Origin of the sequence: Pragia fontium (assembly GCF_900638655.1) — a bacterium.
Lineage (GTDB): Bacteria > Pseudomonadota > Gammaproteobacteria > Enterobacterales > Enterobacteriaceae > Pragia > Pragia fontium.
Map to the genome: position 1 here is coordinate 288,357 of NZ_LR134531.1, position 115,343 is coordinate 403,699.

Annotated in this window: 111 protein-coding genes, 4 tRNA genes, 3 rRNA genes and 1 pseudogene (2 of these 119 cut by a window edge); 85 read left to right on the forward strand and 34 right to left on the reverse strand. The window is 45.7% G+C overall.

Annotation, left to right across the window (positions count from 1 at the left end; translation table 11 throughout):
• Positions 1–740: the 5' portion of an ABC transporter ATP-binding protein gene (locus EL341_RS01120; protein WP_074824228.1), read on the reverse strand. It extends 1,183 nt beyond the left edge of the window; 740 of the gene's 1,923 nt are visible here — the first part of the coding sequence; its start codon is at positions 738–740; the stop codon falls past the left edge of the window.
• A gap of 349 nt (positions 741–1,089) precedes the next feature.
• On the opposite strand from EL341_RS01120, the gene kefG reads away from it, so the two are divergent.
• The 3 genes from kefG (at position 1,090) to slyD (ending at position 4,269) form a co-directional block, all read left to right on the forward strand.
• Entirely contained in the window at positions 1,090–1,641 is a 552-nt protein-coding gene (kefG, locus tag EL341_RS01125; protein ID WP_074824232.1) for a glutathione-regulated potassium-efflux system ancillary protein KefG, read from the forward strand.
• Positions 1,641–3,479, forward strand: a complete 1,839-nt coding sequence (kefB, locus tag EL341_RS01130) for a glutathione-regulated potassium-efflux system protein KefB (protein ID WP_074824234.1) — start codon at positions 1,641–1,643, stop codon at positions 3,477–3,479. The genes kefG and kefB overlap by 1 nt, the downstream gene beginning before the upstream one ends.
• A gap of 160 nt (positions 3,480–3,639) precedes the next feature.
• A complete protein-coding gene (gene slyD / locus EL341_RS01135) occupies positions 3,640–4,269 on the forward strand; it encodes a peptidylprolyl isomerase (RefSeq protein WP_126466812.1) in 630 nt (209 codons plus the stop codon).
• Between the two features lie 71 nt (positions 4,270–4,340).
• Here slyD and EL341_RS01140 read toward each other — a convergent pair whose 3' ends face one another.
• On the reverse strand, positions 4,341–4,568 hold the full coding sequence (locus EL341_RS01140; RefSeq protein WP_047779679.1) for a SlyX family protein: 228 nt from the start codon (positions 4,566–4,568) through the stop codon (positions 4,341–4,343).
• A 174-nt stretch (positions 4,569–4,742) separates the two neighbouring features.
• On the opposite strand from EL341_RS01140, the gene EL341_RS01145 reads away from it, so the two are divergent.
• From EL341_RS01145 to tuf, 10 genes are all read left to right on the forward strand, one after another.
• Positions 4,743–6,215 carry an FKBP-type peptidyl-prolyl cis-trans isomerase gene (locus EL341_RS01145; protein ID WP_074824240.1) on the forward strand — a complete coding sequence of 491 codons (1,473 nt, stop codon included), beginning with the start codon at positions 4,743–4,745 and terminating at the stop codon, positions 6,213–6,215.
• Positions 6,216–6,435: 220 nt separating this feature from the next.
• Positions 6,436–7,230, forward strand: a complete 795-nt coding sequence (fkpA, locus tag EL341_RS01150; protein ID WP_074824242.1) for an FKBP-type peptidyl-prolyl cis-trans isomerase — start codon at positions 6,436–6,438, stop codon at positions 7,228–7,230.
• Positions 7,231–7,389: 159 nt separating this feature from the next.
• A complete protein-coding gene (locus tag EL341_RS01155; protein WP_047779681.1) occupies positions 7,390–8,103 on the forward strand; it encodes a helix-turn-helix transcriptional regulator in 714 nt (237 codons plus the stop codon).
• Complete coding sequence (gene tusD / locus EL341_RS01160; RefSeq protein WP_047779682.1) at positions 8,100–8,492, forward strand: sulfurtransferase complex subunit TusD; 393 nt, start codon at positions 8,100–8,102, stop codon at positions 8,490–8,492. Before EL341_RS01155 ends, tusD begins: the two co-directional genes overlap by 4 nt.
• 16 nt (positions 8,493–8,508) lie before the next feature.
• Complete coding sequence (gene tusC / locus EL341_RS01165; RefSeq protein ID WP_047779683.1) at positions 8,509–8,868, forward strand: sulfurtransferase complex subunit TusC; 360 nt, start codon at positions 8,509–8,511, stop codon at positions 8,866–8,868.
• A gap of 9 nt (positions 8,869–8,877) precedes the next feature.
• Positions 8,878–9,165 (forward strand): sulfurtransferase complex subunit TusB, encoded by a 288-nt coding sequence (gene tusB / locus EL341_RS01170; protein WP_047779684.1) that lies wholly within the window; start codon positions 8,878–8,880, stop codon positions 9,163–9,165.
• A gap of 231 nt (positions 9,166–9,396) precedes the next feature.
• Positions 9,397–9,771, forward strand: coding sequence for a 30S ribosomal protein S12 (rpsL, locus tag EL341_RS01175; RefSeq protein ID WP_047779685.1), 375 nt, complete (start codon positions 9,397–9,399; stop codon positions 9,769–9,771).
• 96 nt (positions 9,772–9,867) lie between these two features.
• Positions 9,868–10,338 (forward strand): 30S ribosomal protein S7, encoded by a 471-nt coding sequence (gene rpsG / locus EL341_RS01180; protein WP_047779686.1) that lies wholly within the window; start codon positions 9,868–9,870, stop codon positions 10,336–10,338.
• A gap of 95 nt (positions 10,339–10,433) precedes the next feature.
• A complete protein-coding gene (gene fusA / locus EL341_RS01185; RefSeq protein ID WP_047779687.1) occupies positions 10,434–12,539 on the forward strand; it encodes an elongation factor G in 2,106 nt (701 codons plus the stop codon).
• A 69-nt stretch (positions 12,540–12,608) separates the two neighbouring features.
• Entirely contained in the window at positions 12,609–13,793 is a 1,185-nt protein-coding gene (tuf, locus tag EL341_RS01190) for an elongation factor Tu (protein WP_047779688.1), read from the forward strand.
• Between the two features lie 147 nt (positions 13,794–13,940).
• On the opposite strand, the gene EL341_RS01195 is transcribed toward tuf, so the two are convergent.
• Positions 13,941–15,599 (reverse strand): LTA synthase family protein, encoded by a 1,659-nt coding sequence (locus EL341_RS01195; protein WP_126466814.1) that lies wholly within the window; start codon positions 15,597–15,599, stop codon positions 13,941–13,943.
• Between the two features lie 423 nt (positions 15,600–16,022).
• Between EL341_RS01195 and rpsJ the strand changes: the two genes are divergently transcribed.
• From rpsJ to EL341_RS01345, 30 genes are all read left to right on the forward strand, one after another.
• Positions 16,023–16,334 carry a 30S ribosomal protein S10 gene (gene rpsJ / locus EL341_RS01200; protein WP_001181005.1) on the forward strand — a complete coding sequence of 104 codons (312 nt, stop codon included), beginning with the start codon at positions 16,023–16,025 and terminating at the stop codon, positions 16,332–16,334.
• 32 nt (positions 16,335–16,366) lie between these two features.
• On the forward strand, positions 16,367–16,996 hold the full coding sequence (rplC, locus tag EL341_RS01205) for a 50S ribosomal protein L3 (RefSeq protein WP_047779690.1): 630 nt from the start codon (positions 16,367–16,369) through the stop codon (positions 16,994–16,996).
• A gap of 16 nt (positions 16,997–17,012) precedes the next feature.
• A complete protein-coding gene (gene rplD, locus EL341_RS01210) occupies positions 17,013–17,618 on the forward strand; it encodes a 50S ribosomal protein L4 (RefSeq protein ID WP_047779691.1) in 606 nt (201 codons plus the stop codon).
• Entirely contained in the window at positions 17,615–17,917 is a 303-nt protein-coding gene (gene rplW / locus EL341_RS01215; RefSeq protein ID WP_047779692.1) for a 50S ribosomal protein L23, read from the forward strand. Before rplD ends, rplW begins: the two co-directional genes overlap by 4 nt.
• A gap of 19 nt (positions 17,918–17,936) precedes the next feature.
• Positions 17,937–18,761 carry a 50S ribosomal protein L2 gene (gene rplB / locus EL341_RS01220; RefSeq protein ID WP_047779693.1) on the forward strand — a complete coding sequence of 275 codons (825 nt, stop codon included), beginning with the start codon at positions 17,937–17,939 and terminating at the stop codon, positions 18,759–18,761.
• 14 nt (positions 18,762–18,775) lie between these two features.
• A complete protein-coding gene (gene rpsS, locus EL341_RS01225; protein WP_047756688.1) occupies positions 18,776–19,054 on the forward strand; it encodes a 30S ribosomal protein S19 in 279 nt (92 codons plus the stop codon).
• Positions 19,055–19,068: 14 nt separating this feature from the next.
• Complete coding sequence (gene rplV / locus EL341_RS01230; protein WP_047779694.1) at positions 19,069–19,401, forward strand: 50S ribosomal protein L22; 333 nt, start codon at positions 19,069–19,071, stop codon at positions 19,399–19,401.
• 17 nt (positions 19,402–19,418) lie between these two features.
• A complete protein-coding gene (rpsC, locus tag EL341_RS01235; RefSeq protein WP_047779695.1) occupies positions 19,419–20,120 on the forward strand; it encodes a 30S ribosomal protein S3 in 702 nt (233 codons plus the stop codon).
• 12 nt (positions 20,121–20,132) lie between these two features.
• Positions 20,133–20,543 carry a 50S ribosomal protein L16 gene (gene rplP / locus EL341_RS01240; RefSeq protein ID WP_047779696.1) on the forward strand — a complete coding sequence of 137 codons (411 nt, stop codon included), beginning with the start codon at positions 20,133–20,135 and terminating at the stop codon, positions 20,541–20,543.
• A complete protein-coding gene (gene rpmC, locus EL341_RS01245) occupies positions 20,543–20,734 on the forward strand; it encodes a 50S ribosomal protein L29 (RefSeq protein ID WP_047779697.1) in 192 nt (63 codons plus the stop codon). Before rplP ends, rpmC begins: the two co-directional genes overlap by 1 nt.
• A complete protein-coding gene (gene rpsQ / locus EL341_RS01250; RefSeq protein ID WP_047779698.1) occupies positions 20,734–20,988 on the forward strand; it encodes a 30S ribosomal protein S17 in 255 nt (84 codons plus the stop codon). The genes rpmC and rpsQ overlap by 1 nt, the downstream gene beginning before the upstream one ends.
• 162 nt (positions 20,989–21,150) lie before the next feature.
• A complete protein-coding gene (gene rplN, locus EL341_RS01255; protein WP_020322771.1) occupies positions 21,151–21,522 on the forward strand; it encodes a 50S ribosomal protein L14 in 372 nt (123 codons plus the stop codon).
• 10 nt (positions 21,523–21,532) lie between these two features.
• Positions 21,533–21,847, forward strand: a complete 315-nt coding sequence (gene rplX / locus EL341_RS01260; protein WP_029095684.1) for a 50S ribosomal protein L24 — start codon at positions 21,533–21,535, stop codon at positions 21,845–21,847.
• Positions 21,848–21,861: 14 nt separating this feature from the next.
• Positions 21,862–22,401 carry a 50S ribosomal protein L5 gene (gene rplE / locus EL341_RS01265; RefSeq protein WP_047779699.1) on the forward strand — a complete coding sequence of 180 codons (540 nt, stop codon included), beginning with the start codon at positions 21,862–21,864 and terminating at the stop codon, positions 22,399–22,401.
• Between the two features lie 13 nt (positions 22,402–22,414).
• Positions 22,415–22,720, forward strand: a complete 306-nt coding sequence (rpsN, locus tag EL341_RS01270) for a 30S ribosomal protein S14 (protein ID WP_047779700.1) — start codon at positions 22,415–22,417, stop codon at positions 22,718–22,720.
• A 31-nt stretch (positions 22,721–22,751) separates the two neighbouring features.
• Complete coding sequence (rpsH, locus tag EL341_RS01275) at positions 22,752–23,144, forward strand: 30S ribosomal protein S8 (protein ID WP_047779701.1); 393 nt, start codon at positions 22,752–22,754, stop codon at positions 23,142–23,144.
• Between the two features lie 13 nt (positions 23,145–23,157).
• Positions 23,158–23,691: a 50S ribosomal protein L6 gene (gene rplF / locus EL341_RS01280; protein WP_047779702.1), complete on the forward strand. Its 534-nt coding sequence runs from the start codon at positions 23,158–23,160 to the stop codon at positions 23,689–23,691.
• A gap of 9 nt (positions 23,692–23,700) precedes the next feature.
• Positions 23,701–24,054, forward strand: coding sequence for a 50S ribosomal protein L18 (gene rplR / locus EL341_RS01285; RefSeq protein WP_047779703.1), 354 nt, complete (start codon positions 23,701–23,703; stop codon positions 24,052–24,054).
• A 14-nt stretch (positions 24,055–24,068) separates the two neighbouring features.
• A complete protein-coding gene (rpsE, locus tag EL341_RS01290) occupies positions 24,069–24,569 on the forward strand; it encodes a 30S ribosomal protein S5 (RefSeq protein WP_047779704.1) in 501 nt (166 codons plus the stop codon).
• 6 nt (positions 24,570–24,575) lie between these two features.
• Entirely contained in the window at positions 24,576–24,755 is a 180-nt protein-coding gene (gene rpmD / locus EL341_RS01295; RefSeq protein ID WP_029095691.1) for a 50S ribosomal protein L30, read from the forward strand.
• Between the two features lie 3 nt (positions 24,756–24,758).
• On the forward strand, positions 24,759–25,193 hold the full coding sequence (gene rplO, locus EL341_RS01300; protein ID WP_047779705.1) for a 50S ribosomal protein L15: 435 nt from the start codon (positions 24,759–24,761) through the stop codon (positions 25,191–25,193).
• Positions 25,194–25,200: 7 nt separating this feature from the next.
• Positions 25,201–26,529 (forward strand): preprotein translocase subunit SecY, encoded by a 1,329-nt coding sequence (gene secY / locus EL341_RS01305; RefSeq protein WP_047779706.1) that lies wholly within the window; start codon positions 25,201–25,203, stop codon positions 26,527–26,529.
• Positions 26,530–26,564: 35 nt separating this feature from the next.
• Positions 26,565–26,678, forward strand: a complete 114-nt coding sequence (gene rpmJ, locus EL341_RS01310; protein WP_029095694.1) for a 50S ribosomal protein L36 — start codon at positions 26,565–26,567, stop codon at positions 26,676–26,678.
• Positions 26,679–26,830: 152 nt separating this feature from the next.
• On the forward strand, positions 26,831–27,187 hold the full coding sequence (gene rpsM, locus EL341_RS01315; protein ID WP_047779707.1) for a 30S ribosomal protein S13: 357 nt from the start codon (positions 26,831–26,833) through the stop codon (positions 27,185–27,187).
• Between the two features lie 16 nt (positions 27,188–27,203).
• Complete coding sequence (gene rpsK, locus EL341_RS01320) at positions 27,204–27,593, forward strand: 30S ribosomal protein S11 (protein ID WP_027275681.1); 390 nt, start codon at positions 27,204–27,206, stop codon at positions 27,591–27,593.
• 34 nt (positions 27,594–27,627) lie between these two features.
• Positions 27,628–28,248 carry a 30S ribosomal protein S4 gene (rpsD, locus tag EL341_RS01325; RefSeq protein ID WP_047779708.1) on the forward strand — a complete coding sequence of 207 codons (621 nt, stop codon included), beginning with the start codon at positions 27,628–27,630 and terminating at the stop codon, positions 28,246–28,248.
• 25 nt (positions 28,249–28,273) lie between these two features.
• Entirely contained in the window at positions 28,274–29,263 is a 990-nt protein-coding gene (locus EL341_RS01330; protein WP_047779709.1) for a DNA-directed RNA polymerase subunit alpha, read from the forward strand.
• 40 nt (positions 29,264–29,303) lie between these two features.
• Positions 29,304–29,693 carry a 50S ribosomal protein L17 gene (gene rplQ, locus EL341_RS01335; RefSeq protein WP_027275684.1) on the forward strand — a complete coding sequence of 130 codons (390 nt, stop codon included), beginning with the start codon at positions 29,304–29,306 and terminating at the stop codon, positions 29,691–29,693.
• 144 nt (positions 29,694–29,837) lie between these two features.
• Positions 29,838–30,278, forward strand: coding sequence for a Zn(2+)-responsive transcriptional regulator (gene zntR / locus EL341_RS01340; RefSeq protein ID WP_047779710.1), 441 nt, complete (start codon positions 29,838–29,840; stop codon positions 30,276–30,278).
• A gap of 67 nt (positions 30,279–30,345) precedes the next feature.
• Positions 30,346–30,597, forward strand: a complete 252-nt coding sequence (locus EL341_RS01345; RefSeq protein WP_074824247.1) for an alternative ribosome-rescue factor A — start codon at positions 30,346–30,348, stop codon at positions 30,595–30,597.
• Here EL341_RS01345 and EL341_RS01350 read toward each other — a convergent pair.
• From EL341_RS01350 to def, 12 genes are all read right to left on the reverse strand, one after another.
• On the reverse strand, positions 30,590–31,720 hold the full coding sequence (locus tag EL341_RS01350) for a CdaR family transcriptional regulator (RefSeq protein WP_126466816.1): 1,131 nt from the start codon (positions 31,718–31,720) through the stop codon (positions 30,590–30,592). The two genes, EL341_RS01345 and EL341_RS01350, sit on opposite strands and share 8 nt — an antisense overlap.
• A gap of 61 nt (positions 31,721–31,781) precedes the next feature.
• Positions 31,782–32,951, reverse strand: coding sequence for a glycerate kinase (locus EL341_RS01355; RefSeq protein WP_126466818.1), 1,170 nt, complete (start codon positions 32,949–32,951; stop codon positions 31,782–31,784).
• A gap of 59 nt (positions 32,952–33,010) precedes the next feature.
• Positions 33,011–34,195, reverse strand: a complete 1,185-nt coding sequence (locus EL341_RS01360) for a thiolase family protein (RefSeq protein WP_074824255.1) — start codon at positions 34,193–34,195, stop codon at positions 33,011–33,013.
• Positions 34,196–34,205: 10 nt separating this feature from the next.
• Positions 34,206–34,943 carry a 3-oxoacyl-ACP reductase FabG gene (fabG, locus tag EL341_RS01365; protein WP_047779715.1) on the reverse strand — a complete coding sequence of 246 codons (738 nt, stop codon included), beginning with the start codon at positions 34,941–34,943 and terminating at the stop codon, positions 34,206–34,208.
• Positions 34,944–34,991: 48 nt separating this feature from the next.
• Positions 34,992–36,593, reverse strand: a complete 1,602-nt coding sequence (locus EL341_RS01370; protein ID WP_126466820.1) for an acyl CoA:acetate/3-ketoacid CoA transferase — start codon at positions 36,591–36,593, stop codon at positions 34,992–34,994.
• An 87-nt stretch (positions 36,594–36,680) separates the two neighbouring features.
• Positions 36,681–38,009, reverse strand: a complete 1,329-nt coding sequence (locus tag EL341_RS01375; RefSeq protein ID WP_047779717.1) for an MFS transporter — start codon at positions 38,007–38,009, stop codon at positions 36,681–36,683.
• Between the two features lie 182 nt (positions 38,010–38,191).
• Positions 38,192–39,727 carry a class I adenylate-forming enzyme family protein gene (locus EL341_RS01380; RefSeq protein ID WP_074824261.1) on the reverse strand — a complete coding sequence of 512 codons (1,536 nt, stop codon included), beginning with the start codon at positions 39,725–39,727 and terminating at the stop codon, positions 38,192–38,194.
• 342 nt (positions 39,728–40,069) lie between these two features.
• Positions 40,070–40,471: a large-conductance mechanosensitive channel protein MscL gene (gene mscL, locus EL341_RS01385; RefSeq protein WP_047779719.1), complete on the reverse strand. Its 402-nt coding sequence runs from the start codon at positions 40,469–40,471 to the stop codon at positions 40,070–40,072.
• 126 nt (positions 40,472–40,597) lie between these two features.
• Complete coding sequence (gene trkA / locus EL341_RS01390; RefSeq protein ID WP_047779720.1) at positions 40,598–41,974, reverse strand: Trk system potassium transporter TrkA; 1,377 nt, start codon at positions 41,972–41,974, stop codon at positions 40,598–40,600.
• 47 nt (positions 41,975–42,021) lie between these two features.
• Positions 42,022–43,311, reverse strand: a complete 1,290-nt coding sequence (rsmB, locus tag EL341_RS01395) for a 16S rRNA (cytosine(967)-C(5))-methyltransferase RsmB (protein ID WP_126466822.1) — start codon at positions 43,309–43,311, stop codon at positions 42,022–42,024.
• 65 nt (positions 43,312–43,376) lie between these two features.
• On the reverse strand, positions 43,377–44,324 hold the full coding sequence (fmt, locus tag EL341_RS01400) for a methionyl-tRNA formyltransferase (protein WP_126466824.1): 948 nt from the start codon (positions 44,322–44,324) through the stop codon (positions 43,377–43,379).
• Positions 44,325–44,363: 39 nt separating this feature from the next.
• Positions 44,364–44,876, reverse strand: a complete 513-nt coding sequence (gene def, locus EL341_RS01405) for a peptide deformylase (RefSeq protein ID WP_047779722.1) — start codon at positions 44,874–44,876, stop codon at positions 44,364–44,366.
• Between the two features lie 295 nt (positions 44,877–45,171).
• On the opposite strand from def, the gene dprA reads away from it, so the two are divergent.
• The 5 genes from dprA to EL341_RS01430 all read left to right on the forward strand — a co-directional run bounded on the left by dprA (position 45,172) and on the right by EL341_RS01430 (position 48,565).
• Entirely contained in the window at positions 45,172–46,272 is a 1,101-nt protein-coding gene (dprA, locus tag EL341_RS01410) for a DNA-processing protein DprA (RefSeq protein WP_126466826.1), read from the forward strand.
• A 101-nt stretch (positions 46,273–46,373) separates the two neighbouring features.
• Complete coding sequence (locus EL341_RS01415; RefSeq protein ID WP_047779724.1) at positions 46,374–46,925, forward strand: DNA topoisomerase family protein; 552 nt, start codon at positions 46,374–46,376, stop codon at positions 46,923–46,925.
• Entirely contained in the window at positions 46,918–47,475 is a 558-nt protein-coding gene (gene tsaC, locus EL341_RS01420) for an L-threonylcarbamoyladenylate synthase type 1 TsaC (RefSeq protein WP_047779725.1), read from the forward strand. Before EL341_RS01415 ends, tsaC begins: the two co-directional genes overlap by 8 nt.
• Positions 47,476–47,492: 17 nt before the next feature.
• Positions 47,493–48,311 (forward strand): shikimate dehydrogenase, encoded by an 819-nt coding sequence (gene aroE, locus EL341_RS01425; RefSeq protein ID WP_047779726.1) that lies wholly within the window; start codon positions 47,493–47,495, stop codon positions 48,309–48,311.
• The gene (locus EL341_RS01430) at positions 48,308–48,565 is read left to right on the forward strand and encodes a DUF1488 family protein (protein ID WP_047779727.1); all 258 of its coding nucleotides are present in this window, start codon (positions 48,308–48,310) and stop codon (positions 48,563–48,565) included. The genes aroE and EL341_RS01430 overlap by 4 nt, the downstream gene beginning before the upstream one ends.
• Here the strand turns inward: EL341_RS01430 and EL341_RS01435 are convergent.
• Positions 48,562–49,098: a gamma carbonic anhydrase family protein gene (locus EL341_RS01435; RefSeq protein WP_047779728.1), complete on the reverse strand. Its 537-nt coding sequence runs from the start codon at positions 49,096–49,098 to the stop codon at positions 48,562–48,564. The two genes, EL341_RS01430 and EL341_RS01435, sit on opposite strands and share 4 nt — an antisense overlap.
• A 491-nt stretch (positions 49,099–49,589) precedes the next feature.
• Here EL341_RS01435 and EL341_RS01440 point away from each other — a divergent pair.
• From EL341_RS01440 to rrf, 4 genes are all read left to right on the forward strand, one after another.
• Positions 49,590–51,132: ribosomal RNA gene (locus EL341_RS01440) — 16S ribosomal RNA — on the forward strand.
• Positions 51,133–51,221: 89 nt separating this feature from the next.
• Positions 51,222–51,297: transfer RNA gene (locus EL341_RS01445), tRNA-Glu, on the forward strand.
• Positions 51,298–51,548: 251 nt separating this feature from the next.
• A 23S ribosomal RNA gene (locus EL341_RS01450) occupies positions 51,549–54,459 on the forward strand.
• Positions 54,460–54,657: 198 nt separating this feature from the next.
• Positions 54,658–54,773 (forward strand): 5S ribosomal RNA (rrf, locus tag EL341_RS01455).
• The 16S, 23S and 5S rRNA genes sit together here with 1 tRNA gene alongside, the layout of an rRNA operon.
• A gap of 428 nt (positions 54,774–55,201) precedes the next feature.
• Here rrf and fdhF read toward each other — a convergent pair.
• The 6 genes from fdhF to dpaL all read right to left on the reverse strand — a co-directional run bounded on the left by fdhF (position 55,202) and on the right by dpaL (position 63,935).
• Positions 55,202–57,346: a formate dehydrogenase subunit alpha gene (gene fdhF / locus EL341_RS01460; protein ID WP_126466828.1), complete on the reverse strand. Its 2,145-nt coding sequence runs from the start codon at positions 57,344–57,346 to the stop codon at positions 55,202–55,204.
• A gap of 39 nt (positions 57,347–57,385) precedes the next feature.
• The gene (locus EL341_RS01465; RefSeq protein ID WP_074825050.1) at positions 57,386–57,931 is read right to left on the reverse strand and encodes a 4Fe-4S dicluster domain-containing protein; all 546 of its coding nucleotides are present in this window, start codon (positions 57,929–57,931) and stop codon (positions 57,386–57,388) included.
• A gap of 514 nt (positions 57,932–58,445) precedes the next feature.
• Positions 58,446–59,735: an MFS transporter gene (locus tag EL341_RS01470; RefSeq protein WP_074825048.1), complete on the reverse strand. Its 1,290-nt coding sequence runs from the start codon at positions 59,733–59,735 to the stop codon at positions 58,446–58,448.
• A 79-nt stretch (positions 59,736–59,814) separates the two neighbouring features.
• Positions 59,815–61,407 (reverse strand): N-acyl-D-amino-acid deacylase family protein, encoded by a 1,593-nt coding sequence (locus EL341_RS01475; protein ID WP_047779734.1) that lies wholly within the window; start codon positions 61,405–61,407, stop codon positions 59,815–59,817.
• Between the two features lie 90 nt (positions 61,408–61,497).
• Positions 61,498–62,682, reverse strand: a complete 1,185-nt coding sequence (locus EL341_RS01480) for a YgeY family selenium metabolism-linked hydrolase (protein ID WP_074825043.1) — start codon at positions 62,680–62,682, stop codon at positions 61,498–61,500.
• A 35-nt stretch (positions 62,683–62,717) separates the two neighbouring features.
• Positions 62,718–63,935: a diaminopropionate ammonia-lyase gene (dpaL, locus tag EL341_RS01485; RefSeq protein ID WP_074825041.1), complete on the reverse strand. Its 1,218-nt coding sequence runs from the start codon at positions 63,933–63,935 to the stop codon at positions 62,718–62,720.
• A gap of 381 nt (positions 63,936–64,316) precedes the next feature.
• Between dpaL and EL341_RS01490 the strand changes: the two genes are divergently transcribed.
• Positions 64,317–66,068, forward strand: coding sequence for a sigma-54 interaction domain-containing protein (locus EL341_RS01490; RefSeq protein WP_047779737.1), 1,752 nt, complete (start codon positions 64,317–64,319; stop codon positions 66,066–66,068).
• A 79-nt stretch (positions 66,069–66,147) separates the two neighbouring features.
• Positions 66,148–66,684, forward strand: a complete 537-nt coding sequence (locus EL341_RS01495; protein WP_074825038.1) for an HD domain-containing protein — start codon at positions 66,148–66,150, stop codon at positions 66,682–66,684.
• A gap of 97 nt (positions 66,685–66,781) precedes the next feature.
• On the opposite strand, the gene EL341_RS01500 is transcribed toward EL341_RS01495, so the two are convergent.
• On the reverse strand, positions 66,782–67,366 hold the full coding sequence (locus EL341_RS01500; protein ID WP_074825036.1) for a hypothetical protein: 585 nt from the start codon (positions 67,364–67,366) through the stop codon (positions 66,782–66,784).
• 155 nt (positions 67,367–67,521) lie between these two features.
• Between EL341_RS01500 and yccX the strand changes: the two genes are divergently transcribed.
• From yccX to birA, 3 genes are all read left to right on the forward strand, one after another.
• Positions 67,522–67,794, forward strand: a complete 273-nt coding sequence (gene yccX, locus EL341_RS01505) for an acylphosphatase (protein WP_074825057.1) — start codon at positions 67,522–67,524, stop codon at positions 67,792–67,794.
• Between the two features lie 222 nt (positions 67,795–68,016).
• The gene (gene murB, locus EL341_RS01510; protein WP_074825033.1) at positions 68,017–69,054 is read left to right on the forward strand and encodes a UDP-N-acetylmuramate dehydrogenase; all 1,038 of its coding nucleotides are present in this window, start codon (positions 68,017–68,019) and stop codon (positions 69,052–69,054) included.
• Positions 69,051–70,016 carry a bifunctional biotin--[acetyl-CoA-carboxylase] ligase/biotin operon repressor BirA gene (gene birA / locus EL341_RS01515; RefSeq protein ID WP_126466830.1) on the forward strand — a complete coding sequence of 322 codons (966 nt, stop codon included), beginning with the start codon at positions 69,051–69,053 and terminating at the stop codon, positions 70,014–70,016. The genes murB and birA overlap by 4 nt, the downstream gene beginning before the upstream one ends.
• Positions 70,017–70,074: 58 nt before the next feature.
• Here the strand turns inward: birA and EL341_RS01520 are convergent, their stop codons facing one another.
• Positions 70,075–70,995: a LysR substrate-binding domain-containing protein gene (locus EL341_RS01520; protein ID WP_126466832.1), complete on the reverse strand. Its 921-nt coding sequence runs from the start codon at positions 70,993–70,995 to the stop codon at positions 70,075–70,077.
• A gap of 318 nt (positions 70,996–71,313) precedes the next feature.
• Here EL341_RS01520 and EL341_RS01525 point away from each other — a divergent pair, with 318 nt between their 5' ends.
• Together EL341_RS01525 and EL341_RS01530 are read left to right on the forward strand one after the other, a co-directional pair.
• Positions 71,314–72,522: an MFS transporter gene (locus tag EL341_RS01525; protein WP_232036578.1), complete on the forward strand. Its 1,209-nt coding sequence runs from the start codon at positions 71,314–71,316 to the stop codon at positions 72,520–72,522.
• 15 nt (positions 72,523–72,537) lie between these two features.
• A complete protein-coding gene (locus tag EL341_RS01530; RefSeq protein ID WP_126466834.1) occupies positions 72,538–73,722 on the forward strand; it encodes an amidohydrolase in 1,185 nt (394 codons plus the stop codon).
• A gap of 79 nt (positions 73,723–73,801) precedes the next feature.
• On the opposite strand, the gene coaA is transcribed toward EL341_RS01530, so the two are convergent.
• Positions 73,802–74,755: a type I pantothenate kinase gene (gene coaA, locus EL341_RS01535; RefSeq protein ID WP_047779745.1), complete on the reverse strand. Its 954-nt coding sequence runs from the start codon at positions 74,753–74,755 to the stop codon at positions 73,802–73,804.
• A gap of 376 nt (positions 74,756–75,131) precedes the next feature.
• Between coaA and EL341_RS01540 the strand changes: the two genes are divergently transcribed.
• Both EL341_RS01540 and EL341_RS01545 read left to right on the forward strand, forming a co-directional pair.
• Positions 75,132–76,310, forward strand: coding sequence for a hypothetical protein (locus EL341_RS01540; RefSeq protein WP_126466837.1), 1,179 nt, complete (start codon positions 75,132–75,134; stop codon positions 76,308–76,310).
• A 714-nt stretch (positions 76,311–77,024) separates the two neighbouring features.
• Positions 77,025–79,847, forward strand: a complete 2,823-nt coding sequence (locus EL341_RS01545; RefSeq protein WP_074825022.1) for a S8 family serine peptidase — start codon at positions 77,025–77,027, stop codon at positions 79,845–79,847.
• A 79-nt stretch (positions 79,848–79,926) separates the two neighbouring features.
• Here EL341_RS01545 and frdD read toward each other — a convergent pair whose 3' ends face one another.
• The 4 genes from frdD to frdA are packed head-to-tail and all read right to left on the reverse strand — an operon-like array spanning position 79,927 to position 83,242.
• Positions 79,927–80,283: a fumarate reductase subunit FrdD gene (frdD, locus tag EL341_RS01550; protein ID WP_047779748.1), complete on the reverse strand. Its 357-nt coding sequence runs from the start codon at positions 80,281–80,283 to the stop codon at positions 79,927–79,929.
• A 16-nt stretch (positions 80,284–80,299) separates the two neighbouring features.
• A complete protein-coding gene (gene frdC, locus EL341_RS01555; protein ID WP_126466839.1) occupies positions 80,300–80,689 on the reverse strand; it encodes a fumarate reductase subunit FrdC in 390 nt (129 codons plus the stop codon).
• Between the two features lie 17 nt (positions 80,690–80,706).
• Positions 80,707–81,441 (reverse strand): succinate dehydrogenase/fumarate reductase iron-sulfur subunit, encoded by a 735-nt coding sequence (locus EL341_RS01560; protein WP_047779750.1) that lies wholly within the window; start codon positions 81,439–81,441, stop codon positions 80,707–80,709.
• Positions 81,434–83,242, reverse strand: a complete 1,809-nt coding sequence (frdA, locus tag EL341_RS01565; protein WP_047779751.1) for a fumarate reductase (quinol) flavoprotein subunit — start codon at positions 83,240–83,242, stop codon at positions 81,434–81,436. Before frdA ends, EL341_RS01560 begins: the two co-directional genes overlap by 8 nt.
• Before the next feature lie 395 nt (positions 83,243–83,637).
• Here frdA and epmA point away from each other — a divergent pair, with 395 nt between their 5' ends.
• Entirely contained in the window at positions 83,638–84,615 is a 978-nt protein-coding gene (gene epmA, locus EL341_RS01570) for an elongation factor P--(R)-beta-lysine ligase (RefSeq protein WP_074820571.1), read from the forward strand.
• Positions 84,616–84,679: 64 nt separating this feature from the next.
• On the opposite strand, the gene mscM is transcribed toward epmA, so the two are convergent.
• The 3 genes from mscM to rsgA all read right to left on the reverse strand — a co-directional run bounded on the left by mscM (position 84,680) and on the right by rsgA (position 90,114).
• Positions 84,680–87,997, reverse strand: coding sequence for a miniconductance mechanosensitive channel MscM (mscM, locus tag EL341_RS01575; RefSeq protein ID WP_074820567.1), 3,318 nt, complete (start codon positions 87,995–87,997; stop codon positions 84,680–84,682).
• A 36-nt stretch (positions 87,998–88,033) separates the two neighbouring features.
• A complete protein-coding gene (gene asd / locus EL341_RS01580) occupies positions 88,034–88,894 on the reverse strand; it encodes an archaetidylserine decarboxylase (protein ID WP_074820647.1) in 861 nt (286 codons plus the stop codon).
• 176 nt (positions 88,895–89,070) lie between these two features.
• Complete coding sequence (gene rsgA / locus EL341_RS01585) at positions 89,071–90,114, reverse strand: small ribosomal subunit biogenesis GTPase RsgA (protein WP_074820565.1); 1,044 nt, start codon at positions 90,112–90,114, stop codon at positions 89,071–89,073.
• Between the two features lie 90 nt (positions 90,115–90,204).
• On the opposite strand from rsgA, the gene orn reads away from it, so the two are divergent.
• The 14 genes and pseudogenes from orn to EL341_RS01655 all read left to right on the forward strand — a co-directional run bounded on the left by orn (position 90,205) and on the right by EL341_RS01655 (position 101,888).
• Positions 90,205–90,750, forward strand: coding sequence for an oligoribonuclease (gene orn, locus EL341_RS01590; RefSeq protein ID WP_047779756.1), 546 nt, complete (start codon positions 90,205–90,207; stop codon positions 90,748–90,750).
• Between the two features lie 178 nt (positions 90,751–90,928).
• Positions 90,929–91,004: transfer RNA gene (locus EL341_RS01595), tRNA-Gly, on the forward strand.
• A 48-nt stretch (positions 91,005–91,052) separates the two neighbouring features.
• Positions 91,053–91,128: transfer RNA gene (locus tag EL341_RS01600), tRNA-Gly, on the forward strand.
• Positions 91,129–91,177: 49 nt separating this feature from the next.
• Positions 91,178–91,253, forward strand: a tRNA-Gly gene (locus tag EL341_RS01605).
• Between the two features lie 708 nt (positions 91,254–91,961).
• Entirely contained in the window at positions 91,962–93,110 is a 1,149-nt protein-coding gene (locus EL341_RS01610) for a pyridoxal-phosphate-dependent aminotransferase family protein (protein ID WP_074820564.1), read from the forward strand.
• Between the two features lie 20 nt (positions 93,111–93,130).
• Positions 93,131–94,024, forward strand: a complete 894-nt coding sequence (gene dapA, locus EL341_RS01615; RefSeq protein WP_074820563.1) for a 4-hydroxy-tetrahydrodipicolinate synthase — start codon at positions 93,131–93,133, stop codon at positions 94,022–94,024.
• A gap of 5 nt (positions 94,025–94,029) precedes the next feature.
• Positions 94,030–94,407, forward strand: coding sequence for a cupin domain-containing protein (locus EL341_RS01620; protein ID WP_164720425.1), 378 nt, complete (start codon positions 94,030–94,032; stop codon positions 94,405–94,407).
• A 59-nt stretch (positions 94,408–94,466) separates the two neighbouring features.
• The gene (locus EL341_RS01625) at positions 94,467–95,642 is read left to right on the forward strand and encodes a hypothetical protein (protein WP_126466840.1); all 1,176 of its coding nucleotides are present in this window, start codon (positions 94,467–94,469) and stop codon (positions 95,640–95,642) included.
• Positions 95,629–96,087 (forward strand): VOC family protein, encoded by a 459-nt coding sequence (locus EL341_RS01630; RefSeq protein ID WP_074820558.1) that lies wholly within the window; start codon positions 95,629–95,631, stop codon positions 96,085–96,087. The genes EL341_RS01625 and EL341_RS01630 overlap by 14 nt, the downstream gene beginning before the upstream one ends.
• Position 96,088: 1 nt before the next feature.
• A complete protein-coding gene (locus tag EL341_RS01635; protein ID WP_074820556.1) occupies positions 96,089–96,658 on the forward strand; it encodes a thioredoxin family protein in 570 nt (189 codons plus the stop codon).
• Between the two features lie 19 nt (positions 96,659–96,677).
• Positions 96,678–97,838, forward strand: coding sequence for a hypothetical protein (locus EL341_RS01640; RefSeq protein ID WP_074820554.1), 1,161 nt, complete (start codon positions 96,678–96,680; stop codon positions 97,836–97,838).
• A gap of 2 nt (positions 97,839–97,840) precedes the next feature.
• Positions 97,841–98,905, forward strand: coding sequence for an oxidoreductase (locus EL341_RS01645; RefSeq protein ID WP_074820552.1), 1,065 nt, complete (start codon positions 97,841–97,843; stop codon positions 98,903–98,905).
• Positions 98,906–98,917: 12 nt separating this feature from the next.
• Positions 98,918–100,084, forward strand: a pseudogene (locus EL341_RS01650) (nucleotide sugar dehydrogenase).
• 130 nt (positions 100,085–100,214) lie between these two features.
• A complete protein-coding gene (locus tag EL341_RS01655) occupies positions 100,215–101,888 on the forward strand; it encodes a 2-isopropylmalate synthase (RefSeq protein ID WP_074820548.1) in 1,674 nt (557 codons plus the stop codon).
• A 506-nt stretch (positions 101,889–102,394) separates the two neighbouring features.
• Here EL341_RS01655 and EL341_RS01660 read toward each other — a convergent pair.
• Positions 102,395–102,991: an FMN-dependent NADH-azoreductase gene (locus EL341_RS01660; protein WP_074820545.1), complete on the reverse strand. Its 597-nt coding sequence runs from the start codon at positions 102,989–102,991 to the stop codon at positions 102,395–102,397.
• Between the two features lie 197 nt (positions 102,992–103,188).
• Between EL341_RS01660 and EL341_RS01665 the strand changes: the two genes are divergently transcribed.
• Entirely contained in the window at positions 103,189–104,109 is a 921-nt protein-coding gene (locus EL341_RS01665; RefSeq protein ID WP_126468226.1) for a LysR family transcriptional regulator, read from the forward strand.
• Between the two features lie 372 nt (positions 104,110–104,481).
• Here EL341_RS01665 and queG read toward each other — a convergent pair whose 3' ends face one another.
• On the reverse strand, positions 104,482–105,621 hold the full coding sequence (gene queG, locus EL341_RS01670; RefSeq protein WP_126466842.1) for a tRNA epoxyqueuosine(34) reductase QueG: 1,140 nt from the start codon (positions 105,619–105,621) through the stop codon (positions 104,482–104,484).
• Here queG and nnr point away from each other — a divergent pair.
• The 8 genes from nnr to hflK all read left to right on the forward strand — a co-directional run.
• Entirely contained in the window at positions 105,620–107,122 is a 1,503-nt protein-coding gene (nnr, locus tag EL341_RS01675) for a bifunctional ADP-dependent NAD(P)H-hydrate dehydratase/NAD(P)H-hydrate epimerase (protein ID WP_114986118.1), read from the forward strand. The genes queG and nnr overlap by 2 nt on opposite strands.
• Positions 107,123–107,147: 25 nt before the next feature.
• The gene (tsaE, locus tag EL341_RS01680; RefSeq protein WP_047779767.1) at positions 107,148–107,636 is read left to right on the forward strand and encodes a tRNA (adenosine(37)-N6)-threonylcarbamoyltransferase complex ATPase subunit type 1 TsaE; all 489 of its coding nucleotides are present in this window, start codon (positions 107,148–107,150) and stop codon (positions 107,634–107,636) included.
• A gap of 4 nt (positions 107,637–107,640) precedes the next feature.
• A complete protein-coding gene (gene amiB, locus EL341_RS01685) occupies positions 107,641–109,362 on the forward strand; it encodes an N-acetylmuramoyl-L-alanine amidase AmiB (RefSeq protein ID WP_114986119.1) in 1,722 nt (573 codons plus the stop codon).
• Positions 109,363–109,387: 25 nt separating this feature from the next.
• Positions 109,388–111,367, forward strand: a complete 1,980-nt coding sequence (gene mutL, locus EL341_RS01690) for a DNA mismatch repair endonuclease MutL (protein ID WP_126466844.1) — start codon at positions 109,388–109,390, stop codon at positions 111,365–111,367.
• A complete protein-coding gene (miaA, locus tag EL341_RS01695) occupies positions 111,360–112,286 on the forward strand; it encodes a tRNA (adenosine(37)-N6)-dimethylallyltransferase MiaA (protein ID WP_047779770.1) in 927 nt (308 codons plus the stop codon). The genes mutL and miaA overlap by 8 nt, the downstream gene beginning before the upstream one ends.
• A 143-nt stretch (positions 112,287–112,429) precedes the next feature.
• Positions 112,430–112,726, forward strand: coding sequence for an RNA chaperone Hfq (hfq, locus tag EL341_RS01700; RefSeq protein WP_047779771.1), 297 nt, complete (start codon positions 112,430–112,432; stop codon positions 112,724–112,726).
• Positions 112,727–112,761: 35 nt separating this feature from the next.
• Positions 112,762–114,042, forward strand: coding sequence for a ribosome rescue GTPase HflX (hflX, locus tag EL341_RS01705; RefSeq protein WP_074820645.1), 1,281 nt, complete (start codon positions 112,762–112,764; stop codon positions 114,040–114,042).
• A 58-nt stretch (positions 114,043–114,100) separates the two neighbouring features.
• Positions 114,101–115,343: the 5' portion of an FtsH protease activity modulator HflK gene (hflK, locus tag EL341_RS01710; RefSeq protein ID WP_047779772.1), read on the forward strand. It continues 47 nt past the right edge of the window; 1,243 of the gene's 1,290 nt are visible here — the first part of the coding sequence; the start codon lies at positions 114,101–114,103; its stop codon lies off the right edge, out of view.

Here is a 115,343-nt window from a genome sequence, read left to right on the forward strand (position 1 = left end):
GCCTGCTGCTGCGATAGTTTAGCGACTCGCTGGCGCTCAAAAGAGGAGTAGTTACCTGTGTATTCGAATAACTGCTGTTGCTCAATATGCAGAATTTTATCGACGATCGGATCGAGGAAATCGCGGTCGTGCGAAATCAGAATTAAGGTGCCGTCGTAGTTTTTCAGCCATTTTTCCAACCAGATTACTGCGTCCAAATCCAAGTGGTTGGTCGGTTCATCCAGCAGGAGTAAATCGGAACGGCACAATAGGGCCTGTGCCAGATTCAGACGCATCCGCCATCCACCTGAGAAAGCGCTAACGGATTGTTGTAACTGTTCCTGAGAGAAGCCTAATCCGTGCAGTAAACTTGAAGCGCGAGGATAAATGGTCCAAGCCTGAATAGCATCCAGTTTGCCATGTAGCAAAGCGATAGCATGTCCATCATCTTTTTCGTTAGCTACAGCCAGTTCGCGTTCTAACTGGCGATACTCTCTGTCGCCATCAATAACGTACTCAATCGCTGGTATATCCAGAGCGGGAGTTTCCTGATTGACCCATGATAGCGCCCAGGCGGAAGGGAACGTGAAGCTACCTCCGTCAGCGGTTAGTTCGCCTTTTAATAACGAGAGCAGGGTGGATTTACCGCAGCCATTTTTGCCCACTAAGCCAACTTTCTGGCCGGGGTTAATAGTTGCTGTGGCGTTATCGAGTAATACATTCACGCCGCGTCGGATTTGTAACGAAGAAAATACAATCATAGGGTCACGTATCTGGTTATCTGTAACAAGGCTATCAATTGGCTAAAAAACCTAAAGCCAATGATGAAACCATTGATAGAAAATAGCGGGAGGAGGAGTACACTCTCAATCGCGCTATTTTTAGTATTATTATTAAAAAGCAATGTGTTCAGGGTGGTTGATAATGGGAGATTAGGTTACTTATCACCATCTCTTTTTTCATCATCTTATTTATCAACATCTGGATACATTAGCTAGACTTATAGCGTGTGATGTTCGTACAAAACAGTCATCTGTTCACGTCAATAATTAAATAAGTTATGCATGGTAGCGGAAAATGTCAGCGATGACGATGTTTAGGGGAAACGAAATGTCACACTTACCGAAAGTGCTTGTCTTGTTTGCCCACCCGGAGCCTAAACGCTCGGTGGCCAACAAAGCGTTATTAAGAGTGATCCGAAATTTAGATAATGTGACGGTTCGCGATTTATACGCCTATTATCCTGATTTCTTTATTCATACCCACCGGGAACATCAACTGTTAAGGGAGCATGACACTATCGTGTTTCAGTTTCCTATACACACCTATGGTTGCCCGGCTTTAATGAAAGAATGGATTGATAGGGTATTGAACCTTCAGTTTGCCGGAAGTATTGGCGGGAATGAATTATCAGGTAAGCGTTTCCGGCTGGTGGTGACTGCTGGGGGGACGGAGAACAGCTATCAACCAGGGGGTTCGGTGGGCTATTCATTTCAGGATATTTTATTACCGTTTCGCATTATGGCTAAATCTTGTGGAATGGTATGGGTTGATCCGATGATTATTTATCGCGCCCGTCGTCTTGAAGACGATCAGTTACAGCAGTATGCCCTGAAGTATGCTGAATGGTTGAGCGTGTCTGCGGAAGAGGGCAACCAATAATGGAAACTTCACCACAGTTGGCCGCGGTTTTAATTTTTCTGTCTGTTGCCGTTTTAGCGGTTCCTCTTGCCCGACGCGTTGGTATTGGTGCGGTACTCGGCTATTTGATAGCTGGAATTGCTATCGGTCCGTGGGGATTTCGCCTGATTAACGATGTGGATGAGATTCTACACTTTTCCGAAATGGGTGTGGTTCTACTGTTGTTCGTTATCGGATTAGAGTTGAATCCAGCCAAACTCTGGAAGATGAGAAAGCCTATTTTTGGTTTAGGTACGGCTCAGGTGTTGTTCACGACGGCGATTATCTGTGGATTGTTATATTGGGCTGGTTTCGGCTTATCGGCGGCGATCATCGGTGCTCTGGGGTTGTCGATGTCTTCTACGGCCATGGCTTTACAGTTGATGAAAGAGAAAGGCATGCGCGGTGATGGAGGGCAATCCGGTTTTGCCGTCTTGCTGTTTCAAGATATGGCGGTTGTTCCGGCTTTAGCGTTAGTGCCGATCTTGGCGGGGAAAAGTACCGGTGATGCGGATTGGTTTACCGTACTCAGTAAAGTCGTCGGATTAGCAATATTAGTGCTCGCTTGTCGTTACCTATTAAGACCTATTTTCCGTTACGTGGCGTCATCCGGTGTACGGGAAGTATTTACTGCCACTGCGCTGTTAGTGGTGTTGGGTGCCGCAGCGCTGATGCAAGAAATTGGTTTCTCAATGGCGTTGGGAACGTTTCTGGCAGGGGTACTGTTAGCTGAAAGTGAGTATCAGCACGAATTGGAAGTGGCTATCGAGCCTTTTAAAGGGTTATTGTTGGGGCTATTTTTTATTTCGGTGGGTATGGTGTTGAATCTGGGGGTTTTCTACTCCCATTTTCTACAGGTCTTAATCTGGGTTTGTGTATTGTTGTTGGTTAAAGGCTCGGTACTGTATGGACTCGCGCGCTTTTTCCGCATTAATCGCTCAGAGCGTTTGCAGTTTTCTGCGGTGTTGAGTCAGGGAGGAGAGTTTGCCTTTGTGCTGTTTGCCGCGGCTCGGGCGCAGAATATTTTTGATACTGAGCAGATTTCACTGTTGCTGGTCGTTGTGACGATTTCGATGATGACTACGCCGTTTATGATGCAGATTGTTGACCGAATTTTGGCTCGACGCTATAACTCTGGTGAAGAGAATGACCAGAAATCTGATGTAGAAGACGATGAACCACAGGTTATTGTGGTGGGATTTGGGCGTTTTGGTCAGGTCGTTGGACGTTTGTTGATGGCCAATGAAATTCGTTTAACGGTGTTGGAACGCGATGTCAGTCAGGTCGGTATTTTGCGCAGCCACGGTTATAAGGTTTACTATGGCGATGCAACTGAGCTTGAGCTATTACGGGCTGCTGGTGCGGCGAAAGCCAAAGCGATTGTAATTGCCAGTGATCTACCAGAAGAAACCATGACCATCGTTCATCTCTGTCAGCAATACTTTCCCAATCTATCTATTTTGGCGCGTGCCAGAGGTCGAGTTGAAGCTCATGAATTATTAAGTGCCGGCGTCGAGCTTTTCTCCAGAGAGACATTTTCCAGTGCAACGGATCTTGCTCGTAAGGCCTTAATTGATTTGGGGATGCACCCTCATCAAGCCTATCGAGCGCAACAGTATTTTAAACGGCTGGATGAAAGTATGTTGCGTGAATTAGTGCCGGTTAGACAGGGAAATATGCAGCAGATATCACGTGTAGCAGAAGCGAGACGTGAACTGGAAAACCTCTTCCAGCGAGAGATGCAGTATGACAGTAAATTATCTGACGATTGGGATTTGGACGAAGAGGTTCAAGAAACCAAGCATGATACCTTGGATTGATGATGAGATAACCTGATGGCGCTTTTATTTTTGCAAATGAATATTCGACATTGGTCGTACTTAGTAATATAAAGTTGCCTAAATTTTTATCTCAGTGAGTACAGCGCCGTTGATTTCAGCTACAATCAGCGGAAATTAGGTATCAACGGTAGGAGAAATCATGAAAGTAGCAAAAGACCTAGTGGTCAGCCTGGCATATCAGGTTCGTACAGAAGACGGTGTATTAGTTGATGAGTCTCCGGTGAGCGCACCGCTGGACTATCTGCACGGACATGGTTCTCTGATCGCGGGTTTAGAAAAAGCATTGGAAAACCATGCGGTAGGCGATCGTTTTGACGTGTTTGTAACGGCAAATGAAGCGTATGGCGATTATGATGAAGTGTTGGTTCAGCGCGTACCTAAAGATGTTTTCATGGGCGTTGATGAGCTTCAGGTTGGTATGCGCTTTTTAGCCGATACCGATCAAGGGCCTGTTCCGGTTGAAATTACCGAAGTAGAAGACGACCACGTGGTGGTTGATGGTAACCATATGCTGGCTGGTCAGAATCTGAACTTCAATGTAGAAGTGGTAGCGATTCGCGAAGCGACTGAAGAAGAATTAGCTCATGGTCATGTACATGGTGAGCACGATCACCATGGTGAAGGCGGCTGCTGTGGCGGCAATGGTCACGGCGAAGGCGGTGGTTGTTGCGGTGGTGGTGGTCACGACCATGACCACGATCATGAACACGGTGAAGGTGGCTGTGGCGGTCATGGCAAAGGCAACGGTGGTTGTGGTTGCAGCCATTAATACGGCATTCATAGCAATTAAAATGGCAGCTTAAGGGCTGCCATTTTCTTTGGTATATTTTAAGCCCAGCATTAGTAGTGTGGTGGTGGGACTTCTTCTGATAGTGGTGCAATCATCGAAGGTTGTGACTCTTTTAGTTTATCGCTTAATAGTCTCAACTGTTCTTGAAGTTTTGCTATTTCACGCTGGTGTTGAATGATTGCCTGATTGAGATCGTCAATAGTCACCTCCTGAAAGGCTTGACGACTTTCAAGTAGTTCTAGTCGCTGTAGTAGTCTTTCAATATCGAGCTGTTGCATGTTATCTCCGGTGAATAGTGATTAGTCTGATTTGATGAATATGATATTAAATCAGCGAAAAAATTTGTAATATGTGTGTTGAATCGAATGCTTGCCATCGAGTTTTGTTATTGTAATAAAGGGAAGTAAGCGTTTAATTGGATTATTCTACAATGAAACACAAGGAATATATTGATGTCTTTTTTAAATAAGCATTCATACGTGATTGGTGCTTTGCTTTTTGCATTGCCCGTTTTTAGCATTTCTGCTAATCAGTTAACGAATAATAACAAAAATGAGAAGAATGAGAACGTAGTACAGGCTGAATCTACCCCGGTTAAGGAGCAATCAACTGCATCAGTAGAAGCCGTTGGTTCAGTTCAAAAGGATGCGGTTGTATCCACATCAACTCCGGAACAAGCTATTGTCGCAGAGCATGTTCCAGCTGCTGTTTCGGTGGGACTTGTTGCTCAGGTTGAGAAAGACGCCACAGAATCAGCACCTGCTCAGAAATCATCTTCTGAGGCAGCGTCAGTAGAAAAAGTTTCTGCAGAACAAGTTGTTGCACCAACCACACCGGTGAAAACCGCCGTTCAGGTTAAGAAAGATGCTTCAGAGTCTAGCCAAGCTAAGGACCCATCTTCCACAGCTGCACTGGCAGACGCTGCCGTTCAGGCCGAGGAAGAGGCTACAGAATCTACTCCTGCTCAGAAACAATCTCCGGCAACAGTGGCAGTAGTAGAAGCTACTGAACAAGCATTAACAGTACCGGTAGAAGCGGAGAAAGATGTTGCTGTATCTACTACAGCTGATCCTGCAATAGTGGCAGTCGATACGGCTGAGCAAGCTCAGAAGGACAATGCAGTCTCTATATCAGGTTTAGTTGTTACAACACCGCAAGAACAAGCGCCATTAGCCGAAAAAAATCAGGTTAAACCTAGCGTTAAAGATGATAACAAAGAAAAAAGTTCGGCACCGACAGAAGACAAAATGTTAGAGACGTCTTCGTTATCTGCTGTGAAATTTCATTTAAACAGTGAAGAACAACGCCGTGCCTATGCGAGTGGTGTGGCCTTAGCACGTTATTTACAAGAAAATATGGCCCAGCAGCAGAAACTGCATATCACGTTGGATCCTAAAATTGTTTTAGCCGGTATCGTTGATACTTTTGGTAATGATATCAAAATGGATGAAGCCACGATTAAACAAACCATGGATGTGTTTGACGATCAGGTTAATACCTTGAATAAAGCCAAGGTTGAACAGGATGCCCGCCATGAGAGTGAAATGGGTAAGGCATTTCAGGCTGAATTTGCTCAGCAGGATGGAGTGAAAAAAAATAAAACCGGCCTGCTTTATCTGATCGAGAAAAAAGGATCTGGCGCAGCAATTACCGATAAAAATACGGTTGAACTTGAATTGCAGGGTATGTTGGTCAATGGAACTGTATTTGAGAAAACAACAACCCCAATTATTTTGAAAGTAGCGGATGTGATTCCTGCTTTACGTAGCGGAATTAAACTGGCTGGTAACGGTGGTAAAATTAAACTCGTGGTACCGCCAGAACAGGCTTATGGGGAAAAAGGTGCGCTACCAAGTATTCCACCTAATGCAACATTAGTATTTGAAATTACGGTGTTACGTGTAAATCCAAGTAAAGCTAAATAATGACAGTGATGTTATTGATGGTTCGTTGAAAGATTATATTTATTCTCTTAGCGAACCATTACGTTTTATGCTGTCGAAGATTAGGTCATGAAGTTCATAAACACTTATCATTGAGTAATAAGATTTTTTGATACTCTTTGATTATATTTATCGATAACCTGTATGGTATAAATTCCGGGTTTATTTGTTGCGTAATATTTTCCTATCACTGGAGAAGTAGATGAAATCATTATTTAAAGTAACGCTGTTAGCGACCTCGATGGCTTTTGCTACTGGTGCTATGGCTGACGATGCCGCGTCGAAAACAGCAGCGCCAGCTGCGGCAACACCAGCAACTGCGCCAGCATCAGCTGTAAAATTTGACAGCGAAGATCAGAAAGCGGCTTATGCTTTAGGTGCTTCTCTGGGCGGTTATATGAATAACTCGCTGAAGGATCAAGATAAGTTGGGTGTTGTATTAGACCGCACCCAAATTCAAGCGGGTTTTAAAGATGCGTTTGAAAGCCAAAGTAAATTAAGTGATGCTGAAATTGAGCAGACGTTGCAAACCTTTGAAAATCGCGTGAAAGAAAAAGCTCAAGCGAAAATGATGGAAGAGGCGAAGGTCAATGAAGCTAAGGGTGCAGAGTATCGCGCTAAATTTGCTAAAGAAGCCGGTGTGAAGAAAACCGAGTCAGGTCTGCTGTATAAAGTAGAAACTGCCGGTACGGGTGCAGCCCCTAAAGACAGCGACAGTGTGGTAGTGAACTACAAAGGTACCTTGATTGATGGTACTGAGTTTGATAATTCTTACAAACGTAACCAACCAGCAACTTTCCGTTTAGATAGCGTGATTCCTGGCTGGACTGAAGGTCTTAAGAATCTGAAAAAAGGTGGGAAAATGACGTTAGTTATTCCTCCTGCTTTAGCTTATGGCGATAATGTGATTCCGGGTATTCCGGTTAATTCTACTCTGGTCTTCCAGGTTGAATTACTGGATATCAAAGCAGAAGCGGCAGAACCGAAGAAAAAATAATTTTTAAGCATTAACCGAAAACCGCATGAGAAATCCTGCGGTTTTTTTATTTCTTAAGTTAGTCTGGTATTTGCTAGACTAAAGCAACATACCAAGAATGAGTCTCCAGGTTTTTTCAGTCTGAGGACCAACGTAGACTAAATATATTGGAGAAACGCAATGTCACATTCGCAATTATCCAGCGAGTATGAACCGTTGGATGAGCAGCCATTTACCCGCGAAGATCATAATATTTTATGTTCTTATGAATCCGTGGTTGACGGATTAGCGATGCTGATTGGTTCGCACTGCGAGATCGTTTTGCATTCACTTGAAGATTTGAAGTGTTCCGCGGTACGTATCGCGAACGGTGAACATACCGGACGTAAAATAGGTTCTCCGATTACCGATATGGCTTTACGCATGTTGCATGCCATGTCTCATGATGACAGTAGCGTTTCCAAGGCTTATTTTACTCGGGCAAAAAGTGGCTCACTGATGAAGTCACTCACTATCGCTATCCGTAATAAAGAACGTCGAGTTATTGGTCTGCTGTGTATCAATATGAATCTGGATGTGCCCTTTTCTCAAATCATGCAAACCTTTATTCCACCGGAAGCGAAAGAGGCTCACTCGAATGTGAACTTTGCTTCATCCGTCGATGATCTGGTTGCACAAACGCTAGAGTTCAGTATTGAAGAGGTCAATGCCGATCGCAACGTCTCAAATAATGCCAAGAATCGCCAAATTGTGCTCAATTTGTATGAGAAAGGCATTTTTGATATTAAAGATTCGATTAACCAGGTTGCCGATCGATTGAATATCTCTAAACATACGGTGTATCTCTATATTCGCCAGTTTAAAAATGGTGATTTTTCAGGAAACGAGAAGTGAGTTTAAGCTATGCCTTGTTGGTGACGGGGCCAGCTTATGGAACTCAACAAGCAACCAGCGCTTGGCTGTTTTCGCAGGCGTTGATTGAAAAAGGCCATAAGATACAAAGCGTTTTTTTCTATCGGGAAGGGGTGAATAACGCCAATCAGTTGGTTTCTCCGGCCAGTGACGAGTTTCATTTGGTGACCGCATGGCAAACGTTGGCTGAGCAGCAGGGAACGCTACTACATGTATGTGTGGCCGCCGCGTTACGTCGAGGCGTGGTCGATAAACAGGAAGCTGAATTGCAAAAGCTACCGGTGGCTAATTTGCAATCCGGATTTGTGTTAAGCGGCTTGGGGTCATTAGCGGAAGCCATGTTGACTTGCGATCGAATTGTTCAGTTTTAGCTTAGAGCCGCGGATCATGAAGAAAATTGCATTTGTATTTACTCAAGCCCCTCACGGCACTTCTGGTGGAAGAGAAGGGTTGGATGCGGTGCTAGCCACTTCCGCTTTAACGGAAGAGATCGGTTTATTTTTTCTCTCCGATGGCGTATTCCAACTGTTGCCACAACAGAATCCGGATAAAATCCTATCGCGTAACTATATTGCTACCTTTGGGGTATTGGCGTTGTATGATATTGACCAGTGCTTTATTTGTCGCGATTCTCTGACAGCGCGCGGTCTCAATGACGATTTTGAGATGGTATTAAAAGCGCAATCTCTCGAGCGTTGGCAAATCAGTGAATACTTGTCGACCTATGACGTTGTTTTAACTTTCTGAGGCGCCACGGTGTTATATACGGTTTCCCGCTCGTTTTACCAGATTGATATGGAATCATTGCTGAATATGGTAACGCAGCGTGATGTCTTGTTGTTATTGCAAGATGGCGTGACTGCGGCTATTGCAGGCAGCGCAAGTTTAAATCAATTGATGGCATGTGGTGCAGTGATTTACGCCTTAAGGGAAGATGTTGAAGCCAGAGGGCTGTTAACATTAATGGGAAATGATGTTGAACTCATCGATTATCAAGGATTCGTTGATTTAACCGTAAACCATTCTCCACAGATGGCTTGGTAATTATTTCATGAAAAGTGGAATAAAATTGGCTAGGCTTTGGTTATTCTGCATTTTTTTTCGGTTAATTGGTACGAATTAGCCAATATCGTCCGTTGTTCGTCGAACAACGCTGTATATTTCTTGACACTTACTCTCTTCAGCCATAAAATTTTGCGTCCCTCAGTGTACCTATACTCGAGGGATCGATTTATCACGTGTTTACGAAAGTAAAAAAACCAGGAGCTTTTTTTAATGGCAACAATTAATCAGCTGGTACGCAAACCGCGCTCAATGAAGGTTGCAAAAAGCAACGTTCCTGCGCTGGAAGCTTGCCCGCAGAAACGTGGCGTATGTACTCGCGTATATACCACCACTCCAAAAAAACCAAACTCTGCATTACGTAAAGTTTGTCGTGTACGCTTAACTAACGGTTTTGAAGTTTCTTCATATATCGGTGGTGAAGGCCATAACCTACAGGAACACTCCGTGATCCTGATTCGCGGTGGTCGTGTAAAAGACCTGCCGGGTGTGCGCTATCACACCGTTCGTGGTGCACTGGACTGCTCAGGTGTTAAAGACCGTAAGCAGGCTCGCTCCAAGTATGGCGTGAAGAAGCCGAAGGCTTAATGGTTACCCGTTAAGTAAGGCCAAACATTTTTAACTTAATGTCAAAATAAACTCATCGAGTTTTGGACAATCCTGAATTAACAACGGAGTAATTCCATGCCACGTCGTCGCGTCATTGGTCAGCGTAAAATTCTGCCAGATCCTAAGTTCGGATCTGACTTACTGGCCAAATTTGTAAATATTTTAATGGTAGATGGTAAGAAATCTACTGCAGAAGCTATCGTTTATAATGCGCTTGAGACTTTAGCTCAGCGTTCAGGTAAAAACGAACTGGAAGCTTTTGAAATTGCCCTGGACAACGTAAGACCAACTGTAGAAGTTAAGTCTCGTCGTGTTGGTGGTTCTACTTATCAGGTGCCGGTTGAAGTTCGCCCGGTTCGCCGTAATGCACTTGCCATGCGTTGGATTGTAGAAGCTGCTCGTAAACGCGGTGATAAATCCATGGCTTTACGCTTAGCGAATGAACTGTCTGATGCTGCAGAGAACAAAGGTACTGCAGTTAAGAAACGTGAAGACGTTCACCGTATGGCTGAAGCCAACAAGGCGTTCGCCCACTACCGCTGGTAATTTACCTTCGGTAGTCATGCTAATCATCATGCGGGCGCTTTTTAAGTTGACCCGCATGGGTTATCTGAAGAACGACCTAGTAATCGAGGAATAAAATGGCTCGTACAACCCCTATTGAGCGTTATCGCAACATCGGTATCAGTGCTCACATTGATGCCGGTAAAACAACCACAACTGAGCGTATCCTTTTTTATACTGGTGTAAACCATAAAATTGGTGAAACTCACGAAGGTTCTGCGACTATGGACTGGATGGAGCAGGAGCAGGAGCGTGGTATTACTATCACCTCAGCTGCGACTACTGCGTTCTGGTCTGGTATGGCTAAACAATTTGAACCCCATCGTGTCAATATCATTGATACCCCGGGACACGTAGACTTTACTATCGAAGTAGAGCGCTCTATGCGTGTTCTGGATGGTGCAGTAATGGTTTACTGTGCAGTTGGTGGTGTTCAGCCTCAGTCTGAAACTGTTTGGCGTCAGGCTAACAAATATAAAGTTCCACGCATCGCGTTCGTTAACAAAATGGACCGTATGGGTGCTAACTTCCTGCGTGTAGTTGAGCAGCTTAAATCACGTCTGGCAGCAAATGCTGTGCCTATTCAGTTACCAATCGGTGCTGAAGACAGCTTTACTGGCGTAATTGACTTGCTGAAAATGAAAGCAATCAACTGGAGTGATGCTGACCAAGGCGTTAGCTTCACTTATGAAGATGTTCCAGCGAACCTGTTAGAAGAAGCTAAAAAATGGCAGCAAAATGCATTTGAAGCTGCAGCTGAAGCATCTGAAGAGCTGATGGACAAGTATTTAGGCGGCGAAGAGCTGACTGAAGAAGAAGTGACTGAAGCACTGCGTAAGCGTGTCCTGAATAATGAAATTATTCTGGTTACCTGTGGTTCTGCGTTTAAGAACAAAGGTGTTCAGGCAATGTTGGATGCGGTAATTGAATATTTACCTGCACCAACCGACATCGAAGCAATTAACGGTGAACTGGAAGACGGTACCCATGCGGAACGTCATGCTAGCGATAGCGAGCCGTTCTCTGCTCTGGCGTTTAAAATTGCTACCGACCCATTCGTGGGTAACCTGACGTTCTTCCGTGTTTATTCCGGTGTTGTAAACTCTGGTGACACAGTACTGAACTCAGTGAAAGACAAGCGTGAGCGTTTTGGTCGTATCGTTCAGATGCATGCGAATAAGCGTGAAGAGATCAAAGAAGTACGTGCGGGTGATATCGCGGCAGCAATCGGTCTGAAAGATGTGACCACAGGTGACACCTTATGTGACCAAGCTAAGCCGATCATTCTGGAGCGTATGGAATTCCCTGAGCCAGTAATTTCGGTTGCAGTTGAACCAAAAACTAAAGCTGACCAAGAAAAAATGGGTATCGCTTTAGGTCGTTTGGCACAAGAAGATCCATCATTCCGCGTATCGAGTGATGAAGAGTCTGGCCAAACAATTATCGCAGGTATGGGTGAGCTACACTTAGACGTGTTAGTTGACCGTATGCGTCGCGAGTTCAACGTTGAAGCTAACATTGGTAAGCCTCAGGTTGCATACCGTGAAACAATTCGTGAAACGGCTAAAGACGTTGAAGGTAAACACGCCAAGCAGTCTGGTGGTCGTGGTCAGTATGGTCACGTTATTATCGATCTGTCTCCGTTGGAAGCTGGTGGTCCGGGTTACGAATTTGTCAACGAAATCAAGGGTGGTGTAATTCCTGGTGAATTCATCCCTGCGGTTGATAAAGGTATTCAGGAGCAGCTGAAGTCTGGTCCTCTGGCTGGTTACCCGGTAGTTGATATCAAAGTGCGTCTGCACTATGGTTCTTACCATGATGTTGACTCATCAGAACTGGCGTTTAAATTGGCCGCTTCTCTTGCCTTTAAAGAAGGCTTCATGAAAGCGAAACCAATTCTGCTGGAGCCGGTCATGAAAGTTGAAGTTGAGACTCCAGAAGACTATATGGGCGATGTAATCGGTGACTTAAACCGTCGTCGCGGCATCATTGAAGGTATGGAAGACACTGCTACAGGTAAAACTGTACGTGCTCAGGTTCCACTATCTGAAATGTTTGGTTATGCTACAGACCTGCGTTCACAAACTCAGGGTCGTGCTTCTTACTCCATGGAGTTCTTGAAGTACAGTGAAGCGCCAAGTAACGTTGCTACAGCAATTATCGAAGCTCGCAAGGCTAAATAAGCCTCACGGGTAACAATTTATATCCCAGTCCCCCTCGGATAGAGGGGGACAGTGTAAAGGAAGAGAATCGTGTCTAAAGAAAAATTTGAACGTACAAAACCGCACGTTAACGTTGGTACTATCGGCCACGTTGACCACGGTAAAACAACTCTGACCGCAGCTATCACCAACGTATTAGCAAAAACCTACGGTGGTAACGCGCGTGCATTCGATCAAATCGATAACGCACCAGAAGAAAAAGCTCGTGGTATTACCATCAATACTTCTCACGTAGAATACGACACCCCTACGCGTCACTATGCACACGTTGACTGCCCAGGACACGCCGACTACGTTAAGAACATGATCACCGGTGCTGCTCAGATGGACGGTGCTATTCTGGTTGTTGCTGCAACTGATGGTCCTATGCCACAAACTCGTGAGCACATCCTGTTAGGTCGCCAGGTTGGCGTACCATACATCATTGTGTTCCTGAACAAGTGTGACATGGTTGACGATGAAGAGCTGTTAGAACTGGTTGAAATGGAAGTTCGTGAGCTTCTGTCTCAGTACGATTTCCCAGGTGATGATACTCCAGTTGTTCGTGGTTCTGCGCTGAAAGCGTTAGAAGGCGAAGCTGAGTGGGAAGCTAAAATCATTGAATTAGCTAGCTACCTGGACAGCTACATTCCAGAGCCAGAGCGTGCAATTGATAAGCCGTTCCTGCTGCCAATCGAAGACGTTTTCTCAATCTCTGGCCGTGGTACAGTAGTAACCGGTCGTGTAGAGCGCGGTATCGTTAAAGTTGGTGAAGAAGTTGAAATCGTTGGTATCAAAGATACTGTGAAAACAACTTGTACTGGCGTTGAAATGTTCCGTAAGTTACTGGACGAAGGCCGTGCGGGTGAGAACGTTGGTGTTCTGCTGCGTGGTACTAAGCGTGATGAAATCGAACGTGGTCAAGTATTAGCAAAACCAGGTTCAATCAACCCGCATACTAACTTCGTATCAGAAGTTTATATCCTGAGCAAAGATGAAGGTGGTCGTCATACTCCATTCTTCAAAGGCTACCGTCCACAGTTCTACTTCCGTACAACTGACGTGACCGGTACCATCGAACTGCCAGAAGGCGTAGAGATGGTAATGCCAGGTGATAACATTCAGATGACTGTAACTCTGATTGCCCCAATCGCGATGGACGAAGGTTTACGCTTCGCTATCCGTGAAGGTGGCCGTACTGTTGGTGCGGGTGTTGTTGCTAAGATCATCAAGTAATTCTAATTACTTATGAACGAAAAAAGGGTGCTTAGGCACCCTTTTTTATGGTCAAAAGAAAAGTTAGCTGACGGAAGGTATGTCTGGTATTTTCGGCGGTTTAAAATTAAAGCGCCATATAGGCGCTTTAATTCATCACGATTAGCCTCATTCTCCAGCAGTTTTGAGGTCCTGATACAGATAGTGCTTATAGCTATTCGTTAGCTTTTGATCCGGACAGTCATCTAAACGCCCCTGACAGAGATTTCTCATTCGGATATTAGCTTCATAGAATGGAGAGACAGGCAGACCCGTTCTTTCCAGCAGTATTCCACCTAAAAATGAAATGTCAGTGATATCACCAAAATTTTGAAGGGGCTCTGAGGCTAAATTATCCTTAAGATAAAATTGGGTGAGATACCAGGCGTTGGTTAATGTCGTATTGTACTTGCCGTTCCAGCCAACGTTAGGTTGGTGGTCACCAAAGTAGAGGAACATGGTTGGCTTTTCTCGTTCGGCAACAAATTGTGAGAATTGATTTGTTGCAGTATCCAACAGTTTTATCTTGTCAATATAGTGGCTAATCGCACCCGCAGCGTTTTTGTCCCCGCTAGATTTTGCTATTTGAAAATCGTCAGAGTGATCTTTTTCATAAGGGCCGTGCTCATTCATGGTTAACACAAAAATAAATACTGGTTTATCCGTATGTTGTTTTAATAACTGCTTTACGTAACCAAGCATGGCTTCAGTTGAAATGGTCCATAGGTTATCGTCCAGTTCTGCCGGATAGCCTAGTTCTTGAGGTTGAATAATCAGGTCAATGCCGAGATTTTTGTAGGTAGGACCTGCGTTATAGTTCATTTTAAACATGGGTGTTAACACAACAGTGTAATAACCATTATTTTTAAGCTCACGAAATAGACTGTTCTTGATGTGTGGTGCGACCGTATAGAAGACCGAGTTTTTTCTGAACTTGAAGTCATCGGTATTAAGTCCAGTGAGCAGTGAGAATTCAGATAGCCAGGTTCCTCCACCGAAAGTTTGCACTCTCAATGGGCTGGTTGCCCGAGTATCTTTATCGTGGGCAAACATTTTAAACTCAGGAAATGTCACACCAGGGAGGTGATAAAGTTCAGGGTTAACCGTTGACTCTTGTAGCATAACCACGATATCTGGCTTACTGGCATTCTCCTTGGGGCGATAATGAAATTGTTTATTTGATAAAAAGTAATTGGATGATTCTTTGTATTGCGGTGGTTGGTAATACATCTGCTGGGCAGACATAAACATGTTAACAATTGTCCCTTTTCCTTTGGGAAGAGAGCCTTGCCAATTTTCGATATTACTTTTGTTTTGGCTAAATTGCGTAATGCCTAAAATTAATCCCGCCATGATAAATAATGAGAGAAAACGATAGGGGAGTGAAATTTTTATTGTGCGTATATAAAGCACAACATTTAGAGCCAATAAAATTACTAATCCAATCAGACCCAACAAAGCCAGAGGGTAATGGAAGAGTGTACCGAAATTAGCAGGATCGAGCGCGATGCTAATATCTTGGAAAAAAAGGCGTTCTTTGTAGTAATGTGCTTTTATCTGATTTAGCAGCTGAAGTATGACAATTAGCGTACTGGTAATGCTTAATGAGAGTTTTACTCTACCAGATAGAAAGAGTAGGGCAGTAAAAATAGCCAAGAAGAAGCCGAAAGCGATGAAGCCAACGTATGAAAAGCTAAATCGACTACTGCAAATAATTAATGCGGCAAACGTAATCAGATATAAATAAGCTGTAGAAATGAAACTTTTATTGTTCTTTGATAGAAGCATGTAGTTATTAACTTAAAATAATGAAAAGGCAATCTAAGACAGCCAAAAAAGAGGCATGTTCCATAACGATTGATTTTTGTTAGTGCATTGGAGAAATAGAGCCAACTGTTTAGGCCGCGTGAATTATACATTAAATTAAAATGACAATCGGGTCTGAAATGGTAAACCGTGAATTTAATCCCAGATTGCGCTTGCGTGATGGGTGTAAATCTGTACAATGCTCAGGCCTGCACTTTTATGTGGTGCGGTATAAGTACGAAGTTAGTGCTTATTACTACAACGTTATCCTGTAAAGCTTAATTTTGTAGTAACAATACTCCCGATCTGGGGGTTACATGAAGAACGATTACACTCCCCCATCAATCGAAATGGGTGTGAGGAGTAATTTTTTTACGTTTATAAAATAATTGGAGCTCTGGTCTCATGCAGAACCAAAGAATCCGTATCCGCCTGAAAGCGTTTGATCACCGTTTGATCGACCAATCAACCGCGGAAATCGTCGAGACTGCTAAGCGCACTGGCGCTCAAGTTCGTGGTCCGATCCCGCTGCCGACCCGCAAAGAGCGTTTTACCGTTCTGATCTCTCCGCACGTCAATAAAGATGCGCGCGATCAGTACGAAATTCGTACTCACAAGCGTCTGGTTGACATCGTTGAGCCAACTGAAAAAACGGTTGATGCTCTGATGCGTCTGGATCTGGCTGCCGGTGTTGACGTGCAGATCAGCCTGGGTTAATCAGGTCATTGAGCGATTGAGAGGTTGAAACAATGATTGGTTTAGTCGGTCGTAAAGTGGGAATGACCCGCATCTTCACTGAAGATGGCGTATCTATCCCCGTGACTGTTATCGAAGTAGAAGCGAACCGTGTTACTCAGATCAAAGATCTGGCTAACGATGGATACCGTGCTGTTCAGGTTACTACCGGTGCTAAAAAAGCTAACCGCGTAACTAAGCCTGAAGCAGGTCATTTCGCGAAGGCTGGCGTAACTGCTGGTCGTGGTTTGTGGGAATTCCGTCTGAATGAAGGCGAAGAATTTACTGCAGGTCAAGAAATTAACGTTGACATTTTTGCTGACGTTAAAAAAGTTGACGTTACCGGTACATCTAAAGGTAAAGGTTTTGCTGGCACTGTTAAGCGCTGGAACTTCCGTACTCAAGATGCTACCCATGGTAACTCTTTGGCACACCGTGGTCATGGTTCAATCGGTCAGAACCAGACTCCAGGTAAAGTGTTCAAAGGCAAGAAAATGGCAGGCCATTTAGGTGACGAGCGTGTAACCGTTCAAAGCCTGGACGTAGTACGTGTTGACGCTGAGCGCAACCTGCTGCTGGTCAAGGGTGCTGTTCCGGGAGCAACCGGTAGCGACCTGATCGTTAAACCGGCTGTCAAGGCGTAACGTCGAGGAGATAGGAATGGAATTGGTAATGAAAGACGCGCCTGGCGCGCTGACTGTTTCCGAAACTACCTTCGGGCGTGATTTCAATGAAGCGTTAGTACACCAAGTTGTTGTTGCTTATGCAGCTGCAGCTCGTCAAGGTACTCGTGCTCAGAAGACCCGCGCTGAAGTAACAGGTTCCGGTAAAAAACCGTGGCGTCAAAAAGGCACCGGCCGTGCGCGTTCAGGTTCTGTAAAGAGCCCGATCTGGCGTTCAGGCGGCGTGACCTTTGCTGCTCGTCCACAAGACCACAGCCAGAAAGTCAACAAAAAGATGTACCGCGGCGCACTGAAGTGCATTCTGTCCGAACTGGTACGTCAAGACCGTCTGATTGTAGTTGAGAAGTTCACTGTAGAAGCACCTAAAACTAAGTTGCTGGTACAGAAACTGAAAGAAATGGCTCTGGATGACGTACTGATCATCACTGGCGAAGTTGAACCTAATTTGTACCTGGCAGCAGGTAACTTACACAAGGTTGACGTTCGTGATGTTGCTGGTATTGATCCGTTTAGCCTAATCGCTTTTGATAAAGTGGTGATGACTGCTGATGCTGTGAAGCAAGTAGAGGAGATGCTGGCATGATCCGTGAAGAACGCCTGCTGAAAGTCCTACGCGCACCACACGTTTCTGAGAAAGCCTCTGGCGCAATGGAAAAGCACAATACTATCGTGCTGAAAGTTGCTAAAGATGCTACTAAGGCAGAAGTAAAAGCTGCTGTTCAGAAGCTGTTTGAGGTTGAAGTCAATGAAGTTCGTACTTTGCTGGTTAAAGGCAAAACGAAACGTCATGGTCAGCGTGTTGGTCGTCGTAGCGACTGGAAAAAAGCTTACGTCACTTTGAAAGAAGGCCAGAATCTGGACTTCATCGGCGGCGCAGAGTAAGTCGGAGGATTGAAAAACAATGGCAATTGTTAAGTGTAAGCCAACATCTCCGGGTCGTCGCCACGTAGTTAAAGTGGTTAACCCTGAGTTGCACAAGGGCAAGCCTTATGCCCCATTGCTGGAAAAAAACAGCAAATCAGGTGGCCGTAACAACAATGGCCGCATCACCACGCGTCATATTGGTGGTGGTCACAAGCAGCAGTATCGTCTAGTTGACTTTAAACGCAACAAAGATGGTATTCCTGCAATTGTTGAGCGTCTGGAATATGATCCGAACCGTTCCGCGAATATCGCGCTGGTTCTGTATAAAGACGGTGAACGCCGTTATATTCTGGCACCAAAAGGCCTGAAAGCCGGTGACCAAATCCAATCTGGTGTTGATGCTGCTATTAAGGCGGGTAACTGCCTACCAATGCGCAACATCCCAGTGGGTTCTACGGTTCACAACGTTGAAATGAAACCAGGTAAAGGCGGCCAAATGGCTCGTTCTGCCGGTGGATATGTTCAAATCGTTGCCCGTGAAGGTTCCTACGTAACGATACGTCTTCGTTCTGGCGAAATGCGTAAAGTATTATCTGATTGCCGCGCCACCTTAGGTGAAGTGGGTAACTCAGAGCATATGCTGCGCGTACTGGGTAAAGCCGGTGCTAGTCGTTGGCGTGGTGTTCGTCCTACCGTTCGCGGTACTGCGATGAACCCAGTCGATCACCCACACGGTGGTGGTGAAGGTCGTAACTTTGGTAAGCATCCTGTGACTCCATGGGGCGTGCAGACCAAAGGTAAGAAGACCCGTAGCAACAAGCGTACCGATCAATATATCGTACGTCGCCGTAGTAAAAAATAATTAGAGGATAAGCCATGCCACGTTCTCTCAAGAAAGGTCCATTTATAGACCTGCACTTGCTGAAGAAGGTAGAGAAAGCGGTGGAAAGCGGAGACAAAAAGCCTGTTAAGACTTGGTCCCGTCGTTCAACGATCTTTCCAAACATGATCGGTTTGACCATCGCTGTCCATAATGGTCGTCAGCACGTTCCAGTCTTTGTTACCGACGAAATGGTCGGTCATAAACTGGGCGAATTCGCGCCGACTCGTACTTATCGCGGCCATGCGGCTGACAAAAAAGCCAAAAAGCGCTAAGGTAGGAGGAAGAGATGGAAACTATCGCTAAACATCGCCACGCTCGTTCTTCTGCTCAGAAGGTTCGCTTAGTTGCAGACCTGATTCGCGGTAAGAAAGTGTCGCAAGCTCTGGAAATTTTAACCTACAACAACAAGAAAGCTGCTGATCTGGTTAAAAAAGTACTTGAGTCTGCCATTGCAAACGCAGAACACAACGATGGCGCTGACATCGACGATCTGAAAGTCGCGAAAATCTTTGTCGACGAAGGTCCTACCATGAAGCGTATTATGCCTCGTGCAAAAGGCCGTGCAGATCGTATCCTGAAGCGCACCAGCCACATCACTGTGGTTGTATCCGATCGCTGAGACTCTGGAGAATAGCAATGGGTCAGAAAGTACATCCGAATGGTATTCGACTGGGTATTGTCAAACCTTGGAACTCTACCTGGTACGCAAATACCAAAGAATTCGCTGACAACCTAGACAGCGACTTTAAAGTTCGTCAATTCTTAACTAAAGAATTGTCGAAAGCTTCCGTTTCTCGCATCGTGATCGAGCGTCCTGCGAAGAGCATCCGTGTGACTATTCACACTGCTCGCCCAGGCATCGTGATCGGCAAGAAAGGTGAAGACGTCGAAAAACTGCGCAACGCTGTAGCAGCTATTGCTGGCGTTCCTGCGCAAATTAATATCGCCGAAGTCCGTAAACCGGAACTAGACGCTAAATTGGTTGCTGACAGCATCACTTCACAGCTGGAACGTCGCGTTATGTTCCGTCGTGCTATGAAGCGTGCAGTTCAAAACGCCATGCGTATAGGCGCTAAAGGAATTAAAGTGGAAGTAAGCGGTCGCTTAGGCGGCGCTGAAATCGCGCGTACCGAATGGTACCGTGAAGGTCGTGTTCCATTGCATACACTGCGTGCGGACATTGACTATAACACTTCCGAAGCGCACACCACTTATGGTGTAATCGGCGTAAAAGTGTGGATCTTCAAAGGTGAGATCTTGGGTGGTATGGCTGCCGTTGAACAACCGGAAAAACCGGCTGCTCAACCGAAGAAGCAGCAGCGTAAAGGCCGTAAATAAGGAGCATCGCTGATGTTACAACCAAAGCGTACAAAATTCCGTAAAGTGCACAAGGGCCGCAACCGTGGTCTGGCTGCCGGCGCGGATGTGAGCTTCGGCACTTTCGGTCTGAAAGCTGTGGGCCGCGGTCGTTTGACTGCTCGCCAAATCGAGGCGGCACGTCGTGCCATGACACGTGCAGTTAAGCGTCAAGGTAAAATCTGGATCCGTGTGTTCCCAGACAAACCAATCACTGAAAAGCCGCTTGAAGTGCGTATGGGTAAAGGTAAGGGTAACGTGGAGTATTGGGTTGCCCTGATTCAACCGGGAAAAGTCCTGTATGAAATGGACGGTGTTTCGGAAGAAGTTGCCCGTGAAGCATTCAAGCTGGCAGCAGCAAAACTGCCGATTAAAACCACCTTTGTAACTAAGACGGTGATGTAATGAAAGCAAAAGAGCTGCGTGAAAAAAGTGTTGAAGAGCTGAACACTGAGCTGCTGAACCTGCTGCGTGAACAGTTTAATCTGCGCATGCAAGCAGCAAGCGGTCAACTGCAACAGTCTCACCTGTTGAAACAAGTGCGTCGTAATGTTGCACGTGTGAAAACTTTACTGAATGAGAAGGCGGGTGCGTAATGACTGATAAAATCCGTACTCTGCAAGGTCGTGTTGTTAGCGACAAAATGGAGAAATCCATTGTCGTTGCGATTGAGCGTATGGTGAAGCACCCGATGTATGGTAAGTTCATCAAACGTACGACTAAGCTGCATGTACATGACGAGAACAATGAGTGTGGTATTGGCGATCTGATTGAGATTAGCGAATGCCGTCCTCTGTCAAAGACTAAGTCTTGGACACTTGTTCGAGTTGTAGAGAAAGCGGTTCTGTAATACAGTACCCTTTCTTAAACAAAATAAACGGCTCAGTAAACGGGCCGTTTATTTTTTCTACCCAACATCGAAAAGCGATGGTATAATGCCGCGCCCCGATGTATGGGGGTTTTTAAACGACCCGTGAGGGTCCTTAGTAGTTGACATTAGCGGAGCACTAAGATGATCCAAGAACAGACTATGCTTAACGTCGCTGACAACTCTGGCGCACGTCGCGTAATGTGTATCAAGGTTCTGGGTGGATCGCACCGTCGCTACGCTGGCGTAGGCGACATCATCAAAATTACCATCAAGGAAGCAATTCCGCGTGGTAAGGTTAAGAAAGGTGATGTGCTTAAAGCGGTAGTGGTGCGCACCAGAAAGGGTGTTCGTCGCCCTGACGGATCTGTCATTCGCTTCGATGGTAATGCTTGCGTTATTTTAAATAACAACAGTGAGCAACCTATCGGCACGCGTATTTTTGGACCGGTAACTCGTGAATTACGTAATGAAAAATTCATGAAAATTATCTCTCTGGCACCAGAAGTACTGTAAGGAGCGAACCATGGCAGCGAAAATCCGTCGTGATGACGAAGTTATCGTGTTAACCGGTAAAGATAAAGGTAAACGCGGTAAAGTTAAGAATGTTCTGTCTTCCAGTAAGATTGTTGTTGAAGGTATCAACCTGGTTAAGAAACATCAGAAGCCTGTACCGGCTCTGAACCAACCAGGTGGCATCGTTGAAAAAGAAGCTGCAATTCAGGTTTCTAACGTTGCAATCTACAACGCAGCTACAGGTAAGGCTGACCGTGTAGGCTTTCGTTTTGAAGACGGCAAAAAAGTCCGTTTCTTCAAATCTAATAGCGAAACTATCAAGTAATTTGGAGTAGTACGATGGCGAAACTGCATGATTACTACAAAGAACAGGTAGTAAATAAACTGGTAGACCAGTTTGGCTACAAATCTGTCATGCAAGTCCCTCGGGTCGAGAAGATCACCCTTAATATGGGTGTTGGTGAAGCGATCACTGATAAGAAACTGCTGGATAACGCAGCAGCTGATTTAGCAGCGATCAGTGGCCAAAAGCCGCTAATCACCAAAGCACGCAACTCTGTTGCAGGCTTCAAAATCCGCCAGGGCTATCCGATCGGCTGTAAAGTGACCCTACGTGGCGAACGTATGTGGGAATTCTTAGAGCGTCTGATTTCTATTGCTGTACCTCGTGTACGTGACTTCCGTGGCTTAAATCCTAAGTCATTTGATGGTCGTGGTAACTACAGCATGGGCGTGCGTGAGCAGATTATCTTCCCAGAAATCGACTATGACAAAGTCGATCGTGTACGTGGTTTGGACATTACCATTACCACTTCTGCGCAATCTGACGAAGAAGGCCGCGCTCTGCTGGCTGCCTTTAACTTCCCGTTCCGCAAGTAAGGTAGGGTTACTAATGGCTAAGCAATCAATGAAAGCACGTGAAGTTAAACGTGTGAAGTTAGCAGACAAGTTCTACGCTAAGCGTACTGAACTTAAAGCGATTATCTCTGATGTGAATGCATCCGATGAAGACCGTTGGAATGCAGTGCTCAAACTGCAAACTCTTCCACGTGATTCCAGTCCAAGTCGTCAACGTAACCGTTGTCGTCAAACAGGTCGCCCACACGGCGTTCTGCGTAAATTTGGATTGAGTCGTATCAAGGTCCGTGAAGCCGCAATGCGCGGTGAAATCCCGGGTCTGAAAAAGGCTAGTTGGTAATATCACCATTGAATCACGGGAGTAGAGACAGATGAGCATGCAAGATCCGATCGCGGATATGCTGACCCGTATCCGAAACGGTCAGGCCGCGAACAAAGTTGCGGTCACTATGCCTTCCTCCAAGCTAAAACTGGCTATTGCCAAAGTGCTGAAGGAAGAAGGTTATATTGAAGAATATAAAATTGAAGGCGACACCAAGCCCGAACTGGAATTAGTACTTAAGTACTTCCAGGGCGCGCCTGTTGTAGAAAGTATTCAGCGAGTAAGCCGTCCTGGTCTGCGCATCTATAAAAGAAAAGATGAGCTGCCAAAGGTAATGGCTGGTTTAGGTATCGCTGTTGTTTCTACCTCTAAAGGTGTCATGACTGATCGTGCAGCTCGCCAAGCAGGTCTTGGTGGCGAGATTATCTGCTACGTAGCTTAATCAGGAGGAAAGAATGTCTCGTGTTGCAAAAACACCCGTCGTTATTCCTGCTGGCGTAGAGGTAAAACTCAACGGTCAGGTTATAACAATTAAGGGTAAAAACGGCGAGCTGTCGCGTACAGTCCATGATTCCGTTGAAGTTAAACAAGAAAACAATGAAATCACTTTCGGTCCACGCGAAGGTTTTGTTGACGGATGGGCCCAAGCGGGTACCGTACGTTCTTTGGTTAACGGAATGGTTATCGGTGTTACTGAAGGCTTCGTTAAGAAGCTACAGCTGGTAGGCGTAGGTTACCGTGCAGCAGTTAAAGGCAATGTGGTGAATTTATCTTTAGGATTCTCTCACCCTGTTGAACATCAACTGCCAGCAGGCATTACTGCCGAATGTCCAAGCCAAACTGAAATCGTGCTGAAAGGCGCTGATAAGCAGGTTATTGGTCAGATCGCAGCAGAATTGCGTGCCTACCGTCGTCCTGAGCCTTATAAAGGCAAGGGTGTCCGTTACGCCGACGAAGTCGTGCGTACCAAAGAGGCTAAGAAGAAGTAAGGTAACACTATGGATAAGAAAGCAGCTCGTATCCGTCGTGCGACCCGCGCACGTCGTAAGATTAAAGAACTGTGTGCGACTCGCCTGGTGATTCACCGTACTCCGCGCCATATTTATGCGCAGATTATCGCACCAAACGGTTCTGAAGTTCTGGCAGCCGCTTCTACGTTAGAAAAGGCTATTGCAGAACAATTGAAGTATACCGGAAACAAAGATGCAGCAGCAGCAGTAGGTAAAGCTATCGCTGAGCGCGCACTGGCCAAAGAGATTACGAAAGTATCTTTTGACCGTTCTGGTTTCCAATATCATGGTAGAGTCCAGGCGCTGGCAGATGCTGCCCGCGAAGCTGGCCTTCAGTTCTAAGGTAGAGGTGTAAGATGTCTCACATCGAGAAACAAGCTGGCGAACTGCAGGAAAAGCTGATCGCGGTTAACCGCGTATCTAAAACCGTAAAAGGTGGTCGTATTTTTAGCTTCACCGCACTAACTGTAGTGGGTGATGGCAACGGCCGCGTTGGTTTTGGTTACGGAAAAGCGCGTGAAGTTCCAGCAGCGATCCAGAAAGCGATGGAAAAAGCCCGTCGCAACATGATGAATGTTGCATTAAACAACGGAACTCTGCAGCATCCTGTTAAAGGTGCTCATACAGGTTCTCGCGTGTTTATGCAGCCTGCATTTGAAGGTACCGGTATTATCGCCGGCGGTGCAATGCGCGCCGTTCTGGAAGTCGCCGGAGTACGTAACGTATTAGCTAAGGCTTATGGTTCTACTAACCCGATTAACGTGGTTCGTGCAACTATTGATGCCTTGGATAATATGAAGTCTCCTGAGATGGTTGCTGCCAAGCGCGGTAAAACTGTCGAAGACATTCTGGGGTAATGAGCAATGGCAAAGACTATTAAAGTTACTCAAATTCGCAGCTCTATCGGCCGCCTGCCTAAACATAAGGCAACGCTGGTTGGTTTGGGTCTGCGTCGCATCGGTCACACTGTAGAGCGCGAGGATACTCCTGCTGTACGTGGCATGATCAACCTGGTTTCTTACATGGTTAAAGTGGAGGAGTAAGAGATGCGTTTAAATACTCTGGCTCCGGCCGAAGGTGCAAAACACGCTTCTAAGCGTTTAGGTCGTGGTATTGGTTCTGGTCTGGGTAAAACCGGCGGCCGTGGTCACAAAGGTCAGAAGTCTCGTTCTGGCGGTGGCGTACGTCGTGGTTTCGAAGGCGGCCAAATGCCTTTATACCGTCGTTTACCAAAATTTGGTTTTACTTCTCGTAAAGCAATGATCACGGCAGAAGTTCGTCTGTCTGAGCTTGCTCAAGTAGAAGGCGAGGTTATTGACCTGAACGCACTGAAAGCGGCAAACGTAGTTGGCGTACAAATTGAGTTCGCGAAAGTTATGCTTTCAGGCGAAATCAGTCGTCCAGTTACTTTACGCGGTCTGCGTGTAACCAAAGGCGCTCGTGCTGCAATCGAAGCCGCTGGCGGGAAAATTGAGGAATAAGTAGCAGATGGCTAAGCAACCAGGATTAGATTTTCAAAGTGCAAAGGGCGGACTAGGCGAGCTGAAGCGCAGACTCTTATTTGTTGTCGGTGCTTTGATCGTGTTCCGTATTGGCTCTTTTATTCCAATTCCTGGTATTGACGCCACTGTGCTTGCTAAGTTAGTCGAAGAGCAGAGAGGCACCATCATAGACATGTTTAACATGTTCTCTGGTGGCGCCCTCAGTCGTGCTTCTGTCTTCGCGCTTGGTATTATGCCGTATATTTCGGCCTCTATTATCGTGCAGCTGTTAACGGTGGTTCATCCTAAGTTAGCGGAATTGAAGAAAGAGGGCGAGTCTGGCCGTCGTAAGATAAGCCAGTACACTCGATATGGTACGTTGGTTCTGGCCATATTCCAGTCAGTCGGTATTGCTACCGGCTTACCGAATATGGGAATGCCGGGTCTGGTGATTAATCCAGGCTTTGCGTTCTACTTTACCGCGGTTGTGAGCTTAGTTACGGGAACCATGTTCCTGATGTGGCTGGGTGAGCAGGTGACTGAACGAGGTATCGGTAACGGTATTTCAATCATCATTTTCGCTGGTATTGTTGCTGGTTTACCACCTGCTATTGGACAGACTATCGAGCAGGCTCGGCAGGGTGACTTACATGTTCTTCTGCTGCTATTGGTTGCGGTGTTAGTATTCGCGGTGACTTTCTTTGTTGTATTTGTTGAGCGTGGTCAGCGTCGTATCGTCGTTAACTATGCGAAACGTCAGCAAGGTCGTCGTGTTTACGCTGCACAGAGTACCCACTTACCGTTGAAAGTGAATATGGCCGGTGTAATACCTGCAATTTTTGCTTCAAGTATCATTCTGTTCCCTGCGACAATTGCCTCATGGTTCGGTGGTGGTACTGGTTGGAACTGGTTGACAACTATTTCTATGTATTTGCAACCCGGTCAGCCACTTTATGTGTTACTCTATGCATCTGCGATCATATTCTTCTGTTTCTTCTATACAGCGTTGGTTTTCAACCCTCGTGAAACAGCAGATAACCTGAAGAAGTCCGGTGCGTTTGTACCAGGGATTCGTCCGGGAGAGCAAACGGCTAAATATATTGATAAAGTAATGACGCGTTTAACCTTTGTTGGTGCAATGTACATTACCTTTATCTGCCTGATCCCGGAGTTTATGCGTGACGCAATGAAAGTACCTTTCAACTTTGGTGGTACTTCGTTACTTATCGTCGTTGTCGTCATCATGGACTTTATGGCTCAAGTGCAAACTCTGATGATGTCGAGTCAATATGAGTCTGCATTGAAGAAAGCAAACCTGAAAGGCTACGGCCGTTAATTCAGGGCTAGCTTGAGAAGTTACGGAGAGTTAAAATGAAAGTTCGTGCTTCCGTCAAGAAGTTATGTCGCAACTGCAAAATCATCAAGCGCCACGGCGTTGTTCGCGTGATTTGCGTTGAACCAAAGCATAAACAGCGTCAAGGCTGATTTATAATTTGGCATATTTTTCTTGCAAAGTGTGATTGAGCTGGCTAGATTAGCCAGCCAATCTTTTTGTGTGTGACAGCAACATTATTTGAGTATCCTGAAAACGGGCTTTTCAGAGTAGTGTTGCAGTATATAATTAGTAGGAGTGCATAGTGGCCCGTATAGCAGGCATTAACATTCCTGATCATAAACATACCGTAATTGCATTAACTGCGATCTTCGGTGTCGGCAAAACCCGCTCACAGGCTATCTGTAAAGCGTCTGGTATTGCTGAAAATGTTAAGATCAGTGAACTGTCTGAAGAGCAAATTGACAAGCTGCGTGACGAAGTTGCCAAGTACGTTGTAGAAGGTGATCTGCGTCGTGAAGTTACCATGAGCATCAAGCGTCTTATGGACCTTGGTTGTTATCGTGGTGTACGTCATCGTCGTGGTCTACCGGTTCGCGGACAGCGTACCAAGACTAACGCCCGTACCCGTAAGGGTCCGCGTAAACCGATCAAGAAATAATCGGGGTGATTGAATAATGGCAAAAGCACCTGTTCGTGCACGTAAGCGTGTAAGAAAACAAGTTTCTGACGGTATGGCTCATATCCATGCTTCTTTTAACAACACCATTGTGACTATTACCGATCGTCAGGGTAATGCATTGGGTTGGGCAACAGCTGGTGGTTCCGGCTTCCGTGGTTCTCGTAAATCCACTCCATTTGCTGCTCAAGTAGCGGCAGAGCGCTGCGCAGAAGCAGTAAAAGAGTACGGAATTAAGAACCTAGAAGTTATGGTTAAAGGCCCAGGTCCAGGTCGTGAGTCAACTATCCGCGCATTAAACGCGGCTGGTTTCCGCATCACTAATATTACTGATGTGACTCCGATTCCTCACAACGGTTGTCGTCCTCCTAAGAAACGTCGCGTTTAATCGCCACTGTTTCTAGGATTGTTGGAGAAAGAAAATGGCAAGATATTTGGGTCCTAAGCTCAAGCTTAGCCGTCGTGAGGGCACAGACTTATTCCTTAAGTCTGGTGTTCGCGCGATCGATACCAAGTGTAAAATTGAACAAGCTCCTGGTCAGCACGGTGCGCGCAAGCCACGTCTGTCTGACTATGGCGTACAGTTACGTGAAAAGCAAAAAGTTCGCCGTATGTATGGTGTTCTTGAGCGTCAGTTCCGTAATTATTATAAAGAAGCAACGCGTCTGAAAGGCAACACTGGTGAAAACCTGCTGTGTCTTTTAGAAGGCCGTTTAGACAACGTGGTTTACCGTATGGGCTTCGGCGCTACTCGTGCAGAAGCACGTCAGTTAGTTAGCCACAAAGCTGTTATGGTTAATGGTCGCGTTGTTAACATCGCTTCTTTTCAGGTATCTCCGAATGACGTAGTCAGCGTACGTGAGAAAGCTAAAAAGCAATCTCGTGTTAAAGCCGCTTTAGAGCTGTTTGAACAGCGCGAAAAGCCGACTTGGATCGAAGTTGATGCTGCTAAGATGGAAGGCGTTTTCAAACGCAATCCTGAGCGCTCCGATCTGTCTGCGGACATTAACGAACACCTGATCGTCGAACTTTACTCTAAGTAAAGTTTAGTACCAAAGAGAGGACACAATGCAGGGTTCTGTGACAGAGTTTCTAAAACCACGCCTGGTAGATATCGAGCAATTAAGTTCGACGCACGCTAAGGTGACCCTTGAGCCGTTAGAGCGTGGCTTCGGCCATACTTTAGGTAACGCACTGCGCCGCATTCTGCTTTCATCAATGCCGGGTTGTGCGGTAACTGAAGTTGAGATTGATGGTGTACTACATGAGTACAGCACCAAAGAAGGCGTACAGGAAGACATCCTGGAAATCCTGCTCAACCTGAAAGGGCTGGCGGTGAAAGTTCATGGTAAAGATGAAGTTATTCTTAGCTTGAATAAGTCTGGCATTGGCCCTGTGACTGCAGCCGACATTACCCATGATGGGGATGTTGAAGTCGTCAAACCTCAGCACTTGATCTGCCATCTGACTGACGAAAACGCATCTATTAGTATGCGTATCAAGGTTCAGCGTGGTCGTGGTTATGTGCCGGCTTCTGCCCGTATTCATACGGAAGAAGATGAGCGTCCAATTGGTCGTCTGTTGGTTGATGCATGCTACAGCCCGGTAGAGCGTATTGCCTACAATGTTGAAGCAGCGCGTGTAGAACAGCGTACTGACTTGGATAAGCTGGTCATCGAGATGGAAACTAACGGCACGATTGATCCGGAAGAATCAATCCGTCGTGCGGCAACCATCCTGGCTGAACAACTGGAAGCTTTCGTTGACTTACGTGATGTACGTCAGCCGGAAGTGAAGGAAGAGAAGCCAGAATTCGATCCGATCTTGCTACGCCCTGTTGACGATCTGGAACTGACTGTCCGCTCCGCTAACTGCCTCAAGGCAGAAGCTATCCACTACATCGGTGATCTGGTACAGCGTACCGAAGTTGAGTTGTTAAAAACTCCAAACTTGGGTAAAAAATCTCTTACTGAGATTAAAGACGTGCTTGCATCTCGTGGTTTGTCTCTGGGCATGCGCCTGGAAAACTGGCCACCAGCTAGCATTGCTGACGAGTAACCGGATCACAGGTTAAGGTTTTACTGAGAAGGATAAGGTCATGCGCCATCGTAAGAGTGGACGTCAACTGAACCGCAACAGCAGTCATCGCCAAGCTATGTTTCGTAACATGGCAGGCTCTTTAGTTCGTCATGAAATCATCAAGACGACTTTGCCTAAGGCGAAAGAGCTGCGTCGCGTGGTTGAACCACTGATTACACTTGCCAAGGCCGACAGCGTTGCTAATCGTCGTCTGGCATTCGCCCGTACTCGTGATAACGAGATCGTGGCAAAACTGTTTAATGAGCTTGGCCCGCGTTTCGCGAGCCGCGCAGGTGGTTACACTCGTATTCTTAAGTGTGGCTTCCGTGCAGGTGATAACGCTCCGATGGCTTACATCGAGCTGGTTGACCGTGCAGAAAAAGCTCCTGAAGAAGCAGCTGCAGAGTAATATCTACAGTTGTTGAAAAAAGCCGGGTTATCCCGGCTTTTTTTATATCTGCTATTTGAAGTAAAATAATAATTATTGTTATTGCTTTATCTATTGGTATTTCCTATCTTGTTATTTTAAGCTGCTCCTTCAAGGAGGTGTTTTATGTATCGTATTGGGCAACTGGCCAAACTGGCTAATGTCACACCGGATACTATTCGTTATTACGAAAAACAGAACATGATGTCTCATGATGTTCGTTCCGAAGGGGGATTTCGCCTCTATACCGAGCAGGATCTACAGCGGCTTAAATTTATTCGTTATGCTAAGCAACTGGGTTTTACGTTGGAATCTATTGCAGAGTTGCTATCAATTCGGGTTGAGCCAGAACAGCATACCTGTCAGGAATCAAAATTCATTGTTCAGTCCAGATTGGACGAGGTAGAGAAAAAGCTGCGTGAACTGGAACATATGAAGGCTTCTTTACAGAGATTAAGTGATGCATGTTGTGGTAGCGCCCATAGCAGCGCCTATTGCTCTATTTTAGAAGCGCTGGAGCAGGGGGCAACCAATGAATTACCTCATATAGATTTAAGAACTAAATAGCCAACGGATAAATTTTGTTCTATTATGCGCCGGTTTTTATCGCCGAAATAAATTAAGAGAGGTTTCTATGGCGAAGTATCAGCACCAAAAAGGCACGATTCAGGATAATGCGTTGCAAGCTCTGCTGCATGACCCTTTATTTCGTCAACGCGTAGAGAAAAATGTTAAAGGTAAAGGCAGCTATCAGCGTAAAGCTAAACATGCTGGCAAAATGGGCCGGGAGGCTGGAGATAAAAGGATTCTAAGCGTCTTTTTATCTCCAGCCTTCTTTATTTCCGCTAGCAACAATCTTACGATAGCCAATAGAACATTCAGTTAACCGACGTATTTTGATGATAGTGCAATGCAATCATTAACTGGCTTAATTCTTTAAATACAAACGGATCCAGCGAAGTAATCTCTTTGATCTGATGCAGACGATAACTCAGCGTATTGCGGTGTATACCCAGTTCTTGTGAAGCGTTATTGACCTCAGCGTTATTCTCAATGTAGGTAATCAGCGTTTTTAATAGCGTTTTTCCGGTGCTATGGGCAAGTAACTTCTCGATTCTCCGATTAAAATAGAGTGTGAAGTAGCTGGTTTTGGCTTCGTTCAACAGTCCACTATAAGCAAATCGTTTTCCGCTAATTATCCGTTGTTCTGGTTGATACTGCTTACCATGCTTAATCATTTCCCTGACCATAAAAATAGACTGGCGAAATTGTTGCGGGGCATCTGATTGAACACCAACGCCAATAACGTAGTGGCTTAGCTGTGTTTCCAGAAAGCTATTAATTTGATCAATGATGAATTCTGCACGCTCGGTGTCGGTGATCAGTAAAAGAATTTCATCGTTGCTGAGCAGTAGAACTCGCTGCGATTTTATAATTCTTGATAGCTCATTTAGAATGTGGTCAATGGTTTTACCCAGTAAAAGCCCACCGGTTTCTATATTGATTAATAAGGGAATCAGCGCACTGTCTAAACCGAGATGTTGTGGTTTTAGCTGATGGAGAATCTCCTCTCCTTTTTCGGTATTACCCAGTTCCAGATACTGTTTCAGCAGCAAATCACGAATGCGGTACTGCCAGTTAATCTCGCGAATATCCCATGATTGTTTAATCAATAATTCCGCCGCTAAAATAGCTAATTCGGCGTAACGGCCAATAGCAACCGGATTACCGCTGATGCCAATCACCATTACAACTTGATCGTCTACAATAATCGGATGATTAATGCCCGGCTGCACATTTTTGTATTTTGCGGCTTGCTGGGCATTCTCTATGGTCATTCTTTGGCGGCTTTTAATGACCTCATACGCAACTTCGTGACGTTCCCCTATGCGATGGTTCTCACCGGAGGCGATAATGATCCCCTGATGGTCGATGACATTTACATTATGATGGATAATGCTCATTGCCCGTTTAACGATGGTATTGGCTAACTCTAAGGTGATAAGCATACTTGTTTCCTATGGATATAAAGCAACTAATCATAATGTGAGCTATAGCTTTGTATCATATTTAACGGCATTTATGAGGTATCAGTCTCATTCCTACATTTAAGGTGCGAATTAAGGCTTCAGCGGTATCGGCTAAAAGTACTTCAACATCTTGCATTGCTTGTTCCAGTGAAATAGGACGGGGGCAGATAGACCACATAGCATCAATATTATTCTGATAAAGCAGATTAGCGCCTTCTCCTAATGAGCCTGCCAAAGCAATCACCGGTTTATTGTAAGTCGCTGCCAATGTCGCTACGCCAACTGGCGCTTTACCAAAACTGCTTTGTTTATCCAGCTTGCCTTCACCAGTGATAATCAGGTCGGCGTCTTTTATCAGTTTTTCGGCATCGAGTAATTCCAGCACCAGTTCAATTCCCGGGCGTAATTGCGCCTGAGTAAACCACAATAATACAGCGCCCATGCCGCCAGCAGCACCGGATCCGGGAATCTGATTAACGCTATGATTTAATATTTGGCTGAGAACTTGATGATAATTAACCATCCCGGCTTCTAATTGGTCTAACTGAGCGGCGGTAGCTCCTTTTTGCGGCCCATAAATTCGGGTTGCGCCGTTATCACCGAGCAATGGATTATTGACATCGCATGACGCTTCAAACAACGTATTGGATATGGCCGGATGCAGTTGGCTAATATCCACAGCGTTCACTCGTATAAGGTCTTCACCGCAAGCAGGGGCTGGAATCAGATTGTGTTGGCGATCGAAAAATTGCACGCCTAATGCTTGTGCAAAACCAATGCCGCCATCATTAGTGGCGCTGCCGCCTAATCCGATAATAATATGTTGGCAACCTTGATCCAGCGCTTGCTTAACCAGTTGTCCTAGCCCATAGGATGATGCTTTAGCTGAATGACGTTTTTCTTTTGGCGTTAATTCCAAACCGCAGGCCTGCGCCATTTCAATAATGGCTGTGCCACCGTCCAACATGAGGTATTCAGCATCCACCTGCTGACCATATGGGCCGCTGACGGTAAGTGAGTGCTTAATAAGTCCCTTTAGTGATGGGCTTTCATTTAATATTTGTAGTAATCCCTCGCCACCATCAGCAATAGGCAACTGGTAGGTTGTGATATCGTGGCGATAGCGAGTTAAACCGGAAGCAATCGCTTGGCAAGCCTGTTGTGCGCTACAGCTTCCTTTAAATGAATCAATGGCAATAACGATTTTCATAGCCCATCCTTTGTCGTTCGGAGTATTGGAGTGAAAGGGGGCGTTATGCCCCCTGGGAATTACTGTTCGCGTTCGAATAGTACCGAGATACCTTGCCCGCCGCCGATACACATAGTGGCGAGTCCGGTATTGACATTGCGGCGTTCCATTTCGTACATCAACTTGACGGAAATAATGGCACCGCTAGCGCCGACGGGATGACCCAGCGCAATTGCTCCGCCGTTGACGTTAACTTTGGCTGGATCCAGCTGCAGATCGTTAATGACCGCTAGTGACTGGGCGGCAAAGGCTTCATTCAGCTCAATGAGATCGATATCGTGTACCGACATATTGAGCTTTTTCATGAGTTTTTTGGTGGCCGGTGCAGGACCAAAGCCCATGATTTCTGCTTCACAACCTGCTACCGCCCAACCACGAACCACCATTCTAATTGGCAGGCCTAGTTGCTCAGCCTTTGCTCGGGTGGTCATAACCAGCGCACCTGCACCGTCATTAATACCGGATGAGGTTGCTGCGGTTACGGTGCCGTCTTTTTTAAAGGCTGGCTTAAGTTGAGCATATTTCTCTTTTGGCGTATCACGGGGATGCTCATCTGTTTGGAAGGTTCGGGTGCTTTTTCCTTCACGGATTTCAAGCGGCAGGATTTGAGACTCAAAGTATCCGGCTTTGATTGCTGCTAATGCCTTCTGTTGGCTATTCCAGGCAAACTCATCCATCGCTTCACGGCTAATATTAAAACGCTCTGCGGTGAATTCAGCTGTCATACCGTTATGGTAAGGGCCTTCTGGCCAAGTCAGGATTGAGATGATTCCATCCTCCAGCTCGCCGTGACCTAAACGATAGCCATAGCGGGCTTTACGGATATAGTAGGGCAACTGAGTCATATTCTCAGTGCCGCAGGCTACGGTGATTTCTGCATTGCCTGTTTGTAATTCCATCATACAGTCAACAATAGCCTGTAGACCGGAGCCACATTGACGATTAACGGAGTAGGAGGTCGTTTCGTTGGGCAATCCTGCTCTTAGCTGACAGATACGGGCAATAAAACCACTTTCTGCAATTTGCCCCACGTTTCCTACCACAACCTCATCGATCTGTTCAGGTTTTAGTCCGGCTCGAGACACTGCTTCACGGATGACCGCTGCACCTAAGTCATGTTGATGGACATCTTTGAAGCTGCCGCCCATGGTGCCGATTGCTGTGCGAACACCGCTGACAACCACGATATCATTTGCATTTTTCATCATATTTTCCTTATAGCACCATACCGCCGCCAACATTGATCACTTCGCCATTGATATAGCGGGCTTCATCGGAGGCTAAAAACGCAACGCAGTTACCCACATCTCGTGGATCGCCAGCGTATCCGGCAGGAATTTTACTGACCATAATGTCCCAGACTTTTTCCGGTACGCCTTTGGTCATATCGGTTTCAATAAATCCAGGGCAGATGGCATTAACCGTGACACCTTTTCTGGCTAATTCACGGCAGGCAGTTTTCGTTAAACCGATAACGCCAGCTTTTGAGGCGGCATAGTTGGCCTGACCGATATTTCCTAACCAACTGGCAGAAGAAATATTGATAATGCGACCGCTGGCGCGTTCACGCATACGTAAGGCGGCTTCCTGCATACAATGGAAAGTCCCTTTCAGGTTAACGTCCATAACCAGATCCCAGTTTTCCTCGGTCAGTTTATGTAACATTGCGTCGCGATTAATCCCGGCGTTATTGACCAGAATGTCTATTGGGCCCAGCTGTGCTTCGGTTTCAGCAAACAGATGGTTTACTTCATCACGATTGGCAATATTGCAGGGGATAAAAATAGCTTTGTGTCCGGCGTTCACCAGTTCCTGAGCGGTTTTTTCTCCGCCGTCTTTATCAACATCACAAATTGCTACGGCAGCGCCTTGTTCAGCCAGAACCAGCGCAATTCCTCGCCCTAAACCACGGCTTGAACCGGTAACAATAGCCACTTTATTTTTTAACGACATAGGGTACTCCTTATATTTTTAAGCCTGACCGTTAACGATAACGGTGGATTAATGATGATTTGATTCAGTATGTTCATTGCTACAGAGTGAGTGTTTAAGGCCAAAATTGACCTCCTCAAACAGTGAGGCATCCATCAGTTTTAGGGATTCTGAAATTAATGGCGTAAATTCCATCTGTTGAAGCACGTCTTTTTCCAGGTCGATACCGGGGGCGATCTCTATCAACATAGGCCCCTGTTCCGTCAGCTCAAAGACCGCCCGCTCTGTGACTAGATGCATTTTTTGTTTCTTTTGACGAGCAATTTCGCCGTTGTAGGAAATTTGATTAATGTCTTTAACCAGCTTTTTGACCGAGCCTTCCCGGAGGATTTTTAGCTGGCCGTCGCGGAACTCCACTTCCAATCCTTTTGCTGTAAAGGTGGAGCAGAAAACCACGTGATGAGCATTTTGCGTGATATCAATAAAGCCGCCGGCACCGGTACAGCGGTCACCCATCTTGGTGGCATTAATATGACCGTTGGCGTCCATTTCACCGGCTCCCATATAGGTGATATCAACGCCCGTGCCGTTGTAATAGAGCATTTGTTCCTGATGGTTGATCATGGCAGTTAGGTTTTTGCCAATACCAAAATCAATGCCGCCAGCCTGAACCCCACCATAAATTCCGGACTCGACGGTAATCGTTATGTCATCACTGACTTCTTCTTCATGGATGATGGTGCCGATAACATCATTGGGAATGCCGGTACCTAAGTTGATAACGCAGCCGGGATAGAGAAACTGGCAGGCGCGACGACCGATTAGCTTGCGGATAGTTAACGGCAGCTTTTCCAGTTCGCTGGTGGGGGAAATCAGGTTACCGCAGTAGGCAGGGTCGTAGAACCAAGAGGAGGTTTGCCGATGATCCTGCTCTGGATTATCACAAACCACAACAGCATCAATAAAGTTGCCGGGTACAACCACTTGTTTAGGATGCAGGCTGCCCGTTTGCGCCAGATTTTTCACCTGAGCAAGCACCTTGCCACCAAAACGTTTAGCCGCCAGCACCGCCTGTAGGATTTCCAGCTTCATCGCTTCTTCTTCACAGGTGAGGTTGCCTTCGGCATCGGCAGTGGTTCCTCGGATAATGACGGTATCCAAAGGTAAAGCAGGATAAAACAGATATTCCTCACCGCGTAGAGAGACCACTTCCACCAGATCGGCAAGGGCGCGGGTACGGTCATTCATCTTGCCGCCTTCTAAGCGAGGATCGATAAATGTCCCCAAACCTACCTTCGACAAATAACCGGCCTGACCGGCCGCCATCGCGGTATACAAGTGAACGATTTGTCCCTGTGGTAGACAGAATGCTTCTACGCTGTCAGAAGCAATTCGCTCCATCCACTTTGGTGCTAACCCCCAGTGGGAGCCAATAATGCGTTTCACCATCCCCGGATGGGCAAAATGTTGGTTACCTCGTTCACGGTTTGACTGTCCGGCCGAATGGATATAGGTCAGATTAGCCGGAGAACCGGTTGCAAGAAATCGTTGTTCCAGCGCTTTCAGAATTGATTCTGCCGCACCAATAAGCGTCATACCGATAGTACAAACGGTGGAACCGTCATTCACTAAAGCTGCAGCTTGTTGAGCTGTGATAACTTTATTCTTCATAAGTCCTCTGTTCTGTGTTGCTTAATCAAATTCTGAAATACGGTGGTGGCTGCGCTACGTGGCGTCTTTTACGTAGCGCAGCGGCAATTATTTCTCTGCTTCAGCCCTGTTGTTATCTTTGGCACTCGGCGGCTGTTTTACCATTGCGGCACCAATGGTGGCGCAAACTAACAGAATGACGGCAAACCACAGACCCGCGCTTGGCGATCCGGTTTTATCTTCCAGTAGGCCAAATACGTAAGGACCAAAGAAGCCACCGGTGATACCTAAGCAGGCCAGTAGTCCTAGCCCACCGGCGAGCATGTTGCCGCTCATCAAGGTTGCCGGGTAAGTAAAGATGATGGATTGCACCACGAAGAACATTGAGGCGCCGATACAGAAGCCAATAAGTCCGAGAACTGGACCGCCCAGCGCGCCGATAACAAAACCAATCGCCATCGACATAAAGCCTGAAACCAGCATCATCTGGGAGCGTTTCGCGGTATTCGCGTATTTCGGTAGGAAGAAACCACCGAGGGCTGCGGCAATCCATGGGATGGCAGTTAATAGGCCAAGGGTAAAGGTACCCATCTCACCATAGCTGCGAATGATGCTTGGTAGAAAGTAAGTCAGACTGTAGACCGCAATCTGATGAGTAAAATAGATAGCTACGACCAGCAGAAACGTTTTATTGGTAAACGCTGTTTTAAATGAGAACTTTTGGTTTTTATCTACGCCAGCGGGCTGTTCTGCGGCCAATTTAGTTTCAATATAGGAAACATCATCAGGCGTTAACCATTTCGCATCGCGGGGCTTATCGGGTAATACAGCGTAGACATAGAAGGCCAGAATAATGGCTGGAATACCTTCAACGATAAACATCCACTGCCAACCGTGCAGGCCAGCAACGCCGTCTAGCATGAGCAATGCACCACCTAAAGGGGCACCAACAATATTGGCAATACAAACACCAAGCAGGAACATGCCTACCGCTCTGGCTCGTTCCTCTCGACCAAACCAGTAGGTCAGATAAAGAATAATTCCGGGATAAAGCCCGGCTTCTGCGGCACCCAGCAGTAAACGCATCACATAGAAAGAGATAGGCCCGGTAACGAAAGCCATACCGGCAGAAATTAATCCCCAGGTAATCATAATTCGGGTGATCCAGAAGCGAGCACCGACCCGTGCCATAATCAGATTGCTGGGAATTTCCATGGTGGAGTAAGTCAGGAAGAATAGCCCGGCGCCTAAGCCATATGCGGTTGCAGAGAGGCCTAGGTCAATTGACATTGAAGCCCTGGCAATACCGATATTGGTTCGATCAATAAAACTAATGATATAAACAATAATCAGTAGTGGCATGAGATGTTTATATATTTTGGCATTCGTTATTGCCGCTTGGCCTAACGATGCAACTTTCGATTGTACGTTTGACATGATTGACGTTCTCCCCTCATTGCTGAGGTTGTTATTCAGTGTAGGGTTTATTAGCTGAATGTTTTATTTCGGGAATAAGTCGCCATAGCCCGATTAATGGACATTGTCTTTTTTATTATTTAGCTAATAACGTTATTGAATTAGATTAATTATCTCCTGTTGAATTAATTTAATTTTTATTATTAATGGAGGCTGTTTGCTCTCCGTCTTAATTCTATTTTGTCTGTTTTTCCATTGGTGTTTTTAGGAAGCTCAGGAATAAAAATTATTCTTGAGGGAATTTTAAATTTAGCGATTTTGTCCGATAGCCATTGAATAATATTATCGCTGACGAGTGGCTTATCTTGCTGGGCGATAATAAACGCTACCGCTTCTTCTCCATAGATATCGCTTTGTCTTGGGACAATGGCGATATCCTTGACGCCAGGATAGCTAGAAATCAAATTCTCAATTTCTATGCAGTATATTTTTTCACCGCCTCGGTTAATCATGTCCTTACTGCGATCTTTGATAAATAGGTAATTATCCCGATCGAGGCTGGCGATATCGCCGGTGTAGAACCAGCCATCGTGAAAGTATTGCTGGTTTACTTTAGGGTTGTTCCAGTATTGTTTAATCACTACTGGTCCTCTTAACCATAAATGGCCAGTTTCTCCTGTAGCAAGCAGTCGATTATTATCGTCTCTAATCTGACATTCCAAACCGGGTATCGGTAAACCTGAACTGCCAACTTTATCGCTGTGTCTAACATCGACTGGAAATATACTGGCGGGAGAAGTCGTTTCCGTTAGGCCATATATTGGACGTATTTCTGTTTGTGGAAATAATTGGGTTAATTTATCAATCAGACCGGTATTTAAATGACCGGCACCACAGGCAATCATTCTTAAACTGGAATAATTATATTTTTCCTGGTTTTTTTCTGATTCTTGAGTCAGGAAAATAAATACCGTAGGGGAACCATGCATAAATGTAATTTTGTGCTGGTGGATTGTTTTTAGAATTTCTTCAGCATTAAATCGTTGCTGTAAGTGAATGGTTCCACCAATATGAATAAATAAGCAGAGGAGGGCGGATAAGCCAGTAATATGACAAATAGGAATGGGTAAAATAGTACTGTCATCAGCATTTAGCTGGAGAATATCTTTATAAGCATGGATAGCATGTAGAAAATTACTGTGGGTTATGGCCGCGCCCTTTGGCGATCCGGTGGTGCCTGATGTGTAGATAATCGCTGCAATATCATCAGCAAAGATCTCGGTTTGATTAACGGATATTGGCAACGCCCGGTCGTCGGCATTACGTAATATAAATTGCCAATTAGCGAGTGAAATACGTTGCTCTTTTGCCGTATTCACCGCTAGCCAGGGTTGATTATCCGGATCAAAAAAGACCACTTTAGCCTCAACGCTATCTAAAATAATATTGCTGTCATCAGACTTAAGCTTGGTGCTTAGAGGGACCACTATGACCCCCAGAGCCATTGCTGCATAAAATAACGTGCAGAATTCAGGGCGATTGCCTAAAGCCAGTACGATAACGTCACCCTTTTTGAGCTTAAAATTCTCCATCAAGCAGGTGATATTCAGGTTAACGCTATGGTTAAACTGATCGTAACTGTATTTATGGCCTTCAAAATAGATAGCGGTATTCTCAGCTCTGGCTTTAACCGCATGCTGTAGGCTTTGATATAGATGTTGGGCGGTTAATTGCGGCATACCTATTCTCCGATAACGTTGCTACATATAATCTGACGTAGCAAAGTATAGGGAATGGTTGGGGGCTAAAAATGTGTAAAGTTTCACATCTTGCTTTGGCGCTTGGCTCGAGACTATTGTGTAAATTGCCAATTTTATTACAGCAGGCGTGACGTTATTATCACGTTTCAGTCGACAAAATTTGTTAAATTTATTTTAAATTTTGGTTGATTAACTGTTTTGCATGAAATTTGTACGTTTATTTTTGTGCAAATGAATAAAACATACGGCATAAGACATTAAAAAGCCCCCATATAAATGGGGGCTTCGTTAATTTTCAGATGTGAAAGTGACTAATTAGCGCTATTTCTGCTGTTGCTTCAGAATATCACGAATATCTGTCAGCAATTTTTCTTCCGTTGTTGGTGCTGGAGGTGCCGCTGGTGGCTCTTCACGACGAATTTTATTCATCAGTTTAATCGCCATAAAAATGGCAAAGGCAACAATGACAAAATCAAAAATATTCTGGATAAAAACGCCGTAATGCATGATAACCGCTGGCGTATCACCTTGAGCCGCGCGTAATACGAATTGAAATTGTTTAAAATCTACTCCACCGATCAGTAGGCCTAACGGTGGCATAATAATGTCAGAAACCAACGACGATACTATTTTACCGAAGGCGGCACCGATAATTACACCGACGGCAAGGTCAACCACATTACCGCGCATCGCGAATTCGCGAAATTCTTTAAGCAGACTCATATACAATTACCTTTATCAGAACATATGTTATTTATAAGCATAACCACAGACCGCAATTTTTCCATATTTTCGAAAGAATAGATTGGATTTATTCCCATATTGTTCAGGGAATAAACCGTGTGATAATTATAAGAAGAAGGGACTCGGTTGGAACAACCTTTCAACATCAGAGATATATTTTTTATCTGCCAAAAACATAATGACGTGATCGCCCTGTTCAATAACGGTAGCCCGATCGGCAATAATCACCTCATCTCCTCTGACTAGCGCTCCGATAGTGGTGCCCGGTGGTAGCTTAATATTTTCCAGCTGGCGGCCGACAACCTTCGACGTAGTGTCATCTCCGTGAGCAATGGCTTCGATAGCTTCGGCAACGCCACGACGTAAGGTAGACACACTAACGATATCGGCTTTTCTGACATGCCCCAGAAGGGCGGAAATGGTCGCCTGTTGAGGGGAAACGGCAATATCAATTACGCTGCCCTGAACCAAATCAATATAGGCATGGCGTTGGATAAGAACGATAACTTTTTTAGCCCCCAGCCGTTTAGCCAGCATGGCTGACATGATATTAGCTTCATCATCATTGGTTAGGGCGATAAACAGATCGATCTGGTCGATATTCTCTTCAGTAAGCAATTCTTGATCGGAGGCATCGCCGCAAAAAACCACGGTATCCTGAAGCATTTCAGCTAATTCTGCCGCGCGCTCAGCATTACGTTCAATAAGCTTTACGCTGTAATCTTTTTCCAGACGCTTGGCCAGCCCGGCACCAACGTTACCGCCGCCAACAATCATCAAACGCTTATACGGTTTTTCCAGACGTTGCAGCTCACTCATGACCGCGCGAATATTTTCTGACGCAGCGACGAAAAACACCTCGTCACCCGCCTCAATAATGGTGGAAGCCTGAGGACGAATAGGACGATCCTGACGGAAAATCGCGGCCACACGAGTTTCAATATGCGGCATATGTTCACGCAGAGAGGATAAGGCGTTACCCACTAGTGGGCCACCATAATAGGCATTAACGCCAGCGATACTTACTTTGCCTTCAGCAAAGTTCACCACCTGTAGTGCCCCGGGATATTCAATCAGCTTGTAAATATAATCGGTTACCAGCTTTTCCGGAGAGATAATATGATCGACCGGGATCACTTCAGGTTCAAACAGTTTATCTTCTTCACGGATATACTCCGACGAGCGAATTCGCGCAATACGGTTTGGCGTGTTAAATAGCGAATAGGCTATCTGGCAGGCGATCATATTAATTTCGTCGGAGTTAGTTACCGCGACCAACATATCTGCGTCATCCGCCCCTGCATCACGCAGTACTCGAGGGTGACAGGCATGGCCTTGAACAACCCGCAGGTCGAATTTGTCCTGCAACTGACGTAGCCGGACAATGTTGTTATCAACCAACGTAATGTCGTTATTTTCACCGACCAGATTTTCTGCCAGAGTGCCGCCAACTTGACCAGCACCGAGAATAATAATCTTCATTTTGTTCTCTTTTTAGCGCTGAATACGCTTTGTGCAACAGTTCGAATTTATGCCTTTATTAGTTTGGCATAAAAAAATCCGTCGCCACCATCTTGTGATGGTAAATTTTGACGATAAGGTGATTCATCCGTACCAATATTCACTAAATGAGCATCGCTATGGCGGTGGATAAAGTCATTTATTTGTAATGTATTCTCTTCCGGGAGAATGGAGCAGGTGGCATAAACCATTGTTCCTCCCGATTTAAGCTGAGGCCAGATGGCGTCGATGATTTGCTTCTGTAGTGCAACTAATTCATCAATATCGCTGTTGCGGCGTAGCCATTTAATATCTGGATGGCGGCGAATGACTCCGGTTGCTGAACAAGGGGCATCCAGCAATATGCGGTCGTATATTTGACCATTGCTCCAGGTTTCGGGGGTTCTGCCATCACCACATAGCACCGTAGCCTGCTGTTTCAGGCGGGCTAGGTTTTCTGCTACTCGCTTTAAGCGACTTTCATCTACATCAACGGCGGTGACCTGTGCTTCCGGTGCTGCTTCCAAAATATGGGTGGTTTTGCCGCCGGGGGCCGCGCATAAATCCAGAATAATTTCGCCATTTTGCGGTTCGAGTAAAGGAGTGCATCCTTGTGCTGATGCATCCTGCACCGTAATCCAACCGGCATCAAATCCCGGTAGCGCAGTAACGGCACAAGGGGTAACTAAGCGTAAAGCATCCGGATAGCCCTCATGAGTAACCGCTTCAATCCCCGCCAACTGAAGTAATTCAAGATATTCATCACGGCTATGGTGTTGGCGATTAACCCGCAACCACATCGGTGGCTTTTGGTTATTCGCATCAACGATTTGTTGCCATTGTTCAGGATAGGCATCTTGTATGCGCTTCAATAGCCAGCCAGGGTGTAAAAAACGGCTGGATTGAGTTTGAACCTGTGCGGTAAGTTCTTGCTGCTGGCGCTGAAATTGGCGCATGACTCCATTAATCAGCCCCTTCATCTGCGGGCGTTTTAGCGCAATCGCACCATTAACGGTTTCAGCAACGGCGGCATGAGGGGGAATGCGGGTATACAGTAATTGATACAGACCAACCATCAATAAGTAATGAAGGGGTCTCTGTTTACCAGTGAGTACTTTTTCCATCAACTGCTGTAGATACCATTCGAGTTCCGGCAGAACCCGCAGGGTACCGAAGCACAGCTCTTGCAGTAGCGATTTATCTTTATCGGAAATGTTTTTTTGGAGTTCGGGCAAAACGGTACTTAGCGATTGGCCTTTATCAAGAACCTGACCGATAGCTTTTGCGGCAATAGCCCGAAGATTATATTTGTTATTCATAGCAAAATTTGACCGCAGCGATATAAGTATTAACAGCGCCGGTGGTGAAACAACCGGCGCTGGCATCAGGCTAAATGATGGCCGGGAAGAAACCATTCACGACGAGAGTTCAGTAGATCCTGAGCTGACATCGCTTTTTTACCTGCAGGTTGTAGTTGAGTGATGTTTAATATGCCCTGAGCGGTGGCGATTTGGATGCCGGATTTTCCCGCATCAATAATGGTACCGGGTTGAACCTGATGAGGCGTATTCAGCACTTCTGCCGCCCAGACTTTCACTGGTTGATCATCAACCACAAAATAGCTCACTGGCCATGGATTAAACGCGCGGATACAGCGTTCTAATTGTTCCGCAGAGAGTGACCAATCGAGTTTAGCCTCTTCTTTACTCAGCTTATCAGCATAGTTGGCTAGGGTATCGTCCTGCTTTTCAGCCTGGATGGTACCGGCAGCCAACTGTTCCAACGTGTTTAATAAGGCCTGTGGCCCCAGTTGAGCCAGCTTATCATACAGGGTGGCGCTGGTGTCTTCAGCCAAAATAGGACAGGTCAACTTATACAGCATATCCCCGGTATCCAGACCTTCATCCATTTGCATAATGGTAATGCCTGTTTCACTGTCGCCTGCCCATAAAGAACGTTGAATTGGCGCTGCGCCCCGCCATTTTGGTAGCAGAGAGCCGTGTACGTTAATGCAACCCAGTTTCGGCATGTTCAATACTGCCAAGGGAAGGATTAGACCATAGGCAACCACCACCATCACATCGGCATTTAGCGCTTTTACTAACTGCTGATTTTCTTCAGGTCGTAAGGATTTCGGCTGAAATACCGGGATGTTATGTTGTTCCGCCAGTTGTTTAACCGGGCCTGAAGTCAGTTTATTACCGCGGCCAGCAGGGCGATCGGGTTGAGTGAAAACCCCAACAATGTGGTGATGAGACGAAAGCAGCGCATCTAAGTGACGCGCTGCAAAATCAGGGGTACCAGCAAAAATAATTCGCAAAGGTTCAGACACTGTAATTTCCTATCTTTTATCGAGGACGCGCTATTCAGATTATTTTGAACGCGATTCCTGTCTGGCGATTTTTTCTAACTTTTGACGAATACGCTGACGCTTAAGGGGGGAGAGGTAATCAACAAACAGTTTACCTTCCAGATGATCCATTTCATGTTGGATACAGATGGCCAGCAGGTCATCAGCGTCTATCTCGTAAGCCTCACCGTCACGATTGAGGGCACGAATTTTAATCTTTTCTGCACGAGGAACGAAACCGCGAGATTCTGGAATTGACAGACAGCCCTCTTCAATACCGGTTTCCCCAGATTTTTCCAGCACTTCTGGGTTGATAATCACGTAAGGCCGATCGCGGTTTTCTGAAACGTCAATCACGATAATACGCTGGTGAATATCAACCTGAGTTGCAGCAAGGCCAATACCTTCTTCTTCATACATAGTTTCCAACATATCGTCTGTGATGCGCTGGATTTCCGGTGTCACTTTTGCCACCGGTTTAGCTTTGATGCGTAATCTTTCATCAGGAAAATGTAGGACGGGTAATACTGCCATATATCTCTAAATCGCCATCTTTATGGATAAAATTTGATTCCTATATTCTAGACCTTTCCGAGGATGATTGACAGTATCAGTCAACTATTGAAGCGATAGATAGTAGGGTTAGACGATTTTTTTATGCAGACTACTGAACCGTATAATTGTGATATTTGCCGATAATAAATGCTATTGCTCAGTTGTTTTTTAATAAAATTACGTAGTTGCCCCAAATACTTTACTTTCATCCTTAATCCGGCCTCTTTTATGTTTTAGTTTTATTGAAATTTGATTATTGAATGCAGGTTACCTAATGAGTCGGGAAGAATGGTGGCTGAGATTATTGATGATATCCGGACCGAAACTGCCTTATATCCGACGATTAAATCCATACTCTTTTCAGAATATTGATTTTAATGAACAATTGCTGATTAACCTGGGGTTTAGTGAAGAACAATGTCATCTGTTTAGTCATGCCGATAAATATGACGTGTTGAAGTGTTTGGATTGGCTATCCGGTTCTGATTGTCATTTAGTCACTTATGCGGATAGCGACTATCCGGACATTCTGCGCCATATTGCTGGTGCTCCCGTGGCTTTGTTTGTTAAAGGAGGGAAGCAGAACCTGAGTACACCACAGTTGGCCATGGTAGGGAGTCGGCGCTATAGCCACTATGGGGAGCGGTGGGCCAACTATTTTTCACAGCAACTGGCGGCGAGTGGGTTGACAATTACCAGTGGGTTGGCCGTTGGTATTGATGGCATTTGTCATCGTGGGGCACTGGCAGTTGAAGGGACAACCATTGCAGTATTGGGCAGTGGGCTGGGCAAGTTGCATCCTAAGAGTCATTTGCGTTTAGCACAGCAAATTCTGGAACAGAATGGTTCTTTAGTTTCTGAGTTTTTGCCGTTTGCTGAAGCCAGAGCCGAGTACTTTCCTCGCAGAAATCGCATCATTAGCGGACTGAGTTTGGGGGTATTGGTGATTGAGGCCGAATTACGCAGTGGCTCACTGATTACGGCAAAATATGCCCTGGAGCAGGGAAGGGAAGTGTTCGCGATTCCGGGGCCGTTGGATAATCACAACAGTCAAGGGACCCATAATCTCATTCAGCAGGGGGCGATGCTGGTGGCACAGCCTACGGACATTATTGAAAACTTGAATAGCTCACTCTGCTGGCTGCCATCATTACCATTGGAACCGTTAACGGAACCGCTGATAAAGGTCAAAGAAACAGAAAGTCAGTCAGGAATGTCACCGTTATATCGTTATCTTAGTCATGAACCGACACCCGTTGATATTCTGGCGCTAAAAACACAGTTTTCCGTTACTGATGTGATGATTCAGTTACTCGAACTGGAATTATCCGGCTGTGTGAAGGGCGTTCAGGGAGGATATATTCGCAGCGGTTAAACAAGACGGTATAAAAATAGTGCTAATCAGGTAGACTGTCGGGTATTAAGAGTGGTAGATGGTCAGTCGTGTAGATGACTTAAATAGATGGCAGTGAGGTTATGAATAAAACGGCATTGTTTACTGGTAAAAGTGAAGAGCTCTGTCCCGAGTGTGGCGCTCCGCTGGTTATCCGTAGTGGAAAACAGGGGCCGTTTCAGGGGTGTTCACGCTATCCGGAATGTACTTATATCCACTCATTTAAGCCTCAGAGCGATGGGCATGTGGTAAAAGTGCTTGAGGGTCAGAACTGTCCAAAATGTGGTGAGACGTTGGTTCTCAGGCAGGGGCGCTATGGCATGTTTATTGGTTGCAGCAGCTATCCTGATTGCGATTACATTGCAGTTATAGATAAGCCTGATGAAACACAGATAGCCTGTCCACAGTGTAAACAGGGAAAGCTACTCCAGCGTAAGTCTCGTTATGGCAAGGTCTTTCACTCTTGCGATCGCTATCCTGAATGTCAATTTACCTTGAATTACACGCCGATAGCGGGTGTGTGTCCAATATGCGACTATCCTCTACTTCTGGAAAAACGCACTTCTCGGGGAAATCGCCTGTTTTGTGCGAGTAAACTATGTGGCAAAGAAGTTCTTACAGATAAAGATGACTGATAATTTACAATTAATAGTAAACCAACTCCGCCAGCAGCAGGTTGTGGCTTATCCTACCGAGGCTGTATTTGGCTTAGGTTGTGATCCTGACGATCGTTTGGCGGTAGATCGGCTGTTACAGCTGAAACAGCGTTCATGGGAAAAGGGCCTAATATTAATTGCTGCCGATTATGAGCAGCTTCGGCCCTATGTTGACGATCAACAACTGACACCGGAACAAAAAGAGCGGGTGTTTGCATGCTGGCCGGGTCCGGTGACTTGGGTGATGCCAGCTCGGCCAACAACGCCAAAATGGCTGACTGGCCGCTTTGATTCTCTGGCTGTTAGAGTAAGTGACCACTTACTGGTGAGGGAGTTGTGTTTATCTTTTGGTAAACCGATTGTTTCAACCAGCGCTAATCTGAGTGGTCTGGAACCTTGTAAAACAGAACAGTGCGTTCATCAGCAGTTTGGTCAGTCATTTCCGGTACTTAGCGGGTTAGTAGGTGGCCGTCAGAAGCCATCAGAAATAAGAGATGCATTAACCGGAAAATTATTCCGGCAGGGATAACTATCTACAGGAGCGTTATGCAACAGTTTGCCGTTTTTGGTAACCCTATTGGGCACAGCAAATCACCACGTATCCATCAACTGTTTGCGAATAGCTGTAATATTCGTCTGCATTATGGCACTCAGTTAGCGCCTATAGAGGGTTTCGAGCTGGCGATTCAACATTTCTTTGCCAATGGCGCAGTGGGAGCTAATGTTACTCTGCCGTTTAAAGAGCAGGCTTTTGCACTATGTGATGAGCTAACTGAACGAGCGGCTTCAGCGGGTGCAGTAAATACCATTAAGCGGCTGGATGATGGTCGTCTACTTGGCGATAACACCGATGGTATTGGCTTGTTAAGTGATTTACAGCGCTTAAATATGATCCAGCCGGGCTCGAGAATTCTGTTGATTGGTGCGGGTGGCGCTGCCCGAGGTGTGATTTTACCGCTATTGTCATATGGCTGTGAGTTAGTGATTACTAACCGAACCCATGCTAAAGCGGATGTATTAGCTAATTTGTTCTCTCATCATGGTTCAATAACCAGCAAAATGCCGGATGAATTGCAGGGTGAACAGTTTAATTTAATCATTAATGCAACCTCTACCGGTATCAGCGGCGATCTTCCGCCGATCCCTTCATCACTGATTTCAGTCAATACCGCATGTTATGACATGTTTTATCAGGCTGAATTAACGCCATTTCTGGTGTGGGCTGCATCTTATGGTGCTACTAACTATGCGGATGGCTTGGGGATGTTGGTTGGGCAGGCGGCTCATGCTTTTGCTCTGTGGCATGGCGTTATGCCAGATGTTGAAAGCGTGCTGCTCGAATTACGTCAGGATCTCACTAAGTGAATCAGGCGATCATTTTTACCGATCGTGAAGAGTGGGATCCAATACGCCATGGTGTTGTTTGCATGGCTCAGGTCAATGGTTTTCAGATTTACTGTTGTGTTGCGGCCCAAACATTAAGTGATAGGTATGGCTCAGCGGCGGAACCTGAACAATATATTGCGTTGTTCAGGCAACACCGTTGGGATCTTGAAGATGAATTGGAGCAAGCGATCCTTGATGAAGCATTCGAGGATGATGGCTGGGTTGTAATCTAGTCTTCCAGATACTCATCTTTAAGAATCACGTAGTTTTGGGCTGAAACGGCTAAGGATTGAATTTCGTCTTCAGTGAGTGGCCGGACTTTTCGAGCCGGATTACCAATATATAGATAACCTTTTTCAAGATGCTTGCCCGGCCCAACCAGACTGCCGGCACCCAGGATAACGTTGTCGTCAATCTTTGCGCCATCAAGGACTCGTGCTCCCATACCGATTAACGTTCTATTACCAATGATGCACCCGTGCAGAATTGCACCATGTCCTACGGTAACTTCCTCACCAATGATCAGCGGATAGCCGTTTGGGTTATGTTCCGTTTTACGGGCAACGTGCAAAATGCAACCATCCTGAATATTGCTCCTTGCCCCTACTTGGATGTAATTAACATCCCCACGGATAACAACCAAGGGCCAAATACTGACATCATCCCTTAAATCTACCCGACCAATGATCGTACTGGATCGATCAACCATTACACGTTTAGCTATTTTGGGCGAATGATGAAGATAGTTGCGCAGAGCTTCGGTCATCTGATGTACACCTATAAAATGAATGAGTGATCCTATCTATTTTAAGTAAATTGGATCCTTTTGATATCGATAGATCAAAAATAGTGACGATTACGCTTAAAAAAACAGCTAAAAACGGCCTGAAAGAGTAAAAAATGCGCATATGAATTTTTTTTATCAAAAAAGTCTTGTGCAAAAAGATCCGTTCCCTATAATGCGCCTCCATCGAACGGGATGTGAGGCAACTCACAAAATGACCTTCGAGAGAGTTAACGAATTAATTGACTCTAAAACGGATTAGCGTAATATACGCAGCCCGTGCCACAGCAAGCGAAGCTTACTGTTGGCCATGCTCTTTAACAATTTATCAGACAATCTGTGTGGGCACTCACAAGACGGTATCTCACGCTGACACTTCGGTGTTCAGCAACAAAAAATACCAAGTCTTAAAGAGTGACCAGACAGTAATTCATTTGTGAATTATTGAAAGTAATCTTTGAGCATCAAGCTTTTAATTGAAGAGTTTGATCATGGCTCAGATTGAACGCTGGCGGCAGGCCTAACACATGCAAGTCGAGCGGCAGCGGGAAGTAGCTTGCTACTTTGCCGGCGAGCGGCGGACGGGTGAGTAATGTCTGGGAAACTGCCTGATGGAGGGGGATAACTACTGGAAACGGTGGCTAATACCGCGTAACGTCGCAAGACCAAAGAGGGGGACCTTCGGGCCTCTCGCCATCAGATGTGCCCAGATGGGATTAGCTAGTAGGTGGGGTAATGGCTCACCTAGGCGACGATCCCTAGCTGGTCTGAGAGGATGACCAGCCACACTGGGACTGAGACACGGCCCAGACTCCTACGGGAGGCAGCAGTGGGGAATATTGCACAATGGGGGAAACCCTGATGCAGCCATGCCGCGTGTGTGAAGAAGGCCTTAGGGTTGTAAAGCACTTTCAGCGGGGAGGAAGGGTAGGTACTTAATACGTGCTTACATTGACGTTACCCGCAGAAGAAGCACCGGCTAACTCCGTGCCAGCAGCCGCGGTAATACGGAGGGTGCAAGCGTTAATCGGAATTACTGGGCGTAAAGCGCACGCAGGCGGTTTGTTAAGTTAGATGTGAAATCCCCGGGCTTAACCTGGGAACTGCATTTAAAACTGGCAAGCTAGAGTCTTGTAGAGGGGGGTAGAATTCCATGTGTAGCGGTGAAATGCGTAGAGATGTGGAGGAATACCGGTGGCGAAGGCGGCCCCCTGGACAAAGACTGACGCTCAGGTGCGAAAGCGTGGGGAGCAAACAGGATTAGATACCCTGGTAGTCCACGCTGTAAACGATGTCGACTTGGAGGTTGTTCCCTTGAGGAGTGGCTTCCGGAGCTAACGCGTTAAGTCGACCGCCTGGGGAGTACGGCCGCAAGGTTAAAACTCAAATGAATTGACGGGGGCCCGCACAAGCGGTGGAGCATGTGGTTTAATTCGATGCAACGCGAAGAACCTTACCTACTCTTGACATCCAGAGAACTTAGCAGAGATGCTTTGGTGCCTTCGGGAACTCTGAGACAGGTGCTGCATGGCTGTCGTCAGCTCGTGTTGTGAAATGTTGGGTTAAGTCCCGCAACGAGCGCAACCCTTATCCTTTGTTGCCAGCGAGTAATGTCGGGAACTCAAAGGAGACTGCCGGTGATAAACCGGAGGAAGGTGGGGATGACGTCAAGTCATCATGGCCCTTACGAGTAGGGCTACACACGTGCTACAATGGCGTATACAAAGAGAAGCTAACTCGCGAGAGCATGCGGACCTCATAAAGTACGTCGTAGTCCGGATCGGAGTCTGCAACTCGACTCCGTGAAGTCGGAATCGCTAGTAATCGTGGATCAGAATGCCACGGTGAATACGTTCCCGGGCCTTGTACACACCGCCCGTCACACCATGGGAGTGGGTTGCAAAAGAAGTAGGTAGCTTAACCTTCGGGAGGGCGCTTACCACTTTGTGATTCATGACTGGGGTGAAGTCGTAACAAGGTAACCGTAGGGGAACCTGCGGTTGGATCACCTCCTTACCTAAAAGATACGCAGTTGAGTGCAGTGTCCACACAGATTGTCTGATGAAATGAAAAGAGAGCAATGCGTCTGCGAAGTCGACTTCAGTGTCCCCTTCGTCTAGAGGCCTAGGACACCGCCCTTTCACGGCGGTAACAGGGGTTCGAATCCCCTAGGGGACGCCAATTGCTGATGATGGGTGAAAGCCATTATCGATGATAGCCTGTTGAGTCAGGTTATTTTAATATCTCAAAACTGATTTTGCTGTGAATGCGGCAGAGTGATGTTTGAGATATTTGCTCTTTAACAATCCGGAACAAGCTGAAATTTGAATCCTCAGCAACAATGAGTTTTACGACTTCTATTGTTGAACTGAGCGAGTCTCTCAATATTTGCAGCACGAAAGCGTCTTGTAAGAGACACCTTCGGGTTGTGAGGTTAAGTGACTAAGCGTACACGGTGGATGCCTAGGCAGTCAGAGGCGATGAAGGGCGTGCTAATCTGCGATAAGCGTCGGTAAGGTGATATGAACCGTTATAACCGGCGATACCCGAATGGGGAAACCCAGTGTGTTTCGACACATTATCATAACATGAATACATAGTGTTATGAGGCGAACCGGGGGAACTGAAACATCTAAGTACCCCGAGGAAAAGAAATCAACCGAGATTCCCCTAGTAGCGGCGAGCGAACGGGGAGCAGCCCAGAACCTGAATCAGTTTGTGTGTTAGTGGAAGCGTCTGGAAAGTCGCGCGATACAGGGTGATAGTCCCGTACACCAAAATGCACAGATTGTGAGTTCGATGAGTAGGGCGGGACACGTGATATCCTGTCTGAAGATGGGGGGACCATCCTCCAAGGCTAAATACTCCTGACTGACCGATAGTGAACCAGTACCGTGAGGGAAAGGCGAAAAGAACCCCGGCGAGGGGAGTGAAACAGAACCTGAAACCGTGTACGTACAAGCAGTGGGAGCACTCTATAGGGGTGTGACTGCGTACCTTTTGTATAATGGGTCAGCGACTTATATTTTGTAGCAAGGTTAACCGAATAGGGGAGCCGTAGGGAAACCGAGTCTTAACTGGGCGTCATAGTTGCAAGGTATAGACCCGAAACCCGGTGATCTAGCCATGGGCAGGTTGAAGGTTGGGTAACACTAACTGGAGGACCGAACCGACTAATGTTGAAAAATTAGCGGATGACCTGTGGCTGGGGGTGAAAGGCCAATCAAACCGGGAGATAGCTGGTTCTCCCCGAAAGCTATTTAGGTAGCGCCTCGTGAACTCATCTTCGGGGGTAGAGCACTGTTTCGACTAGGGGGTCATCCCGACTTACCAACTCGATGCAAACTCCGAATACCGAAGAATGTTATCACGGGAGACACACGGCGGGTGCTAACGTCCGTCGTGAAGAGGGAAACAACCCAGACCGCCAGCTAAGGTCCCAAAGTCATGGTTAAGTGGGAAACGATGTGGGAAGGCACAGACAGCCAGGATGTTGGCTTAGAAGCAGCCATCATTTAAAGAAAGCGTAATAGCTCACTGGTCGAGTCGGCCTGCGCGGAAGATGTAACGGGGCTAAACCATGCACCGAAGCTGCGGCAGCGATATGAAAATATTGTTGGGTAGGGGAGCGTTCTGTAAGCCTGCGAAGGTGGACTGTGAGGTCTGCTGGAGGTATCAGAAGTGCGAATGCTGACATAAGTAACGATAAAGCGGGTGAAAAGCCCGCTCGCCGGAAGACCAAGGGTTCCTGTCCAACGTTAATCGGGGCAGGGTGAGTCGACCCCTAAGGCGAGGCCGAAAGGCGTAGTCGATGGGAAACAGGTTAATATTCCTGTACTTGGTGTTACTGCGAAGGGGGGACGAAGAAGGCTAGGCTATCCGGGCGACGGTTGTCCCGGTTTAAGCGTGTAGGTGGGTTGTTTAGGTAAATCCGGACGACTATTAAACACTGAGGCGTGATGACGAGTCTCTACGGAGATGAAGTAGTTGATGCCCTGCTTCCAGGAAAAGCCTCTAAGCTCCAGGTAACATTAAATCGTACCCCAAACCGACACAGGTGGTCAGGTAGAGAATACTCAGGCGCTTGAGAGAACTCGGGTGAAGGAACTAGGCAAAATGGTGCCGTAACTTCGGGAGAAGGCACGCTGGCATTAGGTGAAGTCCCTTGCGGATGGAGCCGAAGCCAGTCGAAGATACCAGCTGGCTGCAACTGTTTATTAAAAACACAGCACTGTGCAAACACGAAAGTGGACGTATACGGTGTGACGCCTGCCCGGTGCTGGAAGGTTAATTGATGGGGTTAGCGGCAACGCGAAGCTCTTGATCGAAGCCCCAGTAAACGGCGGCCGTAACTATAACGGTCCTAAGGTAGCGAAATTCCTTGTCGGGTAAGTTCCGACCTGCACGAATGGCGTAATGATGGCCAGGCTGTCTCCACCCGAGACTCAGTGAAATTGAACTCGCAGTGAAGATGCTGTGTACCCGCGGCAAGACGGAAAGACCCCGTGAACCTTTACTATAGCTTGACACTGAACATTGAGCCTTGATGTGTAGGATAGGTGGGAGGCTTTGAAGCGTGGACGCCAGTCTGCGTGGAGCCAACCTTGAAATACCACCCTTTAATGTTTGATGTTCTAACTTTGGCCCGTGATCCGGGTTGAGGACAGTGTCTGGTGGGTAGTTTGACTGGGGCGGTCTCCTCCCAAAGAGTAACGGAGGAGCACGAAGGTTAGCTAATCACGGTCGGACATCGTGAGGTTAGTGCAAAGGCATAAGCTAGCTTGACTGCGAGAGTGACGGCTCGAGCAGGTACGAAAGTAGGTCTTAGTGATCCGGTGGTTCTGAATGGAAGGGCCATCGCTCAACGGATAAAAGGTACTCCGGGGATAACAGGCTGATACCGCCCAAGAGTTCATATCGACGGCGGTGTTTGGCACCTCGATGTCGGCTCATCACATCCTGGGGCTGAAGTAGGTCCCAAGGGTACGGCTGTTCGCCGTTTAAAGTGGTACGCGAGCTGGGTTTAGAACGTCGTGAGACAGTTCGGTCCCTATCTGCCGTGGGCGTTGGAAGATTGAGAGGGGTTGCTCCTAGTACGAGAGGACCGGAGTGAACGCACCACTGGTGTTCGGGTTGTCATGCCAATGGCATTGCCCGGTAGCTACGTGCGGAAAAGATAACCGCTGAAAGCATCTAAGCGGGAAACTTGCCTCGAGATGAGTCTTCCCTTGGACCTTGAGTCCACTAAAGGAACGTTAAAGACCATGACGTTGATAGGCCGGGTGTGTAAGCGTAGCGATACGTTGAGCTAACCGGTACTAATGAACCGTGAGACTTAACCTTACAACACCGAAGGTGTTTTGATTGAGAGATTTTCAGCTTGTGAACGGATTGAAGTGAATGGTTGTGTGCGTTGAGAGACGGGCATGACGGTTTACAATACAGACAAAATCGTAGGGAACGATTTTGAACAACGCGAAGCGTTGGCCCCAAAGGGGTGAGCATCAGGATGATGCGAATAATAAGAATTCAAAGAATTTGCCTGGCGGCGATAGCGCGGTGGTCCCACCTGACCCCATGCCGAACTCAGCAGTGAAACGCCGTAGCGCCGATGGTAGTGTGGGGTCTCCCCATGCGAGAGTAGGGAACTGCCAGGCTCCAATTAAGTGATAACCCTCAGCGAAAGCTGGGGGTTTTTGCGTTTTGGGCGGTTAAACTTCTCGGCCTGTTCTCCATGTTTTTATATTATCCCGGTATTGAGAGTCACCAATCCCCACAGGCACTTCTTTTGGATGCCAATCTGAGGGAGAGACGGGCGTGGGGGTCGACTTGGCGTAAGCCAACGAAGTGCCCGTAGCGCGGCTAGGCCCGAAGCTCGCCAGGCTTAATACCCGCGTATTTTCGGTTAGGCCCGAAGCTCGCCCAGACTCAATACCAACTCCCCCTTTGGCTAGGCCCGAAGCCCACTAGGCTTAATACCAACGTCCTCCCGGCTAAAGTTACTAATATTATTTTTGAGAATGATTAATTAAACCAATAAAAAGGGCTGATTTATCAGCCCTTTTTAGGTATTGGATAAATATACTTAAACTTCAGCAGCCTTACGTAAACGACTCTTCAGGGATGTGTACTCTCTCTGGACATAGTTTTCAGCCCAATTTTGGTCAGGGATTGCTTCCAGTTTAACGGCACAGTGCTTGAACTCCGGCGTTCTGGATATAGGATCCAGCGCATCGAGAGTTAGCTGGTTACAAGCGCCAATCCACCACTGATAAGTCATATAGACTGCACCTTTGTTGGTTCTATCACTGACGGCGGCCCGACTGATCACTTTTCCGCGGCGAGAAGCTACCCACACCAATTGCTGATCTTTGATACCTAAACTTGCTGCATCTTGGGTATTGATCTGCACATATCCCGGTTCATCCGCCAAGGTTTGCAGTGCTGCGCAGTTACCGGTCATTGAACGGCAAGAGTAGTGCCCAACTTCACGCACGGTAGCTAATGCCAACGGATACTCTTCGTCGGTTAGCTCCATTGGTGGACGCCAATCACTGGCGTATAGTTGACCTTTGCCATTCGGGCGGTTGAACTTACTGCCAGCAAACAGGTACTGAGTACCGGGATGATCCAATGTCGGACATGGCCATTGAATATAGCCAAGACCTTCCATTTTTTCGTAGGTTGCGCCGTAATAGCTCGGACATAGTTCGCGTACTTCATCCCAAATTTCTTTGGTGTTGTTGTACTTCATCGGATAGCCAAGCGCCGTCGACATCAGGCAAATAATTTCCCAGTCGGTTTTTACATCGCCTTTGGCTTCAACCGCCTTATAAAAACGCTGGAATCCGCGGTCGGCGCTGGTATAAACCCCTTCATGCTCACCCCATGAGGTTGCAGGGAAGATAACGTCCGCCATCGCAGCGGTCTGGGTCATAAAGATATCTTGTACGATAACCAGATCCAGTGCCTCAAAGCCCTGACGAACCACGGACAGATCGGCCTCCGTTTGCATCGGGTCTTCACCCATCACATAAAACGCCTTTACCTTACCTGAAATAGCATTATGCGGCAGTTCACTGATCGGGTAGCCTTTCTTCTCAGGGATGGATTCAACCCCCCAAGCTTTGGCGAATTTGGCACGAGCAGCGGGATCGTTGACATACTGATAACCCGGTAAGGTATCGATAAGTGCGCCCATATCACAGGCACCCTGTACGTTATTTTGACCACGAACCGGTGCGACGCCGACGTTTGGTCTACCCAAATTACCCGTCAGTAGAGCCAGACTGGTTAAACATCTGACGGTATCTACTCCTTGCCCCCACTGAGTTACCCCCATCCCCCACAGGATGGTTGCGGATGGTGCAGCGGCATACATACGAATAGTTTCACGAATTTGTTTTGCTGACAGGCCAGTTATTTTTTCGACGTATTCAGGCGTGTATTTTTCCACGCTCTTACAATATTCTTCGAACCCTTCAGTATGGTTTTCAACAAACTCTTTGTTATGGAGATTCTCACTGATTAATACATTGGCAAATGCGTTCAGCAACGCCACATTACTGCCGTTTTTCAACGGTAACCAGATATCAGCAATGCGCGCGGTTTCGATATAGCGTGGATCGCAAACTATGACTTTGGCACCCTTTGCTTTGGCTTTGAGAATACGACGAGCCACAATAGGGTGAGAATCTGCGGCATTGTAGCCGAAAATAAGCAAACACCGAGTGTCCTCCATTTCACAGATGGAGTTACTCATTGCGCCATTACCCACTGAGCGGTGCAGACCTGCAACCGAAGGGCCGTGTCAAACGCGAGCGCAACAATCCACGTTGTTGGTACCAATAGCGGCACGAGCAAACTTTTGCATAATATAGTTCACTTCGTTGCCGGGCCCGCGGGATGAACCTGAAGTCATCACAGCATCAGGGCCGTGTTCTTCAATAATCTTTTTCATACGGGAACTGGCAAACTCGATAGCTTCATCCCAGGAAGCAGGTTCCAGTTCTCCACCGCGTTGGCGACGAATCATCGGTTTAGTCAGGCGTGGGGTTAGAATTTTAGTATCGTTCAGGAAGTCCCAACCATAGTAGCCTTTTAAACAAAGTTCTCCCTGATTGGTGACACCGTTGGCGCCTTCGGCTCCTACGACTTTCCCGCCATCAACTAGTAGGTTGATTTTGCAGCCCGATGCACAGTATGGGCAGACGGTAATGACTTTTTTCATGCTCGGTTAACTCCTCGAGTCTGTCGGTCGACTTGATGATTAGAAATAGATTTCTGAGGCTTCTTCCAGTGCTGCTCTTTCTTGTTTTTGGCGTAACATGGCATCCATTGACTCATGGGTAACCAGCTGTAATGCATTGGTCGGACAAACCTTAATACAGGTCGGCGATTCGGCAATGTCTTCACATAAATCGCACTTTAGCGCTTCCGTTTTTTGATGGATGGTATTAATAGCGCCATTGCCGGGTAGGGGGATATTGCTGGTTACAATGCTCATTGCGCCATATGGACAAGCTATCGCACAGGTTTTACAGCCAATGCACTTTTCCTGAATAACTTGAATACTGTTATTGCGATGTACAATTGCTCCGCTAGGGCAGACTGCTGCACAAGGCGCATCTTCACAGTGACGGCACAAGATTGCGGTACTGACGCTTTGCCCTCTTACTACCCGGATTCGAGGGGTGAAAGTTTTAGCGGACAGATTGGCAACATCGTTATCAGTACTGTGGACCACGGCACAGGCAACTTCACAGGTGCGGCATCCTATGCAGTTCTTGGGATCTGCGATAACGAACCGGTTCATAAATACATCTCCATTATTCGCTTCCTGACGATAGCTAGATAGAACAGAATCATGTTTATAACGCTGGTATATTCCCTGTTTTCAAGATGCTCATCACAATGCTGTGATTGTCATTAAGTCGGATTTAAGCCAGTTTTATTTTTACCATTGTATTGAGCACATGACTTACTGTGGATTAGTGATACACCATATAAGTCAAACAGATGTTGATATGTCGCAATGTTCAAGGTGATTCAGTCAAGTTTCCAAATGAATGTTTATTAATTTGGTTATCTGCCTGATAAGAAAGCCGTTATAGAACGTTCAAACCGTCCGCTGTCATTGGAATAGATGAAGAGTGGAATGGCAATAAAAGAGGTCTATGTCGTCGTTTTTTTAGCTGAACGATAAGGTGGTTAAGTGGAGAGTTCTGGGCGTTATAATAAAGCCTCTTGGTGGAGTATCCTCTTTGGATTTGTCGACAATCTTGGCCTTAACAATAGGTTAAGGCCATTTTATCTCGCACAATAGTTAGTTAAACTTCTGTCGCTATCGCTTTATTCGAATGTGCATTATTGACGGTTAAGGTCACTACCGCCGAAGCGATCAGCGCAACAATCATAAAGATAAATGCGCTGTTATAGCTACCGCCACTGGTGTGAATCAACCAACCCATGATTGGCGCTGAAACAACTCCCGCCATTTGACCGCCGAAGTTTACAATACCCGAGGCGCGCCCCATGATTTTGCTGGGAATGGTATCCATCAGGATGCCCCAGAACATTGCCATAGCGAAGAACATAAACAGGGCTGAGATGCACTGATAAACCACCGCCATATCGGCGCTGACAACGGTAAATGTCATATACAAGAAGCCAGCGGCAATAACGGCGGTCAGTACGTACAGGAACTTACGCTGGGGTTTGAATTTATCTGAGAAGTAACCGCCCAGCAGTGTACCGCCAGCCCCAAACAGAAATGGAATCGCGGCCATGACTCCGGTTTTTGCCAGAGAGAATTCGCGGACGGTGATCAGATAGCTGGGTAACCAGGTTGAGAAGCCCCAGAAAGTGATATCAAACAAGAACCAGATAGCGGCCATTTGCCACAGAACTGGCATTTTTAGCACTTCTTTAAACGGGATTGGTGCCGTATTTTGGCTTATAACGTCAGAGCCTTCTGCCGCTAATTCATCCAGATCTTGCTGGGTAATGCTGGGGTGATCTTTCGGATTATCACGGGTAAAGAAGTAAATACCGGCGGCAATAAACAGGCCGGGAAGACCCAGCACAATAAACACCATATGCCAGCCGAACGCACCGATAATACTGGCAGCGACGACAACGGCTAGCGCCGGGCCTAAGGTGTTAACCGTAGACTGAATTGCCGTTGCCCGGCCTCGTTCTTTGGATGGGAAATAGGTGGAGATCATTTTCCATGATGCGGATGGGAAACAGCCTTCGCCAATACCAAACAGAAAACGCACCGCTAACATTAAAGGTAAAGTGAGAACCGCGCCGGTCAGGCTGGTAAATACTGACCACCAGGCGATACCAATTGCCATAATTTTGCGGGCACCAAATCTATCCGCCAGAAAGCCGCCGGGAATTTGAAATGCGGCATAACCGATAAAGAAGGCGCTAATAATCAGGCCTTGCTGAGTGGTATCGAGATTAAGGTCGCGGCCGATAAAGGGCAAAGAAACGCTCATAACCATGCGGTCAAGAAACGACAGTAGCCAGGCGAGCCAGATAAGAGACAGTATGGTATATCGGGCTTTCCAGGTCTTGGGTTTACCCGAGGTTAAATGGGGTTGTAAGCTCATAGTGATGTCCTTAGGGTAGAGCTCTCCATCACAGGCAATAAATGTCTGCGATGGATAAGCTGATGTTTATCGTTTTTTATTAGTATTTTTTTCTGATGACACTACCGCTACAGGCATAGCTCTCTATGCCGTTAATCAAGGCGAGGCGCCCGTTAACCATGACAATATCAATGCCTTCTGGATATTGATTAGGTTCTATAAACGTCCCTTTGTCGATAATTGTGTCCGGATTGAACACCACAATATCTGCGGCATATCCCGCTTTTAATAAGCCGCGATCTTTCAGTCCTAATACTTGCGCAGGCTTACCAGTCATTTTACGAATGGCAGCCTCCCAGCTCAGGCAGTTTTCTTCACGGACATATTTACCTAATACACGAGGGAATGCGCCGAACACGCGCGGATGTGGTTTACCGGCACCCATTAATCCATCGGTACAAACGTTTTGCTCAGGGCGGCACAAGAATTTAATTACGTGCTCTTCAGTGCCGTAGAAATCAACCATACCGACGGCGTTTTCTTCTTCATATAGCAAATCGAAGGTGGCGTTATAAGGGTCTTTACCGCGTAGTTCACCCAACTGGATGAGATTGAGGCCAACAGCGTCCTGATTGTTGGCGGTTTTAGCGCTGGTAACAAAGATTTGGTCCAGACCAGCGAAGTCGATGAAGTTATCCCAGCCGGGAATGCCGTTCTTGATATCTTCGATCATTTTTTTGCGTAATTCCGGTGACTCCAGACGTTCCAGTAACTTATCAGTACCACCGGCGTGTACCCATGGCGGTAAAATGACCCCCAGCATGGTGCTACCCGCCACATAAGGATATTGGTCGAAGGAGATACGTATTCCTTCTGCCTGTGCTTGTTCCAGCATTCCGAGCATTTGCTCAATCAGGCCCCAGTTCTTTTTACCGCAGACTTTCATATGGGAAATATGCAGCCAGACCCCGGAGGCTTTAGCGATATCTATCAGCTCTTGGGTAGAAGCAATGATGTCATCAGCTTCACTGCGTTGATGAACCACGAACAGGCCATCATATTTAGCAGTCACCTTACACAGCTCAATCATTTCAGCGGTATCACCAAAGGCGCAAGGCATATAAATCAGCCCGGTGGATAGGCCGAACGCACCGGCTTTTAGCTCGCGTTCCAGCACTTCACACATTTTCGCCACGTCTTCACGGGTGGATGGCTTGCCATCAAGACCCATGGCTTCCATGCGAATATTACCGTGCGGTACCAGATAGGCGAGGTTAGTGGCGGGATGATGGGCTTCCAGCAGGTTTAAATACCCTTCGGTATTTTTGTATTTCCAATCAATTTTATCGGTATCGCCATCCAATCCGGCGATGTTCTTACGCCAGGCGGCAATATATTGTTCCGGCAGTGGAGCCAGTGCGACACCGTCCTGACCCAATAACTCGGTGGTAATTCCCTGACGGATTTTGGCCGACAGTGCAGGATTTACAATGGCGGATAAATCGGAATGGGTGTGGGTATCAATAAAGCCTGGGCAAACAATTTTGCCAGTGGCATCAATCACCTGATCGTTAACGCCGATATCGGCATGACCAATGGTAACAATACGTCCTTCGTTCACAACTACGTCAGCAATGAATCCATCATTGCCAGTACCGTCTATCACTTTTCCGTTTTTGAATATGGTCTTCATCTCAATTCTCCGGAATGATGTGTTGTAGGGCGAGGCATCATTCTTAATTTTTATTTAATGTTCTATTTTTCAGTTTTTATTTTTATTGGATTACTTACCGTAAATGCTCTGAATAATGCCGTAGTAGCCAGAGGCTGAGCCGGTCAGCTGTGATATTTCAATAAACTCGTCGATGGTGTGGGCCAGATTTTCACGAGATGGTCCGAAACCGACGGTATGGATACCCGCTTCACCGGCATAGTGGCTACCGTTGGTACAGAATGAGTATTGAGTAATGGTCGGTTCAATATCCGCAGAACGTACGCCGGACAGTACTGCTTGAACAAACTCATCAGCTTCATCAAATACCCAACCTGGGAAGAAGCGTTCACCTTCGATAGTTGCGCCGGTATAACAGGATTCTTTGCCAAAGGCGTAAGAGACTTTGCCTTTAAACTGCGGGTCCTGAGCCTGTAATTCTTGCAGTGCTTTTTCCAGCGGAGCAATAACGCTTTCTTTGGTTTCTCCTACCAGCAGGCGGCGATCGTAGGTCGCACGGCAGTAGTCAGGTACCACGGAAGCACCGGGATAAGGCGAAGATTTAATATCGGTCAACTCAAGAATACCCAGACCCAGAACAGGGTGGGTTGGGGGTGCCACTGTGCGAATTTTATCGATGAGCTGGGACATTTTGTATACCGCATTGATACCTGCTTGCGGGTTAGCGGAATGTGCGGGTTTACCGAAGGTCTCGACGACGATTTCAGCCCGACCACGTTGACCGATTTTCAGGTTCAGCTCAGACGCTTCGCCGATAATCACGTAGTCGGGCTTATAGCGCTCGGTAACCAAGCGGGCAGCAATACCCTCAAAGCACTCTTCATGTACGATACAGGACACATAAATTTTGCCGGCAAAGTTACGCTGATGATCCTGTCCGTAGAAACCCACGGCAGAGATCATGCCTGCTACGGCACCTTTCATATCGGTAGTGCCGCGTCCGTAGATTTTTCCGTCTTCAATGTCGCCGCCGTAAGGATTATGACTCCATTTTTCCTCGTCGACGGGGACGGTATCGATATGACCATCAAACATCAGGGTTTTACCTGGTTGATTACCAACGATACCGCCGATGATGTTGCCATATTTATCGATATGGATATCGTCAAACTGGTAATGCTTCATGATTTTTTCGATAGCTTTAACGACGTTCCCTTCCTGCCCTGAGTAGCTTTTTTCGCGAATCAGGGTTTGACAGTTCTTAACCACTTCATCAAAACGACTTGCTGATAACATTGTTTCTTCTCCATCATTACTTTGAAAATAGGTGATTAATATTTCTTGAAGCTTGGGATCTCGCCATCCCAGACGATATCCAAATAGCGCTGAGGATCGGTATCGCCCTCGGTGCTGATAACCAATACGCGGGAGTCCTGATTTAAGCCCAACTGTTGACGGGTTTCTGCCATGGCAGGGGAAGTCATTAGAATTGAGAGTAACCCGGTCGTGACTGCGCCTGACTCACCGGAAACAATGTGCGGGTCTCCCGGTAGTGGGTTACCCAGAATGCGCATACCGTGGGTGGCAACGAAGTCAGGGCAGGAGGCAAAACCGGTTGCGTAGTCGCGTAACAGATCCCAGCCTATGTTGTTGGCTTCTCCGCAGGCCAGTCCGGCCATAACGGTTTGCAGATCGCCGCCTACTGCAATAGCCTGACCCTGTTTCGATATGGCAGAGCGGTACAGACAGTCGGCAATTAATGCTTCCGCTACAATGACTTTGGGGCGATTTTCGCCATAAGCCGCTGTTAGCATGCCTTGTGCCATACCAGCAAAAGACCCCACGCCAGCCTGAACGAATACGTGGGTTGGTGGAACCTGATGCAGCTGCTCCATGGATTCAAGCATTAATGAGCCGTAGCCTTGCATAATCCATAAAGGAATTTTTTCATATCCCTGCCAGGCGGTGTCCTGAACCACTATCCAGCCATATTTTTCTGCTTGTTCCGCCGTCATGCGTACTGCATCGTCGTAGTTCATATCGACGATTTCTGCGGTTGCGCCTTCATTACGAATCGCGGTCAGACGCTCCTGCGATGAACCTTTGGGCATGTAGACTACGGCTTTTTGTTTTAGCTGGCGTGCCATCCAGGCTACGCCGCGTCCATGATTGCCATCAGTGGTGGTGGCAAAGGTGACTTCTTTCAGGATTTTTCTCACCTCATCGCTGGTCATCACATCAAAAGGCAGTTCACTGATATCTTTCCCCAGGATTTCTGCAATATGGCAGGCCATGGCATAGGCACCGCCCAGTACTTTAAAAGCTTTTAGTCCAAAGCGTTGTGATTCATCTTTGAGACACAGGCTTTTTACTCCCAGCTTTTGAGATAAAGCCGGTAGGCTGTATAGCGGTGTTGGTGCATAGCCGGGAATAGAGCGGTGAAAGTTAAGTGCTTTTATCAGCGACTGATAGCTAAACGGCGCTAACGGCGCTGTAGGTCGTTCAGTGAACAAAGTCTGGTTGATAAAAAACTGTAATTTGTCCTGCATGGAAAAAGCCTCATTGGTCTGGGTTTTAATTAATTTGCAACGTATTAGCTGCAGAAAAATATCGGTATCGATGTATTGACCAGAGCAAGGGACGTGCCAGATTGCTCGCTACTTGAGTTAATTCGGTGAAATTGTTTTTTTATCTTTCATTTTCAATTGGTTATTTTTTGTGGAAGGTAAAGGAAAGGCTGGTGCTGGAGGTGAGGATTATCATTTAGATGATAATTTATCAAATTTGATAAATTATGTGATCTATACGGATAAATAAGAATAGATATTTAAATACAATAAGATAGATTAATTATTTGAGTGAAATAGATATTCTTAACAGAATATTTATCAATTATTGATAAATTGGCGGTTATATAAGGATTGCCTATTATGATCTCGGTATTGAGTAATATTCAGGATGATATTTGTAACTACGCTGATGCTATTTCGGGCATCACCGGTACCGATGTTGAGATTATTGATGAATCCCTGATGCGTATTGCCGGCACGGGTAAATACCGGCATATGCTTAACCAGAATGTGGCTAAAAACGGTTATATCTATCGCCACGTTTTGCGTGTGCAGGAAACGGTACTGATCAAAAATCCGGGCGAAAATACCTTATGTCAGCACTGTGAGAAGCACCTTTACTGTTCAGAGATGTTGGACCTGAATGCGCCTATTTTCCTCAATAATCGAGTAATCGGCGTTATTGGTATTATTTGTTCCACCGAGGAGCAGAGACAGACTCTCCTTAATCAGATTGATAAATTCATTACTTTTATTGAACAAGTTGCCGTCATGATTTCCAGCAAAGTATTCGAGTGTCTGGAACGTCTGCGGGCGCAGGAAACCTTGGGCGCTTTCCGTCGGCTGATCGATGCCATGGATCGCGGAGTAGTCGCCATCGATGGTAATAACCTCATCTGGCACGCTAATTTGTCCGCCGCTCGTCTGTTTAACCGTGAAGTCATTGGATTACCGCTTACTATCGAGACTACCGGTGATATTTTATATGGTGATGAAGAGGCATGGTTGACGCTGGAAGATCAGAAACGTCACGTATTGTGTAAACAGATTTCCCTCTCGTCATTGGAAAATGACAGCCTGACGATGGTGATTTTCCACGATGCTCGGGACTATATGAGCAAAATCACTATGCCGTCTTATGAGTCCGACAGTCGGGCGCGATTGATCGGTCATTCCCAACCAATGGAACAGCTGAGAAGCACCATCGGTAAAATAGCCAACAGCTACGCCAGTGTATTGATTACTGGTGAAAGCGGCTCCGGTAAGGAAGTGGTGGCGTTTGCTATTCACCAAAATAGTCCGCGCAAAGCATCCCCGTTTGTCACCATTAACTGCGCCGCTATTCCAGAACAGTTACTGGAAAGTGAGCTGTTTGGCTATGTCCGCGGGGCATTTAGCGGTGCTGACCCAAAAGGGCGGGTAGGGAAATTTGAGTTAGCTAATGGCGGTAGCCTGTTTCTGGATGAAATTGGCGATATGCCCCTGCATCTTCAGGCTAAGCTGCTAAGGGTATTGCAGGAGAAGGCCATCACTCGAGTGGGGTCAAATAATGTGATTAATACGGATGTGCGAATTATTGCCGCCACGAATAAAAATATTTATGACATGGTAGAAAGTGGCCTGTTTCGTGAGGATCTTTACTATCGTCTTAATGTGGTACCGCTGGTGTTACCTTCTCTACGCGAGCGACGCGAGGACATTGCCGGGTTAGCCCAATATTTTGCTGACGAATTTTCAGAGAGCTATGGTCGACCCAGACAAAAGGTGCCGGACGATATGATTAACCTGCTTTATGCTTATCACTGGCCGGGTAATATTCGGGAACTGCGTAATGTTATTGAGTATATCTATGTGATGCAGGGGGATGCTGTCGGTATGAATGCCAGTCATTTACCACCGCATTTATTGAGTGCGGCGGAAAAACAAAAGAACAGCCATCACAAGGGACTACATTCTTTGGATAAGCAGGGACGAAAAGCGGAAAAGGAAGTGATTGAAAATGTCCTGCTGCGTTTTGGCAATAGCGTGGAGGGTAAGAAGCAAGCGGCGACAGAATTGGGTATTGGTATTGCTACACTATACCGCAAGATAAAGCGGTACGATTTACAGTAATCCGATCCGTGTTTAAACTCAGAGTATTCCGTTCGTGAAGATTTAGGCCGCCTTATACAAGTAAATAGCGGGAGTATGTATGAACGATCTTGAACAGCGAGCAAAGATATTTGCCACCAGGGTACATACTGACGCTAATCAGCGGCGTAAATATACACATGCACCTTATATCATCCATCCTGCGGCGGTGGTTGAATTGGTTCGCATTGTTCCCCATACGGCGGAGATGATTGCCGCAGCTTGGTTGCATGATACCGTCGAAGATACCACTACGACCCTGAGTGAGATTAATCAACACTTTGGCGATACGGTGGCCAGCTATGTACAAATGCTGACTAAAGTCAGCAGGGAAAACGATGGTGATCGGGAGGTTCGCTTCCAGCTTGATTTAGTCCATATCTCATGTGCCTGCCCACAGGTAAAAACCATCAAACTGGCAGATATTATCGATAACAGCCGTAATATTGCCGAATATGACCCGGAATTTGCTAAATATTATCTGGTGGAAAAACACCGTCAGTTAGCAGTGTTGCGTCAAGGGGATAAGCGACTATTGCGGCGAGCAGAGGATGTTATTAGGTTAGGGCTTGAGGAGGCTAACCGGCGTTTGAGGTAACTGAAAAAATAAGCCCGATGATTCCGAGCTTATTCCTTTCAGTTTGAGTGCTAGTCACAACGATGTTTCCATTAAATAATCGTATAATTATCGAGTATCAGACCACTTGAACCACTCGGCACTGTTGGCAGAGCGGATAGCTATTAAGAAAAGGTTCGATTAGCTGATGCATCGTATCAAAGCGATTACCGTAGAGGTATAGCGCGGTTTCTGTTTCACCCTGATGGTAGCTATGTATACCGCCTTCTTCTCCCAGCAGTTTTTCGATTTCCGCCCAAGCCTCATTGATATCGTTATTTTGGTATACCTCATCGGGTAAATCGGTACCGTTGAGATAGAGGGCTAGTCCTTCATGTTGACCGAACTCAATAATCCTGTCTTCGCCAATACGCAGTTTTGAACCTTTAGGAGCCAGTGCGTCTTCCAGAAAATTGATAATATGATGGATAGCTTGCTCGCTGGTGTCCTTGGCTTCGATCTCTATATCACATTCGCTGATTTCACCGTTTTTCTCTAATAGCGAACCGCCACCGCAGATCTCACCAATGTTATGGGCTTCAAGGATTTTGGTTAAAGCATCCTCTAGATCGCCACGGTGCATAGGCTGTAATTTGGCATTTAGCGTGATGGTGATGAATTCTTTTTTTGCTGCCGGTTTCTTGCCAAACAGATTATTAAACATACCAGAATCCTTCTGTGCGATTTTATTATTTAGTGGCCGTTCTGTAACAGTCAGAAACGTTGCCATAATAGTCAATATACCGACTAATTCCTCTAAATGGAGTCTCCAGATATGAAATATTTATTAGGGTATGATTGGCTGAACAGGGGGAGATAATCATGAAGGTCTGCTTTATTGCTTATGTTTCGGGTATCGTACAGGGTGTCGGGTTTCGTTATTTCACTCAACAACAGGCCCGGGCGCTGGGCGTTTCCGGTTATGCGTACAACATGGATGATGGCCGAGTGGAAGTATTGGTCAGCGGAGATAAACAGCAGGTTGAAAAACTGTTGGAATGGTTAAAGAGCGGACCGCGAACGGCGAAGGTGGAAAGGGTGTTGATTGAGCCAAGGGCGTATAAGGAGTGGTTCGGATTTGAGATTAGGTGATGACTGCGCTGTGATTTGTATCTTGGCTGGCGGCATGACTTTTTTCCTTTGACAATATTTAGGTTCTTGAATTAGGGGGCAGTGACTTAACGCCATCGATAAATTCAAACCTGTTCTAAACACATTGTGAATCATTCCAACTCTGGTCATGCCTGCCCCCAATCAGTTAGACTATCAGCAGCATTTTTCCCCTGTGTATTGAATATAATGTCGAGACCTTTTATGACCTCTCCAGCCGTGTCGATTCAGAATTTGCATACCTTTGCTTTACCCGTATACGCTGAGCGCGTGATTACCGCTGAATCCTGTGAACAATTGGTTGATGCATGGCAGCAGGCCGGGAAGCAGCAGCGTCCAGTATTACTGCTGGGGGAAGGCAGTAATATGCTATTTCTGGAGAATTTTGAGGGTTGGATAGTATTAAACCGGATCAAAGGCATTCACGTTCGCGAGTCGGATGATTCTTGGCATTTACACGTAGGGGCGGGGGAAAACTGGCATCAGTTGGTGCGTTATACTCTGGAGCATAATTTTAATGGCCTGGAGAATTTAGCGTTGATTCCCGGCTGTGCAGGTTCCGCCCCGATTCAGAATATTGGGGCTTATGGGGTTGAACTGAAAGACGTGTGTGAATACGTTGATTTACTCAATCTAACGAACGGCGATGTTTCACGTATTACCGCAGCAGACTGTCAGTTTGGCTATCGTGAAAGCATCTTTAAGCATCAGTACCGTGAAGGCTATGCCATTGTGGCCGTGGGACTAAAGTTGGCTAAACGTTGGCAACCGGTTTTAAGCTACGGTGATTTACGCCAGTTCGATCCGCAAACCGTCAAACCGATGCAGGTGTTCGATGCTGTTTGTGCGATGCGCAGCAGTAAACTTCCTGATCCAAAAGTAACCGGTAATGCGGGCAGCTTCTTTAAAAACCCGGTGGTCAGTGCCGAAGTCGCGGCAGAAATTCTAAAGCAATATCCCAATGCGCCACACTATCCTCAACCCAACGGTCAGGAAAAACTGGCGGCGGGCTGGTTGATTGATGCCTGCCAACTGAAAGGTCATCGTATTGGCGGCGCCGCAGTGCATCAGCAGCAAGCGTTAGTATTAATTAATCAGGATCGAGCGACATCGCAGGATGTGGCTGAACTGGCGGGCTATGTTCGCAAGCAGGTCGCTGAACGGTTTAACGTTTGGCTTGAACCAGAGGTTCGGTTCATTGGTAAATCGGGTGAACGCAATGCGCTTGAGGTATTAGCATGAAGAATATCGCTGTTCCATTAAAGCTGGTCAAGATATTGTCTGACGGTGATTTCCACTCTGGTGAGCAAATCGGTCATGAGCTTGGCATGAGCCGGGCCGCGATTAATAAATATATGCAGACCTTGCGTGACTGGGGGCTGGACGTTTTCACTGTTCCAGGCAAAGGATATAGCCTTCCTGCGGCCATTCAACTATTGGATGAACCGATTATTAATCAGCTATTGCCAGACGGTGGTGTAGAAGTGCTGCCGGTGGTTGATTCCACGAATCAATATTTAATGGATCGTATCAATAAGCTTCATTCTGGTGATGCCTGCGTAGCGGAATATCAACAGGCTGGGCGTGGTCGTCGCGGCCGCCAGTGGTTTTCACCATTTGGTACCAATCTGTATCTCTCGATGTTCTGGCGTTTGGAGCAGGGACCTGCGGCTGCCATTGGTCTGAGCTTGGTTATTGGTATTGTGATGGCCGAAGTTCTACATAAGTTAGGTGCTGCGGATGTTAGGGTTAAATGGCCAAACGATCTTTATTTAAAAGATCGCAAGCTGGCGGGCATTTTGGTTGAGCTAACGGGTAAAACCGGTGATGCGGCTAACGTGGTGATTGGTGCTGGGATTAACTTGTCGATGCGCCAACCTGATAGCAACGTGGTTAACCAGCAATGGGCTAATTTAACCGAAGGCAAAGAAGATATTGATCGTAATGAAATGGTGGCCTGTTTGCTATCTACGTTACGTGAAACATTAAAGCAGTTTGAACAGCAGGGATTGGCGCCATTCATTTCTCGCTGGCGTCAATTAGATAATTTTATTGACCGTCCGGTAAAACTATTGATTGGTGAGCAACAGATTTTTGGTATTGCCCGGGGTATCGATAAGCAAGGGGCACTGCTGTTGGAGCAAGATGGTGTGATTAACGCATTTATCGGCGGTGAAATTTCTTTAAGGTCGGCTGATAAATAGCGCTTTGCTCAGCGTGATGAATAATGGTGCTGCCATTATTCATGGCATGTATTCCTGATTAGTCCTTGGCCCATGAGTGCTGCTGAGATTCCCAATGCAGCACTTCAGTAAAACGTTTGGCCGCTAACGTCAAAGGGCGTTGACGCGGATAGATCAAACTGTAGGATGCCTGAGGCAGTGGCTCGGTGATTGGCAGCATACAGAGACGATTGTTGATATCTAAAGCGGGTAGCATTGCGCTGGCAACAATGGTCAGGTAGTCAAAGTTCAGGATCAGATTGAGTGCTGTAACTACGGAATCGCTGCGAATCGGCGCATGATGTAACGCTTGATACAGGTTGCTGAATAACGATTCTAATCCTTTGTAATATCCCATTGATGTCGCAGGTAGAAACCATTTAGCTTCAAGCAACTGAGCAACGTTGGTGCATTTTTCCAGCGGGTGTCCTTGGCGCGCAATGATACAAAAAGACGCCTTAAACAGTGGCTCTTCAATAAATTCGCTCAGTGGTACATCAGGTGAAATGGTTCCGATGGCGAAATCCAGTTTCCCTTCACGCAGAAAGGGAAGCAGGGTGGATAGCTGTCCTTCCAAAACGGTGATGTTGGTTTTGGGAAAGCGGGATTTAAACTGGACTAATGCGGGAGGAAAGATAGTTAGCGCCGGTAACGAGGAAAAACCGACCGCAATATTCCCCTGCGAGGATTGATTTATTTGCTGAATTTCATCAGCCGCCCTTTCTAACTCTTCTAAAATCAGCTGCATACGCGCAGCAAAAGCTCTTCCTGCCTCGGTGAGTACAATGCCTCGTGACCCTCTGGTCATTAACACTGCCCCCAGCGTATCTTCCAGCTCTCGCATGCTGCGGGTTAGCGAGGGTTGTGATTGCTTCATTTCTCTGGCTGCTGCGCGAATACTGCCGTAGCGAATAACCGTCTGGAAAACTTTCAACTGGTGCAGTTTGGGTAAGTATTTCATTTTTGGCCGTTTTACCTTTTGGTATCAGGTTTAGTTATCAGTGATAAGAAAATCATATCTCCTCATCAAGATCAAGGTTTTATATGATGGCGGAATAATAAAATAATTCTTTCTAAACAACAGGTTATTTTGTGATGTATATCACGCAATGACCGGGAAGCCCTCTTTTTCCGATTTTTAAAGGATGGAAAAACGGCAAGTTGAAACCAGAACGATCATGGATTGAACGTAAAATAGTCAAAAATTGATGGTTTAAGCCGAAATTTTGACTTTTAGGTATCAATTTTTGTTATACAAATTACCGTCTAAGGGATTCAGATGAAAGTGACCAATAAATATCTGATGATATTTTTGCTTTTTATCGGTTATGTCATTGTTTATATAGATAAAACCGTTATCGGTTTTGCTTTGTTACCCATTGAACAAGAGTTTTCTTTAACGGCGAAAGAGCTTGGTTATATCACCGGGTTGTTTTTCCTTTCTTACTCTTTGTTTCAAATTCCAGCCGGTTGGCTAAATGACCGGATTGGCTATAAAAAAGTTCTGTTGCTGTCCTTGTTTTTATTGGGAGGCTTTGCCATTAGCTTTGGCTTGCTGGGGCTGACGTTTGGTTTATTGGTGGTTTGGCGTTTTCTGGCGGGGATAGCGCACTCAGGATATCCCTGCTCTTGTGCTAAGGCGGTTGTTGCTAATTTTGATGTTCAACAGCGCACCTTTGCTCAATCTATTTTACTTTCGTCTTCTGGTTTAGCGATGTCTGCCGGGCCTGTTGTCGCGGTTTTCCTGATTAGTGAGATTGGCTGGCGGGGATCGTTTACTTGGCTGGGGCTGTTTGCTTTTGCGATTGCGTTTTGTGTGCTGATTTGGGTTCCTAAGCCAGCACAAGGACCTCGTTCAGCTAAAGCGGTAGGCTGGAGCGACTATAAACAATTATTAAAGAACCCGGTCGTTTTACTGCTGTTTGTCGCTATTTTTGGCTTGAATGTGCCGTCATATGGCTTAATGGCTTGGTTACCGAAATATCTGGTGCAATACCGTGGGTTAAGCATCAGCCTGTCCGCCACTATCGCCGCAGCAGGTGGTCTGGGGTTATGGGTCTCTTCTTTATGTACCGGCTGGTTTGTTGGTAAATATATGCAAGACCGAGAATATATTGTGATTAGCGCAGGTTCATTGCTGGGGGCGGTCTGCATTATGGCGATTTATCTGGTGCCGTCGGCCATATTTGCCGCTATTTTGTTGTTCTTTGGCTATGTATTCTTGATGGCTGCGTTTGTTACGGTATTTACCTTACCGATGAAGCGATTGCCACAAGAGGTGATTGGCGCGGCGATGGGAATGATTAATACCGGCGGAACGCTTGGCGGATTTGTGGCGCCGATTGCCATTGGCTATCTGGTGTCAATGACCAATAGCTTTGCCAGCGCTTTTATTTTTCTTGCTGCTGCGATGGTGGTATCTGGTTTGGTGGTCATCCCATTACGTAACAGTGGTACCGCGACCGGAGCGGTTGTTGGAAACGAATAGTCAGAAGTGAGGAAAATGATGAATACAGAACAACTCAACCAGCTTGTCGCTTCGGTTAAGGACAACGTTATCCACTGGCGTCGGCATATCCACGCTAATCCGGATTTAACTTTTCATGAGGTTGATACGGCAGACTATATTGAGAAGCAACTGTCGACCTTTGGCCCATTAAAGATAACGCGTCCAACGCCGAATAGCGTGGTTGCTTATCTGGAGGGCGATTATCCCGGTAAAACCTATGCTTTGCGGGGGGATATTGATGCCTTACCGATTACGGAAGAGAGCGAGGAGTACTTTGCTTCGACAAAACCGGGGGTGATGCACGCCTGTGGCCATGATTCCCACACGGCTATGCTATTAGGTGCGGCAAAAGTCTTATGTCAGTTAAAACATCAGATACACGGCAAAGTGGTATTTATTTTCCAGCATGCGGAAGAAGTTCCCCCAGGCGGTGCGCAAGAATTGGTTGATAAAGGCATTCTTGATGGCGTTGAGATGATTTTTGGCTTACACGTTATGCCGACTTATCCTACGGGGCAGGTGGTGATTAAGTCAGGGGTATTCAGCGCCTCCAGTGATAATTTTGATATTGAAATTCAAGGTCGTGGTGGTCACGGTTCAATGCCATTTTTATGTATTGACCCGGTGGTTATTGGTGCCGAGGTGGTGACGGCTTTACAACAGATTATTTCTCGCAAACTGGATCCTCAGAACGCACCAGTTCTGACTGTAGCCACGTTTCAGGCAGGAGATAGCTATAATGTGATTCCTGAGCGAGCCAAGTTGGCGGGTACCCTGCGAACTCATAATAAAAATGTAAGAGAAAAAGTACCTGAGCTAGTGGATCAGGTGCTCGCGGGGGTTACCGCAGCACACGGTGCAACTTACGAGATTAAATGGACGCGTGGTTATACCGTAGGAAATAATCATCCATCGGCTTTCGATATCGCTCAGAAGGTCACTCGTCAGTATGTTGGGGAATCCGCACTACAGATAACGGATACGCCACTGTTTGGCAGCGAAGACTTTTCTTCCTATCAGGAAAAAATTCCGGGATGCTTTTTATTGGTTGGCTCAGGCAATGAGGCGATCGGAGCAACTTATGGGGTACATAATCCGAAATTTAAATTAGATGAAGATGCGATGCAAATAGGCGTAAAACTGCACGTTGGATTGATTCATCATTTGTTGATTGCTTAATTACTGTTAGTCGTTTGGCAGGCCGGTCCGAATGATAAGGCTTCGGACCGGATTTTTATGATGGAAAATGCGTGAAAGGCTATTTACGTAGCCGAACTTTCTCTACCGCGTGGTGTTCACCCTTAGTCAGAATCAGGTTCGCTCTTTCTCGGGTTGGCAGAATATTCTGTACCAGATTTTGACCGTTAATTTCCAGCCAGATGTTATTGGCGATATTCACCGCTTCTTGTTCAGACAGCTTGGCATAGTTGTGGAAATAGGAGCTTGGATTGGAGAACGCGCCTTTACGGAACTTCAGAAAACGGTTGATATACCACTGGTGTAGCAAGTCTTCTTTGGCATCAACGTAGATTGAGAAATCGACAAAATCTGAGACAAATACCCGATGTGGCGATTGGGGATAATCCATTCCGCTTTGTAATACGTTTAGCCCTTCCAGAATCAGAATGTCTGGCTGTTCGATAACCTGTGTTTCTCCCGGTAGGATGTCATAGGTCAGATGTGAGTAAACTGGCGCTTCAACCCGCGGCATACCGGATTTAATATCAGAAACAAAGCGAACCAAATTCTGAATATCATAGGATTGTGGAAATCCTTTTTTCTTCATTAAATCCCGTTCGTGCAGAACGTGGTTTGGATGGAGAAAACCATCGGTAGTGACTAACTGTACCCGGCGATGTTTAGACCAACGACTAAGCAATGCCTGTAATACCCGAGCGCTGGTGCTTTTGCCGACGGCAACGCTACCAGCGACGCTAATAATGTAGGGAACGCGCTGATTTTTAATGCCGAGAAATCTTTCCAGTACCAGCTGATTCTGCAGGTTACTGTCAATATAGAAATTTAACAGACGTGAAAGCGGCAGATAGACCTCGGAAACTTCATCCAGCGAAAGATCTTCGTTAATGCCTTTCAGATTGATGATTTCCTGCTCGGTCAAGGTCAGAGGTTCGGATTCGCGTAAGGCCGCCCATTGCTGACGGCTAAACTCCATGTAAGGGCTTAAAGCAAATAGTTGTTCTTTATTATTCATAAACCGTACTCTGTTGGTCAGCATCCTGTGTTTTGTTATGAGATATCGCTGTGGCCGAACAAGGGAATAGTTAACATAAAGGGCACATTATAGACATCTTCAGCATCAGCACAGTATTTTTTATAGCCTGATTGATTATTTCTTTGATATTTTGAGAGATTGCTCCTCTTCTGTGAGGCTGCAATAGCCTGCTGATAAGGCTTTATTGGATCCTCGGAGTGCAGAAATGGCTAGAAATTTTGCTGGTCAATATCAGAGAAGTTCCGTGGTATTGTTCTCGGGTGAGTCATTATTGCGGTAGCTCATCAATAAACGGACTATTATTAGGGAAGATTCACCGCCTGAATTAATTAAGTTGAATTGGAATACATTAAATATGTTTATGAGATTATTCAAACTGATCCCGCTCGCTGGTGCCATATGGCTTCTTGGTATATGGCCAGCACAGGCCGAATATGATGTATCGCAGACTTATACCGGCCAGATCGGAACATTACCGATTGTGGCTGAATTTTCCGTAGCGGAGTCAGGTGAGGTTACCGGACGTTATTTCTATCATCGTTACCGTAAAGATATTGCTCTGACGGGTAGCCAACTTGGAGACGGTGGCTTCAAGCTGTATGAAAACAAAAGCATTGAGTCCAATAAAAATGGGCCATGGATTAAGCTGATGCCAACAACAGAGAAAGGATTTACCGGGCAATGGAATGATGCCAAAGGTAAAACGTTAAAGGTGACTCTGACTATTGCGGCGGTTCCTCAGGAAAATAATGGAAACCATGAAACGCCTTACCTGCAAACCCTAATTAAAGAAAATCTTTATGACTATCTGAGGCTACATAATGCCCCGCTTAACATGGAAAATGAGCAGCAGTTTATGGGATATGGTTTCCGCTGGTTGAAAGAGCCGGTTTCCGGTATTCGTATGTTTGAGCTAACCTCCGGCTATCCCCAGGATGTGATGATCAGGGTTAATCTTCAGTTGAAAGAGCGCCTGTGGCGTGAAGTGGTGGATTACCATAGTTGTATGTTTGGCGGATTGCTCTCCAGCGCTGGGCAGGCCGATTTCACTCAAACGGTGAAGCCAACCTATTTTTCATCTTCGGTGATTAGTGCTTCAGTATTTACTGAGTTTTACTGCGGTGGAGCACATCCGGATTTTGCTGATTCTCCCATTAATATGGATGTAAAAACTGGTAATCAGTTAGCGCTTGAAGATGTGCTGTGGTTGGGAAAAGGTGAACCGGTTTATTATAATCAGCAAGGTAATGATGATACGGGCTTTGAAGAATTTTCTGCCTACCGTAGTCACGTTTTTGCTCCATGGCTAGTGGCTAAGTTGAAAGCGCTGTACCCTAAACAAATGAAGGCCAGCGATGAGTGTGATTACAGTACCGTTGAGTATTGGGAATTTGTTAATTGGCATTTTACTGAGAAAGGGCTCTATTTTAGTCCGTCATTTCCTCGCGTTGCCCGTTCTTGTGAATATCCTACCTGGTCTATATTGCCTTATCGCGATATTAAAGCTCATGCCGGACATTTTAAGACTCAATAATTAGCTATTGCTTGAACGATTCAATAATCGCCGTAATGGCGATTATTTTTTATATGAAATTATGAGTGTATTCTTTAGGCAAAGATTCAATTTTATTGCTCTGCTGAATCTTTAATTCTAATAATGTTTTCATAATATGAATTTGTTGTACTGCCTAATAGTACAGTTTTGGTTAATTCATCTTAAACAATGATTATTTAATATTTATGTTATTGATAAACTAATGAAAAAAGATATTTCAGTTATTTGAAATGAATATTTCATTACTCTTTTAAAATATAAGCCCTTTTTATTTTAGGGCTTATCAAAAGGCCATGTTGGATATAAATGGATTGTAATCTGCTGTTTTTATTAATTTTTAAAGCTATTTATTTTGACTGAAGAGCATCGAAAAATAATTATCGTATTGATTCAAAAAGAAAATATTATTGTTAATGTAATGTAAAAAACCGACCTAGTTATTTGACGGTTTAAAAAACCAAGTCTAGCATTAAGCGTAGAATAACCAATCAAAATGTCGTTGCCATCTTATTTGATAGGGTTAGTCAATAAGCAACTTAACATCGTTATTCATAAGTTTTATCTCCGAAGCCTTTGGGAAAGCTTGCAGGGGGAGGGATGACTTATATCTGAAATCCGAAATGATATTTGCGGAATTCAAGGAGTGTTTAACTTGCTTATAAAATGGGCTATTAAAAGCCTGAGGAACTCTCTATGTCCTCTAAAAATAAAGTGGTACAAAAATCTTTATATCTAACTGGGAATACACTTTTTGCAATGATGGTTGCCGCTTGTGGCGGCGGCGGTGGTGGCGGTGGCGGAAGTAGCAATACCGGCAGCAGTGAAACGAGTGTACCTCCAACTGGAAATAACCTATCTATAATTTCTCCGACTGCACCAATTTCACGTAACATTTATAACCAAAGTTTGTTTATGACGAATACCGCTGCGGCCCGTGAGTCTGGATTTACCGGTGCCGGTATTATTATCGGGTTGGTTGATAGCGGGGTTCTGACTTCTAATTTGAATCTGCAGGGCGCAATTGTTCAATCTTTGAGTTATGTGGATCCCAGGACGAATAACACCAATGTCGGTGATGTGCGGGGACACGGGACGATGGTGGCTCAGGTTATTGCCGGGCGTAGGATTGGGCCTTTCTCTGGCGGTGTTGCACCAGAAGCCTCTATTGTTAGTGCACGGATTATTTCCGATACGCCAACGTCAGCAGGAACTCAAGGTTATTCACTGTCCAGGGTTAACTATGATCTCGCTAATGCCGGCGCTAAAATTATTAATAACTCATGGAGTTTGCCTGATTGGGATTTGTCTGACACCAAAACGACCAATAACTATGTGAATGCCTATCAGTATTTTATTGCCTCTCGTGGTGGCTTAGTGGTGTTCGCGAGCGGTAATGATTCTAATGCTAATCCAGATAAAATCGCCGCTTTACCAACAATTGCCGGTTCTCAAGCATTGGAGAAAGGCTGGTTAGTGGTGAGTGCCGTCGATATTAATAATCCAAATAAATTGGCCTCTTATGCTAATGCCTGCGGCAATAGCATGAATTATTGTCTGGTTGCTCCGGGCACCACCGGCGTACTTAATCAGGATTCAAAAACCGGCGAGTTAAACAATAGTTTGGTGTCTGGAACTTCATTTGCCGCACCTCAGGTATCCGGTGCTGCTGCATTGGTCTGGCAAGCATTCCCTTACTTTACTAATGATTTGGTGCGCCAAACCTTATTAGGTACCGCGACAGATCTTGGAGCTCCGGGTATTGATGCGGTATTTGGTCACGGTATGTTAAATACCGCTGCTGCGGTACGTGGACCCGCTAAATTTGACTGGGGTGATGTCAGTGTTTCGTTTAGCGGTTATACCTCAACCTGGAGTAACTCCATCAGCGGTGCGGGTGGGTTAATCAAAAATGGTACCGGCACATTGGTGCTGACTGAAAATGCCAGCTATACCGGAACCACCAATATTTTAGGCGGTACGCTGGCATCAGAAAAAGGCATTATGTCTGATGTGAGCATCGGTAACGCTGGCACACTCAATGTGCGTCGTGTTGGCGGCAATGTGAATAATCAGGGCCGCGTTATGCTACAGAACGGCCAGACTAATTTTGCCCATAACTATACTCAAACAGCTAATGGTCAGTTAGCGTTGGTATTAGGATCGACGCTCAATGTCGCCGGGTCAGCATCAGTTGCTGGCGATCTTCATGTCTTGGCGGTACCCCAGGGTTATGTGACATCAACACAGCGTCAGAACGTTCTAACGGCACAACAAGGCTTGAATGGTAAATTTAGTACTTTTACTAAAGAAGCTGGGGTGTTTCTGGATGCAAACGTCAATTATGATGCCAAGAATGCTTGGTTAGATATTCAGCGTGTGCAGGCAACGAACGTGCAAGGAGTTCAGTACAATGCTGCCGCAACAGCAGGGGCTATTCGTTTGGAACAGGCATTTACCCAGTTAGATCAGCAACAGGCGAATTCCCCGGTTCCAGCTGACTATAAACAATCTGAGTTTTTAGCCGGAGCAGCGAATGTGCAACAGGCTCCGAATGCTCAGGCGGCACAGGCTTCTTTGGAAAGTCTTTCTGGTCAGCTTCCAGCCGCCAGTACGGCGATGACCATGCAGGCGATTAACGTTAATAACCGTCAGATATCCAACCATATCGCTCAATTGGTGGACTTACCAAGAAGCAATGGCTGGACAAGTAATATCAACTATCAGAGTAGTTTAAACAGCGGTGGTTTTTCCGGTGTAAATTACAATATGAATGGTTGGGCAATGGGGCAGGATGTCTTTCTGGATAAAAATACCTTTATTGGTAGCTCTCTGACTCGTAGTGACACCAGCGGTAGCTTGAAACGTGGCTCAGAGAGTAGTACAGGTACTGTAGGAGAAGCTTCTTTATACGGCGGTAAGATTTTTGATTCTTACTATGTCTCAGGTCGTATCGCTTCAGGCTACTATGATGGTCAGCAAAAACGAACCTTGTGGCTGGGGAATCAGTCAGCCAATGTTCAAAGCGATCAGAGCGGCAGTTACTTCAATGTGGGTAGCGAAATGGGTTATCGCATGAAGAAAGATGGTTGGCAGTTCACCCCTTATGTAGATACCCAATATATCAGCCTGAAACAGGATGCGTTTAAAGAAGAGGGCGCGTCAGGTTTTGGACTACAGGCTAACGCTCAAACGACTACCCGTTGGCAGGCTGGCGTTGGTACTCGTGCCGGTTACGGCTGGGATATGGGTAATAAGGGTAAAATCAATCTAACGGCTCAAACCCATTATCAACGTGCAATAGCGCAGGATAACGGTAGCTATAACGCCAGTTTCACCGGACTAAACCAATATATGCCGCTGGATGGCGTATCGTTATCCCGTGATGTAGTGATGGTGGGTAGTGGATTGGAGTGGTTATTTACCGATGATATGGCGCTGTATATGAACTATGAGCAGTATTTTAGCGACAATCAGCAGTCAAATATGGTGAATATGAATGTATCCGTTCGCTTTTGATGAGTAGTTGGATTGAATGGAATAAAAACGCCCTCAATGGAGGGCGTTTATCATCAGGTCTATCAGCTTTAATCAGCCCTTACAGCATAAACACGCCGATAACGCCAATCACGCTCAGAACCGAGGCCAGTCCGTAGAACACCAGTTTACTGGCCGGAATATGCCACTTCAGGTCGTGGGTCATATGGTGCATACGGTGCAGACCACACCATAACGGCAGGATAATCATCAGCAGCAGGAACACCCGGCCAACAAAGCCCTGACAGAAGGCCAGAATACGCGGATAGCTTAACGCCTCCGGTGCCCAGCCTAACGGCAGAATAATCGCCACCAGCAGGATAATTGCCGGTGCCACCACTGCACCCCACATACCGCCTGCACCAAACAGGCCCCAGAATACCGGTTCATCAGAACGCTTCGGGTTTTGTTCAATCATTTTAGTTCGCCTCCGCTTAAATCAGTGCCACAGCCAGAATAATCAGGCTCACCACAATGGTCAGGACCCACAGGCCGGTCACCAGGGGTTTAGGCCCCATCTTCACGCCGTTAGCCACAATATTGGCGGCCTTCGGTGCCAGGTCAAACCAGGTCTTGGTGTGCACTATCGCCATAATCAGGGTAATGATGTTAATCACCATCACCAGCGGATTTTGCAGAAAGGCCACAAAACCGTCCCAGCTTTCCGGATTGCGCAGGGCAAACACCCCGATAATCATCACAATACTGAACCACACGGCCGGAATAGCGGTGCTTTCACGGAACATATAGAACTTATAAAACCCGAGGTTCTTCCACCAGTTGGCTTTCATCTCGCGGACATAGGGTTTACGTTTGGTCATCATAATACTTTCCCTCTCCCTTATTGCGGTTTCAGCATGGCAATCATAAAGTCTTTCGAACTTTCTACCTTGCCTTGCTGAACAGCAGAGGCCGGGTCGACGTGTTTCGGACAGACTTCAGAACAGTAACCGACGAAGGTACAGCTCCACACCCCGTTTTTGCCGTTCAGCTGAGGCATACGAGCGGCCTTGCCTTTATCACGGGTATCGAGGTTGTAGCGGTGACCTAAGGTAATCGCTGCCGGGCCGATAAACTCAGGATTGAGGCCAAACTGCGGACAGGCCGCGTAGCACAGGCCACAGTTGATACAGCCGGAGAACTGATGGTATTTCTCCATCTGCGCCGGGGTTTGGGTGGTTGGGCCATTTTCCGGTTTCAGGCTGTCGTTGATGATGTAAGGCTTAATGGATTCCAGACTCTCAATAAAGTGAGTCATGTCCACCACCAGGTCGCGCTCAATCGGGAAGTTACCGAGGGCTTCCACTTTCAGACCGTCGGTGTATTCACGCAGGAAGGTCTTACAGGCCAGTTTCGGCACCTTGTTGACCATCATGCCGCAGGAGCCACAAATGGCCATCCGACAAGACCAGCGGTAAGACAGGTCCGGCGCCAGATTGTCCTTGATATAGCCTAATGCATCCAACAAAGAGGTGGACGCATCGTAAGGCACGTCATAGGCCTCGAAGTGAGGAGCGGTGTCATGCTCAGGGTTATAACGCATGACTTCAACTTTGAGGGTTTTCATCTCAGACATTCGCCTGCTCCTTCTTTAATGCCTCTTCTTTTGCCTGGGCTTCCGCCTCGGCACCGTATACACGTTTGGCCGGGGCAAGGGTGGTAATTTTCACATCACCGTACTCAATGCGCGGGGTGCTGCTGTCCGGGCTGTAGAAGGCCAGTGAGTGCTTGAGGAAGTTCACGTCATCACGCTCGGTACAGCCGTCATCCAGACGCTGGTGAGCCCCGCGGGATTCACGACGCAGCAGCGCGGAGTGCGCCATACAGTCAGCGACATCCAGACCGTGACCCAGTTCGATGGTGTACAGCAGGTCGGTGTTGAACACGCTGGACTGGTCAGCAATGCTGACGCGCTTGTAGCGGTCTTTCAGTTCAGCAATCTTGTCGACGGTCTTCTGCATCAGCTCTTCGGTCCGGTAGATACCGCAACCTTCTTCCATGCTCATGCCCATCTCGTCGCGAATTTTCGACCAGCTTTCGGTGCCTTGCTGCTTGAGCAATGTATGCAGACGGCCTTCGATATCGGCCACTTGCGCATCCAGAGCGCTGCTGTTGGCCGGTGCCGCATGCTTCGCACGCTCAATGGCGTGTTCACCGGCTACGCGGCCAAACACCACCAGCTCAGCCAGGGAGTTAGAGCCCAGACGGTTGGCACCGTGCATCCCGACGGAAGAACATTCACCGACGGCAAATAGTCCGGTCAGACGGGTTTCACACTGCTGGTTGGTTTCGATACCGCCCATGGTGTAGTGCGCCGTTGGACGGACTGGGATGGGCTCTTTCACCGGGTCAACGCCGACGTAGGCTTTAGACAGTTCACAGATAAATGGTAAACGTTCCAGCAGTTTCTTCTCGCCGAGGTGACGCAGGTCAAGGTAGACCACATCGCCGCGCGGGCTTGGGATGGTGCGACCAGCGCGCCATTCGTGCCAGAAGGCCTGGGAGACTTTGTCACGCGGACCGAGTTCCATGTATTTGTTTTCAGGATGGCCGAGTGGGGTTTCTGGTCCCATGCCGTAATCTTGCAGATAACGGTAGCCGTCTTTATTCACCAGAATGCCACCTTCACCACGGCAACCTTCGGTCATCAGAATACCGGAGCCCGGTAAACCGGTTGGGTGATACTGGACGAACTCCATATCCCGCAGTGGCACACCGTGACGGAAGGCCATGCCCATGCCGTCACCGGTGACAATACCGCCATTGGTGTTGTAGCGATAGACACGACCGGCGCCGCCGGTAGCCATCACTACCGCATTGGCGCGGATTTGAATCAGGGTGCCTTCCATCATGTTCATGGCCACCAGACCACGGGCATGACCTTCATCGGAGAGCAGGTCGAGAACGAAGTGTTCATCGAAGCGCTTGATGTTCGGGTACTTGAGGGAAGTTTGGAACAGGGTGTGGAGCATATGGAAGCCGGTTTTATCGGCGGCAAACCAGGTACGTTCGATTTTCATGCCGCCGAAACGACGGACATCGATGGAGCCATCGTCTTTACGGCTCCATGGGCAGCCCCACTGCTCCATTTGTATCATTTCGCGAGGGCTGTTCTCGACGAAGAATTGCACGACGTCCTGTTCACAAAGCCAGTCCCCACCGGCGACGGTGTCGTGGAAGTGGGACTCGAAGCTGTCTTCAGGCTTGAGGACGGCGGCGGAGCCCCCTTCGGCGGCCACGGTGTGGCTGCGCATGGGGTAGACTTTAGAAATGAGGGCGATGGTACTGTCAGGATGAGCTTCGGCAGCGGCAATGGCTGCACGAAGACCGCCGCCACCTGCCCCGATGATAGCAATATCTGCGTTAAAGGTTTGCACTGCACTCCTCCAAATGTTCCAGTTTAATTATCAAAAATAGTCTCATACCAGTTGGTTTGATCCATAACGTTAGGAAAATCTGATGTTCTTATTCAGCACCATCGAAAATGTTGATGATGCTGGTGTTGGACGCTTATTCTACCTATTACTATGTAGGCGAATATTGATGTGGTCGATTTTTTTAGTATCTAACAAGCATAAACAATTACTTTTTTTTGAACATGATCATATTAATAAAGTGTGATCAATATATTAAATAAATGTATTTTTATGTAATTGATTAGATTTTAAGCTGACTTTTGGTAAGGCTAAAAAGCAACAAAGCGTTGTTGAAGTTTGTTTGTGTGATCATATACAGGTAGACTGCCGGACAAATTGAAATTTGGAGTGGAAAAATGAGCGACGTGGCCAGTTGGCAGCCTAGCGCTTCTATTGCGAACTTATTAAAACGTGCAAAGATTGTTGGTGAAATCAGGCGTTTTTTCGCTGAACGTGGTGTATTAGAAGTGGATACACCAGCGATGAGTCAGGCAACGGGAACGGATATCAATTTATTTCCTTTCCAGACAAGATTTGTCGGACCTGGAGCCGCGGACGGTATTCCTTTATTTTTGATGACCAGCCCTGAGTTTCATATGAAGCGCCTGCTGGTTGCCGGTAGCGGGCCGATTTATCAAATGGGCAAGAGCTTCCGCAATGAGGAAGCCGGTCGTTACCATAATCCCGAATTCACGATGCTGGAATGGTATCGCCCTCATTTTGATATGTACCGCTTGATGAATGAGGTCGATGACCTGCTACAACAAGTGCTCGACTGCGAAGCCAGCGAAGTCGTTTCATATCAGCAGATTTTCATTCGTCATCTGGATATCGATCCGCTATCTGCGGATAAACCTCAGTTGCGGGCGGCGGCAGCCAAACTGGAAATGGAAGATTTGGCCAACCGTGAAGAAGACCGGGATACACTGCTACAAATGCTGTTTGCTTTTGGCGTAGAACCGCATATTGGTCAGGAAAAGCCGACCTTTGTCTATCATTTTCCAGCATCGCAAGCGTCATTGGCAGAAATCAGTTCAGAGGACCATCGGGTTGCTGAGCGATTTGAGGTTTATTATAAAGGTATTGAACTGGCCAACGGTTTTCGTGAGTTGACCGATGCCGGTGAACAGCGCCAGCGTTTTGAGCAGGAAAATCGTAAACGCGAAGCACGTGGTCTGCCGGTTCATCCAATCGATGAGAATTTCCTGACCGCTTTGGAGCACGGATTACCTGAATGTGCCGGTGTCGCGCTGGGGATTGATCGCTTGATTATGATTGCGCTTGGGGTGAAGTCGATTGGTGAGGTGATGGCGTTTACGGTTGATAGGGCGTAATTGATATTTTTTAAGTATAAAGGCGCCGATTTGGCGCCTTTATCATTTATATCATTTATCGAGATTAAATTTCCCCGGTTTTAAACGGTGGTCTGACCCCACTACGCGACATGGCATCAGCGCGCATTTGGAATGGCGGGAATGGCAGTGTCAGGTTATGTTCAGCATAGGCTTGTAGGATCAGACTATGCATCTCGTGGCGCAGCGGCATACGCGAACTCATATCGGCAGCAAATACCCGCAGTTCAAAAATCTGGATGCCCTGTTGAATATCAACTAAGAAGGCATCGGGTTGAGGGGTATCCAACACGTACTGGCACCGATGGGCTGCGGATTCCAGCAGTTGTTTTATCAGGTTCGGATCGGTATCGGCGGTTGCAGGTACGGTGAGGACAATCCGCGTAATGGCATCGGACAGTGACCAGTTAACAAACTGTTCGGTGATAAAGGCCTTATTAGGCACGATTATTTCTTTGCGATCCCAGTCAACGATGGTGGTGGCGCGGGTATTGATTTTGGTAATCGAACCGGTTAAATCGCGAATGGTTACCGTATCGCCGATACGAATCGGTTTTTCAAACAGAATAATCAGGCCGGAGACAAAGTTGGCGAAAATCTCCTGCAAACCAAATCCCAAACCCACACCAAGAGCGGCGACGAGCCACTGGAGTTTAGACCAGTCCACACCAATCATCGAGAAAGCGACCATGCCACCGATAAGCATCAGGATATACTTAGTGATGGTGGTAATGGCATAGCCGGTACCCGGCGTCAGATCCAAGTGTTGAAGTAGAGCCAATTCTAGCAAAGCAGGTAGGTTACGTACCAGTTGGGTGGTAACAATAAATACCAACGCTGAAATCAGCACCGAGCCTAAGGTTATAGCCTGAATACTTTCGGCACCCTGCGCAGAAGAGGTTACATCCCACAGGCGAATATTTTCCAGGAAGGCGAAGGCCGAGTGAATTTCAGACCAGAGAATAATCAGGGAGACTAAGGCAATCATGGTCAAAATCGAACGCACTAGCTGTAGCGATTGGGCACTGATGGCATCCAGATCGACCACCACCGAATCATCCGAGTCAGACAGGTTATCCGAGTTGGAGGGGGTATTGTCTTCCTCTCCTTTGGCCCGTTGTGCTAAGCGTTCTGCCCGGCGCTGCTTGGCCCGGTCAAATTCGATTCTTCGCCGCTGAATTAACATCCAACGGCGGATAATATGATAAATCACCAGCAGGCCAAACCATATTGCTACCGAGGCTTCAAGCCTTAACAGCAGCGCCTGTGCTGTAGCGAGATAACCAAAACAGGCAGCCAGTGCGGCGGCAATGGGCGCACAGATCAGGAAGGTCCAGAGCGCCTGATTCACCATATTCTCGCCTGAGCCTTTACGATCAAGGTAGAGCGGAATACCCGCCCGCCTCAGATTAGTGGTCATCATGATCAGCGCACCACACAGCAGAATAAAGCACAGGCGGCCGAGAGTACCGGAGAATTCTCGATCGTTAAAGTTATCGAAGCTGATAGAGGCAATAATCAGAGGAATAACGATCCAGAGTGACAGACCATAATAACGCATCGCTCTGGCAACTCTGGATTGAGACCAGCGGAAATGTGCAATAAACAACCCTTGTGGATGAGCAAAGCTGGCGCTGATCATAAATACCCACATCAGTGGAACGGTGGCATTGACGCCTTCACCGATAGCCACTGCGATGGGGTATTGCCAGGCATGTTGCAGCCCATAGGCTAATGCCCACCACAGTACCGGTAGCGGGACAGCCACAATAATTGACCAGAAAACGGTACGGATAGTGGCGTAGAACTGGTCCTGCGTCACTTTACCGATACGAGACGCGACCCGTTCTAAAAACGCCTGATAATGACGCCGGGAGCTGATATTGAAGCCGACCAGCACTATCGCTGCGATAATTAAACCCACCGATTCTTTGGTGGTTAACATCATACTAAATGCACTACTGAGTTCCGAAAGGGTATCCAGCGACAGCAGTTGATTTAGATCCTGTACTACTTGAATGGGGTAACTGAAAGTGAGTGGGTTTACGTCAGCCACCCAAAATAGATAACGGTGGGAGGCATCTTTAATTTCTGCCAACGCATCAATTAATTGGTTATTAGAGACTTTAAGTTTGGTTAATTCCAAAATTAGGGTGTCGTACCCGGACAGCAATGATGACAGCAAATCTTGCTGCATTTTGATCTGTTGTTTGACTAGTTCTTGCTGTTGAGTCGTCAGCGGCTGACCGTCATCCTGGGTTAACGGTTTCATCTGTGACAGCTTATCTCTCTGCTCATCAAGGCTTAGGCGCTGTACGCGCATTTCCGCCATTTCACTGTCCAGCGGCTGAGGTTTTGGCACTTCCGGCAGGCGCGATACTTGCATTCTGAGGGTTTCCCCCAGAGCAGTAGACATACCTAACCACTGTGCTTGCTCCGTCAGGGAGGTCATGGCCTGATGAACCTGCAAAATCTTTGTGATGGCGGCGCGCTGCTCGGTAGAAATCTCATCCATGCGCACTGCTTGTTGGCTGAGTTGTTCCGACAGTTCCTGATTTTCCTGCAACAGCTTACGGATTGACGTCGGAAGATCGCCATTTTGTTCAGCCAGTTGAGTGGTGTGTTCCAGGGTTTGTTTCGTTTCGGCCTGACGTTTGAAATTTAACTGGCTGTTGGTGACTTGAAGCAGGTTATCGGTTTTAGCCTGCTTATTTTTCAAGATCTCTATCTGTAAGCGCGAAATTTCTTGCCGATTACTGGCTGAAAGCTGTTCTAGCTCAAGCTCATCAACTTTGGCCTTATAGAAAGCCAGTTCAGCCTGTAATTGAATGTTTTTAGCTTGGTTAAGCGAGGAAGTTTGAGTCCCTGTTGCGGATTGGCGAAGTTCCAGTTCATTGAGCGCTTTGCGGGTTGAAGCTAACTGGAGCGGAAGTTGCGTCAGTGAATTACTGATTTCTCTGGCTCGATCCTGTTCCTGCTGTAGTTGACGACTTAACTCCAGCAGTTGGCTATTGATTTGAATAGATAGTTGTTCAAGTTCCGCAATGGCGAGGGTGTCGGAGGGAGCCGGTAGTTCATTGCTGCTTGATTCCAACTGGGTACGCAGCATTTTGGTTAATTTAGGAAACTCATCAATCGCTTTGCGATATTGCTGACTGCGAGAAAGAGACTCAGTGCGATCCTCTAACCAGCTCAGCGCACTTTGATAAATTTCAATAATCTCTTTCTGGCTGGGTACGTCCTTATTGGCTTCGGCCAGCTTAATTTCCTGCTTAATTTGTCCAGTATTAGGCAGGATTGCTGCCTGTAACGGGATAATAAACAGCAGGCTGAGTAATGCCAATAATAAACGTGTCCGCTTCATCCTTTATTAACCCGCTCTTTTATCAATTAAATTTATTTAGCGTATCTCGGCAAATAGTTCACCCATTCGGGTTGGCGTTTTACATTGTAAGGCCGGTGAGAAAGTGATGCTGTTTTCCGGAAACAGGTTGATCACGGTGGAGCCTAGCTTGAAGCGTCCCATTTCTTCACCTTTTTTCAGATGAACGGCACCTTCACCTTCAGTTGGGTAGGTCCAACGCTGGAGTACGCCACTGCGCGGTGGGGTAATGGTGCCAGCCCAAACGGTTTCAATACTGCCAACGATGGTTGCGCCCACCAGAATTTGCACCATCGGACCAAATGCGCTGTCAAACAGGCAAATGACTCGCTCATTGCGGGCGAACAGGTTAGGAACGTTTTCCGCAGTTAATGGATTAACTGAAAACAGATCGCCAGGCACATACAGCATTTCACGTAATACGCCATCACAAGGCATATGAACGCGATGGTAGTCGCGTGGTGAAAGATAGGTGGTAGCAAAGAGTCCATTACGGAATTTTTCAACCATCGGCATATTACAGGCCAATAAGGCTTCCAGAGTAAAGTCATGGCCTTTGGCCTGAAGTAGCTTACCTTCGGTGATTTGACCCAGTTGACTGATAGCGCCGTCAGCCGGTAATGCGATTTGATGTTCACCGTCGACTACCGGGCGAGCACCTTCACGTAATGGACGAACAAAGAAATCGTTAAAGGTCGCGTAGGTTTCAAGGTTAGGCTGTTCGGCTTCCTGCATATTGACACGATAATATTTGGCAAACCCTTTCACCACCAGATGGGTAAACCATCCAGCCTGTTTACTGGCGGCCCAGCCGGCCAGTTGGGTCAGTCCCTGTTTAGGGAGTAAATATTGTAATTGTACTTTTATGCGATCCAGCACGGGTAACCTCTTAACGTTGTTCTGTTCGACTTGTAAACGAAAGTCGCGCATTGTAGCGGGGCTGAAATGCAAAGTCATTCAACCTTGAGTAAATCATATTAATTCTTATTCAGCCTATTATGACCACAATGCGCGGGCAATGTTGCATTGTGGTTGGATTATAGACCGAAAGCTGATTAGTTCTTGGCCTCGATAGTATTTTTACGTACTTTGACGTCAGCCATACTATCAAGAATTCTCAAATAGTTATCATAACGTTCTTCTGTAATCTTATCTTGCTCTACCGCTTCACGGATGGCACAGCCGGGATCGTCAATATGTTTGCAGTCGCGGAATTTACAGTGGCCAAGATAATCACGAAATTCGATATAGCCTTGGGTCACTTGCTCTGGCTCTAAATGCCATAAACCAAATTCACGTACGCCGGGAGAATCGATAATATCGCCGCCGTCCGGCAGATGATATAAACGGGACGCGGTGGTGGTATGTTGGCCGAGTCCCGAATTGTCAGAGACTTCACCTACGTTAATTTTAGCTTCACTTTCAGGTAATAGCGCATTCAGTAAACTGGATTTACCCACCCCTGACTGGCCGGCAAAAATACTAATGTGATCGTCCAGCATGGCTTTTAATTCAACCATGCCTTCTCCGCTGTAGCTGGAAACCTGAAGCACGGTATAGCCGATACGCTGGTAAATTTGCATGGTTTGATCGATAAAGTCGCGTCCTTCTTCATCCAGTAAATCAACTTTATTGAGAACGATGATCGGAGCAATCGACAGCGTTTCACAGGCGACCAGATAGCGGTCGATAATATTCAATGAAAGTTCTGGCAGAATGGCAGAGACGATAATGATTTGGTTAATATTGGCGGCAATGGGTTTGATACCGTCATAAAAATCTGGACGAGTGAGCACGGATTCCCGTTCATGTACGGCTTCAATAATGCCTTTAGTATGGGCATTAACTGGCGCGCGCCATACCACACGGTCACCCGTAACCAGTGAAGCAACCGTGCGGCGAATATTACAGCGATGTTGGCTACCGTCAGCGGCCTCTACATCGGCATGTTTGCCGAAGCGGCTGATTACTATCCCTTCCTGAGGTTCGCCAAATAGAGAGTCGTCTGGCTCAGGTTTTTGGTTTGTTGTTTGTAAACGCCGCTGATGATTAGCTGCAACGCGCCGTTGTTGGCCTTTGGACAGTTTATTTTTACTCACAAAAACACCTTTCAGGTACAGCGACAGTCGCCGGATACATATCAAGCGACTATGATACACTGATGTATAGTTAATCACGCAGGAAACATCATGTCTGAGAATGAGAATAACCTGATTTGGATCGATCTGGAAATGACAGGTTTAGATCCACAGAGTAATCGCATCATCGAAATTGCCACTATCGTTACCGATGCCAACTTGAATATTCTGGCGGAAGGACCGGTTTTTGCCATTCATCAAACCGATGAGCATATGGCGATCATGGATGAGTGGAATACTACCACGCATACCGCCAGTGGTCTGGTGAAGCGAGTAAAAGAGAGTACGCTGGACGAGCAGGCGGCGGAGCTAAAGACCATTGAGTTTTTACGTCAGTGGGTTCCTGAAGGCTGTTCACCTATCTGTGGCAACAGTATTGGTCAGGATCGTCGCTTTCTGTATCGCTATATGCCGGAACTAGAGCGTTACTTCCACTATCGTTATCTGGATGTTAGTACCTTGAAAGAGCTGGCTCGTCGTTGGAAGCCGGAAATTTTGGACGGCATCAAAAAGCAGAGCACGCATCAGGCGTTGGACGATATTCGGGATTCTATTGCCGAGTTGGCCTATTACCGTGAGAATTTTATTAAGCTGTAATCACGGAGAGTGCTGTAGCAACAAGCGTTTTAAAACTGTTGTTTATTGAATCATAATGCTGTTTTAATAGACAAGCGGTACGAAATTACGTTTTTTTTCGGTTGAGGGGCTTGCGGCTTAAGTTAATTTTCGTATAATGCGCTCCCCGTAACGTAATAAAACGTTCGGCATTTGGAATGCGGGAATAGCTCAGTTGGTAGAGCACGACCTTGCCAAGGTCGGGGTCGCGAGTTCGAGTCTCGTTTCCCGCTCCAAAATTTAGATAGTTGTTAGCAGTATCAGAAAGTTAGGCTTCGCTTAATGCGGGAATAGCTCAGTTGGTAGAGCACGACCTTGCCAAGGTCGGGGTCGCGAGTTCGAGTCTCGTTTCCCGCTCCAAACTTTCAGATAGTGGTTAGCGGTATCAGAAAGATAGTCCTCTCTTAATGCGGGAATAGCTCAGTTGGTAGAGCACGACCTTGCCAAGGTCGGGGTCGCGAGTTCGAGTCTCGTTTCCCGCTCCAAGTTTTCTTCTTAGGGTTCTAATAAACTCAATTTTTGTATCTTTAGCGTTTTCGACTTCTTAATCTTGAGAATCCAACTTTATTGATTCTAATCTCAGGGGGCCGCCTACTGATGCAATCAATAGTTCGTAATGGAAAACCAAGAAAAAATAATCAACTCTATGATATTCTAAGTTTGTTTCTCAAATGATTCACTGTTCCTACTGTAGGGAAGTGGACACCATCAATAGGCTTTAACGCTGTCTTATCTGTGCCGTAAAGTTAGTAAGCAATTATTAAAGGATTATTATCCTAAACTCATTTTATAGTGGTTGAACTATTAATGATTTTTCTTTGATTTTAAATCTGATATCAAAATTCCTATTGAGTTGTTGGCTAACAATGCTCGTTTTGTTTTAAAAAACATATGTAAAAAATCTTAATTCAATTTATTAGTCATAAACTTGATGTACAACGCCCACAACTTGTCCAACTGTTATATAAAGTAATTTTATTTATAAACTGTTCATTTTATAGGTGATTAAAATTTTTTATAAACCTAATAGTTCCCATTAAACGTGTTGCAATTTCATAACTAAATGATTTAGATCAGGAAATTTTGGTTTTATTTGAAAGTATGTGATGTTTGTCACAGTAAGGTCATACTCTTTTGTGCAATTAATAAGCAAATAAACAAGTAAGATTAAATTAATTGGACAGGGAGATATAATGGCTCATTTTAATGAACTAAAAATACATACCCCAGGACCGGGAAATATCCCATTACCAGTAAGGTTGGCTTCAATATCTGATATCTTGCATCATAGAGATGAGCGTTTTAAAAATATATATTCTGAATTACAAAGTAATCTCCAATATATTTTTCAAACCCAAGACCCCATTTTATTAATGCCAAGTTCTGGGACCGGAATGATGGAGTCGGTTGTCGCAAATCTAGTATCACAAAATGATACGGCTCTTATCATTGATTCAGGTAAATATAGTCACCGCTGGATCGATATTTTAAAAAAGCATAACGTTAAAAATATTTCTATCTTGACTTGTCCCTCAGGGGAATCAATTCCGTTGATAAATATTGAAACTGCAATGAGGAATGTATGTCCTGATTTCGTTTTTGTCAGCCATTGTGAGACGTCAACGGGATTGGTTGTTGATGTTAAGCAACTAAGTGAAAAATGTAAGGAGGCTAAAGCTAAGCTTGTTGTTGATGCTATGGCAACGATTGGTGTGCAGCCATTACTAAAAGATGAATGGAAAATTGATGTTGTCATTAGTGCTTCTCATAAAGGTTTTATGAACCCGCCGGGGTTGGCTTTTATTTGTGCAAGCCGCGAGTTAATTGAAAAATCAACCGAAATAAGTCAAACAGTCTATTTTGATTACTACTCTCATTTAATCAATGGTGATAACCAGACGACGCCTAACTCAACAGCTACAAGTTTAATTCTTGGTGTTCATGCAGCTACGAACGCTATGGTTGCAGAAGGCATTGAGCCAATATGGGAGCGGCATAAATTTTGTGCCAATCTGTGTCGTAAAGGCATACAAGCAATGGGGCTTGAGCTTTATTGTCGTGAGGACGAAATGGGTAATGCTGTTACGGTTGCCAAGCTGCCTGATTCACTTTGTGCTCAAGATATTATCAACAATTTGAAAGAACGATTTCATATCATGATTGCCAATGGTCAAGATCATCTGAAAGGCAAAGTTATCAGAATTGGTCATATTGGTGCTGTTACGCCTGAAGATATTCTTCATTTGCTCACAGCTCTTGAAATAACGCTTTGCCTGCTTCAGTCACGGAAATATGAAGCCATTGGTTTAATTGCGGCATGGAATGAATATATAAAAAATTAAGTTATTAAAAAGGATTTAATATGAATAAGAAAATGCTATCGGGAATATTTACCACACTCATAACTCCATTTAATGCAAAAGGAGATATATGTGAAAAGACCCTAAAAAAATTAGTCGATTTTCAAATTAATCATGGTATTACTAAATTATGCCCAAATGGTGTTACTGGTGAAACAGCTGCGTTAACTGACGAAGAAAAAATTAAAATTGTCGATATTACACACAGGTATGCCGATGGTCGGGCTATGATTATACCTGATATGGGAACGGAATGTTTGGCTAGGACTAAATCACTGATTTCCGAGGCTGAAAAAATTGGTGTTTCAGCTGTACTTGCCTTTACACCTTATCTTGATCCACCAACTAAAGCTGGGATTGAGGCCTATTTTTTGAATATTGCAGAAGATTCTAACATTCCTCTTCTTATTCACAATTTACCAGACAGAACAACTGTAGATATATCTATTGACAGTATCAGTGTCTTAGCAAAACACCCACATATTGCAGGTATGAAGGAAGGTAATCAAAGTATTCGGAGATTTGGAGAGTTGTTAGAGGTAACTAAGAATCAGGATTTTGTTGTGCTATCTGGTAATGACTTCTCTGCTTTACCTGCGATGTTATTAGGTGCTCATGGACATATTTCTGTCGCGGCTAATATTATACCGAGAATAATGGCATCGATTGCCACTGCAGCCATCAATAATAATGATTTTGTCACAGCCAGAGAACTCTATAAAAAATACCACCCATTATTTAGGGCTATGTATTTATCGACTAATCCTATTGCGGTCAAAGAAATTTTTAAGCGTTGTCATTTTGACTGTGGTCCAACTCGGCTACCGTTGACAGCATTAGAAATAGATAAGTTTGAGACACTCAATATGCTCATTAAAAAAACGGAATTATGGTGATTTATATGAATGATTATTCAAGAAAACTGGATGTTAAATCTGTGTATGGTGGTGATGTTAGCCGTGCACTTATTTTTGCTTCAGAATATGAAGCTGGCTCACATATTATTCGTTCTGCATTAGCGAGTGCTGAACCAGGTAAAGGAGGTAAAGAACATTACCACCCTGACACCTCTGAAATCTATTTGCTGATAGATGGGCAAGCAGTGGTTGAGATCGATGGACATAGTATCGTGCTTAATCCTATGGGTTGTATTCAAATACCCAAAAATACCAAACATAGAATTCGTGCCGTTGGCGATAAGCCTATCAAATATCTGGCGCTTCACGTTGCAGAATTAACCTTTAATGGTGCAGTTGTGCATCGCGAGGTTAAAGAATGAGGATAATTCTGCTCGGGGCGGGTAAAGCGGGCTACTTACATCTCAATTCGTACTTGAAGATGATAGACAGTCAAACGTTGCCAGATGTAGAATTTCTTTTTGTTGATCCTGGAATGACTCCTGGTAAAGATTTATTAAAGTTATGTGAGGAAAAAAAACAACGATTGAAAATATGGCCAACCTTAGAGGCCTTAATCCATGATAATCACATTTACGACAGAGAAAATGACATTATTGATCTGTGCTTACCATCAGCAATTTTATTTGATGAGTTCTGCCATGCTTTAAAATTAGGATTTAAGAAAATAATTATTGAAAAACCGATTCTTATTCGGGAGGGAATAAATAGTGAAATAGTTTCACTTATTAAAAATGCTGATGTTTTTATGGTGAGGAATTATTTATATTCATTTGTACAATATAAGATTAAAGAGCTGCTCCAAGAGTTTGAGATTTTACCTGAAATGTTGTTAACAAATTTTTCTAAGAATAGAGTACAGGAATCTTTTTCAGGCAGGGCGTTTACAAGAGAGCATGCCCCAACAGCTTTTGAAATTGAGATCCCTCATCAATTATATATTGCTGATGATATTTTTGGTCAAAGTGGTAGGACTATTTACTCTATGGCTGAAGATATGGTTAAAAATGATGAGTGTATTAATTCTCACGGACTTGGTGTTGTTATTGATTATTTTGGTAAAAATAAAGTGGCAATTCATTATTCTAATTTGCAACATTCTGAGATAACAAGAACACTTGATATATTTTGTAGTAATGATTACACCATTCATTCGATTTACTCACCAATTTGTGAGGAGTTAAATGATATTAAAGCTAGCGTTGTATTATTAAGGGGTAACAGAATTGTTAAAAAGTATTTATGCATAGAGCGAGATGATAATATGTATAATATGTTTTCTTTCGCTATTGATGCTTTAATTAATCATCGTAAAGACCGTCTTTCTACGATTAATGATTTGATCTACACTAGTGAGCGCTTATTAAATATCATTGATAAGTCAAGAAAACAGGAGGATAGACTTCAGGAAGAAATACATAATATTGATCTAAATTTGGTTTATAAACTAATGATTAATAATTATGTGTTAAATGGAGATGCGAAAAACGCCATGAATAATTTCATAGAACAAGTCAATATTAATAAGTTCAATGAAATATTACCGTCAATGTTTGCTAAATCAAATAGTGAGAGTACCAATAATGGGGTTGCTTAAACGTCATTTACATACGGCTATTATTACTAAGGATATTGACTATCTTAGTTTGTTTTATCAGATATTACTGAATGCAGATGTGATCAAAGATATTACTCTAGATAGTTATGAGTTTCAAACCGGTATTGGTTTGCCCGGAATGACAGCTCGGACTATTCATTTATATAGTTCATCATTAGCGTTCACTTTAGAGTTAACCCAGTTTGATGATCATCATGATACTGTTGACGAAAAACGGGTAAATACTAGTGGAATTCGTCATCTTGCTTTTGAAGTTGATGATATTAATTCTGTTATTGAGGCTCTTGAACAGCAAAAGCTAAAATTCACTTTAGTCACGAAATTCCCAGTAAGAATTAAAACTGTACATAACATTATCGAGTTTATTTATATGCGCGATCTGGAAAATAACATTATTGAATTAATCAGTTATAAGGAGTTATAACATGGGATTTACACTGGACATTGGACAACAAGCCCCTAACTTTACGCTTGCAGGCGCAAATGGAATTGTTTATTCATTACGAGATTTTACTGCGCCAAATATTGTAATTGCATTTATTTGTAATCATTGTCCGATGGTTAAAGGAACAATGACGCGTATAGTAAAACTAGCCAATAAATATGAGCAGATTTCATTTGTTGCTATTAACTCAAATGATGATAGTCATTATAGCAGTGATGCTTTTCACTATATGTCTAGTTTTGCAGATGCTTGGGGTATGAAATTTCCTTATCTTTACGATAAAAAGCAAGAAGTTGTACAAGCTTATGGAGCGATAAGAACTCCACATTTTTTTGTTTTTAATGAGAGTCGACAACTAGTTTATCGAGGTCGGTTAGATGATTTCCCTCGTGATGAATCACTGGCTACAACTCATGAATTAGAGGATGCACTGAATTCATTAACTTTGGGTGAAGTTATATCAGCCCCTATAACTGAACCTAAAGGCTGTACTGTTAAATGGGCAGGTAAAGATGAGCATTGGTTACCTGAAGAATATTGCGACTTATAATTATTAATTGGAGTCAAGCATGAAGAATTTAATCATCAACAATTTCGGTACTTCGATAACGGATAATAATATTACCGTTGGTGCAGATATTATTAATCCGGACGATTCAATTGATCGATTATATTTTACGACAAATATAAAATATAAAAATGAAATCAGCGAACGTGCTGACACGTTTCTTATTGCCACATTATTTTATGCAATGCGTGAAGGGTTGGATATTTATATCGATGGAACGATAAGTGATACGTTAATACGAAATATCGAACGTTTTCAAGCAGCTTGGCTTTGCTGGCGACCTGATCGTTATCGTAAAGTAAGCATTAGTGCAAAAAAAATTGAGGAAGGTGTTTTTAATGTAAAAGGCGACGCCATACAAACCTTTTCTGGGGGATTGGATAGTACTTTTACAACATTTCAACACATGGGCGGTAAATCTCAACAAACCCTTACTAGCGCTGTTATGGTGCATGGTTTTGATATTCCTTTAGATAGTGGCGATGTTTATGATGCGATCTTTCGACGCAGTATTCCTATTTTGGCCGAAGTTCATGTCACGCTTTTTCCTTTGAAAACCAATTTTAGAGAGTTATGGCATAAGGATCTTAAACATTGGGAAGATGCATTTGCTACTGGTATGGTGGCCAGTATGATGTTTTTTTCTAAAAATCACAGTTATGGTTTAATCGCTAGTTCGGAGCCTTATAACAGTTTATTGCTGCCTTGGGGATCAAATCCTATTACCGATCCCTTATTATCGTCCGATTTATTTCATGTTGAGCACGATGCGGCTGAGTACACTAGGGGGGAAAAAGTAGCAATGGTTAAAGACTGGCAAAATGGTATTGATAATTTACGCGTTTGCTGGCAGGGAAATGATATACGGCATAATTGCTGTCGGTGTGAAAAATGTATTCGTACTATCTTAAACTTTAAATCCATCGGGGCTGGCGTTCCCAAGTCGTTTCCATTAGATATCACGTACAACCATATTCTGGCCTTACGTGGCTTATCCGAAGCTCATTTAAATCCGATGAGACAAATCGTGAATGAAGCTAAAAAGCATCATATTACAGATGATTGGCTGTCGGCCGTTGAGGAAATGATTCAGATAAATGAAAAAGATATTCAGTCAGGTAAGGTAAAATCGGGACAATTACCACAAGTTTTGGATTCTTGATCATGAATACACTCTTTTCTCCAATTAGAATTGGTCAGTTCAATTTGAATAATAGAATTGGCTTCGCTCCAATGAGCCGGTTGGCGGCTCTAGATGATACGTTTCCTGCTCGTTGCCGCGAGCTTTTGGTGAACAGAGCAGAGTCTGGTTGCGCTATTATTACCACTGAAGCATTAGCAATAAAAACAACAGCCCCTTCGTCGTTAATGGGGCAATCACTATTTTATAGTGACAAGCACGTTCAGGAGTGGCGTAGCATTAATCAACAAATTAGACGTTATGGGGCGGTGCCTATCATACAGTTAAATCATTCAGGACGTTTAGCTAATGATAGGCGGGCTTGGAACGAAGGATCTTGCATTTCCTCCGGTGATATTCCCCATTGTGGGTTAGATCGTATGACTAAACGGCCTTATGTTAGACCAAAGGCGATGATGCAGCAGGAAATTAATCAGTTAATTGAGAGTTTCGTGTGCTCGGCCAAACAGGCGGTTAAAGCGGGGTTTGCCGGGATAGAAATTAACTGTGCTCATGGCTATTTACTGAATCAATTTATTGCCGAGTCTATTAATAATCGTCAGGATTGTTATGGCGGAAATATTGCGAATCGGTTCAAAATCGTGACAGACCTATTTTGTGCACTAAGAGTTGCGACAGAGGGGAAAGTCTTACTTTCTATTCGATTGTCATATCAAAATTCTGCATCAGCGGCAGATAAGCTATTTAACAAAGAGTCCCAGCTCGCACAAGCTATGGCTATTTTGGCAAAATCAGACATTGACATTATTTCATTAAGCTGTCCTGAAATGCTAGACGATCCGATTGGCTATACGCTCCACTTTGCTTCATTAGTAAGAAAATACTGGTCTAGATATCTCTTTGCCGCCGGAGGGATACATAACCAAGATACAGCTAATCGTATTCTTAATTATGCTGATATTGCTATGGTGGGTAAATCGCTATTATTAACGCCACAATGGATAGAACTAGCAAAGAATAATTGGCCTTTAGATTCATTCGACCGAAAAGACTGCCAAGAAATCTATGGTAATAAGATACTCTATTAGTGTGGTATCTATATGAAAATAACAATTGTGGGAATGGGGTATGTTGGACTATCTAATGCTCTGTTATTGTCACAGTATAATGAAGTTGTGGTATTGGATATATCTGTGCAGAAGGTAGCATTATTAAATCAAAAAATATCACCCATTGATGACGAAGGCGTCAAAGCTTATTTAGCAAAGACAAATAAGCTTTGATGGCGACGTTAAATAAAGAAATGGCCTATCAGAATGCAGACTACGTTATTTTCGCGACACCAACTGATTATGATACACAATGTAATAGCTTTAATACTAAAACGGTGGATGCTGTAATTCGCGATGTATTACTTATTAATCCCGATACTATCATTATTATTAAATCAACGGTGCCGATTGACTATACAAAAAGGATTAGCTCATCCCATCAGACTAATAATATTATCTTCTCTCCTGAGTTTTTTACGTGAAGGTCGAGCTTTGTATGATAATTTGCATCCATCTCGTATTGTTGTAGGTGAGAGAAGTGATAGGGCCAGACATTTCGCTGAATTACTTCAACAGGGTGCAATAAAAAAAGAAATTAAAGTAATTCTTACAGAATCGACAGAGGAAGAAGCTATTAAACTTTTATCTAATTCATATTTGGCCATGAGGATCGCTTTTTTTAATGAAGTCGATACTTTTTCTGAAATTAATGAGTTGAATAGCAAGGATATTATTGATGGCATGTGTCTTGATCCCAGAATCGGTAATCATTATAACAATCCTTCATTTGGTTATGGGGGATATTGCCTACCTAAAGATATAAGGCAGCTAAGAAGTTGCTATCATGATATTCCCAATTCAATAATTAATGCTATCGTTGATGCTAATACCATCCGAAAGAATTTTATCAGTAATTCGATAGCTAAACGTAAACCGGAAGTAGTGGGGATTTACCGTTTAACAATGGAGAGTCAATCCGATAATTTTAGAGAATCTTCAACAATTAGCATAATAAAGCACCTTATAGCAAAAAATATTCGTGTTATTGTCTATGAGCCACTATTAGAGAGTGATAGATTTATTGAAGTAGAACTCATCCGTGATGTGGCTGAATTTAAACAACGTGCCGATATTATTATGACTAATAGAGTATCACCAGATTTATCAGATGTTATCGATAAGGTCTATTCAAGGGATATCTATTTACGTGACTAATTGAGCTTTGACAACCGGATATTTGACCTATCTCCCCCCCCCTGGTTTTTCGATATTATTTTCAAGACAGATTATGTTATATTGATGCTTTACTGTGCAATTGTTCAAAAAGCGAACACGAGAGGGAACTATGCCAATTGATTTTAGAAAATACAAGTCTTATCCAATAATCCCTGTAACTCAACAAACTAGGCAATGGCCAGAGAAACGTATTACTACCATGCCAAGGCTATGTAGCGTTGATCTCCGTGATGGAAATCAGGCTTTAGCTGATCCTATGGATCTTGAAAGAAAGCTAAAGCTTTATCACTGTCTACTTGGCATCGGGTTTAAGGAAATTGAGGTGGGTTTTCCCTCTGCGTCTGAAACAGATTATGCTTTTATTCGTCATTTAATTGATAATCAATTGATTCCGGACGATGTGCTTATTCAAGTGTTGGTCCCAGCTCGTGAAGAATTGATTGCCAAAACAATTAGTGCTCTTGTTGGTGCATCAAAAGTGGTGATCCACCTTTATAATTCAACCTCAAAACAGCAACGTGAGCAGGTTTTTTGTAAAAGTCGTGAGCAAATTGTTGAACTTGCATTGTCTGGCGTGGCGTGGATTGTCGAGGAGATTAAGTCTCATCCTGAAACTGATTGGCAGTTAGAATACTCTCCAGAGAGTTTTACCGGTACTGAACTCGATTTTGCTCTAACGATTTGTAATGCTGTTAGTGAAAAATGGATCAATGCCACAGGTAATGGTTTGATTATTAATTTACCGTCAACGGTAGAGCTCAGTACCCCCAATATTTATGCTGATCAGATTGAGTGGATGTCAGCTCATTTAGCCTATCGGGATAAAATTTGCTTAAGTATTCATCCTCATAACGACAGGGGAACTGCTATTGCGTCGGCTGAGTTAGGTATACTAGCCGGTGCGGATAGAGTCGAAGGAACCTTATTTGGTAATGGTGAAAGAACCGGTAATGTTGATCTGATTAATTTAGCGTTAAATTGTACAGTTCAGGGGATAGATTCAACGCTGGAGCTCTCCAACTTGCCTGACATTGTCAATTGTGTTGAAGACTGTAATCAGTTAAGGGTGCCACCGCGCCACCCTTATGCAGGGAGCCTTGTGTTTACTGCTTTCTCGGGTTCACATCAGGATGCAATAAAGAAATCTCTTGTATTGCAGTCTAATAAGAATTATTGGGATGTACCTTATTTGCCGATTGATCCTAATGATATTGGTCGAAGCTATGAAGAAGTTATTAGAATTAACGGGCAGTCGGGTAAGGGTGGGATTGCCTATTTGTTAGAACACCATTTTGGCATCCGTTTACCAAGAGGAATGTTGATTACGTTGCAGCAGACGGTGCAAAAGATTGCTGATGAGGAAAATAAAGAAGTTAATAAGGAGTCTATTTATCAGGCTTTTTCTGATCAATTTATTAAAGAAGATGGTCCATTGCGTTTCATTAATATTAATGCTTTAGATATTAATGATGCGGCCACAACAATTGCAATTGCGCTATGCTATAACTCAGAAGATATTGTTGTTCAAGGCTCAGGAAATGGTGTTTTAGATTCTGCGATTAAAGCGCTGGAAGCTCGCTTTAATATCAGTCTGTCAGTCGTTGATTATACTGAAAGTGCGTTAACTCAATCCAGTCAGGCAGAAGCGATTGCTTATTTGTCAATTAAGATCGCTGGCGACACATTTTATGGTGTTGGGATAAGTAGTAATATAGCAGTAGCACCGCTGATTGCGCTAATCTCTGCCATGAATCGATTTTTATCTTGTTCAACACAGGCTTGAGTCCATGTTCATGCAGATAATGAACAGTTTTAGTTTACCTGCTATCTTTTGAATAGATGCATTTTCCTCGGACATTAAGTTAGGAGAGAGTGTTGACTTAATAAGGCTTCAATCTTCTTTGGGCTAATTTATCTTAGAGAAGAATGGAGCTTTTTTATTTGGGTTTATTTCGAGATACCTAAATGGCTATATTATTAATGATGCTTTAAGACGCACCTGAAGTGATCCTCACTATTTCTTTGTCTTTATAATACATAATCAAATACCAATACATGGCTAGCTTAGCAAAATCAGGCAGATAACAGCAACCGGAAACCGCGTCCTGAGTTTTTCAATTAACGAGAATTGTTCAAGGAGCCCAATATTCAACATCAGGAGCGCGGTAGCTTCTTCTTTAACTTACGGATCTCATTTATACATTATCCGAATACATGACGAGAGGAAAACTATACAAAATAATCCGTTGGTACAAGAGCTCCAAATAAATCAATGGGTCAGAGCTTACCTTAAATGAGCTCTACGATCTGGTTTCTGGCATCAGCTAGTCCAGCTTCCAATCCATGAGGTCGGATATCCAACCCTTCTGCGTAGATAAACTGCACATCATTGATACCGATAAGCCCCAACACGCTTTGCATATGAGGGGTTACAGTATCAGTTGGCTGGTTGAGGTGAACGCCGCCACGGGAACTAATAACTACAGCACGAACATTCTCTACCAGTCCTGCCGGATATGTTTCAGTGTATTTGAATGTGAGACCAGCACGAACAACCAAATCAAGCCAGTTTTTCAGCTGGGTTGGAATACTCAGGTTGTACATTGGTGCGCCGATAACCAGCAGATCGCTTGATTTTAGTTCGGCGATCAGTCGATCTGACAGTGCCACCACATGACGGGCTCGCTCACTAGGATTTTTCCCCCCACGCAGGGCGCTGAATAATTCGCTATCTAATACCGGTAGATCCATCGTGGTTAAATCATGCTGAATGATTTCATCATCATATCCTTTGGATTTTCGGTCGGAAAGAAAAGCATCAATCAGACCGGAGGTATGAGATTGCTCTCTCATGATGCTGGATTTAAGGACAAGAATTTTTGACATAGTAGGTACCTTGATAAAACACGCTGTTGAATTCGGAGTGAGATCAGCCGGTAAGTTGGGGCAAGCGTGTGTCAGTGTGATTTTCAAAATGAAAATGATTCTACCATTGATGATTTGGCACCATTATTTATAATTATTCCTTAGATTGTTTACTTAAGGGCACCAATGTGGATAGTTCAGACCTCCGTGGTATTTCAATGTTTATTGCCGTTGCCAATTCTGGAAGTTTTGCCGGTGCCGCAGAGAAACTCCATTTAACCCGCTCTGCGGTCAGTAAAACCATTGCGCGTTTGGAAAGTAAAATAGGCGTAACGCTGTTTCAGCGGACGACGCGTAAGCAAAGTTTGACTGATGAAGGGCAGTTATTTTATGAACACTGCCATCGTGCGTTAAATGAAATTCAACGGGCTCAGGACATTCTTAATGAAGGAAAGATTCAGGTCAGTGGTTGTTTGAGAGTATCAGTACCGGTATTGTTCGGTCATTTATGTATTGCTCCGTTATTAACTGAATTGGTGCAGTCTCATCCAAATCTACAGCTCGAAATCTCTTTTAACGATCGGGCGGTTGATTTGATCGAGGACGGTTTTGATTTTGCTATTCGTATTGGCGCCTTACCTGAACGAAGTTCATTGATTGCCCGTCAACTGGGGGAGCACACCATGGTTTTTTGCGCTTCTGCTGATTACCTGAGATGCCATGGTGAACCCAATACCAAAGATGACTTGAGCGAGCATCATGCGGTGGCTTATATCCACTCGGGTATATTGCAGAAATGGCAGTTTATTGATGAAGCCGGCATTTTGCAGGAGATAAGACCCAAAGCAAAAATTATGATGGACGATATGCAGGCTGTGGCTGATGCCGCAATGCGAGGCGCTGGAATTGCCTGGCTTCCTTACTGGCTGGTTCGTGAACAAATTGCTCAGGGCAAACTCAAGCAGGTTATGAAGAACACCTCTGGGGTTAACTTTCCGATTAGTGTGGTATGGCCTTATACCCAGCGTCTGCCATTAAAAGTCAGAGTGGCCGTTGATAAATTACTGGCGGAACTGCCGGAAAAACTGGTCTTAATAGAGTCGGTGTTTGACGAGAGTCAGGCAAACATCACGCGATGATGAGGTTGTTCATACAATGGAAGCATAATTGTTTATTATTTATTCACTCCAACTTGAGTTTTCATTCATCCTGTCCAATACTTAATGTTTTTAACAGAGGGCGTTAATTCGACCTGCTGTAATTTGATCCTGATCATTACTGTCAACAGAGTTATCCACAAGATTGCTATGGCGGTGTATAACCAAAATACGTTTCGCTCTAAAAATATCGAATTATTATAATTTGAAATTAAAGGGTTTTTTAATTTTAATTATGTCGCATCTAACCCTTGATGTTTTTTTTAGGGTTGATTAGTAAGACCTTTTGAATTTTTTATGCACAGTTAATTATATTATGTATATTATTCGTTCAGTTCCTATTTCTGAGACATTTCAGGCATCTCTGGTGAGTCCTTTTTCTATCGAGCGAATCAGCCTCTGTAGCTTCGGTTGCTGAACGGTTATTTCCTGCTGTTGTCTCCTTTCTAATTGACGGGCAATGGCCCAGTCAATATGTTCATCCAGTACAATATTAATACCTTTACGCTGTTGAAGTGCGCTCATGATTTCGGGCTGATAAGGCGCGTTACCCAAAGCAACACTAATATTTCTTAGCCAGCGAAAATGACCAATTCTACGAATAGGCGAGCCTTCGGTTTTAGCAAGAAACTCCGCCTCATTCCAAGCATAGAGTTCCAGAAGCGGGGGCTGATACAGATACTGACGCGGGTGAAAATCGCTTTCTTCTGTCAGGGGGGCCAGCCGATTCCATGGGCAGGTCATCTGGCAGTCATCACATCCGTATATTCGGTTACCCATAAGTGGACGAAGCTCTTCGGGAATCGCCCCTTCCAGCTCAATGGTCAGGTAGGAGATACAGCGACGGGCATCCACCACATAGGGTTCAACAATGGCATTGGTTGGACAGATAGTCATACAAGCCACGCAGCGTCCACAGCCTTCTTCAACGGGCGTGTCTACCGGGAGAGGAATATCAACCAGCAACTCGCCAAGAAAAAACCAGGAACCGGCTTCGCGGTTAATGGTGAGTGAGTGTTTACCTGTCCAACCAAGACCCGCTTTCGCTGCCAGAGGCCGCTCCATAATCGGTGCTGAATCAACGAACGGACGGAAGCTTAATTGATGACAGTGAGACTGAATTTTTTCACCCAGTTTTTTTAATCGTTGGCGTAATACCTTATGATAATCTCGACCCAGAGCATAACGACTAATATAGCCTAACTGAGGATTACCCAAGGTTCTGGCGAATGCAGCATCGGGCGGGAGATGGTTCATGCGAACGCTGATCACCCGTAATGTGCCGGGTTGAAGCTCGTGAGGTCGGGCTCGCAGCATGCCATAGCGCGCCATCCACGACATATCGCCATGGTATTGGTTATCAAGCCACGCTTGTAGTTTAGGTTCTTCCGACGTCAGGTCCGTATCACAGATACCGACCTGCTGAAAACCTAATGCTTGCCCCCATTGCTTGATATGTTGGGCTAATTGATTGAAATCGAGAGGGAGTGACATGGCAGACCATCAGCAGAATCATAACGCTTTAAGTTTACCACATTCTGTATTTAGTGCCGACTGGGTGCGTGAAAATGAGAAGATTGGTGCACGTCATTTAGGCGTTTCCCTATATCAATTGATGGAGAGGGCTGGCGAAGCGGCATTTTTACTCTGTAGAAAACAGTATCCGGATGCCCGACGTTGGCTGATTTTATGTGGTCATGGCAATAACGGCGGTGATGGCTATGTGATCGCACGCTATGCTCGGCAATATGGAATAGAAGTCACTATTATCGGTTGTGGTGATGAAAATACGTTACCAGCAGAGGCTCGTCAGGCCAGAGAGAATTGGATCAATAACTATGGCACCGTGCTTTCGCATGACGTCCGTTGGCCAGAAAATTGTGATTTGATCGTTGATGGTCTGCTGGGAACCGGTATTCAGTCTGCACCAAAACAGCCTTATAGCGATCTGATTAAGATGGCTAACCACCATGGTGCGCCAATTGTGGCGCTGGATATTCCTTCTGGTTTGGATGCGAATACCGGTATTGCCTGCGGTGAAGTGATTAATGCCGCGCAAACGCTGACATTTGTGGCGTTAAAGCCGGGTTTACTGACCGGGCAGGCAAGGGATGTTATTGGCGAGCTATACTATAATGCTTTGGGATTATCTCGTTGGCTAGCGGAACAAAAAACACCGATTCAACGTCTTACTGTAGCGAGCTTGAATCAGTGGATTAAACCTCGTCGTTCCAGCTCTCATAAAGGAGAGCATGGAAAGCTGTTAGTGATTGGTGGTGATATTGGCACCGGTGGCGCAATACGCATGACCGGAGAAGCGGCTCTGCGCACGGGTTCTGGTTTAGTGCGAGTACTTACTCGCTATGAACATATCGGCCCTATTTTGGCCGCCAGACCGGAGTTGATGGTTCAGGCATTAGATCGAGAAAGTTTAGCACAAGGCATTGCTTGGGCCGATATGATTGCTATTGGACCCGGTTTAGGTCTGTCTGATTGGGCTAAGGATGCCATAAAGCTGGTGGCCGAGAGCGAAAAAATAATGCTTTGGGATGCAGATGCGCTTAACCTGCTGGCAATCGTCCCGGATAAGCGGCAAAATCGTATCATTACGCCTCATCCCGGTGAAGCGGCAAGATTATTGCAGTGTAATATAGAACAAATTGAAAGTGACCGCTTACATTCAGCAAAAGAGCTAGCCAGCCGCTATGGTGGCGTTGTGGTGCTAAAAGGTGCCGGAACTGTTATTGCTGATGATAGTGGCCAAATAGCTATTGCCGATGTAGGCAATGCCGGAATGGCATCTGGCGGCATGGGCGATGTGCTATCCGGTATTATTGCCAGCCTTGCTGGTCAAAGAATAACCCCGTTTGATGCGGCTTGTGCCGGATGTGTTGTCCACGGTGCCGCCGGTGATCTTGTGGCACAACGTCAGGGTGAACGGGGAATGATGGCGACAGATTTGCTGTCGGAAATTCCAAAGCTGGTCAATCCTTGATTAATTAAAGAACGTTCGGGAAGACATGAAACAATTGGTTTTAACATTAGCTGATGAAGCTGCTACTGTCGCATTTGGATCAGCGTTAGCGACAACCTGTGATAAAGCCTGTGTGCTTTATCTTTTGGGCGATCTTGGCGCAGGAAAAACAACGTTCAGCCGCGGTTTTTTACGTGCTTTAGGCCATACCGGAAACGTTAAAAGTCCAACTTATACGTTGGTTGAGCCCTATGCATTGGAAAAATTTACCGTCTATCATTTTGACCTTTATCGCTTAGCGGATCCGGAAGAGCTTGAGTTTATGGGAATCCGTGACTATTTTCAGCCGGATAGCCTGTGTCTGGTGGAGTGGCCACAGCGTGGCGAAGGTATGTTCCCTGCTGCGGATCTGGAATTGCAGTTTAGTTATGACGGTGATGGGCGGCGCGTGGAGTTATCTGCCGGTACGGTTCAGGGAGAACTGATGCTCACTCGTTTGAATAACGCTCCTCATACTTGGCTACAGGGAAAGTAGGACCATGAAAAAAATCGGAATTTGGTTATTATCTCTGGTGTGGCTAGCGATGGTGGGTAACGCCGGAGCAGCATCACTGATTGATATTCAGGTAAATAATAGTGCAACGGAAGCTAAGGTTACGCTGGCATTTGACAGCCAGCCAGTCTATGCCTATTCCAGTCAGAAAAACCCGGCTCGGGTCGTTATTGATGTTCGGCAAAGTGGGCGGGCGGTTCAAGGGCTACCGCTTAAATTTAGCGGGCAGAATATCGTTAACCGAATTACTTCTGGCGCTCCGCGTGATGCCAACAGTATTCAACTGATTTTTGAACTGAAACAGAGTGCGACGGTGAAAGCTAGTTCTGGTAAACAGGGAAACCAGCATCGGGTGGTGTTTACGATTAAGTCAGAGCAAGCTGCCAATACCAAAACGAATACTAATAAAGTAACGCCTGCGCGCAATCAGCCTAAAACCCCTCCAGCTTCAGGTAATAACCCATTCTCCGGCCGCGAGGCAGTGTCGCAGGATGATGTGGTGGTGAAAACGGAGCAACGCCCAGTACGCAATAAAAACAGCCGCAGTGAGCGGGTGGTTATCGCGATTGATGCCGGTCATGGCGGTAAAGACTCTGGTGCTGTTGGGTTAAACGGGTTGCAGGAGAAAACGGTGACTCTGGCAGTGGCGCGTAAACTAAAAGCGCTATTTGATAACGATCCGGATTTTAAAGCGGTACTGACCCGCGATGGCGATTATTTTATTTCTGTCATGGGGCGTTCAGATGTGGCGCGTAATAAAAATGCTCATCTGTTAGTGTCTATTCATGCCGATGCAGCACCTAACCGTAGCGCCACCGGGGCTTCAGTTTGGGTATTGTCGAACCGCCGTGCCAATACGGAAATGGGGCGCTGGCTGGAGCAGCATGAAAAGCAATCAGAACTGCTTGGTGGCGCGGGTGACGTGTTAGCCAATAGTGAAGCTAATCCTTACTTAAGTCAGGCAGTATTGGATTTGCAGTTTGGCCACTCGCAGCGTGTGGGATATGACGTGGCGGTGAAAGTATTGTCGGAAATGAGGCGTATTGGTTCTTTGCATAAACGCAATCCTGAGCATGCCAGTTTGGGTGTATTACGTTCACCGGATATTCCGTCATTGCTGGTAGAGACTGGCTTTATCTCGAATACCGGGGAAGAACGTTTACTGGGTAGTGCCGATTTCCAGAATAAACTGGCTCAGGCTATCTACAAGGGCATTCGTAGCTACTTTATGGCTCACCCGTTAGATTCAGTTACGCCAGCAAAGAAAACCAGCGCGATTTCTACTCCCCAGCAACAAAAAACTCAGGCAACATCAGCCGTTGCTTCGACCTCTCAGGGGAAAACGCAGATTCATGTGGTGAAACGCGGTGAGACTTTATCGCATATCGCGGTAAGCTATGGTTCAACGACCAAAGCATTGGGTGACTTAAATTCGCTGAAAAAAGAGGGAGTTTGGGTCGGGCAACGCTTGAAAGTACCAGCAACAGCCCCCATAACTAATCAAGTCACTGCCTCTGTGAGTAATAAGAGAGCCAACTCCGGTAAAAATGCAGCTTTAGCTAAGGTAAAACATAAAGTTGTTCGGGGTGATACGCTATCGAATATTAGCCGTAAGTACGGAATGAGTATCGCTGAACTGAAACAGCAGAATAATATGTCGTCAGATGAAGTTCGTTTAGGACAGGTTTTGACGATTTCCCGTTCATAGGTATGGGATTATACCAGGAGTTTTCATGCCGATTCAGGTATTGCCACCACAGCTAGCCAACCAAATTGCCGCCGGAGAAGTGGTCGAACGGCCAGCATCCGTGGTAAAGGAGCTGGTGGAGAATAGTCTGGATGCAGGCGCAACTCGTATTGATATTGATATCGAAAAAGGCGGAGCCAAGTTAATCCGTATTCGCGACAATGGCTGCGGTATCAATAAAGATGAACTTTCTCTGGCATTGGCCCGTCATGCTACCAGCAAAATAGCAACGCTTGACGATCTAGAGGCGATTATTAGCCTTGGTTTCCGTGGTGAGGCGTTAGCCAGTATTAGCTCGGTCTCTCGTCTGACGTTAACTTCGCGCACGGCGCAGCAAAATGAAGCCTGGCAGGCGTATGCTGAAGGCCGGGATATGGACGTTAGCATTAAACCTGCCGCTCATCCAGTGGGTACTACGCTGGAAGTGCTGGATCTGTTTTACAATACTCCGGCTCGCCGTAAATTTTTACGCACTGAGAAAACCGAATTCGCCCATATTGACGAAATTATCCGCCGTATTGCTCTTGCTCGCTTTGATGTCAGCATTAATTTGCAACATAACGGTAAATTGGTGCGCCAATATCGAGCGATTAAAGAAAATGAACCGCGTGAACGCCGGTTGGGTAGTATCTGCGGCACCGCATTTTTACAGCATGCGTTATCCATTTCTTGGCAGCACGGCGATCTTAAAATTGAAGGTTGGGTTGCCGATCCGGTTGGAGCACGCACGTTGACCGATATGCAGTATTGCTATGTGAATGGACGTATGATGCGCGATCGCCTGCTTAATCATGCCATTCGTCAGGCTTATCAGACTCAGTTGGCGGAAGATCAGACGCCAGCCTATGTACTGTATCTGGAAGTAGACCCTCATCAGGTGGATGTTAATGTGCATCCGGCCAAACATGAGGTCAGGTTTCATCAATCTCGACTGGTTCACGATTTTATTTATCAGGCGGTGGTGACAGTATTACAGCAGGCTGGTGCCCCTGCGTTGCCGCTGGATGAAAAAACATCCTCAGATACGGCAATAGAGTCGAGCTGGCGTCCTGAAAATCGCCCGGCAGCAGGTGAAAACCGTTATAACCAGCCAGCCCGCAGTGAAACTCATAACGTAACCGATAAAAAACCGGGCATGGGAAGTCGTGGTGCCGAAGCGTATGCACCTCCTGCATCACGTTCTCCTACCTTGATTGCCCGAGAGAACGATGTATATCGCCGCTTGCTGGAAACGGATATACCAACCGAAGAGGCGTCTTCGTCAGCGCATGTAACATCCAGCAAACCGACGCTTTTTCCAGAAAAGACAGTATCGCCGTCAGAGGGAGATGCGCCGGTTAAAGCGGCTATTTTTCCTCATCGTCCAGCATCTGTTTCACCGGCCCCAGCCTCATTACTGGATAAGTCAGCGGCGCAGAGTTTGGGGCGGGTATTGTCTATCTGGCAGGCAAGCTATGCCATTCTGGAAAGGGGAGCTTCGCTAATGCTGCTGGCTTTACCGATAGCGGAGCACTACTTGCGTCAGGTTCAGCTGTTACCGGTTGCAGAACCGCTTAAGCCTCAACCTTTACTGATTCCGCTGGTGTTAACGCTGGGGGAGAAAGAGAAAAAGGGAATGGCTAACCATAAAGATTTGTTGAGTCATTTTGGCATTAATATTTCCGTCGATCGCAACCGAATTCAGGTTCACGGGGTGCCCTTACCGTTACGTCAGCAAAATCTGCAGCAGTTGCTACCGGCTCTGCTGAGATATTTGGGTGAGAATGACGTGATGGATAGCGCGATGATCGCGGGTTGGCTGGCCGGACGGTTAGCTAGCGAGAATTCTCAGTGGACTCAGGCTCAGGCCATTCAGTTGTTGGCAGACCTTGAACGGTTGTGCCCTAACTTGATTATGAATCCACCGTCAGATATGTTGCAACTTATTGATTTACAGCCGGCACAGGCCGCATTAACACATGAATAAATTACCGACCGCGATTTTTTTAATGGGGCCAACGGCGTCCGGCAAAACGGCATTGGCAGCAGAGCTGTACCAACATTTACCCGTTGAGGTGGTGAGTGTTGACTCCGCCTTGATATATCGAGGTATGGATATTGGTACGGCTAAACCGACGGCGGAAGAATTATTGGCAACGCCGCATCGGTTAATTGATATACGGGATCCGTTGGAGGCGTACTCTGCCGCTGAATTTCGTCATGATGCTTTAAAAGAGATGGCTGACATTGTTGCTGCCGGACGTATTCCTCTTTTAGTTGGTGGAACCATGCTTTACTTTAAGGCGTTATTAGAAGGCTTGTCTCCGCTACCTTCTGCCGATCCTGCGGTGCGTGAGCGCATTGAGCAAGACGCTGCGCGATTAGGGTGGGGAGCGTTGCATCAACAATTATTGCAGATAGATCCCGTTGCGGCGGCCAGAATTCATCAAAATGATCCACAACGATTGAGCAGAGCACTGGAAGTTTTTTACATTTCAGGTAAAACTTTAACAGAACTAACACAAATAGCTGGTGAAGCGTTACCATATCGTGTACATCAGTTTGCGATAGCGCCTTCTTCTCGTGAGTTGCTACATCAACGGATTGAAGCGCGTTTTCATCAAATGATAGCTGCGGGTTTTGAAGATGAAGTTAAGGCTTTGATGGCTCGTGGTGATTTACATACGGATTTGCCGTCAATTCGTTGCGTGGGTTATCGGCAAATGTGGATGTACCTGCAGGGAGAGATAGACCATAGTGAAATGGTTTATCGGGGAATTTGCGCAACTCGTCAGCTTTCTAAGCGTCAAATGACTTGGTTGCGTAGTTGGTCAGAAGTAAATTGGTTGGATAGCGAACAACTGCAGCAAGGGCTGGAAAGAGTTACAGATGCCATTAGTGTATAGACTTATGATTGTGTACAATTAATACGTTCTATACTTTAATGTACTTAATGGCTTTGTTGGGTACGTAATATATCGATTTTGCGCAGTTTCTTTTAGGGCCACTGGCTCTTGGTAACAGACAACAATATATAAGGAAAAGAAAAATGGCTAAGGGGCAATCTTTACAAGACCCGTTTTTAAACGCACTGCGGCGTGAAAGAGTACCGGTTTCTATTTATCTGGTGAACGGTATTAAGTTACAAGGCCAAATTGAGTCTTTTGACCAGTTCGTTATTCTGTTGAAAAATACGGTGAGTCAAATGGTGTATAAACACGCGATCTCTACCGTAGTACCTTCTCGTCCTGTATCTCATCACAGCAATGCGCCTGCTGGTGCTGGTAACGTTGGTAATTATCAGGGCGGTACGCAGTCACAACAGGAAGATGATGTATCTGAATAGATTATTGCGTTATTTGCTTTTGAGGAGCCATGCACTTGTTTGACCGATATGATGCCGGAGAGCAGGCGGTACTGGTGCATGTTTACTTCTCTCAAGAAAAAGATACAGAAGATCTCAGAGAGTTTGAGTCTCTGGTTTCTTCTGCGGGAGTGGAAACGCTGCTGGTTGTAACCGGCAGTCGTAAGGCACCACATGCCAAGTACTTTGTTGGTGAAGGTAAGGCTCAGGAAATTGCTGATGCCGTACACGCCACGGGTGCGACGGTGGTGTTGTTTAACCATTCACTCTCTCCTGCTCAAGAGCGTAATCTTGAGCGACTTTGTGAGTGTCGGGTGATCGATAGAACCGGGTTAATCCTCGATATTTTTGCTCAACGAGCAAGAACTCATGAAGGTAAATTACAGGTTGAGCTGGCTCAGCTTCGCCATCTGGCTACTCGCTTAGTGCGAGGATGGACTCACCTTGAACGCCAGAAAGGCGGGATAGGTTTGCGTGGCCCTGGTGAAACTCAGCTGGAAACTGACCGACGCCTGCTACGGGATCGAATTCGTCAGATTCTGGGGCGGCTGGAAAAAGTTGAAAAGCAGCGTGAACAAGGAAGGCGCGCCCGTATGCGGGCCGATATTCCTACTGTTTCGCTGGTAGGGTATACCAACGCAGGGAAATCAACCCTATTCAATTGCATCACTACCGCCGGTGTTTATGCTGCAGATCAGCTATTTGCTACGCTTGATCCAACGCTGCGCCGTATTGATGTAGAAGATGTTGGCGTAACCGTGTTGGCAGATACCGTGGGCTTTATTCGCCATTTGCCTCATGATTTAGTGGCAGCGTTTAAAGCAACATTACAGGAAACTCGGCAGGCATCTTTACTATTGCACATTGTTGACGCGGCTGATGGTCGAATTGATGAAAATATTGCAGCGGTTAACGATGTTTTAGCTGAAATTGAAGCCGATGAAATACCTGTTCTGTTAGTCATGAATAAGATTGATATGCTGGAGGATTTTGCTCCGCGTATCGATCGCGATGAAAATAATTTACCGTTCAGGGTTTGGCTATCGGCTGAGTCTGGGGATGGTGTTGATTTGTTGTTCCGTGCGTTAACGGAACGTCTTTCCGGTGAAATTGCACAATATGAACTGAAGTTACCCGTAGCTGAAGGGCGGTTGCGCAGTCGATTTTATCAGCTTCAGGCCATTACCAGAGAGTGGATTGAAGAGGATGGAAGCATCGGTTTGGTAATTAGGATGCCAATCGTTGATTGGCGTCGCCTCTGTAAACAAGAGCAGGCTTTGGAAAACTTCATCGTTTAAATAAGACCTGTTAGATTGTGCCCGATAAAACGATCGTAAATATGAGTGGAGCTAAAACATGGCGTGGAATCAGCCCGGTAATAATGGCCAAGACCGCGATCCGTGGGGGAGTGGCAACAATAACAACCCCGGGGGTAATAACAGCGGTGGACCTAATAAAGGTCGCGGCCAGCAGTCGCTGAATCTGGATAATATCTTTAGTAAATTAACCGGACTATTGGGTAAAGCTGGTAGCGGTGGCAACGGTGGTAATAGTAGTGGTGCCCCAGCGATGGGTGGCCGCGTGTTTGGTATCATTGCTGTTGCACTGGTGGTGATTTGGGCTGCCAGTGGTTTCTATACTATTAAAGAAGGTGAACTGGGCGTTATTACACGCTTTGGGCAGGTTCAACCTCAGATGGTTGGGCCTGGTTTGAACTGGAAACCAACCTTTATTGATTCGGTTAGACCAGTTAATACCAAAGCGGTACGCGGTCTGGCTGCATCAGGCATTATGCTGACGTCCGATGAAAACGTGGTACGTGCTGAAATGAACGTGCAGTATCAGGTTTCCGATCCGATTAAATATCTGTATCGCGTAACTAACGCGGATGACAGCTTAAGTCAGGCTACGGATAGCGCTTTGCGCTCGGTGATTGGTAAGTACACCATGGATCGTATTTTGACTCAGGGTCGTACTATCGTTCGTGACGATACCAAGCAAGAGCTTGAAAAAACCATTCAGATTTATGATATGGGACTGAAAGTATTAGACGTTAACTTCCAGGCGGCTCGACCACCTGAAGAAGTTAAGGCGGCATTTGATGACGTGATTAACGCGCGGGAAGATGAGCAGCGCTATATCCGTGAAGCGGAAGCTTATGCGAACGCTGCTCAGCCGATTGCTAATGGTAAAGCTCAACGTCTGATTGAAGATGCTAAAGCGTATGAAGCCCGTACTGTGTTAGAAGCAGAGGGTGAGGTTTCACGTTTTGCCAAGTTATTACCTGAATATAAAGCGGCACCGGATATTACCCGTGAACGTCTTTATATTGAAACCATGGAAAAAGTATTGGGTAAAACCAATAAAGTTCTGGTGGACGATAAGAGTAATAACCTGATGGTTTTGCCACTGGATCAATTGATGCGTGGTAAGTCATCAACCGTATTACCTGCTGCGGCACCTCAGGCTAGTACTGAAATCCCGACAGCGACGTCTCAGTCTTCATCTCCGTCTCCTATGGTGACGAATAGTAAGCCTGATACCACAAGACGCTCAACGGCATCACAAAGCAGTAATAAAGTTACGAAAGAGCGTACTG

What these genes read in the sequence shown, in the direction of transcription:
- kefG (WP_074824232.1), top strand. Translation starts at nt 1,090, where the DNA reads ATGTCACACTTACCGAAAGTGCTTGTCTTGTTTGCCCACCCGGAGCCT.
- kefB (WP_074824234.1), top strand. Translation starts at nt 1,641, where the DNA reads ATGGAAACTTCACCACAGTTGGCCGCGGTTTTAATTTTTCTGTCTGTT.
- slyD (WP_126466812.1), top strand. Translation starts at nt 3,640, where the DNA reads ATGAAAGTAGCAAAAGACCTAGTGGTCAGCCTGGCATATCAGGTTCGT.
- EL341_RS01140 (WP_047779679.1), bottom strand. Translation starts at nt 4,568, where the DNA reads ATGCAACAGCTCGATATTGAAAGACTACTACAGCGACTAGAACTACTT.
- EL341_RS01145 (WP_074824240.1), top strand. Translation starts at nt 4,743, where the DNA reads ATGTCTTTTTTAAATAAGCATTCATACGTGATTGGTGCTTTGCTTTTT.
- fkpA (WP_074824242.1), top strand. Translation starts at nt 6,436, where the DNA reads ATGAAATCATTATTTAAAGTAACGCTGTTAGCGACCTCGATGGCTTTT.
- EL341_RS01155 (WP_047779681.1), top strand. Translation starts at nt 7,390, where the DNA reads ATGTCACATTCGCAATTATCCAGCGAGTATGAACCGTTGGATGAGCAG.
- tusC (WP_047779683.1), top strand. Translation starts at nt 8,509, where the DNA reads ATGAAGAAAATTGCATTTGTATTTACTCAAGCCCCTCACGGCACTTCT.
- rpsL (WP_047779685.1), top strand. Translation starts at nt 9,397, where the DNA reads ATGGCAACAATTAATCAGCTGGTACGCAAACCGCGCTCAATGAAGGTT.
- rpsG (WP_047779686.1), top strand. Translation starts at nt 9,868, where the DNA reads ATGCCACGTCGTCGCGTCATTGGTCAGCGTAAAATTCTGCCAGATCCT.
- fusA (WP_047779687.1), top strand. Translation starts at nt 10,434, where the DNA reads ATGGCTCGTACAACCCCTATTGAGCGTTATCGCAACATCGGTATCAGT.
- EL341_RS01195 (WP_126466814.1), bottom strand. Translation starts at nt 15,599, where the DNA reads ATGCTTCTATCAAAGAACAATAAAAGTTTCATTTCTACAGCTTATTTA.
- rpsJ (WP_001181005.1), top strand. Translation starts at nt 16,023, where the DNA reads ATGCAGAACCAAAGAATCCGTATCCGCCTGAAAGCGTTTGATCACCGT.
- rplC (WP_047779690.1), top strand. Translation starts at nt 16,367, where the DNA reads ATGATTGGTTTAGTCGGTCGTAAAGTGGGAATGACCCGCATCTTCACT.
- rplD (WP_047779691.1), top strand. Translation starts at nt 17,013, where the DNA reads ATGGAATTGGTAATGAAAGACGCGCCTGGCGCGCTGACTGTTTCCGAA.
- rplW (WP_047779692.1), top strand. Translation starts at nt 17,615, where the DNA reads ATGATCCGTGAAGAACGCCTGCTGAAAGTCCTACGCGCACCACACGTT.
- rplB (WP_047779693.1), top strand. Translation starts at nt 17,937, where the DNA reads ATGGCAATTGTTAAGTGTAAGCCAACATCTCCGGGTCGTCGCCACGTA.
- rpsS (WP_047756688.1), top strand. Translation starts at nt 18,776, where the DNA reads ATGCCACGTTCTCTCAAGAAAGGTCCATTTATAGACCTGCACTTGCTG.
- rplV (WP_047779694.1), top strand. Translation starts at nt 19,069, where the DNA reads ATGGAAACTATCGCTAAACATCGCCACGCTCGTTCTTCTGCTCAGAAG.
- rpsC (WP_047779695.1), top strand. Translation starts at nt 19,419, where the DNA reads ATGGGTCAGAAAGTACATCCGAATGGTATTCGACTGGGTATTGTCAAA.
- rplP (WP_047779696.1), top strand. Translation starts at nt 20,133, where the DNA reads ATGTTACAACCAAAGCGTACAAAATTCCGTAAAGTGCACAAGGGCCGC.
- rpmC (WP_047779697.1), top strand. Translation starts at nt 20,543, where the DNA reads ATGAAAGCAAAAGAGCTGCGTGAAAAAAGTGTTGAAGAGCTGAACACT.
- rpsQ (WP_047779698.1), top strand. Translation starts at nt 20,734, where the DNA reads ATGACTGATAAAATCCGTACTCTGCAAGGTCGTGTTGTTAGCGACAAA.
- rplN (WP_020322771.1), top strand. Translation starts at nt 21,151, where the DNA reads ATGATCCAAGAACAGACTATGCTTAACGTCGCTGACAACTCTGGCGCA.
- rplX (WP_029095684.1), top strand. Translation starts at nt 21,533, where the DNA reads ATGGCAGCGAAAATCCGTCGTGATGACGAAGTTATCGTGTTAACCGGT.
- rplE (WP_047779699.1), top strand. Translation starts at nt 21,862, where the DNA reads ATGGCGAAACTGCATGATTACTACAAAGAACAGGTAGTAAATAAACTG.
- rpsN (WP_047779700.1), top strand. Translation starts at nt 22,415, where the DNA reads ATGGCTAAGCAATCAATGAAAGCACGTGAAGTTAAACGTGTGAAGTTA.
- rpsH (WP_047779701.1), top strand. Translation starts at nt 22,752, where the DNA reads ATGAGCATGCAAGATCCGATCGCGGATATGCTGACCCGTATCCGAAAC.
- rplF (WP_047779702.1), top strand. Translation starts at nt 23,158, where the DNA reads ATGTCTCGTGTTGCAAAAACACCCGTCGTTATTCCTGCTGGCGTAGAG.
- rplR (WP_047779703.1), top strand. Translation starts at nt 23,701, where the DNA reads ATGGATAAGAAAGCAGCTCGTATCCGTCGTGCGACCCGCGCACGTCGT.
- rpsE (WP_047779704.1), top strand. Translation starts at nt 24,069, where the DNA reads ATGTCTCACATCGAGAAACAAGCTGGCGAACTGCAGGAAAAGCTGATC.
- rpmD (WP_029095691.1), top strand. Translation starts at nt 24,576, where the DNA reads ATGGCAAAGACTATTAAAGTTACTCAAATTCGCAGCTCTATCGGCCGC.
- rplO (WP_047779705.1), top strand. Translation starts at nt 24,759, where the DNA reads ATGCGTTTAAATACTCTGGCTCCGGCCGAAGGTGCAAAACACGCTTCT.
- secY (WP_047779706.1), top strand. Translation starts at nt 25,201, where the DNA reads ATGGCTAAGCAACCAGGATTAGATTTTCAAAGTGCAAAGGGCGGACTA.
- rpmJ (WP_029095694.1), top strand. Translation starts at nt 26,565, where the DNA reads ATGAAAGTTCGTGCTTCCGTCAAGAAGTTATGTCGCAACTGCAAAATC.
- rpsK (WP_027275681.1), top strand. Translation starts at nt 27,204, where the DNA reads ATGGCAAAAGCACCTGTTCGTGCACGTAAGCGTGTAAGAAAACAAGTT.
- rpsD (WP_047779708.1), top strand. Translation starts at nt 27,628, where the DNA reads ATGGCAAGATATTTGGGTCCTAAGCTCAAGCTTAGCCGTCGTGAGGGC.
- EL341_RS01330 (WP_047779709.1), top strand. Translation starts at nt 28,274, where the DNA reads ATGCAGGGTTCTGTGACAGAGTTTCTAAAACCACGCCTGGTAGATATC.
- rplQ (WP_027275684.1), top strand. Translation starts at nt 29,304, where the DNA reads ATGCGCCATCGTAAGAGTGGACGTCAACTGAACCGCAACAGCAGTCAT.
- zntR (WP_047779710.1), top strand. Translation starts at nt 29,838, where the DNA reads ATGTATCGTATTGGGCAACTGGCCAAACTGGCTAATGTCACACCGGAT.
- EL341_RS01345 (WP_074824247.1), top strand. Translation starts at nt 30,346, where the DNA reads ATGGCGAAGTATCAGCACCAAAAAGGCACGATTCAGGATAATGCGTTG.
- EL341_RS01350 (WP_126466816.1), bottom strand. Translation starts at nt 31,720, where the DNA reads ATGCTTATCACCTTAGAGTTAGCCAATACCATCGTTAAACGGGCAATG.
- EL341_RS01355 (WP_126466818.1), bottom strand. Translation starts at nt 32,951, where the DNA reads ATGAAAATCGTTATTGCCATTGATTCATTTAAAGGAAGCTGTAGCGCA.
- EL341_RS01360 (WP_074824255.1), bottom strand. Translation starts at nt 34,195, where the DNA reads ATGAAAAATGCAAATGATATCGTGGTTGTCAGCGGTGTTCGCACAGCA.
- fabG (WP_047779715.1), bottom strand. Translation starts at nt 34,943, where the DNA reads ATGTCGTTAAAAAATAAAGTGGCTATTGTTACCGGTTCAAGCCGTGGT.
- EL341_RS01370 (WP_126466820.1), bottom strand. Translation starts at nt 36,593, where the DNA reads ATGAAGAATAAAGTTATCACAGCTCAACAAGCTGCAGCTTTAGTGAAT.
- EL341_RS01375 (WP_047779717.1), bottom strand. Translation starts at nt 38,009, where the DNA reads ATGTCAAACGTACAATCGAAAGTTGCATCGTTAGGCCAAGCGGCAATA.
- EL341_RS01380 (WP_074824261.1), bottom strand. Translation starts at nt 39,727, where the DNA reads ATGCCGCAATTAACCGCCCAACATCTATATCAAAGCCTACAGCATGCG.
- mscL (WP_047779719.1), bottom strand. Translation starts at nt 40,471, where the DNA reads ATGAGTCTGCTTAAAGAATTTCGCGAATTCGCGATGCGCGGTAATGTG.
- trkA (WP_047779720.1), bottom strand. Translation starts at nt 41,974, where the DNA reads ATGAAGATTATTATTCTCGGTGCTGGTCAAGTTGGCGGCACTCTGGCA.
- rsmB (WP_126466822.1), bottom strand. Translation starts at nt 43,311, where the DNA reads ATGAATAACAAATATAATCTTCGGGCTATTGCCGCAAAAGCTATCGGT.
- def (WP_047779722.1), bottom strand. Translation starts at nt 44,876, where the DNA reads ATGGCAGTATTACCCGTCCTACATTTTCCTGATGAAAGATTACGCATC.
- dprA (WP_126466826.1), top strand. Translation starts at nt 45,172, where the DNA reads ATGAGTCGGGAAGAATGGTGGCTGAGATTATTGATGATATCCGGACCG.
- EL341_RS01415 (WP_047779724.1), top strand. Translation starts at nt 46,374, where the DNA reads ATGAATAAAACGGCATTGTTTACTGGTAAAAGTGAAGAGCTCTGTCCC.
- tsaC (WP_047779725.1), top strand. Translation starts at nt 46,918, where the DNA reads ATGACTGATAATTTACAATTAATAGTAAACCAACTCCGCCAGCAGCAG.
- aroE (WP_047779726.1), top strand. Translation starts at nt 47,493, where the DNA reads ATGCAACAGTTTGCCGTTTTTGGTAACCCTATTGGGCACAGCAAATCA.
- EL341_RS01435 (WP_047779728.1), bottom strand. Translation starts at nt 49,098, where the DNA reads ATGACCGAAGCTCTGCGCAACTATCTTCATCATTCGCCCAAAATAGCT.
- EL341_RS01465 (WP_074825050.1), bottom strand. Translation starts at nt 57,931, where the DNA reads ATGAACCGGTTCGTTATCGCAGATCCCAAGAACTGCATAGGATGCCGC.
- EL341_RS01470 (WP_074825048.1), bottom strand. Translation starts at nt 59,735, where the DNA reads ATGAGCTTACAACCCCATTTAACCTCGGGTAAACCCAAGACCTGGAAA.
- EL341_RS01475 (WP_047779734.1), bottom strand. Translation starts at nt 61,407, where the DNA reads ATGAAGACCATATTCAAAAACGGAAAAGTGATAGACGGTACTGGCAAT.
- EL341_RS01480 (WP_074825043.1), bottom strand. Translation starts at nt 62,682, where the DNA reads ATGTTATCAGCAAGTCGTTTTGATGAAGTGGTTAAGAACTGTCAAACC.
- dpaL (WP_074825041.1), bottom strand. Translation starts at nt 63,935, where the DNA reads ATGCAGGACAAATTACAGTTTTTTATCAACCAGACTTTGTTCACTGAA.
- EL341_RS01490 (WP_047779737.1), top strand. Translation starts at nt 64,317, where the DNA reads ATGATCTCGGTATTGAGTAATATTCAGGATGATATTTGTAACTACGCT.
- EL341_RS01495 (WP_074825038.1), top strand. Translation starts at nt 66,148, where the DNA reads ATGAACGATCTTGAACAGCGAGCAAAGATATTTGCCACCAGGGTACAT.
- EL341_RS01500 (WP_074825036.1), bottom strand. Translation starts at nt 67,366, where the DNA reads ATGTTTAATAATCTGTTTGGCAAGAAACCGGCAGCAAAAAAAGAATTC.
- murB (WP_074825033.1), top strand. Translation starts at nt 68,017, where the DNA reads ATGACCTCTCCAGCCGTGTCGATTCAGAATTTGCATACCTTTGCTTTA.
- birA (WP_126466830.1), top strand. Translation starts at nt 69,051, where the DNA reads ATGAAGAATATCGCTGTTCCATTAAAGCTGGTCAAGATATTGTCTGAC.
- EL341_RS01520 (WP_126466832.1), bottom strand. Translation starts at nt 70,995, where the DNA reads ATGAAATACTTACCCAAACTGCACCAGTTGAAAGTTTTCCAGACGGTT.
- EL341_RS01525 (WP_232036578.1), top strand. Translation starts at nt 71,314, where the DNA reads ATGAAAGTGACCAATAAATATCTGATGATATTTTTGCTTTTTATCGGT.
- EL341_RS01530 (WP_126466834.1), top strand. Translation starts at nt 72,538, where the DNA reads ATGATGAATACAGAACAACTCAACCAGCTTGTCGCTTCGGTTAAGGAC.
- coaA (WP_047779745.1), bottom strand. Translation starts at nt 74,755, where the DNA reads ATGAATAATAAAGAACAACTATTTGCTTTAAGCCCTTACATGGAGTTT.
- EL341_RS01540 (WP_126466837.1), top strand. Translation starts at nt 75,132, where the DNA reads ATGTTTATGAGATTATTCAAACTGATCCCGCTCGCTGGTGCCATATGG.
- EL341_RS01545 (WP_074825022.1), top strand. Translation starts at nt 77,025, where the DNA reads ATGTCCTCTAAAAATAAAGTGGTACAAAAATCTTTATATCTAACTGGG.
- frdD (WP_047779748.1), bottom strand. Translation starts at nt 80,283, where the DNA reads ATGATTGAACAAAACCCGAAGCGTTCTGATGAACCGGTATTCTGGGGC.
- frdC (WP_126466839.1), bottom strand. Translation starts at nt 80,689, where the DNA reads ATGATGACCAAACGTAAACCCTATGTCCGCGAGATGAAAGCCAACTGG.
- EL341_RS01560 (WP_047779750.1), bottom strand. Translation starts at nt 81,441, where the DNA reads ATGTCTGAGATGAAAACCCTCAAAGTTGAAGTCATGCGTTATAACCCT.
- epmA (WP_074820571.1), top strand. Translation starts at nt 83,638, where the DNA reads ATGAGCGACGTGGCCAGTTGGCAGCCTAGCGCTTCTATTGCGAACTTA.
- mscM (WP_074820567.1), bottom strand. Translation starts at nt 87,997, where the DNA reads ATGAAGCGGACACGTTTATTATTGGCATTACTCAGCCTGCTGTTTATT.
- orn (WP_047779756.1), top strand. Translation starts at nt 90,205, where the DNA reads ATGTCTGAGAATGAGAATAACCTGATTTGGATCGATCTGGAAATGACA.
- EL341_RS01610 (WP_074820564.1), top strand. Translation starts at nt 91,962, where the DNA reads ATGGCTCATTTTAATGAACTAAAAATACATACCCCAGGACCGGGAAAT.
- dapA (WP_074820563.1), top strand. Translation starts at nt 93,131, where the DNA reads ATGAATAAGAAAATGCTATCGGGAATATTTACCACACTCATAACTCCA.
- EL341_RS01620 (WP_164720425.1), top strand. Translation starts at nt 94,030, where the DNA reads ATGAATGATTATTCAAGAAAACTGGATGTTAAATCTGTGTATGGTGGT.
- EL341_RS01625 (WP_126466840.1), top strand. Translation starts at nt 94,467, where the DNA reads ATGATAGACAGTCAAACGTTGCCAGATGTAGAATTTCTTTTTGTTGAT.
- EL341_RS01630 (WP_074820558.1), top strand. Translation starts at nt 95,629, where the DNA reads ATGGGGTTGCTTAAACGTCATTTACATACGGCTATTATTACTAAGGAT.
- EL341_RS01635 (WP_074820556.1), top strand. Translation starts at nt 96,089, where the DNA reads ATGGGATTTACACTGGACATTGGACAACAAGCCCCTAACTTTACGCTT.
- EL341_RS01640 (WP_074820554.1), top strand. Translation starts at nt 96,678, where the DNA reads ATGAAGAATTTAATCATCAACAATTTCGGTACTTCGATAACGGATAAT.
- EL341_RS01645 (WP_074820552.1), top strand. Translation starts at nt 97,841, where the DNA reads ATGAATACACTCTTTTCTCCAATTAGAATTGGTCAGTTCAATTTGAAT.
- EL341_RS01655 (WP_074820548.1), top strand. Translation starts at nt 100,215, where the DNA reads ATGCCAATTGATTTTAGAAAATACAAGTCTTATCCAATAATCCCTGTA.
- EL341_RS01660 (WP_074820545.1), bottom strand. Translation starts at nt 102,991, where the DNA reads ATGTCAAAAATTCTTGTCCTTAAATCCAGCATCATGAGAGAGCAATCT.
- EL341_RS01665 (WP_126468226.1), top strand. Translation starts at nt 103,189, where the DNA reads ATGTTTATTGCCGTTGCCAATTCTGGAAGTTTTGCCGGTGCCGCAGAG.
- nnr (WP_114986118.1), top strand. Translation starts at nt 105,620, where the DNA reads ATGGCAGACCATCAGCAGAATCATAACGCTTTAAGTTTACCACATTCT.
- queG (WP_126466842.1), bottom strand. Translation starts at nt 105,621, where the DNA reads ATGTCACTCCCTCTCGATTTCAATCAATTAGCCCAACATATCAAGCAA.
- tsaE (WP_047779767.1), top strand. Translation starts at nt 107,148, where the DNA reads ATGAAACAATTGGTTTTAACATTAGCTGATGAAGCTGCTACTGTCGCA.
- amiB (WP_114986119.1), top strand. Translation starts at nt 107,641, where the DNA reads ATGAAAAAAATCGGAATTTGGTTATTATCTCTGGTGTGGCTAGCGATG.
- mutL (WP_126466844.1), top strand. Translation starts at nt 109,388, where the DNA reads ATGCCGATTCAGGTATTGCCACCACAGCTAGCCAACCAAATTGCCGCC.
- miaA (WP_047779770.1), top strand. Translation starts at nt 111,360, where the DNA reads ATGAATAAATTACCGACCGCGATTTTTTTAATGGGGCCAACGGCGTCC.
- hfq (WP_047779771.1), top strand. Translation starts at nt 112,430, where the DNA reads ATGGCTAAGGGGCAATCTTTACAAGACCCGTTTTTAAACGCACTGCGG.